The organism is Amycolatopsis stemonae, assembly GCF_054781455.1.
This window is the reverse complement of the sequence record NZ_BAAGUJ010000017.1, coordinates 1-108,788: the sequence shown is the minus strand read 5'-3', so window position 1 is coordinate 108,788 and position 108,788 is coordinate 1. Positions and strand designations below refer to the sequence as shown.

The window sequence follows — 108,788 nt, the reverse complement described above, 5'->3', positions numbered from 1 at the left end:
ATCGTGGTCGGCAGCTCGATGGTGACGAAGGTTTTGCAGCCGCCCTCGAGCTGGCCGGCGTAGCCGGTGCCGCGGGCGCCGGACTCGGCGACGAGGGTGTCCAGCACCGCGGCGCCGGCCTCGTTCTGGTGCACGCCGTACTTCGTGCCGACGGTGGACAGGTAGCGGGTGGCACCGGTGGCCGGGTCGGTGTAGACGAGCATCACCTTCTCGGGGTTGTCGATCGTGGTGACGCCGTCGCGGGAGATGTCGGAGCCCGACATCGGGACCTTGCGGATCCTCCAGCCGGCCAGGCCCGCGGTGACCAGCGCCTGCTGGGCGCTGCCGGTGCCGGTCACGTCGGTGCCCAGCTGGGCCCAGGCGCTGCGGCGGGACGGTTCGACGGGGGCGAGCAGGTTGGCCGGCCCGGCGGTGAGGGTGCTGGCGTAGGACATGGCTTGTGTTGCCTCCACTCGGTTTCTGCCGTCCACCCGGACTCCGTTGGTCCCTTGTGGACAAGAAGGTGGTGCCGCCCCGGTCTCGGTGGGGCGCGCTCGGGTGGCGCCGTCGCCGGGGAAAGGGGTCAAGCCGGGCGCTTTTCCCGGCTTGACCCCGGCCCGGTGCCGGCGCACCGTGCGAGCGCCCCGCCGGGATCCGGGGCGGCAGTTCAGCGCGCCGACCTCGCCGCGACCTGCACTCGTTCCAGGATTTGGTCGCCGCGGCGCTCGACGACGGTGCCGACGGGGAAGGCCGCGGCGATGCGGGCCATGTCGCGGGCGGCCTCTTCGGCCCAGCCGCGCACCTCGTCGGTGTCGGGCAGCCCGGCGCGGATCAGGCTGGCCTGGTGGGCCGCGACGTAGTCGGCGAAGGTCATCTGCCGTTCGACTACCTCGGCGGTGGTGGTGGCCTTGCGGGAGTCCAGGCCGGTGAAGGAGCGGCAGCAGCCGCAGCCGCCGTCGGGCCTGCCGCGGTCGCGGTCGCAGGAGGAGGTGATGTCGACCAGCTCGTCGGGCGAGCAGGCGAGGAAGTCGTTGCCACGCTGTTTCTGGGTGCGGGCGGTGGCGACGAGCACGGCGAGGGTGGGCACGAGGGCTCCTTCGGTTGCAGGAAAGGGAAAAGCCGCCGCCCCTGGCTCCCGCGCGGGATGCGGGCGCCAGGGGCGGCGGAAAGGGGGGCGGTCTGCGGTCAGGTCACGGGCCGGGCGGCGTCGGCGGAGACCGCGACGGCGACGGCGAAGATCTGGTCTCCGGGATCCGCGGACAGCTCGGCGAGGCCGCGGCTGCCGAACGGGGCGGTCGCCAGCGCGGCGTCACGGTTGGGGCCGGCGAAGAACAGCTCGATCTCGACGGGCGCGGCCGGAGGCTGCGGGTCCGCGCCGAGGCATTCGGCCAGGGCGAGGTCGCGGGGGTGCGCGAGTCGGCCGGTGACGTCCAGGCCGTGCTCGGTCTGGCTGTCGCGGTAGTCGAGGTAGTCCTCGATCAGCTCGCGGTTGTCGGCCAGGTACTCGCCAGCGAAGTAGTCCGGGTCCATCAGCAGCTCGTTGAGCTCGTCGACGGACACCGGGATCGCCACGGTGAGTTCCCAGTAGATGTCCTCGCTGGCCTGGATCTCCATCGGCACGGCGACGTCGTCGGCGCCGTCGCGGGCGGTGGCGGTGACCTGGAGCCGGGTCCGCGGGCGCGCGTCGGTGCCGTCCAGGGACCGGCAGGGCTGGTCGATCAGCCGCGGCATCGGGTACTCGGCGCTGGGCACCGGGTCGTGCAGCAGGTGGCTGGTGTAGTAGCGCAGCGACTCGGGGCCGACCTTGGCCAGCGCGCCGGCGTCGCCGTGCAGGCACAGGTAGACCACCAGCTCGACCACGCGCATCGCGGGCAGCGCGGCGAACTCCGCCGCGTGCTCGGGGTCGACGTACGGGCTGGTGATCCAGTCGATGAGGGTGAGCGCGGTGGCGCGGATGCCGGGGGCGACGGCGGGCTGGTCGGGGTAGATCTCGCCGGTGAGGTCCCGGCGGGCCAGGGCGGACAGCGCCAGGTGGGCCGGGGTGCCGGTGTAGGTGACGCCGTAGGCGTCAGTGAACTGGTAGCCGGTGTCGGCGGTGACGCCGATCGCGGCGGCGACCTGGGCCGGGTCGATGTCCAGCCGAGGGTCGGCGATGGTGGTGACGGGCATGGCGGGGCTCCTTCGGGCAGCACGACGCGGCCCGCCGGCGCGGGATGCGCCGGCGGGCCGGAGGGCGGGGCGTGCGAGCTGGTGGTTATGCCTCGGTGGCGGGGTGGACGATGTGGGCGATCTGGTCGCCGGCGAGGTCGAACACCGAGGCCGAGGTCTCCTCGCCCAGGCCCCAGACCAGCGCGGCCAGGTAGGCGCGGGTGGGCTCCAGCGGCTGGTGGTGGCCGGTGCGCACGTGGATGACGAGGCTGGACTCGTCCAGCGACGGCGCGGTGAGCACGCGGGCCAGCCAGGCGGGAACGCGCAGCGCCTGGGCGGCGGTCACCTCGTCGGCCTCGACGTTGATGCCGAACTCGGCGAACCACGCGTCCAGCGCCTGGACGGTGTCGCCGCCTTCCCAGCTGCCGTCGCCGCGCTCGAGCCGCTTGAGCCGTCCGAACAGGGCGAGGACCACGGCGGCGGCGGCGAGGTCGTCGGCGCCGCGGGGTTCGGGCACCGCGGCGGTGGTGGCGGCACCCGCGTCGGCGGGAGGCGCTGGGGTGGCGTAGGTGTCGGCGAGCTGGTCGTAGATCGGGGTGCCGGGATCTCGTGCCGGCACGTGCCGATCGGGGTTGTCGCTGTTCATCGGGCTTCTCCGCTCGGTTTCGCAGGTGGGCAGCGGAGGCCCGCGGCAGGGGTTGGTCAGTCCCGTGGTGCCGCGGGCCTGACCGGGCTGCGTCAGGCGTGGTCGCCGGGTTCGGCGGGGGTGGCCAGGGTCAGCGGGATGTCGGGGCCGATCTCGGCGACCAGGCCGCGGGTGCGGGCGGCCTCGTCGAGCAGCGCTTCGAGCTCGGCGACGATGCCCTGCTTCTGCACGCAGCGGGATCCGAAGCCGTGGCTGAAGCCGGGGTATCCGTTGGCGCCGAAGACGGCGTCCTGCATCCAGCACTGCTCGCCGACCAGCCGCGACAGGAAGTAGGTGTTCGGCTCGGTGCGGCCGGGCAGGACGACGGCGAGCTGGGCGTCGAGCCCGACCATGGGGCCGAAGATGCCGGGCTCGTCCCGGCGTTCGACGCTGACGACGCTGGCGGTCACGGTCACCGGGGTGTCGCCGGCGAGCACGACTTCGCGGGCGGGGATGACGGGGGCGTTGCTGGTGCTGGGCATGGTGAATCTCCACGTGGTTCGACGGTGGGGGCGTGGCCTGATCGCGCCGGTGGGGCCGGTCAGGCGGCGAGGGCGGCGAGCAGGGGCGGCAGCGCGGCGCGGGCCTGCGCGATCGCCTCGTCGAGCAGCGCGTACTCGTCGATGACCTCGGCCATCGCGGCGTCGGGGTCCTCGTCGGGGCTGAAGACGGTGGGGGTGCCGGCGTCGCCGAGCAGGACCCCGGCTTTGCGGACCTCGACCCGGACGTAGCGGGCTTCCAGCCGCCGGGCCGCGCGGGCGTCCTCGCGGGCTTGGCGTAGTGCGAGCTCGTGGGCCGGGCCGCGGGCGTAGCCGCGGCGGGTGAGGTCGGCGCGGCGCTGGGCGAGGGTGTAGCTGGGGCGGAAGTACTCGTAGCGGTTCTCGGCGGAGAGGTAGACGGGGATGGTGTCCTCGCCGCGGGTGGCGCTGAACTCGCCCAGCCCGAACAGGTCGGGGTCCTCGTGGTACTCGGCGACCGCGGTGGCGGTGAAGCCGGCCAGCTCGGGCCGGTCGTCGAGCAGCAGGGTGATCGCCTCGCCGGGGCCGCCGCGGTAGGGCAGGGATCGGGTCGCGGAGGTGGTGGCGCATCGGTAGGCGTGCGCGGCGGGCAGGCCGTCGCGGCGCAGCCGCAGGTAGCGGTGGGTCGTGTCCGTGCGCGGCGAGGTCGCCGGCGGCGTGGATGAGGGTGCGGGCATGACGTCCTCCCTGGTCGTGAAACGGGTGAGGTGCCGGGAATGCGGGCGGCGAGGCGGCCCGCCTGGCCCCGCCGGCTTCCGGCCGGGCGGGGCGCCCCGCCGCAAGGTCAACTGATGGGCTGGCTGGCCTCGCGGGCGAGTTCGGCGGCGCAGGGCGCCTGCTCGCGGGTGCCGTGATGGCGGGAGCCGACGCACCAGTGCAGGCCGGCGAACGTGACCCCGCCGGGCTGGTGGGCCAGCACGGCCAGGGCGCGGGCCAGCGCGGCGAACGCCGCGGCGGTGTGCTTGCCGCCGAACATCAGGTCGTCGCCGTGGGAGCCGATGGTGGTGGCGGCCTCGGCGGCCAGGTGCTGCCGTTCGGTGGTGGTGAGGTGGCTGATCTCCTCCAGCGCGGTCAGCACCGCGACGGGCAGCATCGCTTCCAGCAGCGGGTGGTCGGCGAGCGGATCGTGGGCCGGGGGCATGCCGGTCCTTGGCCGGCTCATCGGGGCGCGGTCCGGCGCAGCACGCCGTCCGGTCCGGCGGGGACGAACCCGAAGCGGCCGTACCAGGCGGCAAGGGCCGCGGTGGGCGCGGCGAGGCCGATGTTGCGGCCGGGATGCAGGTCGAGCGCCAGGGTGAGCAGCCGGGTGCCGAGCCCGTTGCCGCGCAGGCCCGGGACGACGCGGATGGTGTCGATCCACACGCTGTCGTCGGCGCAGTCGATGAACAGCAGGAATCCCGCTTCGCGGTCGCCTTCGGCGAGGGCGATGCGTCCCTCGTTGTCCTGCTCGAGGTGGGGCGGGTCGAGGATCACCGTCCAGGTGCCGGTGGCCGCAGCGGCGGGTGTGATCCGGTCGGGGGCCGCAGGCGTGGCGGGGCGGGACGCGACGAGCGTGGGCATGGAGCGTCAGCTCCCTTCGTGCGTGAGGTGGATGTCGGCCCAGGTGCGGCGCAGGCCGCGCCGGCGTGGGGTCTGGCCGGGCGGCCCGCGCCGCGGGCGAGGCGGAACCGGGAACGGTGCGCAGGTCAGAAGGGCGCTATCCAGATCCGGGTGCCGGGGTGGTGCTCGTCGAGGTAGGGGCGGGACAGCTCGACGACGCGCTCGGCTTCGGTGCGGGTGAGGATCGCGGCGTGGACCTTGCGGTTGGTGGTGCCGCCGTCGGCGGTGGCGCGCAGCGCACGCGGAAGGTCGGGGAAGCGCACGAACACCGTGTAGCGGCGGTCGTCGCGCTGCTCCGGATCAGTAGCGCCGGGCATAAGCGGCTTCCTCACGAGCGCTCAGGTCTGCCTGGTCGAGGCCCTTGAGGTCGATGGCGCTGAAGTCGCCGAAGTGCTCCCAGCGGCCGTTGACGGGGTAGTAGGCGCGGACCTGGTCGCCGGCCACGAGGTATAGCCACTCGATCCCGCCGCCGGCGTCCTCCTCGTCGAGGGTGCCGGTGCTGGGCTCGGGGTCCTGGTGGTCGGTGTAGTGGTAGCCGACGCCCGCGGTCGGCTGCACGTGGTCGGGGCGGTACTTGCTGCGGGTGGCGGCGTCGGCCGCCTCCGCGGTGGCCTCGCTCGCGGCGATGAAGGACCAGTCGTGCTCCAGGATCTTCGCGGCGAGCCGGTCCAGGTCGCCGTCGTGGTGCTCGTGCAGGGCCTCGCCGAGAGCGGGCAGCTGGTGGGTCGGGTAGCCGTCGCTGTGGCAGTAGCGGGCGCGGTAGGTGCGGCCGTCGGCGTCCAGGACGCCGATGAGGGATCGGGTGGACACGGGCTTTCTCCTTGCTCGGTGTGGCGGGGTGGCCGCGCGGGCTCGGGTGGTCGGCCCGGTCCGCGCGGGGAAAGAAGGCCCGGCCGGCGCCGCCGGGGTTCGGGGCGGCGCCGACCGGGCGGGCCAGATCAGATGTGGCAGTCGACGATCGCCAGCCACAGCTCGCCGGACAGGCCGTCGAGGTAGGTGTTGGCCTGCTCCAGGTAGGCGTTGGTCGAGTCGTGGGTCTTGTCGGACAGCCCGAACCAGCCCATCCGGCCCTTCTCGATCCACTGGCCCTGGTGGGTGAGGGTGGCGTAGCCGGGGATGGCCTGGGCTCGCTCGAGTGCGACGTACTCGTCGCGGTCGAGGTGGTCGAAGGTGTCCTCCGGCCCGTCCCACAGGAACTGCTTGTAGCCCGCGTGGGCGCGCAGCGCGGCGATGCGCGGCTGGGCGGCGTAGTCGGTGCGGGCCTGCTGGATGGTGTAGGTGCTGGCCGCCCAGGCGGCGTCGACGGCCTCCAGCTCCTTGCGGGAGCGGGCGAGGAAGTGGGTGTGCGCGTCCGGGTCGGAGGTCTTGAGCGCGTCGGCCGCGTCGATGTCGGCCAGGCCGAGGTCGGCCAGCACCGCGTCCAGGGCCTCCTTCTCCAGCTCCTGCTTGGGCCGGGGCGCGTCCTTCTCGGCGTTCTTCACGCGGTCGACGAACATCTGCCACGGCAGGTGCTGCGGGGTGCCGTGCACGACGGAGGCGTACTCGTTCCAGTCGTCGACGGCCTTGGCGGCCGCGGCCTCGCGCATCCCCTCCAGGTCCAGCGCCCTGATCCGCGAGAGGTCGCACCGGCCGGGCGTGGCCAGCTTGTTCTCGTTGGTCCAGGAGCGCTCGCCGCGGGCGTAGTCGCCGTCGGCGGCGTCGGTCCGCAGCTGGAGCTCATCGGACCAGCGGCCGCCGATCTGGTACCAGTCCCACTTGGCGTTCGGGTTGTACCACCAGGTCTCGCCGTCCTCGGTGCGCTGCGCGACCTCCAGGTTCTCGTCGAACGGGGCGAGCAGGGTGTTGATGTTCTCGCGGGCGGCGTCGACGTCCTCGCCGGACACCGCGACGGTCACGCTGAAGTGCGACATGGCTGGGTGCTGCTCCTTTGTGCTCGGTTTCAGTGGCGCCGCGCGGGCGGGATGGTCGGTCCCGCCCGCGCGAGGTGTGGTGGGGTCGTGGGCCGTCAGCGCGGGGTGGCCGCGGGCAGCGCCGGCGTCCCGGCGGTGACGGCGAGGCGTTCGTCGCCGGGCTGGTCCATGCGGGTCGCCGTAACCCGGATCGGCGCGGAGGTGTCGTCGCCGAGCACGGTCTCGTCGGCGAAGGTGATCTGTCCGGACTGGACCGACACCACGTTGTCGCGGACCACCAGCCGCCAGATGTCATCGGGTGCTTCACCGCTGGCGTCGATCGCGCCGTTGACGAGGTGGTCGAACGTGAAGGCCGCGAACTCCTCCGGGTAGACCCATCTGTGTTCGGGCTGCCGCAGCGCGGGCACGCCGGTACCGCCGGCGGCCAGTGCGCGCAGCTCCTGCTGCACGGTGGCGCCGGGCTGGAGGAACGTGGTGATGAGGTAGGCCATCCACTCGGCCGAGTCGTAGAACTTCTCGGCGCCGTCCCAGCAGATCGCCGAGCCGTCCTCGGTGGGCACCCAGTGGCACCACAGGCCCGGCTGCTGCTGCGGGGGCTCGTTGTAGTTGAGGATTCCCGTGCCGCTCTGGCCCCAGTCGTTGCCGGGGTTGGCGTAGTAAGGGCCTTGGGTCCGGTGCATCCGCCGGGAGTCGGAGAACCGTTGCAGGTAGGCGATTTCCTGCGGGTTCAGCGGCGGTTCGATGGTGACTTCGCCGTAGAAATCGGTGGTGTAGCCCACGGGGATGCCTTTCGCTCGGTGTCATCGGTGGCCGCGCGGGCGGGGTGGTCGGTCCCGCCGGCGCGGAAGGCGTGGGGCTGAGGCGCTGCTACAGGGCCAGCAGGGCGAGCTGACCGGCCGGGTTCTCGACGGCGGCCGGTGGCACGTAGTGGTCGCGGCGGCCAGTCGGTCCGACGGCCGGTTCTCGCGTGGTGAAGTCGGCGCGGACGATCTCCACCAGCGGGTCGACGTCGTGCCAGTCCTGCTGGTACTGGGTGGTGTCGATGCCGCAGTTGGCCTCGAGCTCGATGCCGGTCGCGGCGACGAACTTGCGGTACTCGGCGTCGCCGGCGTCGGTCTCGTAGCGCGGGACGCCGGAGTACCGGAACGGGGCGGCGACCTGCGGGATGAGGAACACGCCGCGGCGGGCGACCATCGCGGCCAGGGCGATGGCGTGGTACTCGAACCGGCGGCCGCGATAGCCGCTGGTCTCCTCGACCGCGCGCGGGATGGGGCCGTAGGGCGGATTGGAGATCGCGTATTCGAACTCGCCGATGTCCTCGCGCAGAGCCGGGATCGTCATGATGTCCGCGCAGATCCAGCGAGCCTCGGGCATGACGCGGCGGCCGACGCGCACGTACTCGGGGTTGCGCTCGATGCAGACGAGCTCCGGACCGGTTTGCGGCCAGCGCGCCCACAGGTCGCGGCAGTGGAACGCGAGCCGGCCGATGCCTGCGGCCAGGTCGATGATCCGGTCCCCGCCGACGTGAAGGGACAGGTCGCGGGCCAGCCCGGCCGGGGTGAAATGGGCCCGGTCCGACGCCGAGCGGGCGGTGGACGATGCCCGCCAGTGGTCGAGGACGAACGCCCGCTCCTCTTCGGTGAGGTCGCGGTCGAGGTCGATCAGCTGGCACGCCTGGGCGTGCAGGCGTTCCTGCTCGTAGGTCAGCTTGGCCACGGCGAAGCCCCCTTTCGTGCTCGGTTTCGGGCGCGCGGGCGATCCCGCGGCGCGACGTGCTGGCGCGGATGCGCGCCGGGCCGGTCCCGCGTGGGGATCTGCTTGGCCCTGGCACCGGGTGGTGCCGCCCCGTTCGGTGGGGCGCGCTCGGGTGGCGCCGGCGCCGGGGAAAGGGGTCAAGCCGGGTGCTGTTCCCGGCTTGACCCCGGCCCGGCGCCGGCGCACCGTTCGAGCGCACCACCGGGCGGGTCGGCAGCGCCGAACTCCCTTGTTGTGGCTGGGGTTGGCGGCCTGGTGGATCAGGCGTGGGGGAACCGCAGGACGTCCAGGCCCGGGATGGGGATGTCGGCCAGGGCGCGCAGCGTCTGCTCGTTCTCGTCGTGCAGGACGAGGTCCATCTCGGGTGCGATCTCCAGCAGCGAGGCCCGGTTCTCTCGCGCGGTGTCGGCCAGGGCGCGCAGCCTCCCCGGCAGGTCGGGGTCGCCGTCGTGCGGCCCCGAGCCCGACGGGTACAGCCAGCGGCTGCGGGCTTTCCAGGACCGCAGCCCTTCGCCGGGTGCAGGGCGCTGCATGCGCGCCCACTCCTCGCGTTCGGCCCGGTTGGCGTGGGCCCATTCGTAGTCGTGCAGGGCTTCGGTGAGCCGGAGCAGCACCGAGTTGATCTGTTGAGGCCGGCGCAGGTGCGTGCGGAAGTCCGGCGCAGTCCTGTCCAGCTGATCGCGGCGGCCGGTTTCGGCGACCATCCGCAGGTAGAGGTAGTCGAGGTAGGCGTGGCCGAAGGCGAACAGGGTGGCCTCGGTGAAGTGCGGGAGAGCCGCGGCGGGGAACGCCTCGGTCGAGCCGTTGACGGCCTTGTGGACCCAGGGCAGGACGCCGTAGCTCCAGGGCTGGATTCCGTCGGTGGTGGTCAGGATCAGCCACCTGCGTGCGACGTCGTCTTCGTCGGCCGGGTCGGCGGGACTGGTGCTGGCCCACAGGTGGGCGGTCCCGGCCGGGGTGTGCAGGACCCAGGTCTCGGTCACGCCGTCCGGGGCGTGTCCGAGCTGGGACGGGCCGAGGCGGTCGCGCAGTTGGTGGACGCTGCTGGTCAGGTACCCGACACCGATCAGGCCGGTGGTGGGCGGTGTTTCCGGGGCGTCGCTCGTGTCGATGGACAGGTCGGGGTTCAGGACGGCCATGGGTGATCCGTTCGTCGGCGCCGCGCGGCGATGGCGGTGGCCGCGAACCGGCGCGCGGTGGCGCGGCGCGGATCCGCCGGACGCCGGCGCGGTGAGGTGGTTGCCGTGGCGCGGGCCGCCGGTAGCGCGGCGGCCCGCGGGCCGGTCAGGCCGGCACGGGGATGGCGTCTTCGAGCACGTCGATGCCCCAGGGCGCGCTCTCCCAGGCAGGAAGAGTGCGGTAGCGGTAGGTCTCGCCGAAGTGCCCGTTCACCCGCTCGCCGAGCTCCGGGTGCCGGGTGAGGACCGCGGTGTGCAGCGCCTCCATGAGCTTGTGGGCCTCGCTGTCGGGCCAGCCGGGGTGCTCGCAGGACTGGTAGTCGAAGCAGGCCATCGCCTTGAGCACCACGATCGGGTCGAGGGTGGCCTCGGTGGTGCGCAGCTGGTAGCGCGGGGCTTCGGTGAGTTCGCTGTAGCGGTAGTTGACCGACGTGTGGTTCTCCTGCCACAGCTTCTGGCCCAGCGCGCGGAATCCTTCGGCGCCGAGGTCGGGGGCGACGACCTCGTACTGGTGGGCCAGGGCGTGCACGAGGACGTCGATGTGGCCGCTGGACACGATCCATGCAGACATGCGAAAGAAAGCCTTCCTGGACAAGGGAAAGAGCACGCGGTGCCGGTGTCCGGGCTCAGGGCGGCCCTGGAATTTCGTGATCACCGGGTGGCGCCGGCCCCGTTCGGCGGGGCGCGCTCGGATCGCGCCGGCGCCGGGCAACGGGGTCAAGCCGGGTGCTGTTGCCGGCTTGACCCCGGGCCGGCGCGGGCGCACCGTGCGAGCGCCCCGCTGGGCGGGCGCGGCCGGGTCGCCTCGGCTACTGCTGGCCGGGCGGGAGTTGGCCGAACGGGAAGGGGTCGTGATTCACGGCGATGACTTCGCCGTCGAGGACGTCGTCACCCGGCTCGCCGTCGGCCTCGTCGCCGAGGTCGTCGGGGTCGTCCTCGTCGTCGAGGTCGTCGACGGCGCCGTGCTCGGCGGTCTGGTCGGCCCAGCGGCGGATCCGCTCGGCCGCGGCAGGGGACGCGGCGTCCGCGAGGTCGTGCTGGCGTTGCAGCCACTCCGCGGACCGGCCGCGGCGGAGCATCCGGTCGTCGGGGTCGAGTTCGTAGCAGGTGACCTGCCGGACTTCGACGCCGTCGAGGAACAGCACCTCGAGGGCGTGGCCGTCGCCGTTGTAGCCCAGGACGCGTTCAACCAGCACGGCGCTCACCAACCAGCGCCAGCGCGGGGGTCGCCCCGCAGACCAGGGCATGCGCCAGAGCGGGGATGAGCACACGCACAGCGGACTCCGGATCGCCGCGCCAGGTCGGCTCGGCGATGGTGATCAGCTGCGCGTCGTGGTCGACCGCAGTGGCGGCCCCGGGTGCGACGCGGTAGCCGTGCTTGCCGAGTTGCCCGATCAGGTTCTGGGCGAACTCGGCGGGATCACCGGCGGCCGCGGGCGTGGCCTGGGGCGGCACATCTCCCTCGGCTGGGTCGGTCTGGGCGAACTCCCAGCGGTAGGAGACCCGGAATTCGCGGCGGCCGCGGCGGCCGCCCGGCTGGTCGTGCGGGCGGACGACCTTCAGGCCCGTCTGGCTGGGCACACGGCCGCGGCGGGCCCACCCGGCTTCGGTGTCGACATCCCGCAGCGGGATCTGCTGTTCACCGGCTTGCACGAGCAGGGTGATCTGGTTGCGCAGGCTCAGGTGCTGGACGCTGCGGGCGGCGGCCAGCAGCTGCTCGGCCACGACGTTGTCCGGTTTGGCCTCGGCGAGCGCGGCCAGTGCGAGCCAGGCCCGGTCGGCCAGCACGCCCACTTGGCGGCGGAAGTCGGCGCGCGAGCGCGCCGACAGGGTCGTTGGAGGCATAGGTGCTCCCGTTCACTCGGTTTCGGTGGGCCGCGCACCGGGGGTGGTCAGTCCCCGGTGCGCGTGGATCACCGCCCGGCGGGCGGCCCGCAGTGCGTGCGGTCGGCGATGCGGTCGCCGATGCGGTCGGCGATGTGGTCGACGGCGTGGACGACGGCCTCGTTGACGTCGTGCTGCACCGCCCGGCCGACGTGGTTGAGGGCGGTGAGCAGCACGAACGCCACGGCGACGACCGCCGCGGACACGAGCACGGTCAGCAGGCCGGCGACGACGCGGCGGCGGCGCGGCGGGCGCGGGGAGAACAGCTCCGGGTAGCGCGGCGGGTAGTGCGGCGTGTCGTTGCGGTCGGTTTCGGGCATGACGGCGTCCTTGTCGTGAGCTGGGACAGGGGAAGAGGCGGCGGGTGTGCCCGGCTGCGCGGGTTGCGGCCAGACCGGGCACACCCGCGGGGATCAGCCGAGAGAGACGACGGCGATGCGGTCCCGCAGCTCGGGCGGGAGACCGAGCGCGCGCACGACGGCCTCCGTCAGGGCCTCCGCCCTGATCTGGGCGAGTTGATCGAGCAGGTGGGTGAACCAGCTCTGGAAGTTCTCGCCCAAGGGCGCCGGCGTGTCGTCGTCGTCCGCGACGCCGGTGATCAGGCAATGACCGTGAATCTCCGGCAGGGTGCCAGCGGCGAGCAGGACGCGCGCGTGGTCGCGTTCGGTGTCGCTGGCGATGTAGTGGCCGTCGCGGACGTCGGCGAGCAGGTGGTGCAGGAACTTGGTCGCCCCGACGTTGAGCGGCTGGTGAGCGACGCTGTTGCCGCCGACCCAGAAGCTCACCCGGCGCAGGTGGCTGATCCGGTCGACGAACGGGTCGCCGATCCGATCGGCGATCGCGGTGTACGGGTCGGTGGCGCTGATCGCGATCGGGCCGGGACCGGTCATGGTCAGCTCGACCGCGGTCATGGCGCCGGGCGAGGGCTTGACCCACCAGGGGTGGGCGGGTTCGCCGGTGGCGCTCCAGCTGGCCGCGTCCGCGGTGAGGGCGTCGATCTCCTCGATGACCTCGTCGACGCGGTCGTGATGGCCGTGCTCGTTCATGCGGTGTCCCTCCGTGAGATCCCCGGCCAGGGCCAGGAATCGCCGTGAAATGGCTGCGCCCCTGCGGATTCCGGAGGTGGTGTCGTGCTCCGGGCGGGGCGCTTGCCGTTCGGCCGGCGCAGGTGGCCGGGTCAAACCGCGGTGGCGGGGACGGGCCGCTGCCCGACCGGAGGGAGGGGTGGCAGCGGCCCGTCCCCGCGCGGTTTGACGCGGACGCCGGAGCCGGCCAGCGTGCGCCCGCGCCGCCCGGTGCACGGCGCCCCGATCGACTCCTCTCTCGTCTCGACCCACCCGGATGTGGTGGTCGTTTCTGGCGCGGGGCAACAAAAAACCCCGTGCCGCGAGCGCGACCGGGGACGTGGGGATGCTGTTGGACGGGCGAGGGTCAGTCGTCGAGTAGGGAGCCCAGCACCGTGGCGGCGGCCTTGGCCTGGAGCAGCTGGCGCGAGAGCAGCCGCTTCGCGCGAAACTCCTCGGCGATCCACTCGGCGAACCGCTGCGGGCAGTGCTCGGCCGCGGCCTCCATCCAGCCGTAGCGGTCGCCGTCGCCGGTGGCGTCCTGGACTTCCTCGTGCAACAGCGCGTGGAACTGCGCCGGGTCGCCGTAGCTGCTCAGCGGCTGGCTCCAGCCGGTGATGCAGTCGGTGCAGCCGCAGTCGACCGGGTCGATGCGGTGCGGATTGCCGATCATCGACACATACCTCCTGACCTGCGAGGGGAGTGATCGGGAACTGAACCCGCACGGCGCGCGGGAGTAATCGGGAACTGAACTGCGGGGGCGGGCGGGGAGTAATCGGCGAGTGAACGCGGGGCCCGTGGATTCAGCGGTGCCGCGTCGCGTCCCCACCGCCGCGCCGCCGCAGCGCGCGGACGGGAACGCCGGGGCCTGCCCAGTGGCCGGTGCCGGGGTGATCAGAAGTCGATCTGCGGTTTCCTGGCCCGGTTGAGCACGACGGAGGTAATGGCGGGCAGTTCGCCGTCCTGGGCTTTCTGGTTGTCGCTGCGCATGTCGACGACCTCGAACTTCTGGAGGCGGTAGCCGCCGCTGCTCGACACGGCATCCCGCATGTGGAAGCGGAGGCTCACGTCGATGTCGTAGTCGTTGATCGCCTGCAAGCTGTCGCTGTCGAACAGGTCGACGGGACCGGTGATGACGTCGGCGTCGCCGTCCTCCCAGGTGATCCGGGCTTCGACGGCGGAGTTGCGGCGGTCGGTGCGCTTGATGTTGAGGTCGCCGATGAACTGGGCGAACGGTTCCCCGCGGCGCAGCTCGAACGCGATGCTCCTCAGATGATCGAAGTTCAGGTCGTACTTCCTGGCGAACTCGATGACCTCGTCGACCTGGTCGTCGGCGATGCCGGGCACTTGGTCGCGCAGGTAGGTGGCGACGGTCTCGGGATCGGGGTAGGCGAATCGCATGTGGTAGTGGGCGCGGCCGGGACGGTTGAGCATGAACTCCGAGACCCGGTTCAGGTGGTTCACCGACAGGACGTAGAGCCGTTTGGTCGTGCTGGTTCCGTCGAACAGGGACAGGAACTGGTTCTGCGCGTCGTCGTCGCCGTTGTTGCCGAAGACCTTCTCGAACTCGTCGAACACGAGGACGGCGCCGCCGAGTTCGTCCAGGAAAGACGCCAGCCCTGGCGTCGAGTGCTGGACGAGGATCGTCGGCAGCTCCAGCACCTCGCGGGCCTGTTCGGCCAGCATGCGGATCATCAACGACTTGCCCATGCCCTTGTCCCCGGACAAGATCACGCCCAGGGACCGGTCCATGTCCTTGTAGGCCCGCACGATGCGATCCACGCGCTGCGCGTGGGAGCCGTAGACGGTTTCCCCGCCGGAGGTGAGCGGAGCGACCTCGCGAAGGCTGTATCCGGACAGCTTGTCGAACACGATGGAGTAGGTGGCCACCGGCAACTCGGTGTAGGTCTGCACGGAGCTGCCGTAGAAGCGGAATTGGCCGCCCGAGGCGACGATGGTGGACGCGGGCATCGGTGCTCTCCCTCTGGAGTGGTGAACGGTTGGTGGTGCAGCGGAAACACCGCGACCCGGCCTCCGCCCGGCAGAACAGCGGACGGTGACCGGGTCGCGGACGTGGGCGATCCGAGTGCCGGTAATCAGCTCGGCGCCGGCAACGGCACCGGCCGGGGAACCGGGCGGCTGGCCGGTTCGGGCCAGCGGTAGGGGCGGCGGTGCGCGGAGTCGCGCCGGCACACCCAGCCGACCGGGGCGAGCCTCATCGGCCAGGCGCAGCAGGACGGCAGGTCGAAAGGGCCGGGGAACGGGCAGGACGGCCGCCGGTGCAACGAGTCGGCGGGGTGGGGTTCTCCGCTGGTCAGCGTGTCGGCCCAGTCCAGGCCGCGGGCCACGGTGATGGTCTGGCGGCCGCAGGCCGGGCAGGCGCAGCCGCGGCCGCAGCGGCAGGACGGCATCCGGGCTATGCCGCCGTTGCCGTCCGGCTCGGCGACGGCGGCGTAATGCGGGGGAAGCGGGTAGGGGCTCGGGTCGCGGGGCGGCAGCTGGTAGGTGTCGGCCCACAGCTGGCCGGTCGCTGGGGTGGTGAAGATCGACGCCTCGGTCAGCGCGACCGCGGGGACGGTGCGTCCGTCGAAGCGGTAGCGGGCGCCGTCCTCGTCGTAGATGAGCGCGCGCCGGTCGGCGGTGACCTCGACGGTGCGCAGCTTGCCGATCAGCGGCCGCAGCACGGGCCGGTCGCTGTAGCCGATCTCGACGGTCACCCGGTCTCCGGGCGTGATCGTCGTGCGGGTCCACGCGGGCATGGCGACGTCCTCCTCGATCGGTCGTGGTTCAGGGAATCGGCGGGAGCGGGAGCTGGCGGTCGGGCTTGGGGTAGCGGCGGGGGACCATGCCGATGGCGGTGCGGGTGCGCTCGCCGCGGGTCCGGCCGATGCGCAGGGCGTAGCGGTGGTTGCCGGGATGGCGGACGCGGTGGCAGCCGATCTCCCGCAGCGCGACGCGCAGCCAGTGGCGGGGATCGGCGTCGGGTTCCGGCGGGGTGGCGCCGAGACCGACCAGGCGGGCGATGACGCCGGCGGCGCCGGTCTCGCGGCCGGTGACCTTGGCCTGGGCGCGGGCGGTGAGCACCGTCGCGTCGGGCAGCAGGGTGAGGGTGCGCGGGGTGGATCGGCCCAGGTACGCGAAATTCAGGGCCTGGTAGACGATTCCGCAGTGACCGGGCTTGATCAGCTCCGATCCGCGCCACCGCTCGACCGGATCGGAGAAGGCGACCAGGCCGCGCACGCCGCGCTCGGCGGCGAGGTCGAACGACCGTGCGCAGAACCAGGATTCGCCGTTGCTCGGCACCGAGTCGGCCAGGCACAGCCGGGAGATCTCGATGGACTCGTAGTGCGGGGTCAGGGCGGGGAACACGCCGGTGAGGACCTTGTTGCTCATCGGCACGCCCATGGCGAGCACGCCGACCAGCTGAGGTTCACCGGTCGGCGTGCGGGTGTCGAACAGCCCGGTGCGCAGCCGCACGACGGGCCAGGTGGACGAGTAGTGGTGGCGCAGTGTCCAGGCGCGAGCGCGCTCCTCGGTCAGCTCGTCGACGACGTAGCGGTCGGGATCGAATCCGCCGTCGGCGACCGGCCGCCAGCGGGGCAGGCCATCGCGCCACCGCTGGGTCACGGTGATGGCCATGACGGGTGGTCTCCTACGAAATCGCAGTTCGGGGCGGGTTTTCGGGCATCGCCGGGAGCGCAGCGGGCCGGGATGTCCGGTCCGCTGCGCGGTGGCGGAGTAGGTCAGGACGGTGTGGCGCCCGTGGGGCTACTCGGGCGCGGACTGGGGCGCCGCGGCGGTCCGCAGGTGGGGTTGCAGCAGCGCGCGGACCAGCGCGGCGGCCGGCGGAGTCAGCCGGGCCTCGGCCTGTTCGATCACGTCGTAGACGTCGTCCGGATCGGTGTGCGCGCCGGTCGGCAGGGTGATGCTGCGGTTGGTGGACACCGGGCGTCCGTTGACGAACACCGCGACCCCGATGCTCTGCTCCGCTCCGGGGTCGGTGACGACGTCCACGATCGGGTCGGCGAATCGCTGGTCGGCGTAGTCGGCCAGGGCTCGGCGGATGCCGCGGATGTGGCAGTCCGGGTCGAAGTCGCGGTGCGCGTGCCCGAGCAGGAGGTAGTCGGTGATCGTGGCCGGGACGTCCGGGCCGGGCTCGGTGGCGGCCAGCTCGTCGAGCACCGCCGCGTGCGCGGCCAGCCACTCCGTCGCCTGCTCGTCGGTCAGGGCGGTCCAGCAGTTCGTGAGCGCGTAGCGGCCCTGCTCGTCGGGGTAGACCAGGCGCGGCTGTTCTTGCGGGTCCTCGTCCCACGGGTCGTCCTCGATGGCCAGCGTCGGGAGGCCGTTCGGGTCCGCGTGCCAGGTGAACTTGACCTGCGCGCTGCCGTAGTGGGCTTCCAGAACGACGCCGATCCACCGGGCGATGGCGAAGCTGACCACGAACGGCTGCTCGACCAGGAGTCCGATCTTGTCCGCCCACGCGACGCTGTCGGGGTCGGGGTCCATCAGGATTCCGGGGAACGCTGGCCCGAAACCCAAGTGGGCCAATACTTCCTTCCCTTCCGCGTCGTGGGGCTCGTTGCGGGCGGGTTCGTCTTCACTGTGGGAGGTAAGGGAAATCGCCACGTGCGCTCCTGGTGGGCCGAAGTGCTGCTCCGCCGGGCGGTGGAGCGCGGCCCGTGGGCGCGGCCGGGCGCGTGGGGGCAAGCCCGCTGTTGGCTTGCCCCCACGTGGCTGGTCGTGCAGGGTCGTCGCGGTCCACCGCCGGGCAGAGCGCGGCGGCCTGGAGCTCCGTCCGCCGCGTCCTGCGCGGTCAGAACGGCGCCATGGCGGCGGTGCGGCCGCCGTCGAGCCGCGGCGCGTTGCCCCAAGGGCTGGGTACGGGCACGCGAGCCGCCAGCCGCGCCAGGACCTCGCCGTGGCAGGAGCGCGGGGCGCACCAGCAGCCGAGCGTCTTGTCGGCCAGCTCGCCGAGCGCGGCCATCAGGTGCGGCTGGTCGAGCAGCCACTGCTCGTAGAGGTCGATCACCTCGTCGCGGCTGCCGTCGATGCCGATCTGGAGGGGGTTGCCCCACTTCGAGCCGCGGCCGATGTAGACGTCGTAGCGTGCCTGCTTGCAGTGGACGACCAGCGGATGTGCCACGTGCGCTCCTTCTCGTGCGATCTCCGATCGCCTGCCTGGCGGGTGAGTCGCCGGGCCGGTTCAGCCGTGGGGGGCCGTCGATCTGCGTGCCGGGAATCAGGCCGCGGTCGGGCCCGAAGGGGCGGCGGGGGGTGGCGGCCCGTGCTGTTCGGGCCGCCACCATCGGCGCGGACCCGGCCGCGGTCTGATCGGCTTCGCGCGGATCGACGGGCCCCGGCTGGACTCGGTCGGCACGTCGAGCGCCGCCGTGGATCTCCCGGGGTCAGACCTCGAGGAGGAGCTGACCGGCCGGGGCGTAGACGCAGTCGACCTCTTCGCCGTGGTGGCGGCCATGGCAGTCGATGGCGCCAAGCCGGCGGTCGTCCATGGACAGCTGGCGGCGGGCGAACCGCTCGTGGTCGTCGATGAGGGAGTGCTCCAGCGCTTCATGGTGGCGGCTGGACTCGGCGAGCTCGTCGAACTGAGGGAAGCCGGCGGCCTGGTACATCCGCATGTACAGGCCAGTGGCCGCGGAGGTGAGCGGCGCCAGCAGGCTGGTGTTGAGCATCGCGCAGCAGATTTCGGCGGCGGTGCCCGGACGGGTGTCCTCGTCGGCGGCGACGCGGTCGAGGATTTCGCGGCAGTGCGCCCGGTAGACCCGCTCGTAGGACATGCGTTCCAGGCCCGAGTTGGGAACGAGCAGGCTGAAGCTGTGCCAGATCCGGCTGGCCTGCTGCGGGTGCCGGGCCTGGGCGGCGGCGATTTCCTCCTCGGCCCACTCCATGCGTTCGAACGCGCTGGCCATGACCGCGAAGATCCCCTTGGCATCGTCACCGAGGAGGCGTTCGGCGGCGGTGATCAGGTCAGGGGACAGGGGGGACAGGTTGGTGTCCGGCTCGGCGGGGAGCACGGCGACGGTGGTGTCGGCGCTGGGGACGAGGTCGGTCGCGGTCATCGCGGAAGGTCCTTCCGGTGCGGGAATGGGTCTGCCCGCCGCCCGGTCCGGTCGGTGCCGTACGCCCCGGGCGGTGGGGCGCACTCGTTGCGCGCCGGCTGCGGGGGAAGGGGTCCAGCCGGTGCTTTTCCGGCTGGACCCCGGCCCGCGGCCGGGGCAGAGTGCGGCCGCCCCACCGCCCGGGGTACGGGCGCCGTGTTCTCTCGTTCGTCCTGTTCAGCGCCGTTTCGTCAGCGCAGGCGCCACTGCTGGTCGTCGGTGTCGGTGATCTCGTCGTCGTAGAGCCAGGCCGCGAGCAGCGGCCGCAGCGGCTCGGCGATCGCCCGGTCGATCTGGGCCAGCGGCACCCCGCTGTGGCGCTGGCTCTTGTGGTGGGCCCAGGCGGTGAGCACGCCGGTCAGCGCGTCGACCAACGCGCGGGTGGGCGTGCCCGGCTGGTAGTCGGCTTCGAGCTCGGCCAGGAGCCGTTCGGTGTCCGTCAGCGGCGTCCGCACCTGGTAGCGGTGCAGGTAGGGCAGGGTGATCTCGACGGTCGTTCCTGGCTGCCGTCCGGCGAGCACGACCCGGTTGTTGCCGCCGTCCCCGCCGCACTGCACGACCCAGGCGGTGCTCCAGCGGGTCCAGACGCGGGTGATGCCCTTCATCAGCAGCTCGGGCCGGACCCGGACTTCTCGTTCGAACTCCTTGCGCAAGCCGTGCCCGATGAGGGCGTCGCCGAGGTCGCCGGTGTCGCGCACGTACAGCTCGCTGTAGGGCGGGATGAACGCCGACTGCGGGCCGGGCATCACCGCACCTCCGCTTCGGTGGGGCCGATGTCGACCGCGTTGCGCAGGGCCAGGGCCTGCTCGATGTGGTGGCGGCCCGGTTCGTCGGCGCCGTCGAGGTCGGCGACGGTCCACGCCAGCCGCAGGGCGATGTCCGCACCGCGGCCGGACAGTGCCCCGGTGTCCTGGGCGTGGCGGACGCGGTCGGCCACCGCGGCGGTGCCCGCGACGGCGTGCAGCACCGCGTGCGGCACGCTCGCGTTGGTCACGCCCGGTCCCTGTCCGGCCCGGCTCCAGCGGGCCGCGGCGCGGGCGCGGGCCGTGGCGACGTCGGCGCGGGCCCGCTTCAGCAGCCGGGTGACGCGGGCGTGGTCATGGGCGTCGGGCTTCGGGTGCAGGGCGGTGTGGCGGGCGATGGCCTGGATGTCGATCGCGTCGCGCAACGCCGGTGACATCTGCCATCGCCGCGGGGCCGAAGTGCGGATGCTCGTGGCGATCAGCTGGAGCCCGGCCGGGAAGCGGTGGGTGCGCCCGTCGTGGGAGAGGCGGACTTCCCGCTCGACCAGCACGCCGCGCAGCGCTTCCTGTGCGGCGGCGCCGAACTCGTCGAGCTCGGGGGCGAACAGCACGCCGTGGTGGGCCTGGCTCAGCAGGCCGGGCTGGGGCCCTCCCAGCAGCGACGCGATCGGGTCGCTGTCATGGGTGATCACCAGCGGCGGTGTGGACACCAGGGCGGCGCCGTCCTCGCGCGGGCCGAGCAGGGACTGGATCGCGGCCAGCTCGAGCTGCTGCTGCGGGGTGAGGTCGGGTGCCAAGGCGTGCAGCCAGGAGGCGACGGCCGCGGTGCCCGCGTCGGTGCCGAAGCCGCACAGCAGGTGGTGGCCGCCGGCGACGGCGATCGTGACCACGCGCTGGGCGGTCGCGGTTAGCGCGCTCATCGGCGCGGGCTGACGTGCGGCAACCGGTCCGGCCGGCACGCTCAGCCGGTGCAGGGCCGCGTCGTCGCCGCGCAGCCAGTCGGCGATCTCGGCGAGGGTGTGGGCGCCGAGCACGTCGAGCTCGTCGACCAGAGCAGCCTGGCCGAGCGAGGCCGCGGGCACGATGACCCGGCGGATGCCGTGGGCGTAGGCGGCCTGCGCGGCGGGCAGCACGCCCAAGGTCGGGCGGAGGCTGCCGTCCAGGCCGACCTCGCCGAGCACCGCGGTGCCGGCGAGCCGCTGCGGCGCGACGTCGAGGGTGGCGGCCAGCACGGCGACGGCCACGGCGGCGGCCTCGGGCGGCGCGGACGCCGGCGGGATCCGCACCTCGACGTGGGGGCGCGGGGCCTCGTGGCGCGGGCGGGAGTTGGCCAGGGCCGCGTGGACCCGGTCTTGCAGCTCCCGGTTGGGGCTGAGGTGCCCGGTGACCAGGGTGATTCCGGGCGGTCCGTCGACGGCGGCGGCGGTGAGGGTGAGCGGGTGGCCGGTCAGGCCGTGCACGGCCACGGTCGAGAGGGTGGGCATGGCGAGGCTCCCTTCGGGGGCGACGATGGGGCGCTGAACAGCGCAAACGGGGTCAGGCGCGGGCGATGGCGAGGAAGCCGGGCCCGCCGTACTTGCCGTCGACCGGGCGGTAGCAGCCGCGGCACACGACGCCGGTGGGCGACTCGGAGCCCTTGCCGCTGGCGTGGCAGCACGGGGTGAGCGGGATCAGGTACTCGGAGCCGTCGTCGTGCCGGATCGGGTTCTCGGTGTCGCCGAGCGGGACCAGCAGGTCGCCGTCGGCGTCGATGCCGCGGACGCGGCCGGCGATCACGGCGTGGACCGTCACGTGCTGGCCGTCGGCGAGGGTGATCTCGACGGTGTCGGCGGGATTGGTGGGGCGGGGCATGGGGTCGTCACCTTTCGGGCCTGGGTGTGCGGGAACAGCGCGGCCGCCGGTCACCGTGGGGTGGGGTGACCGGCGGCCGCGGGATCGTGGTCAGCCGGGGAGGGAGGCGGCGTAGCGCATGGCGGCGACGTCGATGTCGATGCCGCCCCCGTTCATGGCGACGGGCTGGATGCCGCGTCCGGCGAGCAGGCCGGCTTCTTGGGGATCAGCGGCGTAGTCCCAGCCCTCGCGGGCGCGGACCTCGGCGTGGATGTGGTCGTGGCCGTGTTCGCAGGTGTAGCCGCGGCCGTCGGGCAGGGCCCAGGCCAGCCCACCGCATTCGAGGGCGTACTGCTCGCCGTCCTCGGGGTGGACGTGCATGGTCAGCCAGTCGCAGGCCCAGACTTCCTCGGCCAGGAAGCAGGCGCGGACCGCGGCGACGCTGGCGTGCGCGACCGGCTCTCCCTCGGAGTGACGGCGGCGGTTTCCGCAGATCACAGACATGGACTCTCCCGTCGGGGGTGGCGCGTGGACGGGTTGGTCGCAGCGGGAGCAGCACCGGGCGGAGGGGGCGGAGCTCGCGCAGCGACGCCGCAGGCGCCCCGGAGCCCGGTGCTGCTTCTGCTGGCATGGATCCGTCCGCGCGGCACCGGCGGGCAGTCCCAGCCGCAGCAGGACGTTGATGTAGAGCTGGGTCTGCGGCGGTCCTACGCGGGCGTCCCCGAGTCGACGATCTGGCCGTGCCGAATCCGCTCGGGCCTGTCACTGGGCCAGCCGGGAGCGTCGCGCCACACTTCGTCGCGCACCAGCTGGCGAACCGGCCGGCGCAACCGGACCGGCACGGTGTCCGGCCCGTACGACGCTTCCTCGCGGAGCTGGTGCCGCGCCAGGTACGTCACTTCGACGCGGCAGTTGTTGAAGAACGTGCGGTGTTCGGTGGCGAACAGGCGGGCGGCGTCGAGGTCGGTGAAGGCTTCGACGAAGCCGCCGCCGCCGCGGCGCTCGTAGTCGGACTTGGACGACCGTGTCGGTGCCTGGGTGATGACGTTGCGGACGTAGACCTCGACTCGGCCGTGTTCACGGACCGCCTCGTGGGCCTGCCGCTCGACGGCCGGGTCCGGCGTCGGAAGGTGTGGTTCGCCGTCCGCAGGCGGCGGTGAGTTGAATTCGGGCCCGGTCGGCGGGGCGGCGACTGGTCCCTGGCCGTCGTCGCCGGGGACTGGGCGGAGAAGCCAGTCGAGCAGTTCGTCGGTGGTGCCGGCAGCTGGCTGCATCCGGGCGGTGTCCTTTCTGGCTGAGAGGTGAGGTCGGCAGCCGCGCGGCAAGGTGAATATTCCGGTTTGCGGGCGGAGGAACCTTGAATATTCGAATGCCGCGCAGGTTCACGAGGCCCGTCTGGCCTTACGCGGGCTGATGGGCCGCGGGCAGGAGGCCGGGCCCGCGCTGGGGAACGTCCGCGCGGGCCCGGCCAGGCACGAGGCGGCGTTTACGCCGCGCCGCTGTTGACCTCGGGGTCCGGGTCCTGGTCGACGTCGCCGGAGTCGGCACCGGCGGGGGCGAGGTGCGGCCACCGCTCGTGGTCGAGTTCCGGGTTGTTGATCAGCTGCTCGATGTGGGAGAGCGGGTAACCCAGCGCTTCCAGCAGCTCGAAGTAGAAGCGTGTGTCGTCGCTGGGGCGCCGCCAGCTCGCGTCGGCGTTGTCGGTGTAGCTCCGGTTCCAGTGCTCCTCGCACGCGCCGATGACCTGGGCCAGGCGGATGAACACGGCCTGGGCCTCGCTGGTGGTCTTCTTGCGCAGCTGCGCCACGAGGGGGTTGGCCTCGCGCTTGTTGCCCTGGGGTTCGGCGAGTTTGAGCAGGGTGCAGGCGTAGCGGTGCGCCGGCGCGGCCTCCTCGAGGAAGTCGGAGGCGAGAACCGGGGCCAGTGCCAGCCAGTGGTGCACGCGGGCCGGGAGGTCGGCAGGCTTCTTCTTCCGCCACCCGGTGAAGAACTTGACCAGCCACTCCCGACGGCCCGGCTTCGCGTCGCGCCACAGCTTGTTGTTCTCGCCCGCGCGCTTGACCTCCGCGGCCTTGAACGCGGCGCTTTGCTCCGGCCGGGCCACTAGCGCGGCCCGCTGCACGTGTCCGTGCCCGGCGGGGTCGGTGCAGACGTAGACGACGTCGACCGACAGGTCGTAGGGGTCGTTCTCGACGTAGGCGGCGTAGCCGGGGCAGCCGGCGTGCTCCTCGGCGGTCATCGTCTGCTCGGCCTGCTCGTCGGCGAACAGGTCGTCCACGGCGACGATGCCGTCGGCGTCGGGGTCGACGAGCGGGATTCCGCGGGCCCGCAGCTGCTCCTGCGCGGCCGCGGTCTTCACCTCGACGATGGCGTGGTGGCCGTGTGCCGCGTAGTCCAGGCAGAACTCGGTGACCTCGACCTCCATCCAGTGGTCGACCCGGACGGCCACCGCCCGGCCGGGGCAGTCGGCGTGGGCGGCGGTCTCCAGCGGAGTCGGGTCGTCGCCGGTGCAGAGCTCGTCGAGCCGGCGGCTGCCCTCGGGCGGGTTCTGCTCGTCGTCGACGAGGGCGTAGCCCTGCTCGGCGAGCTGCTGTGCCTGTTCGGCCCGCATCGCGCGCCGCCGGCGGTCCTTGCGGACCTGCTCGGCCTTCCACTCGAAGTTGCGCGGGTTGTTGGTCAGGAAGTCCAGCAGTACCTGGTGGTCGTGTTCGTTGTCGGCGAACTCGATCAGCTGACCGAGCTCCAGCAGGTCGAGGTCGGGAAGGGCTTCACTGGCGGCGCAGGTCCGCGGCGCGGTGGCGACCGCGCGTCCGACGCGGACGCGCTCGACCGGGCGGGCCAGTGCCTGGGCGATCTTCTCGTCGTCGTCCATGCCGGCCAGTGCCAGCTGCTCGTAGAGACCGGCCTCCTCGGCCTGGGTGTAGCCCTCGCGGTGGATGTTCTCGATGCCTTGGGCCACCAGGACGTCGCGGCGGCTGGTGCCCGGCGCGTGCACGAGGACGGCGATGGTCAGCTCGGGGTTCTCCCGTTCCTTCACCGCGACCGCGGCCGCGGTGCGGTGGAAGCCCACGAGGACGTCCAGGACGCTGTCGTCGGGGTGTGGCGCGACGCTGATCATCGAGATCTTGGGGTCGACGCCGTGCTCGGCGACCGAGGCCACCAGCTCCGGGCGCCGCTCGCGGATGTCTCCGACGATGCGGGAGTTGCCCTCGGCGCGCAGCTGGCGCGGGTCGACGCCCCGCAGGACGTACGGGTAGAGGTCCTTCTCGTCCGCGCCGCTCGCGGTCTCGATGGTCTCCGCGGCCGCGGCCTGGGCGTCGGTGTCGGTGGTGACGTCGAGCGCGCTGTCGTGTTCGGCGAGGTTGGTGGTCATCGGGTGCCCCAATCCAGGTGTTGCGGGCATGGCTGTGCCCTGGCGTGAATGCGGGAATGTGTTGGTGCGACAGGAAAAAGAGGTGTCGCGGCCGGGGCGGGGGCCGCCGGCTGTCCGGTGGTGCGCTCGCTGTCGGGCGCCGCCGGGGGCCGGGGTGTCCAGCGCTTTTTGCTGGACACCCCGGGTTCGGTGGCGCACGCTTCGCGGCGCGCACCGGGCCCGGCGGCGGCTGCCCGCCGGGTGTCAGGCGCGGACGGGGGCGGGGGTGTAGTTCTCCGACGCGCGGGTCGCGGCGATGACGTCTTCGCGCCAGCGGATGGCCCAGCGCGGGCAGTTGTTGCAGGGCCCGGCGTGCCGGCAGCCGGGCAGCCGCAGGTCGGTGACTCTCGCCTGCTGGGACCAGGCCAGGCTGTCGGCGGAGACGAAGTGCTGGGCGTAGAGGCGCAGCGCCGAGGTCTTCAGGCCGAAGCCGTGCAGCCGGTATCCGCGGCGGGCGAAGTGGGCGGCGATGACGCCGACCGGTTTCACCGAGCCTCTGCGGCACACCGAGCCGAGCCCGACCTGGCGCTGGGCGGCGAGGTCGACGCCGGCCTTGCGGTACATCGCGTCGTGGCGTTCGTAGTCCTGCGGCGTCCAGCCCTGAAGGACCGGCATCCAGGGTGCGTGCGGGAATTCGCGGGCCAGGTAGAGGTAGGACTCCAGGGTCCATTCCTGGTGATCGAGCACCGTCGCTCCGGAGCGGGCGACCACGTCCGGTTCGCAGGGATAGTCAAGGGGCGCAACGAATTCCGGGTATCCGCAGTCGGACATGAGCCGGTAGACCATGCCGCCGTAGGTGTCCTCGTTCCAGCGCCAGGTGCCGTGGTCGCGGATCTCGGTGTAGGCGCCGCTGTCGATGGCGTACGGGATGCCGGCGATCGGCATGCCGGGTCCACCGGGAACGTAGGCGGAGAGGGTGTGCGCGGACACGCACAGCGGGACCGGGCTGTGGGCCAGCCACCAGGGACGATGCGTGCCCAGGAAGAACATGAGCCGCCGTGCCGGGTCGCGCAGCCGCTGTGACTGCGTCCAGGGCGTGATCGTGATGTCGTGCAGCGACGGCCAGCGTCCGCGGGCGGTGGGAGCGTGGACGGGCATCCGGGATCTCCTTCCTGATCAGGGCCGTGGCCGGGCGGCGCGGCCGGACACGGGCGGCAGCCCGGTCGGGCCGCCCGGCCACGGCAGGAAGGGCGGGGTCAGAATTGGAGGTGGATCTGCGCGGTGTCGTCGGTTCCGTCCGCGGGCCGGTAGACGTCGGCGCGCCAGAGCTGGGCGGTCTCGTCCAGCGCCGACCAGTCGTCGATGCGCTGGAATCCGCGCTCGGCCAGTGCCTGGTCGATGTCGGCTGGCGTGGCGGGGGCGGGGAACGCGAGGTCGCCGCCGTCCTGGGCGGCCGCGACGACGACCACGTCGCCGTGGCGGCGATCCCAGTGCGTGGCGAACCGGGGCGGCTCGACCACGGGTCCGGCCGGCATGTCGGCGATCGCGGTCAGCCACGGCACGCCGAGTCCCTGCTGGCGGACGTCGTCGGGCTTGCCTTCCAGCTCCAGCACGTGTTTCTGGGGGAGCAGCGGATCGCCGTCGGTGTCGCAGCCCGCGGTGAACAGGCCGAGTGCGGGCACGTAGGTGCAGGTCGTGCCGATCCACTCGTAGGCCGGTTCCTCGTAGACGGTGAACGCGACCTCGGGGGCGTGATTGATCAGCTGGTGCGCCACGTCGGTGGCGCTCGCGCACCGGAATTCGGTGGCGGTGTACCACTCGCCCACGTGCAGGGTCGTGTTGTCCTCGGCGTCGTCGTAGGCCAGGTCGTACTCGGCGAGGGTGTCGAGCACGGTGCGCACGCGGTGCGGTGGGCAGGCGTGAATGGTGGCGGCTCCGGAGGTCCAGTCGCCCATGGCGGGTCATCTCCTCTCGCAGGTTTCTGCGCAGGTCGAAGGGGGTTTCAGGCGGTGAGGTGAAGCTGGGAGGCAGCGGTCCAGGCAGCCGGGAACGCCGGGCCGGTCTTGCTGAGCGCGGTCGCCGGGGCGACGGTGAGGAACTGCTCGGCGGTCGGGGCGCCCTGGGCGAGGCGGTGCGGTTCGCGGCGGCGCAGCCAGGCGCGGGGATGGGCGTCGTCGGCGAACGCCGGGTCTCCGACGGTCACGGGCACGCCGGCGCAGCGGGCGCGCTGGTCGAGCCGGGCGTGCATCTGGTCAGCCGGTCCGATGTCGAGCAGGCGGACCGAGCGGGCGTGGTTGGCCTTGCCGTCGGTGCGCGGCGAGAGCGTGCGGCGCACGTCGTAGACCGCCCACGGCAGCGCGGCCAGCTGCCGTTCGAACGCGGTGAGGACCGCGGCGGTGCCGGCGGAGGCCCGCAGCAGCGACAGCAGCCGCTGCCCCTTGATCAGGCCCTGCGTGGCGTTCAGGGCGGTGGCGACCCACTCCATCACCAGGGCGAGCACGCCGGCGTCCGGCTCGTCGACGAACCGGGCCACGGTCTCGGCCTGGCCGGCCTTGGTCGCCAGCGCGAACGGGCAGTAGGTGCAGGCGGACTTGGCCCAGGACTCGACGCCGAACGTCGCGCGCAGGAACGCTTGGGCGCGGGCGCGGTCCCAGCCGCCGTCCCATTCGCGCAGCGGGTACTCGCCGGTGCGCAGCGCGGTGTTGTAGCGCGCGTCGCGTTCGGCGCGGCGGGCCTCGCCGAGCTCGTAGCCCATGACGTGCCGGTAGGGCCGGCCCTGGGTGAGTTCGCCGATGACCGTGTCCAGCGGCCACGCCTTGAAGTGCTGGCTGCACAGGCGATCGCCGGTGGTCTGCGGGACGAGGGCGCCGTCGAACAGTTCGTGCGCCAGGGTCCAGGCGCCGACCAGGTGCAGCCGGTCGGGGCTGCGGGTGTCGGACAGGATGTCGACGCCGTCGGCTTGGCGTGGGCCCCGGCGGGCGACTTGGAGGTAACGCACGCCGTTGGCCGCCATCAGCGGCAGCAGGTGCTGCTCGACCAGGCGGCGGGTGGCCGGCCACTCCTGCCCGGTCATGCCGGTGATCACCGCGAGCTCGTGCAGCTCGAAGTCGCGGCTGGTGGGGTCATTGAGCCAGCGGGCGAGAATCGCCGAGGAGTCGCAGCCGAGCCCGAACCCCAGCACCACCCGCGGCGGAGGCTCGCCCCGCACCGATGCCAGCGGCTTCGCCGTTGGCATCGGGGTAGGCGGGCGGAGCAGGCCGAGCGCGGCCTGAGCCTGGTGGACGGCCTGTCGCGCGGCCGGTTCGGGAACGCGGTCGCCGAGCGGGTCGCGCAGCGGCCGCAGCGGATCCGGCGGGCCGGTGGACTGCGCCGGTGGGCTGGGGCTGATCGTGGACGTGCTCATGGTCGGGTGGCCTCTCGTGCTCGGTTTCGGGGCGCCGGGCACGGCTGGTCGGTCCGTGCGGGGCGTGGCAAGGGCCCTGGACAGCGCGAAGGCCCGGCGCCGGTTCGCGGAGAACCGGGGCCGGGCCTTCAGGCGCGGTGCGGGTGGCCGCGGCGGGCCGGAGTCGCAGCGGCGGAGTTAGTCGAGGCGGACGAGGCGGCGGCAGCGGGTGGCCGCGTGCACGGTGCCGGACTCCTCGATGGAGCCGCGGTTCCACCGCTCGAAGGCCACGACCTTCTGCCGGCGGCGGCAGGTGCACCACCTGGTGCTCTCGACCGCGCCGACGTGGTCGCCGACGAGGGTGAAGCTGGCGGTGGGCGTGCCGAACAGGTTCAGGTCGTCGCTGAACGGCACGTCGATGTTGCGGATGTCGGGCGAGTCGAGCTCGGCGGCGAGCCGGTCGACCTGGCGCAGCCGGTCGGCGACCTGCTGCGGTGTAAGCAGGGAGGTCCCGGTCAGGGGCACCCACTCCTCGCCGTTGAACATCTGCCAGGAGGCGCCCTCGTCGAGACCGCGGGCGTCGGCGGTGAGCTTGGCCGCCAGCCGCTCGCGGTCGGCGCGGCGGGCGATGATCCGGCTCCACATCAGCGGCGCGCCGCGGTACGGCCCCCAGCTGGCGGCCTCGCGGGAGAGGTAGGCGCGGACGAGGAACTGGCCCTTGGTGCGCATCTCGGCGACCAGCTGCGCGGTCTCGGACTCGTTGATGATCTCGTCGAGCACGGTCTCCATGCCCATGAAGCCGGTGTCCATCGGCTCGCCGTCCTGGAGGCTGCGCTGGAGGAACTGCTCGAGCTGGCGGTCGCCGAACCTGGTGTGGTCGTAGGGGTAGAAGGTCGTGGGGCCGCCGCAGCCTTCGTTGGCGATGCGGCCGACGACACCGAGTTCTGGGTGCACGAGTTCGGCGCTGTAGGCGACGCCGCGGCCGGTCTCCAACTCGTTGAACCCGTTGATGTGGAACGCGTACGGGGCTTCGATTCCGGTGTGCGGCCAGCGGATGCGGGATTCGATGATGGTGGGCACGGGTGGTCCTCCGGTGTTCAGGAAACGTCGGGCCGCTGGGTGAAGGGCCCTGGACAGCACGAAGGCCCGGCGCCGGTTCGTGGGGAACCGGGGCCGGGCCTTCGCCTGGGTGGAAGAGGGGCGGTGGACGCCAGATCAGGAGTGGGTGACCTTGCAGGAGCTCAGCGGCACGCCGGGCAGGTCGTAGCTGTCGCGGCCAGCCAGGTGGCCGAACTTCTCCGAGGAGAACGCCAGCGTGTTCGTCGACCCCATGTCGAGGGTGACGGTGGCGCGCCGCTGACCCCGGCCGCCGCTGGTGATCGTCTTGACGACGCCGGTCAGGCCGTTGAGGTACCGCGGCGAGAGATCCACCAGGGTGACCTTCGCCTGCTCGGTCACCTCGGCCGCGGTCTTCTCGCGCAGCACTCCGCGGCGCGACTTCATCGCCTTGGTGATGGCGTGGAGGTCGTTTTCCTTGGCGTGCTCGAGAACGAAGGCGACGACGGCGCGCAGCTCCAGGGTTGCTGTGGACATGCGGAACTCCTTGTGGGACAGGGGGAATCGGATTCGGTGGTGCCGCGATCACGCGGCACCACCAGCGGTGTCGAGGGCCTTGCGGGGCGGCTCCGGCGGCGTTGCGGTCAGCAGCTGGCCCAGCCGAAGAACAGCCAGCCGGTCACCTCGGGGCTCGCGGTGACGGAGCTGTTCCCGTCGGCGGCGGGGTCGTCGTGGGCGGCTTCGATCTCGGCGGGCTTGTCCAGCCGTTGTGCGGTGGCGCGGATCGGCGCGCTGGGTGTGTCGCGGGATCCGCCGCACACCGGGATGGCCCCGGCGGGGCCCCACTTGTCGCAGATGCGCTCGTCGTTGTCGCGGATCAGCTTGTCCGCCAGGGCCTCGGCGTCGTTTTCCGAGAGCGGCGGGCCGTCGATGACGATGTACTCGTCCTTCTCGGCGACGCTGCCGGTGTAGCCGCCGTGGCCGTAGTCGTACTGGGCCTGCTCGACGGCCGCGCGGAATGCGGTGTCGACGTCGGCGCCTTCGGAGTAGGTGGTGAAGGCTTCTGCGCCCATGGGCGGTTTTCTCCTCGGCTGCTGGTCGTCCTGCGGCAGCCCCGAAGTCCCTGTTCACCGAAGGTGCAGGCGGGTTTGTGCTGCCGCGCCCCGCGGTTCGGCGGGACGCGCTCGGTCGGCGCCGGCGGCGGGAAGGGGGTCAAGCTCGCGGGTGCTGTTCCCGCGGGCTTGACGCCCGACCGGCGGCGGCGCAGCGTGCGCGACGTCCCGCCGGACCGCGGGCGTGGCAGGAGGAGATAGGGAGAGTGGATCGAGGCGCCCGTCGCTTCTGGTCCAGAACAGCGGGAGTTCGTGCTGGCTACGCAGTTCTGCTGTTCAGCGCCTTGACCTGTGCGGTGTTGGCGACGCGGGATGGGTCCCGATTCAGTGGGACCGGATGGCCGGGCTGGTACGGGCGGCGCTGAGCGGCAGGCAGCCGGCGAGTGCCAGGGCCGCGGCGGCCATGGGCAGCCAGGTGGGGCCGGCGTGGTCGGTGAGGGCGCCGCCGAGGACACCGCCGATGCCCATGCCGAGGTAGACGATGCCGCCGCCGAGGGACAGCAACAGCGGCGCGGTCCGGTTGTCGCCGAGGTCGGACAGCCATGCGTTCAGCGGCGGGGCCGCCGACCACGCCGCCGCTCCCCACGCGGCAACGACGAGCAGCGTGGTGACGGGATTGGCGGTGGCGGGGTCGAGCAGGAACAGCGCCGCGGCCGCGCTGCCGCTGCCACCGAGCAGGACGGCACGGGGGCCGAACCGATCGATCAGGTGACCGGCGGCGAGGGTTCCGGCGACCGCGCCGAGGCCGTAGGCGGCCAGGTAGACGCCGATCGGCACGCCGCTGCCGCGGTGAGTTCCCAGCAGCAGCGCGAGGTAGGGGTAGACCGCGCCGGTGCTGGTCCAGGTGAGGATGCCGCCGCCCAGGACGCCGGCGACGCCGGGCCTCGCGGCGGCGGCCAGCCGCTCACGCAGGCCCTGCTCGGGCGGGGCGGCGGCGGTCGGGGCGGTGGCCGCGACGACGACCGCCGCGCCGGCGCACAGCGCGGCGATCAGTGCCATGGCGATCCGGAACCCGGCGACGCTGGCGACCGCGGCGGCGCCGGGAACCCCGAGCAGCAGCGACAGGGTCAGCCCGGTCAAGGTGCGGGCGATCGCGGGGGAGCTCTGGGTGGGTGCGGCCGTGCGGGCGGCCAGGCCCACCGCGGTGGCGGTGGTCAGCGCCGCGCCCAGAGCGGTCAGCACCCGGCCTGCGACCAGGAGCGTGTAGGTCGGCGCGGCGGCCACGAGGAGGTCTCCGGCGCTGAGGGTGAGCAGGCAGACGGCCAGGAGTTGACGCCGTTCCCAACGGCCGGTGGCGACGGCGAGCAGGGGGCCGGCCAGTCCGCAGATGGCGGCGAACACGGTGGCCAGCTGGGCCGCGACCACGCCGGAGGTGTGCAGTTCGGCGATGAGGGAGGGCAGGAGCCCGGCGACGGCGTGCCCGCTCGTGCCCACGCAGAAGGTGGCCAGAATGGGGCCGGTCAGCGGCGGGATCCGGTGGGCTGCCGTTGCCAGGCCGCGTCGCGTGGGCGCGGTGATCATGGAGATCACGGGCGCTACCGGATGAGCACGGCGGTGCCGGGGGTAGCGCACACGGCCAGCACCGGGACGGCGTCGGGCGGCACAACCACCGATCCGTCGGTGGAGGACAGTCCCTGGGCCGCGCCCGGCCAGGTGTGCAGCCCGACCGCGGCCATCCGGGCACCCCAAGCCAGGTGGGTGCTCATGTGGCTGGCCAGCAGCACAGCGCGATCGACCAGGCCGCGGTCGGGCCGAATCTCGCCGAGGACGAAGGTGCGACCACGTGGGGTCGGGCTGGTGGGGCGTCCGACTCCGGCGGGCCAGGTCACCATGTTGCGGCCGTGGTGCAGGGTGACCGAGCGCGCTGCGGTGTCGACCGTGATGTGGGTCGGGTGATCGACCGTCTCGACACGGTCGTCCAGGTGCAGCCAGCCGACGGCGCCGTCCGGGCGGACCGGCAGCAGCACTTGTGCCCAGCCGTGTCGCTCGTCGACGACCGGCAGCCAGGTGGGCATGCCGGGATGGGCCTGCACCGGGAGCACGGCGAACGCTTCGCCGCCGGGCACGCGGTGGACCGGGATGGGCGTGCGTGGCCGGAGGCGGACGGGCAGCGGGCGGTCGGGCAGCGCCTGGTCGCGGGGCGCGGACGCGATGGTGGACGACCAGGTCGCCACGGGCAACGCGGGCGGTTGCCGGTCGTCGGGGCGCGGGACGCCCGGCGGGGTGGGGTGTTCGGCCAGGCGCAGGGTGTGGCTCACGGTGGTTCCCCCGGAAGCAGATGGACGCGGTCCGGCGCGGGCCGCGGCGTGTGGTGGATGTGGTGGTCGTGGTGGTTACGGCGTGGTCGGGACGGGCGCGACGGAGAGCTGCCAGGCCAGCGCGATGTTGGCTTCGGCCTCCTCGGGGGTGCGACGGCCCAGGCCGCAGGCGGCGGCGACCGCGTCGACGGGCCGGCCGAGGGCCTGCTCGACGAGTTCGAGGGCGCGGGCGGAGGCGTGCGGGTGGTGCTCGTCCACCAGACCCGCGTACAGCTGGACATCGGCGCGCAGGCGGCGCAGGACCTCGTAGTCGGACGGCCTGGTCGACGGCGCGGTCTCGCCGTCGCACAAGGCGATGTGCAGCGGCGGCATCGGGTAGCCCGCGCGGTCCAGCCGGACGGCGAGGGCGTTGGTAAAGGCGACCAGCGGTGCCAGGTCCCGCATGCCGGAGATCGGTTTGTGCTCGAGGTCGCCGCGGCACCAGCCATGCAGGACGAGCAGGGTCTGCGGGGGCAGGGCGGTGATGACGCCGGCGAGCTGGCGGGTCAGCATCCGGGTCACCAGGGGCCACGCCGCGCGGGGCGCCCGGTCGTAGGCGACCATGACCGCGGGGCTTTCCAGCTGGATGACGATGTCCTCGCTCCACCGGTCGGCGAGCTGCCGGATCTGGTCGACCTCGGCCACGATCGCGGCGGTGAACGTCGGCAGGTGTGCGAGCGCGCTGCGGATCGCGCGCAGCGCGGCGGCCGCGGGCAGCAGACGCATCGTCGCGGCGGGCACGCCGAAGGCGAACAGGCTCAGGTCCAGCGGCGCGGGCATCGAGACCTGGTACGGCGGCAAGTCCGCGGCACTGAGCTGGCGGCGGGCGGCGATCGCGGCCGAGACCTCCCGGGCGCGGCGCGGGCCGACGTCGCCGGGTGCGAGGGTGTCGCCGGGGCGCAGCCGGTAGGCCGGCATCCGGGTGTAGCCGGAGGAGTCGCCGTCCAGTACGAGTTCGAACGGGCCGCGATCGCGCAGGCTCTCCAGCCAGTCGATGATCCAGCGCGAGTCGCGGTCGCAGGGCAGCGTGGTCAGCCGCATGGCGCCGGCGTGGTCGAGCAGCCATTGCATGCCTGCCCGGTCGGTTGGCGCCACCGCGGGCGGCAGCGATCCGACGAAGTGCACTTGGCGTCGTGCCTCCGGGTCGCCGGAGTCGGCGGATGCTTCTGCTGAGCTGCGGTGATCCAGCAGTGACATGGTCAGTCTCCCTCCCGCGCCGAGTCAGCGGCGTCCTCGTCCTGGGACTCGCCGGGGATCTCGTCCGGGACGCTGGAGGAAACTTCGTCGGGCACCTTGCCGGTGACCAGCTGCCAGGCGGAGCATGATCCGCACCAGCCGTAGGGCGACTGGGGGCCACCCTCGTCTTGTTCCTCGACCTCGGCCGGCACCGTGTACGAGTGCCCGCAGAGCAGGTCGTAGCGGACCTTGCGGTGGTCCACGCTCGGCGTGCTCATAGCCACTCGCCTCCTCCCCGACGATTCCGCCAACTAGACGTCCATATGAGTTGACGTACAGGCAGACGGTAACCCTGCAAGGGGTGGTGATGTCAACTGGTGTGGACGTATTGCCCAGTGCGTTGACGTGGCGCAGCTGCGGCACTGGTGATCATCCGATGAGGGGTGATCGGCGAGATCCCGCCTCGTGACGAGGTTTGATCAGCTCCCCGGCGCGAGTTTGTGGATCATGAGCACTTCGACAGATCGGGCGGTCGTCCTGCTGCCGAGCTGGCTGGGCGGCCTCGCCGGTCACTACAGCGGCGACTACCTCGTCCAGCGCGACTGCGACGCGCAGCGCAAGCAGGAGCGCAACGCGGCCGGGCGGCGGGCGCTGCTGCGGCACGTGGTCACGTACGCGCTGAGCCTGGCCGGCACCCGCGCCGTGGCGTATCGGGTGGCCCGAACGCGGGTGCGGTTACGCGCGCAGGTGATCGCCGCGGTCGTCGAGGCGGTACTGCACGCGCTCATCGACGACGGCCGGCTGCTGCGCCGCTACGCCGAGCTCGTTGGCAAGACGCGGTTCCACGAGCTCGCTGACCAGGGGATCAACGGACGATCATTGCTCGACCAGGCGGCTCATCTCGGTGTGCAGCTGCCGATCGGCGCGGCCATGACCGCGGTGATGGCCGGGTTGGCGACGTCGCCGCAGGGTCGCTGGCCCTCGTCCCAGCTCCAGTGTGCCCGCGCGGGGGGACCGGAGCCGGGACGAGGAGGCTGCTGTGCGGGGTCAGATGAGAGCGGTGTCGAAGTGCGCGGACCTCGTGTAGAGCAGGCGGTAGCAGGCGGAGAAGTTCTCCACAGCCATGCCGCCGGGCTGGAGCCACTGGTCGGCGATCTTCTTCCAGCCCTCCGCGCCGTACTTCTCGTCGGCGTAGGAGGAGATGAAGCCGGCCAGGGTCTCGGCGACCTCGGTGTAGCGGTCGGGGCTGGCGGTCCAGCGGCGCAGCACCGCGGCGATCTGGTCGCGGGCCTCCTTGTGTACCCGGCGGGGGCTGGGTCCGCTCTGGCGGCGTTGTTCCACCGACAGGCTCTGCTTGTTCGGGTACAGATTCAGCTCGTTGCCGAACCAGACGATCGGCATGATCAGCTCGGCTTCCCAGGAGCCGGGTCGTCCGGCGGTCAGGGATCGCTGGGCGTAGTTGGCGGTCTTGGTGACGTCGCTGTCCCACGGGCCGAACCGCTCACGAGCCTCGTGGTGCAGCTGTTCCAGCGCCGAGGCGACGCTGCCGATCAACTTGCGGCCGGCCAGGTCGAACGCGGCGCGCAGGTCGACCTCGTCTTCGTCGGTCATCGGCAGAACCGGCCGCCACGGGCCGAAGTGCTTGTCGATTTCCGCCAGCGGGCGTGCTTCCAGCAGCCGGCGGCCGAGGTCGAACCTCTTTTGCTGGTATCCGTGGCGGTCGGTAGTGGTGTTCTCGATCCTGTCGATGATCAGCTCTACCCGTTCGGCGGTGATCGCGTCGTCGCCCAGCCGGTCGGCCAGGGCCTGCGCGGTGGAGACCCACCGCAGTCCCAGGGGCAGGAGTTCGACGATGGCCGCGACCTGCTCGATGCTCAGGGTCGGGTAGCCGGGCTGTTCGGCCAGCTCCGCCAGCTGTTCGTCGGTGAGCGGTCGCGGGCAGGATGCCGTCGGGTCGTAGCCGCGGAAGTTGCCGTCACCGCAGGTGAGCCAGCCGAAGTTCTCGCTGTCGGCGATGCGGTAGAGGTCGTGGTCCTCACCCGCGGCGGAGTCAGCGGCGGGGGTCGCGTCCGCGGTGCCGGTGAGCTTGGCGTGGGCTGCGACGTAGCTGAGTCCGTGCTGGGCGGCGTAGTCGCGCACCTTGGTGCGCAGGCTGGCGCTGCTGTTCTTGGGCATGATCGTCCGTTCCGGCTCGGTCCCCACGCCACCGGCCTCGACGATGTCCGCGTAGGCCGAACTCACCGCGGGCCCCGGGGGACCATTGGCCGACAACATCGCCTCCCGGCGTGGGCGGGGCGAATGCGGCTCCAGCGTGCGCGTCCTGACTAGCCGATGACGATACCGGTCGCCAGGGCACGTGGTTGACGTCGTTCTGCGTGACGCGTTAGTCGTCGGTGTCCCGCTCGTAGGTGCCGGCGGGGAAGTCGCCTTCGAGGTACAGCACGGTGGCCCGTTCACCGATGCGGCCGGTGAGGTTGGCTTCGGCGGCGGTGTCGATGCCGATCACGATCTGCTCGCCGTTGAGGGCGCCGCCGGGCTGGTCCAGCGTGTCGATGACGACGAGGCGGTCGTCGGGAACGTTCAGTGGCACGGTGTCGGGCACGCCCAGGGCGCGGACAAGATCGCGTGCGGTCCGCGGGTTGTGCGCGGGCTTGTACTCGTATTCCTCACGACGCGTCATCGGAGTCCTTCCTCGGGATGAGCCGTGCTCCTGTGCGACCTCTCCGCGGTGCCGGCCGGATCGTCGAAGTAGGCCACGGAGTTTCGGGACGGGTGCGGGGTGGTGGTGGGCTGCCCGACGCGGGCGTCGCCGAGCAGCAGGTCGCCTTCCAGGGCGTAGCGCCCGCCGCACTTGGTGATGCCGGTGATCCTCGCGACGGCCAGGACCATCCCGGCCACGTCGACGATCTGCACCTCGTTCTGCTGGAGGGCCCGGTCGGTCTTGAGCACCCACACGCCTCGGCCGGCTTCCCAGGCTTCCCGTTCGGACATCCCCGGCCAGCTGCCGACGCGCGAGCGTCCCAGCCAGTCGTCTGCCGCGGCGGGCCGCTCCTGGCCGAGCTGAATCTGCAACACACCAACCTCCACACAAGCTTTCTAACTTGTTGCAAAGCTAACCCGAAGGCGGCTAACTTTGCAACAAGTTGGAAAGCTTGCGGCTCAGGGAGGTGGCTCAGCGTGTACCGCTGGAAACTGTCGGTGCCGACCGGTATGGTTCTCCTCGGCCGCGCGCCGGCCCGTCCGAGTTCCCCCGCCCACGCTGGGGTGAGCGTCCCCACGGATGAAGACGTCGCAGACTCAGCGCAGTGCACTTTCCCTTGTCGTGGCTTGATTTCTGCCTGCGGTGAGGACGGCGTGGGCGTACTTCACCGGGGAAGCGACAGTCATGCCACGTGATTCCAGGGCCCTGACGCGCGCCGCGCGCAAGCGCTCCAGCGAGCAGGAACTGCCCTACCAGACGGCCCGGACCGACGTGCTGGCCATCCGCGAGCTGATGGACGACGGCGAGCTGTCCTTCGACGAGGCCGAGGCGGTCTACGACGATCCCGCCAACAAGCTGCTGTGCGAGACGTGCGGCTGGACCGTCGGCATGGTGTGTCCTGAGTGCGTCCCGGGGTGCGGCTGCAACAACGGCCGGTGCAGCGGGTGGCGGCACGAGGAGTACATGGGCGACGACGAGCGGGACGAGTTGAACGCCTGTCCCGACTGCGGCGGCGACGTCACCAGCCCGTACGGCTGCGAGTGCGGCGAATGAACGACGTCCAGACAAGCCTGGCCACGCCCGACCCGGCAGCGCTCATCGAGCGCGGCCTGGCGGTCTTCCCGCTGCCGCCCGGCGGCAAGGCGGCCCCGAAGGGCTGGCAGCACACGGTCGTCCGCGACCTCGAGCAGGTTCGCGCGACCTGGCCGGCCGGATCGAACATCGGCATCGCCTGCCGCGCCTCGAACATCGTGGGTATCGACCTTGACCGGCACACCGACGGCGGTGCCAACGCCGGCGTCGACGGCGTCGAGGTCTTCACCGCGTTGTGCGCGCGCTGGGGCATGAAATGGCCCGTGACGCTGGAAACCCGCACCGGCAACAACGGCCGGCACCTGTTGTTGCGGGTCCCGCGGGGCCTGATGGTTCCCTCGGTGTCGGGAGGCCGCTCCCGGCTCGGGCCGGGCATCGACATCCGCGGCCCGGGTCTCCGGATCGGCGGCTACCTGGTCGGTCCCGGCTCGGTCGTCGACGGCCGCGAGTACGCCGTCGAGGTGGACGCGCCGATCGCGATGCTGCCAGGTTGGATGGCCGCGCTGATCGGCAGGAGGACGCGGTGAAGCGGCTGGTGCACTGGCTCCGATCCGGTGGCTGGCGACGCGCCGAGCCCGCGCCGCCGCGGCCGGACGAGCATCCCGGGCAGGACCCGGCCAGGCCGATCGTGCACGTGGTGGATGCACGCAACCCCAACCGTGCCGGTGTTCCGGAGGGCGGGTTGATCTACGGCTACGCCCGGCCGACCTCGTGGGGCTTCCTGGTGGTGCAGACCGGCTGGCTGGGCGAGGCAGTCCGGCGCGCCGAGCAGGTGGGGCCGATCGAGATCCGGTACAACGACCGGTCGACCGGTGCGCCCACCTCCCGGCGGATCCGCGCGATCGTCGCCTGCCCGCACGGGCAGTGGCTGTGGTTGGACACAGGCTGGGCGGTCGACGATCCCGGGCAGGTCGCCCCGGCCCATCCCCTGGAGCCGACGGCTCCGGAACTGGTCTACGACGTGCGGTGGCACTGGGGACCGGACAGCTTCGGCATGAACTACCGGGCCGAGATGCCGCACTGGAAGCTCCTCGCCTGGTGCGCCACCGAGGACTGGGCCACGCGGATCGCCGAGGCTGCGATGGCCTGGGACGACGAGCGCCTGCTCGCCGCCCAGGTCCAGCGGCCCGGACCCGGCGGTCGCGAGGTTGTGCTGACCTGCGTCCCCGAACCCCGCCGCACTCGACCGCAGCGTTCGTACGCTCCTGCCTCCGACGCGCGGGACTGGCCACCCTCGGCACCGCCGGCCGCGATGCCGCTCGGGGCCCCCGACGACCGCGGCAGGTGGCCGCTGCACGAGCTGCGCGTACACACCGGTGCCGCGGACGCGTCCTGGGAAACGGTGTGCTGGTGTTCCGACCCCTTCGTCGCGCTCGGGGTGGCGGCCGACCTCGGGGTCGGGCTGGCCGGGTACCCGTACCACTTCGCCGAGGTGTGGGGAGCGAACGAACGCACTGCCGGCGGCTGGTGGGCACTCGACTCCCGTGTGCCCGCTCGGCCTGCACCGCCGGAACACGATCGACCTGCGACTTCAGACTAAAAGGCACGTTCTACGTGGACCGTCTCGCGAAAATGTCGGTGGTGAGTTCTAGAGTGGTCCCGTCATGCCGCGTTGTTGTCGAATGCGCGTGACGTCGTCCCCGCCCCGGCGGGGATGAGCAGTACTTCCCCGCCTCAGCAGGGTTCGCGCTTCAGCCGCGCAGCACGGCCGCTCCGGCCGTGAGGATTTCAACGCCTTCAAGGGCGCACTGCTTCCTGCGCGCTTTCGCTTACCCCCCAAGGGAAGGAGCTGCCTGATGCCCCGCATCGTCAACCGGTACGCCGGTTCGTGCCGCCGCTGCGGCCAGAACGTGCCCGCACACGAGGGCGTCGCCGTGAAGGACGCTGCGGATGCGGCCTGGGAAGTCGAACACGCCGGTGACTGCCCGCCGAACCCGCACAACCCTGACGATGCGCCGACGTGGGAGATCGGCGGCGGAGAGGGCTACGGCCAGGAGCCGTTCGTTCCCGGCACGGCGCAGCGCGAGCAGTGGTGGACCAGCGAGCAGGCTCCCGGACCGGACGGCGTCCCCGGCGGCGTGCTGCTCTCCGAGAGCGGCGGACGAAGTCAGGTCTCCGGCGTGGTCACGGTGGTGACTGCCCGCCAGCGGTACTTCGCCGACGAGGGCATGAGTTTCGGTGTCGGCGACGAGCAGGGCCACTACTACTCGGCGCTCGTGCGGGCCGCTACCGACGCGGAGGCCGCGCCGGTCCTGGCGGCCGAGACCCGCCTCGCCGTGCGCAAGGAACTGCGCGCGCGGTGCACGCGCCTGCTGGCGTGGCGGTTCGGCCAGCTCGACGACGCGCAGCGGCCGCCGTCCGGGACACCGGAACTCGACGCGGTTCGGTCGCTGCCGCAGGTGCCGCTGCGCCAGCAGGACGACCGGCCGCTGTACGCCGACGAGCTGTACCTCGATGAGCCGGGCGGCTGGGTGTGGACGGTCGCACACAACGGCGCGGACGGCGATGACTTCTCGGTCAACAACGTGCCTGGCCACATCGCTAACCGCCATCCGCTGACCGAGGAGCGCCGCAGGCTGGTCGCCGATCTGCGTGCCGAGTACGGCTCCCTCGAGGAATGGACCCGCGCGGGCATCCCGCGCGAGGCCGCGCAGATCCTCGTGCGCGCCGGAGCCGAGCTGCACGACGTCAACGGCCACCGAACCGCGGTGTCGATCACAAACGCCGAGGACGCGCGCGCCTACCTTGCCCGCACCCCGCAGCAGTGGGCCGAAGCGAGGTGGGAGTGGCCGACGGGACGGCGCTGGCCGGCCGCCGAGGCGGCGCGGCTGGCCGACGCCGGCATCAGCCACGACCACGCCGAGCGTCTGCGCGAGGCCGGCTTCGACACCGTGGAGCAGGCTCTGGCGGCCGTGCCGCCGCAGTTGCCCGACACCTCGGGCCGCTTCGTCCTGCGCCGGTGCAGGGTGGGACCGCGCGTGCAGGTCACCGACGATCCGGACGAAGCCCGCCGTCACATCGCCCGCGACCCGCAGACCTGGGAACACTGGGAACACACCCCCGACGTCACCGTGGTCCACGCAGCCACGGCCATGGCCATGGACGGCGGACGGGGCTGGCAGGTGTGGTCGGACGGCGCTCTCTCGATCGGGTACTGGTGCGAGCCGCGCGGCCGTGTCCGCGACCGGCCGACCTCGCTGCCCGCAGCCGCCGAGGAGGTGATCGGGCTCGTGGTCGTGGCCGGCAACCCGGAGATTCGCGACCAGGCGAGCTGGCAGCCCCTGCTCACCGCGACCGCGCATCTGTCGTCGACGGTCGAGGAGGCCGAGGAAGGTGGGTTCAGCAGCGGCGAAACCGCCGCGCTCGTCCGCCACGACATCACCCTGGCCGACGGCACCACTCGCGTCCTATGGGACGTGGTTATCGGCTGGTGGTACCACGGCGAGGACGCCGACGTCGGCGAGCGCCACTGGGTCAGCCCGGACGAGACGGCCGCCCGGCGCTACTACCGGGAGAACCTGCCGAAGCGGCGGTGAGCCGGCCGCTCACGGGTCGCGGCATCCCGATCTACAGGTCGCCGGGGTCGAGCAGGAACGTGGCGGATCCGCCGAGCAACGGGTTGTTCGCCTTCGCGCCCTGGACCGCGGCCTGCATCTTCAACGTGTGGCCGTACCGGACGTGCTTGGCGGTGTTGTCCAGCTGCGGATCGACGAGCGCAGCGGGGCCCGGGGGGCACAGGCCGCAGTGCTCGCAGACGACCTCGACCGCTTCGGCCGGCACCTGGGTGATCTTGCCGCAGGTGGCTCGCGGGCAGGTGATCTCGCTGTCGTGCGGCAGCAGGTCGAACGGCGTCACCTGGTGCTCGGTGCCGCACTGGGAGCAGCGCAGGGTGGCCGGCACGGTCCAGTCCACACTGCGGTCGGGGTGCATCCGGTAGGAGACCGAGGTCGGCGAGGCCACCAGCTGACAGGACGGGCACCGGGCGTACCAGGTGTCCACGGCGCTCTTGACCAGCGGGTAGGCGACGACCACCTGCGGCTCGACTGTCGTCGGCACCGCGGCGGCCGCTGGTGCGGCTGGCAGTACGGCTTCGATCCGGTCGGCGGGCTGGTCGTAGGCGGTGGCCAGGGCGGCCGCGATGCGGGCTCGGCTTTCCGGCGAGCTCCAGGTCGTCGGAAGGCGTCCGGCTTCGGTTTCGGCGAGCAACCAGCTCGAGACGCGCAGCGGCGGGCGGGTCAGCAGCGGTCGCAGGCGCGTCACGGCTGCCCGCTGGGTGAGCCCGGCGCCGCGGCGAAGAGCGGCGAGGTCGGCCGCGGCGGTCTCGCCGAGGGTCAGGTCCCGGATCTCGCACCCGAGCGCGGCGGCCAGCTGCGCGATGCGCGCCGGCTCCGGAGTCGCGGCGCCCTGCTCGTACTTGATGAGCTGGCGCCGGGTGGTGCCGACGCGGGCGGCGAGCTCGTCGAGCGAAAGCCCAGGGCGCTCGCGGTCGTGCCGCGGTACCGCCTCGCGGATGCGCTTCATCGCTTCGCGGTCGAAACTGGCCTTCCCTCGCATCCAATCAGTCTAAAGGACACGTGTCTTTTAGGGTGATCGTGCTGTTCTTGGTCAGTTCCGGGTTACTCCCGTGGTGCGGGCGGCTCGGGGCGGACGGCTACCTGGGCGGGGCAGCCGGCTTCGTGAGTGCTTGCTCTGCGTGCCACGTCGGCGACACTCTGGGGCCCATGACGACCGAGGCGGCGGGCTACCGGAGTGTGTTCGCGGTGGCGCAGTTCCGCCGGTTGTGGGTCGCGCACGTGCTGTCGGTGGCCGGGGACCAGCTGGCTCGGGTCGCGCTCACGGTGCTCGTGTACGACAGGACCCGGTCGTCGGGCCTGGCCGCGCTCACCTACGCGCTGACGTACTTGCCCGATCTCGTCGGCGGCGCGGCGCTGGGCGGGCTGGCCGACCACTTCCCGCGCCGGACCGTGATGGTCTGCGCCGATCTCGGGCGCGGCGTCATGGTCGCGCTCATGGCGGTGCCGGGTGTGCCGCTGCTGGTGCAGGTCGCGCTGCTCGCCGTCGTGCAGTTGCTGGCCGTGCCGTTCTCGAGCGCGCGGCAGGCAGTGCTGCCGGACATCCTGACCGGCGACGAGCTCGCCGTCGGGATCGGCGTGCTGTCGATGACCTACCAGGCTGGGCTCGTGCTGGGGTTCGGCGGTGGCGCCGCGGTGGTCGCCGGGCTGGGGACGTCCGGGGCGTTGTGGGTCGACGCGGCTACGTTCGCCGTCTCCGCCGCGGTGATCCGGCTCGGGCTGACCGCGCACGCGCCGCCGCGCGAGCACGCGGCCGGCGAGGGGCAGTGGGCGAAGATCCGGGCCGGCTGGCGGGTGGTGGCCAGGGACCCCCGACTGCGGTCGTTGCTGACGTTGGCATGCTGCTCGGGCTGGTACGTCGTGCCGGAGGGCCTGGCCGTGCCCTACGCCGCGCAGCTGGGCGTCGGCTCCGCCGCGGTCGGATGGCTGCTCGCGGCCAACCCGCTGGGGATGGTGGCCGGCATGCTGCTGTTGAAGCGGCTGGCTCCGGATCGCCGGCTGCGGCTGCTCGGCCCGTTGGCGGTGGCGACCAGCCTGGTGCTGCTGCCGACCGGCTGGGGCCCGGGAGTTCTGGTCAGCGTCGTGCTGTGGGCGGTATCGGGCGCGTGCTCGGCGCACAACATCATCATCCAATCCACCTACGTGTCGACCGCGCCGGCGGAGATGCGCGGGCGCGCGGTCGGGCTGGCGATGGCCGCCCTGCGGGCAGCGCAGGGTGTGGCCATCGTGCTGGCCGGGCTGCTGGCCCAGCTGCTGCCGCCCTCGCTGGTGATCGCCGCCGCCGCGGCCGCCGGCGTGCTCATGGCCGCCGCGGCCGCGGCGGCGTGGAGACGTGCGGCCTCGTCCGCGCCGTCACTCCCGGCGCGGAACGAGGCCGACGACCTCGGGCAGTGAATGCTCTCGAAGGACAGATTGGGCATGCAGGGGAGCTGCCCCTGTCCTACTTGGTCGTCCAGTTCACGTCGCGCATGAGGTTCACCTCCTCGAGGGATGCCGTGCGGCCTGTTCACGGCCGACGACGGGTTGACCTGAGCTGTCGGACCGACCGACCTGGTCGGCCGGGGTCACCAGTTCACGTCCTTGCGCATGGCAGGGCACCTCCTCGACAGGCGTCATCCAGCCCAGACGGGGCTGTTCAGCGGTGTGGGGCAGCGGAACCGACGTCAGGGCCTGGTCGGCCGCGTCGGGGCTGGGGTCACCAGTTCACGTCGCGCATGGCGGGCACCTCCTCCGGCAGGAAGAGCTTGTCCGTTGGGCTATCCGGGTGCATTCCCGGCGGCGTAGACCATCGTCCCTGGTCGCAGCGGGGACGCCGCGTACAGATTCGGTTACGGTGGCCTGGGGGTGCAGACACGCTGCGCTCTTTATGCAGGTGGGGACTAGTGCAGGGGCGGATCGGAAGACCATACAGATGGGTCACGGGCCTGGCCCTGTGGCAGGTCCCGTCGCACGTGCGCACCTACGTCCTGGCCGTCTACGGCGTCGCCGTCGCGGCGGCCACTTCGACGGCCTTCCTGATGCCGGTCACCCGCCTGGACCTGCTGCGCTTCGGCGTGCTGGCCCTGTGCGCCGTGGTCTACATCGAGTTCACCCGCCGCATCGAACGCCAACGCGAGTACTGGCGTGGGAGCACCGCGCCGTACCTGGACACCAAGAGCGTGTGGAGCTTCGCCGCGGTGCTGGTGCTGCCGCCGGTGATGGCGTCGGCGATGGTCGTGCTGACCTACGCGGTGGCGTGGTGGCGGATCTGGCCGCACGAGCGCCCGGTCCCGCTCTACCGCTGGGCGTTCAGCGGCGCGACCGTCGTGTGCGGCACCCAGGCCGCCGTCGCGGTCCTCGCGCTCGGGATGCACCACTACCCCGGCGTTCCGGACGCCGCGGTGCCGGCCGGGCTGATCGACCTCGTCGTGGTCGCCGCGGCCGCCGCGCTGCGCTGGCTGGTCAACGCGTCGATGGTGATGGCCGCGATCCTGATCAGTAACGCGAAAGCCGACATCCGCGACCTGTTCCGCAACTTCGCCGAGCACCTGTCCGAGGCCGGCACGATGGGCCTCGGCGTGGTGGCGGCCACCCTGGTCGTCGGTCACCCGGTCGTGCTGGCCGGCGTTGTCGTCGCCCTGGTCGCCATGCACCGCAGCCTGTTGCTGCACCAGTTCCAGCACAAGGCGCGCACCGACACGAAGACCGGGCTGGCGACCGCCGGCTGGTGGCGCGAGCTCGCCGAACAGGCGCTCGCCCGCGCTCAGGACCGCGACGGCACGCTGGGCGTGATGCTGGTTGACCTGGACCACTTCAAGACCATCAACGACAAGCGCGGCGGACACCTCGTCGGCGACCAGGTCCTCGCCGCGGTTGGCGACGCACTACGCGAGGAAACCCGTGAACAGGACATTTGCGGCCGTTTCGGCGGTGACGAGCTCGCGATCGTGATCCCCGACGTCAGCTCGCCGCGCAACCTGCTCGCGGTCGCCGAACGCATCCGGCGCCGTATCCACTCGGTGGTCGTGGAGATCCCCGGCGAGGACGGCCAGGGCCCGCTCGAGCTCACCGGTCTGACGGTGTCGATTGGCGCCACGCTGTTTCCCGCGCCCGACGTCGAGGACATCGACGATCTGCTGCGGCGAGCCGACACCGCGCTCTACGAGGCCAAGGAAGGCGGCCGGGACCGCACCTGCCTCAGCCCGTCTCCGACGCCGATTCCGACTCAGGCGGCCGGAAGCTGATCCAGGCCGCAGCCCTGGGAGCTGGCCGGCTTTCAGATATGCGCCGGGCCTACGCCCCGGCCGTGATGGCGCGCAGGCCGCGGAGCGGGACCGATGTGCGGCTCGGTGTGAGGAGCAGGCCGTCCTTGGTGACCCTGACGCTGGCCTCCGGGTAGATCGCGCGTACCGAGGCCATGGCGGCGACGACCGCCTTGCGGAAGTTCGCCATGCCCTTCACGTCGTCGGCGTAGTCGCTGCCAAGCTGGGCGCGCAAGGCCAGCCACGGCACCAGCGACGGTTCTTGCAGGTAGCTGAACCGGTAGGTCAGCCACACGTAGAGGTCCATCGCCATCGCCGCGCCGAGCCATCGCATGATGGCCCAGTCGACGGGTACCGGGCTCGCGCGAACGTACCGGTAGAACTCGTCCGAGAGCACGATGGTCGAGGGCATCATCGCGATCTGGCCGTCCGGGCCGGGTTTTCCCCAGTACAGGTCCCAATGCGAGGCCACCAGGAACCGGTGCCCCTCGTCGTGCCCGGCCCGGGTGACGTTGATCGTGAACGACGACTCGAGCAGGTTCAACGCTTGCTCGCGGAACCGGCCGGCCGGGCCGCTGGAGCCGCCGGTGTTGCCGATGCCGAGTTCGGACAGGAACCCCTTCGCGGTGTCGCCGAGGGGAATCACCGCCCCGTTCGTGCGCACGGCCTGGGTGGCCAGCCAGGCGACGAGGAGCCGTGGGTAGGAGCCGAAGGGGAACATCGGCGTTCCGGCCTTGCCGTTCGGGCCGTCGGTGACGATGCGCGGGGTCAGCAGGAGTTCGGTGTCGCCGTTGCGTCGGCTCCACACCAGCGTCCCGGGCTTGGGCCGGTTGTAGGGCAACGACACCTGCGCCATGACCCGCGGCAGGTACCCGATGTCCTGGTGGCCTTGTTGGTTGGCCTCCCAGATGGCAGCAGCTTCTCGCGCCCGTTCCAGGTCGGTGGTTTTGCTGCGCGCCACCGGGACAGCCTATGAGTCGGACGTCCAACGCCCGCAGACCTGGGTCTCGCACGGCGCGTCGCCGGGGGCGATCGAACGCATATCTGCAAGCGCTCACGCTCTGAACAGGGCGAACTCCAGGGCGGTCGCCCCGAAAAGGAGGTCGTTGCTCCCACCCCAGCCCACGACGCGGCGGCGCATATCTGGAAGGCCATCGCCGGCGGAAGAGCACGACGCTGTCGACGCATATCTGCAATCCTGCTGCTCAGGATGCCTTCCGACGCCAGCGGACGTGGTCGCTCGAGCCCAACCACCGAGGCACCGCAGCGACACCTGGTCATGGCCGACGACGTCTCGCCCCCGGACGCATATCTGCAAGCGACGCATCCGAGCCGTTTTATCCCAAATGCGCTATTCAGAGCGGGCGGGACGCGCATCCCGTGCGGCTCAGGCACCGGCGCGCGCATATCCAGAAGCGCACGCTGGGTCCGCGTCGGCCGCCTCGGCATGATGACGGGGAGCGGGATTCACCCTGCCGGGGACGGTGGCGACGGTTGTCCACGCATACTTGGAAGCCCACGGACAGGTTGTCCACAGAGGACCGTCCGCCGTCGAGGTTGTCCACGCATATTCGTAAGCGACCATGATCCGAAACCGCCAGGTCGCGACGCATACTTGCAAGACAGCGACGCATACCCGAAAGACGCCACGGGCACGTTGCCGCAGGTCAGAGGCCGGTTTTGGCCGGTCCCCTGTAGTTCTTTTCCTGTAGATCTTTACCTGTAGTAGTAGGCGGTCGAACCTGTGGATGACTTCGGCCGCAACGCTGTCCCAGGTGGGTGTTCACCCGGAGGCGAGGTCTGGGCCTCGCGTGGCGAACTCGTCCCGCACCTGGGCGAACAGGTCTGGATCGGCGAGCAGGTCAGCACCGGCGCAGGCCAGCGCGGTGGCCATCTGCGTCATCGCGGTGTGGGCGCGTGGCTGGATGACGGCCTCGGCCATCGCGCGGGAGTGCGTCGGAGTCCCGGCATCCATGACCTGCATGTACGGGTGGATCGCGGGCAAGGCGAGCGAGACGTTGCCGATGTCGGAGGAACCGGTGCCGCCACGCAGCACGGGCTGATCGACGGTGACGCCTTGGCGACGCAGGTGGTGAGCGACGCGGTCGGCGATGGTGTGGTTGTTCTTGCGCTCGCGGTAGACCAGGCCGGTGGTGATGGTGACGGTGGTCCCGGTCGCCGCTGCCGCGGCGTGGGCGACGGCGGTGACGCGCTCGCGCAGGTCGTCGAGCTCGGCCGTGGTGGCGGCGCGGACGGTGAACTCGGCGCGGGTGTAATCGGGGATGACGTTGGCGGCCTGGCCGCCGTCGGCGATGATGCCGTGCATCCGGCTGGTCTCCGGGACGAACTGGCGCAGGGCGTCGACGCCGGTGAAGAACTGGATCACCGCAGCGAGCGCTGATCGGCCGTCTTGCGGGCTGCCGGCGGCGTGGGCGGCGACGCCGTGCCATTCCAGGGTCAGGTGCACCGAGGCGGTGGCGTGGCGGATCGGCCACGTCCGGTCCGAGGGGTGGAACATCAACGCCGCGTCGACGTCGGCGAACGCTCCGGCCTCGAGCAGGAGCACCTTCCCGCCGGCGCCTTCCTCGCCGGGCGTACCGATGCACGCGACGGTGCCCGGCAGCTCGGGCGCTGCGCGGCGTAGCGCTGTGGCCGCGCCGACCGCGCCGGCGGCGATCAGGTTGTGTCCGCAGCCGTGGCCGGTGCCCGGCAGCGCGTCGTACTCGGCGAGGAAGGCGATCACCGGGGCCGCGTCGCCGGCGTCGGCACGGAAGGCGGTGTCCAGCCCGCCGTAGGGCTGGGTCACCGCGAAGTCGTCGGCGAGGAACGCGGTCAGCTGCTGGACCGCGCGAGTTTCCTGCATCGCCAGCTCAGGGTGGGCATGCAGGTCGCGGCTGAGGTCGATCAGCGCGGCGGACATCCGCGCGACTTCGGCGTCGATGCGCTGATGTACCTCGGTCGGGGCGCCGGCCATCGAGGTGTCCTCCTTGTGGTCGGGTGCGAAGCGGGGTGCTCCGGCCGGGCCGGAGCCCCTTCATCCTCCCTGCGGCCACGGTCGTGCAGGATTTGCGCTTCGCCTGCCGGTGCGGGCTCGTAGGGTGGTACGTCCGCTCGCACGTGGCGGAACTGGAAGGGGTTGAGCGTGGCGGCCGATCTGGAAACGCTGGTGGCGCAGGTGTGGAGCCCGGATGTGCGGCCGCTCGCCGAAGAAGCGTGGCGCTGCTACAACGCCGGTGCGATCCGCGCGAGCATCGCCGCGACCTGGTCGGCGGTGAGCGCGGACATCATCGTGAAGCTGATCCGCCTGGCCGATGAAGGCGACAAGGGCGCCCAGGCGTTCCGCCGGCAGGTCACCGACGCGCAGGAGAAGGGTCTCAAGCCCGAGGGTGTGCGCGCCATGCAGGCGATCGAAGCTTCCCTGGTCGACAAGGCCGTGGAGTTCGAGCTGATCGACACCATCGGCAAACGCGAACTGGACCGCATCCGGGAGGACCGCCACCTCTGCTCGCACCCGTCGCTGCGAATGGAGGGCGAGGTGTACAACCCTCGGCCCGAGGCCGCCCGCGGCCACCTGGCCATCGCGCTGGCCACGTTGCTGGTCCACCCGCCCACGCAGGGCCGCAAGCTGGTGGAGGAGTTCAAGAACTTCATCTGCGACCCGCTGTTCGCCTCGTCCTCGGCTCACATCCGCGCCGCGTTCCATGACCGCGTCCGGGCCGCCACCCGCAAGAGCATCATCAAGATCGCCGCGTTGGCCGCGATGCTCGAGCTCGACCCGGACGGCCGGATGCCGGCGGACGTGCACGCCGACCGGATGGCGTTCGCGTTGCGCGCCTTCTCCGAGGTAGCTCGCGACACCGTTCGCGACGCCGTGGGCGAGGCCCGCGAGCGGTTTCAGGTTCTCGACGGCGCGGTCCAGCTGCGGGCCCTGGTCCGCATGGCCGACGACGACTACTTCTGGATCTCGGTGGATCCGGCGCTGGCGACGCGGTTCCAAGCGCTGCTCAACGCTCCTGTCACGGTGGGCCAGTGGGATCCGCTGCCGCCGGAGGTCGCGTCGTGGCTGGCGCTGGTGGGCAGCACCTACGCCCGCGGCCGCTTGCCCGGCCTGACGGTTCGCTTCGACCAGCTCGGCGACTTCCACCGCCAGCAGGTCATCGCCGCCCGGCCGTGCGAGTTCTTCCTGCCGAAGGTGATCGAGATGCTGCGGACCGCGGGCAGCTGGCGCACGGGCGAGCAGGTGGGTCGTCTGCTGGTGCAACACGCGGCGTTCCTCTCGCTCGACACGCTCGGCGAAGCGCTCACCGTCTGGTGCGGCAACAACCAGTGCCGAGACGCGGCAGAGATGCCGGGCCTGGCCGTGCAGCTGCTGCACGCGACCGCTCATCTCGGCGTCGCCCGTGGGCCGCTGTTCAGCGACTTCGTCGCCAAGTGCGAGTTCGCCGCCGGGGAAGGCGAGTACTACAGCTACCCGGACCTGAAATCGGCGCTGCGCAACCTGGGGCTCCTGGCGCCCGCAGCTACGATGCCGTGATGACCGATCAGCCGGCCAGCGAGGAACCAGCGTCTGCGATGATCCCGCGGCGGGTGCTCATCCTCGACTTCGTCGCCCCCTCGGCCTATGCCGAGGACGGCGCATCACCCTGCTCGAGCCGTTGGCCAACCTCGACTCTGCCACCGATCCTCGGGCCCGGTGCCATCACCAAGACGACCATGACGGCACGGCTGCCGTTCGTGACGCGCTGAACGTGGCGAGCGGTAAGTCCAGGCCGGGGGACCAGACCACGAGGCTGTTGTTCGGCAGCGCGAACCGGTGCGCGTTCCCGAACTGCCCCGAACTGCTGGTGCAGCGCTACGAGGGGATCATGACGGTCACCGTCGAGGTCGCGCACATCCGATCGGAGAAGCCGCGGGGTCCTCGGCATGTACCCGGTTACCAACCGGTCCACGAGTTCGAGAACTTGCTTTTGCTATGCCTGAAGCACCACAAGATGGTCGACGACAACCCCGACGTCTGCCCGATCGAGTTGCTGGAGGAGTGGAAGGAGATCCAGGTCGGGCAGGTCGGAACCGCTCTGGACGAGGACGTCGTGGCCGCGTTGCGCCAGCAGGTCTCCACCTTGAGCGAGACGGTCGCCGCGCTGACTGGCTCCGCGTCCGCGCGGACCGCGAAGGTACAGCTGCTCGCCGGGCGCGGGAGTGACCGCGAAGCGGCGATGATGCCGCTGGATGTGTACCGGCGGGTCGCCTTCGAGAACGTCCCGTCGATCGTCTACCTCGGCGTGGAGGTCAGCGACCACGGCCTGCTCCGGGTCCGGCAGGCCGGCCTCGAGTTCGACTTCGGTGAAGCCAGTGCGGAGGCGATGGCGATCTACCTGCTGCCGTCGGAGATCCTGAGCCGGGACGAGCAGGCCGAAGTGCGGCTGGTCGACCAGGATCGGCTGCGGGCCAGCATGCTCAAGCTCGGCCGGGCCACCAAGCGGCTGCCGCTGCGGTTCCGCGGATTCGTGCAGCTCGACGACGGCCGCCAGGTCAGCGGGGTGTGGACGCCGATGCTGGAGCTGCCGATCTGGCGCGACGAGATCACCGAGGAAGACGTACAGCGCTTGATGCGCCGCCCCTCGACGTCCTGATGAGCGGAGGACGCGGACGTCGCGGCTAACTGACCTGCGGTGCGGCTTGTTCTCGCAGCTGGGCCGCCATGCGTTGTGCCGTGGTGTTGAGGATGCCTTCCGCGCCAGTCGGGTCGTCGGCTGGCCGCGCGGCCAGCAACTCCAGCAGATCGGCCAGGGCGACGGTGGCGGTGCGGCCGAGTTCGACCCGCGTGAGGCCGTCGGGGGCGAAGATGTCGCTGGCGAGGTGCGCGGCGTGTTCCCGGCGGCGTTCCGGGGTCAGGTCGGCGAAGTTCATGATCCGGAGCGTAGGGGAGTCCGCGCCGGCAGGAACGGCAAGCGCTGGTGATGATCTCATCGGGGAAGTTCTTCCCGGTCGGTGCCGTACACCAGGTTGACGACGTTCACGGTGGTCACAGCACCGGCGGCCTGCTCGACGACACCCAGTACGTCGGCGACGTGGGCACGCACCTGCTCGGACAGCAGCTGCGTCTCGTTGTCGGCGGACCAGCGGGACGCGGTCACCGTGACATCCACGCGCAGGGCCATCGCGGTGTCCGCGAGCTGCGGAGCTTCCTGGGGGCGGTCCGTCAGGCTCACCACGACCGCGCCGCCGGCGGCGCGGACCTTCTCCGAACGGACGATCGCCTGCTCGATCCGGTCCGTCAGCTCGGCGATGGACGGACTGGCCGCGGGATCCTGTGTCTCGGGCCGGCGATGCGGGTACGTCGCGACGTCGACCCGCAGGCCGACCGTGACCGGCTGCCTGGGAGCTGGGGGTCGCGCGCCGAGCGCTTCCAGGTATGCGCACAGCTGGTCCCGGACCTCGGTGTCCCCCCAGCCCCATTCCCGGGCCAGGGCAACCAGGTGTGGATCGTCAAGCCATACCTGGAGCAGCTGCTCGTCGGTGACGTCGAAGTCGACGTTCCCGACGGTTTCGTCGCGCATGCGCGCGAGGTCGTCGGCGCTGGGCTGGTCCATCGCGGTGCTCTCCTTGGCGTCGGGTCGCTGTGGTCTCGGATGCCCGGCGGAGTCAGGGAATTCAGGTTCCCATGGAATTCGATGATCAGCGGGCGGTGTGGCGGGTTGTTGCTGTTCAGCGGGCGGGGACGGCGGAGGTGTCGGTGGTGGTGTCGGTGGTGGTGACGACGAGGGCCAGGCGACGACGACGGGGCAGGAACCGGACGTCGCTGGCGGGCCAGTCGTCGCGGCAGAGGCCGGCGGGCGGCGGTGTCCAGCCCGGCCTGGCCCACCGGTAGAGCCGTTGCAGGGGGTCGAGGGCGAAGTAGCGCGGGAGCCAGCCGCCGGTGTTGGGGATCGGCGGGTCCAGTGGTTCGCCGCGGGCGTCGAGCTGGAGGCGCACGCGCTCGGCGTCGTCGTGGTGGCGGCGGCAGAAGGTGTGCAGGGCGACGATGTGGCCGGTGGCCAGCTCCCGCTCCTCGACGCCGATCGTGGCGTGGTTGCCGCACACCAGGCGCGTGCCGGGCGGCGACTGCGGGACGCTGGCCGCCACGGCGCCGCGCGGGCGGTACGGGCGCACGCGCGGGCCCTGGCAGGTCATGCCGGAGCGCAGCTGGTGCTCGCGGCCGGGTTCGTAGCGCGGAGCGTCGGCGGTGAGGGCCAGCTTGTGCCGCCACCGGCCGAGCTCGTCGCGGCCGAGCAGCAGGGCTGCTCGGGTGAGGCTGCTCGCGGCGTCGGGAGCGTGCCGGGCCGGGTCGCGCAGGTTCACCCATGCCAGGGCCAGGGCGAGCTCGCGGACCTCGGTCGGGAGCTGGTCGGCGTAGATCCGGGCGACCAGGTCGTCGTGGTGCTGGAGGTCGGCGAATTCCCGCTGGGCGTCGCGCTGGGTCAGCTCGGCCATCGGGTCACCTCCTCCAGCATCAGGCAGGACTCCAGGTCCGCGTCCGCGGTGGTGTAGAGCGGCACCGGCCAGTCGTCGGCCACGCGGACGGTGCCCTGCACCGCGAGGAGGGTGACCATCTGCTCGGCGTCCGGGCCCTGAACAGCGACAATGTCGAGGACCCAGGGCGGCTGCCCGAGCGGGTTGCGCACGGTCGTCCCCGGTCGCAGTTGCCCGGCTCGGGGATCGGCGCCGGTCACGCGCCCGCGTTCTGGGCCTGGCGGACGGGGCCGGCGACCGCAGCGTGGGCGCCGTAGGTCGGGACGTAGGTGCCCAGCCGCTGCCAGTCGTCGGTGAGGGTGAAGCCTCGCTCGGCCAGCAGCTGCGCGGCCGCGGCGGTCAGCACGGCGGCGCTGGCCCGCTCCTGCTCGGTACCCAGCTCGGTGAGGCTGGTGCGCGGCACCGGCTGGTGCTCGAGGCGCTGTTCCAGGGGCATGGCGCCGCCGGGGCCGTCGACGCGCACGGTGGAGGTCTCGTCGGTGATGCGGGTGATCGTGGCGTAGAGCGACATCGTGGTCCTCCTGGTCGAGTGCTGATGGCCGTGGGCCGGTGGCGGTGGCGGTGGAGCGCGTCCCGGTGGCGCGGGCGGCGCCGGGCTGGTCAAGCGGGGTGTGCTTGACCAGCCCGGCGTGGCTCGCGCAGGGTCCGCGCGGTCCACCGCCACCGGTGCCGGTTACTCGACCTCCTCCAACAGGGCGCGGAACTCGCGACGCAGCTCCGCCAGCCGGCCCGCGCGGTCCTCGACGTCGTCCTCGCCGGCCAGCGTGATGGTTCGGGCCAAGGCGGCTCGCAACGCGCGGACCAGACCGGCCTGCTCGCGCCGCGCGGTCTCGGCGGTTTCGGCGCGCTGGGTGAGCCCGCCGAGCTGCTGGTGCAGCTGGCCGATTTGGTCGGCGTATGCCCGCCGCTCGGCATCGCGGGCGGATTCGGCCTGTTCACGGACCTGCTCGACGGCGGCGTCGAACTCGCGGCGCGCCTCTTCGAGTCGCTGGTCGAAGTCGGCGCGGGCGTCGTCGAGGGCGCGCTGCTGCTCGCCCGCGCGGCGCTCCAGCTCAGCGGCGAACTCCTCGCGCAGCGTGCGTTCCAGCTCGGCGGCCTGGGCGACGGCGGCGTTGGCGCGTTCCTCCTGAGCCTCGGCGCGCTGCTTCTGCTCCTCGGTCGCGGCGCGGGCTGCGGTCAGCTCGCCTTCGGTGCGGGCGAGGTCGCCGGCGGCCTTCTCGGCCTTTTCGGCCAGGGCCTCGATGCGTTCGTCGGCGCGTTCCAGGTTGTCCTGGAGTTCGGTGACCCGGCCTTCGGCGCGCTCTTCGGCCTTCTCGGCGCGCTCCTTGGCCAGGCGGTCGCGGCGCGCGGCGTCCTCGGCGGTTTCCGCCCGTGTCTCCGCGGCGGCCTTGGCGGCCTCGGCGTCGACGGCGACCTGGCGTGCGGTCGCGGCGTTGCTCTTCTCCGCGGCCGCCTCCTGTAGCGCGGTGTCGCGGGCGGTGTGGGCGGCCGCCACGTCCTGCGCGAGCTGGGCGCGGACGCCGCCCAGGCCGTCGAGCAGGCTGGTGATGGGCCCCAGGACGGCCTGAACAGCGGGGATAGCGGTATCGACGAGTTCGCCCAGTTCGACGACGTCGAGGTCGGGGACGCCGACCGGTCCTTCGGCGTCGGCTCCGGTCTGGAGGCGGATGACCGCGGCGAGATCGCGCTCGGAGCGCGCCATCTGCCCGCAGGTCTTCAGCACGCCGGGCTCGACCTCCCAGGACGTGACGTCCTTCGAGCAGTACTCGGACTTCTTCCCGGCACGCTGCTCGTCGGGCAGCGGCTTGCGGCAGCGGGAAAACCCGCAGCGACGGACGTGCGCCTCGTTGAACGCGACGGCGGAGACCGGATCCAGCCGCGCCGGCCGGGTTCGCGCCGCGACCGCGGCGACCTCCGCGGGCCCCACGTGGCGGGCATAGCCGCGTCGGCCCTCGCCGTCGACGAAGACCCCGGGCTCGATTGCCCCGGCGGATTCCGCCGCCAGCTCGGCCGCAGGGCGGCCGGTGAGGTCGGCCTGCGCCGCGAAGAACGCGTCCGCCGGGTCGGACGTCGACGGGCCGTCTGCGCCGCCTTCACCAGCGACGGGGCCGCCGGGCTGCTCGCCGCGAGCGCCGGAATCGCTGGTCGCCGCGCCGGGATCGGCGGGCTCGCGGTCCGCCGCTGAGCGTTCTTGCTGGTCAGCGGGCTGCTCGCCCTGCTCATCGGTCATGGTCGTCACCCTACCACGATTCGATTCGAGTTCGTAACTAGGTTGATTGCGAATCCGAATCGGATCAAGTCACCTTGTGACAGTAGTAGATAAGCACGGTTATCTACTACTGTGGGTCGGGACGACGGGAGGAGGCGCCGTGAGCGCTCTGGAGGGCACCGAAAACATGGACCCCGGCCTCGGTGGCGCCGGACGGCCCGTCGAGGACCAGGCGGACGCGCAGCGGGAGTTCACGCTGACGCTGGAGCACGCCGAGAGCGCCACCCGGCGGCTCGCGGCCGACCTGGCCGAGATGCAGCGCAACATCGGACGGACCGGCGTGCCGGGCCCGAGCGGCTACGCCACCGCGGCAGAGGGCGCCGCCGTTGCCGTCCGGCTGCTCAGCCAGCTGGCGGTCGATGCCGCGCCCGAGAAGATCGTCGCCGCGGCCGCCGTGCTCGACAGCTTCCTGCCCAGCAGGGTCGACGGCACGGGAGCGGCGTGAGCACGCCGGCGCGCTGGGCGACGCTGAACAGGCGCAATCGAACGCGGGCTCGGACTTCGAGGGGGAACTGACCGAGCATGAGCACACCGGACGACTTCACGGTCGGCGACGACGGCCGGATCAACACGCTGCCCGCGCCGGACGTCCTGCTGCGCGATCACGCTGATCTCTGGGGCAGCGACTACGCGGAGGTGGTTCGCCGAGCCGCCGACTTGCAAGTCCGGGCCTGGACAGACGAGACGATGCGCCCGGAGCTCTACCGGCAGCTCGACCCGCTGTGGCACACCGCGAGGGACCTGCTGCTGGCCGCCGGCGCCGAGTCCACGCAGCAGGCGGCGCAGGACAAGGCGGGGCTGGACATCCGCCAGGTCGCGCTGTCCCGGTGGCGCACCGGAGACCGTCCACCGCGTGGCGGTGATCGAGCGTGATCGGGTCGGAGACCAGCGACACCCGCGCTGCCGAGCCCGCCGAGGAGCAGGAGCGCGGCGATGCGGACGTCGAGTCGCGTGTCGCCGCGCTCGAGGACGAGCGGCGCCGCCTGCTGGCGCGGCTGGCGGATATCCGCGCCGAGCTGGCCGACCTGCGTACCCCGCGCACGTGGCAGATCGCCCCGCCAGCGCAGTGGTCGCAGGTGCGGCTGAGCCTGGAGGACGTGGAGGCGGTGCTGCGTAGTGATCCGGAGGCGGAGTGGACTTTCGCGTCGCTGCACCAGCACTTTCCCGATGCCTCGGACGGGCAGCTGCGTCGGCAGCTCGGCCGGCTGGTCAAGCGCGGCCTGGTGCTCGTCGACGAGGCGCGCCCGTGGAAGCTGACCCAGCTGCGCGCTCACCTCGACCCGCCACCTCCCGTCGAGAGCCTGCGGGGTGTCCTGGCCGCCCTGATGCGCGAGCACTACGTCATCCGGGACCCGCAGGGCTGGTACCGGGTACTTCCCGCCTCGGCCCGCCAGGCCCTGCGCCAGCGCGGCGACACCGAGATCGTCGGCGCCGTCGTCGCCACCCCGCGGCACCACCGCGGCCCGCACTCGCGCGCCGCGCCGAATCGCCCGAACCCAAGGACGGTGACGACCTCATGGGCGACCTGAACAGCACAGACACCACGCCCGGCGGACAAGACGCCGTCTGGGCGTGCACGTGGCACGCCGACACCGGCATGGCAGTGCGGAGGTTCCCTCGCCCGGCGGACCTCATGACCGCGGCCGGGCAGGCCCTGGCCCAGCGCCAGGACACCGGCCCCGCTGACCGGGTGTGGATCGTCCTCACCGAGACCGAGACCACGCAGCTGGCGCCCGAGCTCCGGGACGTGCTGGCCAGGCTCGTGCGCGATGGGCGCCGCGTCGGCCTGGTCGTCGAGGTGCACGGCGGGCCCAGTCCCGCGCCACACCCTGAACGGGCGGCGACGACCCGGCCCTGAACAGCACAAACCGCGCACCACCACGAGATCCACCCATCCTGTTGGACCACCGACACTGAGGGAGTTGACCGGCATGAGCAGCACGCCGACCGAGACCATCGCCCGGTTCGAGCACGAGGGCGTCACCTACGAGCTGGACCACCTCGGGATCGCTCAGCCCGAGCAGTGGGGCCAGCTGGCCATCTACGCCGACGGCGACATGGTCGGCGAGTTCGAGGTGACCTTCCCCGCCTCGACGTTCGCCGACACCGACCGCCCCGAGCTGCCCGACACCGACGTGCTGGCCGAGCTGGCGCGCCACCAGCTCACCGTCGACGCCGGCGCCCCGGACCGGATGACCCTGGAGCTGACCAACCGCAAGGTCATGGCGGCCTGGTGCGGCGGGCACGAGCCCGACGACCTGGGCAGCGACGTCCTGCTCGTCGACGTCCCCGCCGGCCGCGCGGTGATCGTGAAGGGCCAGACCGTCGAGCGGACCGAGACCGGCTTCCGCAAGCTCGACACCCGGAGCGAGGCGTGAGCGCCCCGGCCGCCGACCCGGCGGCGGAAGAGATCAGCGAGGACGTGTTCGCGATGGCCGAGCACGTGCTACGCACCCGCGACGTCGACCACACCCGCTACGGCTGGCGCGGCCTGGGTGAGTTCACCGCCCGCCACGCGGTCGAGGCCCTGGCCGCGGCCGGGCTGCTCAACCCGCGCCCGCACCACGTCGTGCCGCCGGAGCTGACCGCCGACCGGGCCGAACTGCTGGTGCGCCGCGGCCTGGCCGACCGCCAGGACCGCATCGTCGTCGCCGAGGCCGGGGTGCTGCGGCTGGAGTGGTCCACCGCGGTCCGCAGCTACCGGCTCACCGACCACACCGGCGAGCACTTCCGCGGCACCGACGACGCCGCGGCCGCCGCCGCGTTCAACGAGCTCGCCCAGCGCGACGCCGCGGCCGCCGGTGCCGGGGAGACGGCGTGAACACCGACCCGGCCGGCGCCGGGCCGACCGAGACCGAGCTGACCGCGATGCGCGACATGATGCTCGGCGTGATCGACTTCGCGCCCACCGACGCCGAGCTGCGCACGGCCTGGTCCAACCCACGGCTGGCCAGCCTGGCGCGGGAGTGGGGCTGGGGCGACACCGAGCTGCGCGAGGAGCTGGCGGCCGAGCTCGAGGCCATCCACCGCGACGCCCTGTCCACCGCCGTGCAGCTGCGCACGGGCCGCCAGGAGCGACTGCTCGATCCCACCGACGTGCGTCCGGTGCAGCTCGACGAAGCGGCCCTGGCGCGCGGTCACGGGTCCGCGGGCGAGCCCGCCCCGGCCCCGCACTCCCCCACCGGCCCAACGACCGCTTCGGTACCGCCGAGGCCGGCTCCGCCGGGCACCGCGGCCACCGTGCTGCTGATCATCGGCGTCGCCGTAGCCGGTGGCGCCGCGATCGTGCTGTTGACCTGGGCGCACCAGCTGCTGGCCGGGCTGGCGTGCGTGGTGGCCGCGGTGGCGCTGATCGTGGTGGCCGACCGGCGGCTGCGGCGCCGCGGCGCAGCCCGCCGCGCGGCCCTGAACAGCGACAACGCACAGGAACACGGCGATGGGTGACTACCTGGCCGCGCCCCGGGACGCCTCGTCGTTCGCGCGCCCGGACACGCGCACGACGAAGGTCTACCACGCGAGCGAGGCCGGGCAGGTGCACTCCAGCGGGCAGCCGCTCAGCAGCGGCTACCGGCTGCTCAGCGCGGTCTGCTCGCACCAGGTGCTCGACGACTACTCCGCGGTCGCGCTCGAGGAGGCCCCGGAGGAGCTTCGGTGCCGGCGCCCGGCGTGCGCGAGGATCTGGCGGGAGCACGCCAACGCGGTGAACAGCGGAAACGATTCGCAGGAGGCTTCGCGGTGACGGTCCCACGATCAGTCCCACGGCCGGTCCCCGACCGCTGGCGGCAGTGGACCCACCGGTACTTCACCCTGGCCGCGGTCCTCGCCTGCGCCGGCCTCGTCGGCGCGTTCGTGCTGCCCGCCGGCCGGATCGTCACCATCGCCACGGCGACGGGCATGTGCCTGGTGGCCGGGTTCGTCGCCTCGGGCACCTACTGCCTGGGCCGCGCCCACGCGCTCGACGGCCTGCGCGCGACCGGAACGGACCAGCCCCAGTGAGCACCGAGGTCGAGCTGCGGCGGGACCGCGGGCCGGAGGTCGCCCGGCCGGGCGAGGTCACGCTCGCCAGCGCGGCCAGCCTGGTGCTGCCGCCGCCAGCCCCGGACGAGCGCTACCACCTGCGCGGGCTGACCGAGCTGTGGGCGGCCAAAGTCGCCGGCGCCGAGTCCGCGCACACCCGCCGCTCCTACGAGACCGGGCTGGCGCAGTGGCTGGACTACTGCCTGCGCAGCCGCGTCGACCCGCTCGCAGCCCGCCGCGCCGACGTAGACGACTGGCTGGCCACCCACCTGAACAGCAAGAACCCGCAGACCGTCAACGCACGGCTGGCCGCGGTCGGCTCCTGGTACGGCTACCTGCTCGACAACGACATCGACGTCCGCGACCCCACCGCCCGGGTCAAGCGCCCCAAGCGGCAGCGCGCGAAGTCCAAGACGACGTACCTGGACGAGGACGAGCTCAACGCGCTGCTGGCCGAGGCAGACCGGCGCCTGGAACACGCCAAGCCGCTCGGCGGGCTCGCGCTGGAGATCGCCGCCCGCGACGTCTCGGTGCTGCGCACGCTCTACACGACCGCCGTCCGATCCGGAGCGGTCCAGCTGGCCACCGTCCCGGACGTCCGCCTGGTCCAGGACGGGCACCGGGTCCTTCGCTTCCACGGTAAGGGCGACGGCGGGGAGACCACCGACCGGCTCAAGCCGCTGGTCCCCTACGCGGCCACCGCCGTCGACTTCTACCTCGAGCTCGTCGCCGAACGCCTCGGCGTGCCCGTCGACGAGCTCGACGGCCTGGCCTTCAGCACCACGCCGTATCAAGGCCGGCCCGGCGGCCGCGGACTACGGTCGGACGCGCTCGCCGAGATGATCCGCACTATCGCCGCCGCGGCGGGCATCGCCCCGGCCAAGGCCGCCAAGCTCACCCCGCACTCGCTTCGGCACACCGCGGCCACCCTGCTCGGCAAGACCAAGACGCTGGCCGAGGTACAGGACTTCCTCGACCACGCCGACCCGAGGACGACCCGGACGTACCTGCACACCGACCAGTCGCTCAACGCTTCGCTCGCCTACAGCACGATGTCGTTCATCCACGTCCCGCCTGTTCAGGCGGCGTAACTCCGCGCACGAGCGGCAACGCCATCGCGCTGGAGCCTGCCCTCGAAGCGACGGCAGCGCAGTCACTTCGAGGGCGGGTTCGATGGCCAATTCCGCGCAATCCGTGCGGATCGCCGTCGCAGGCGGGTCGGCCAGGTGTCACAAGGGGCTCCCGAGGTGGCGTGGGCACGGCAGGGGAGGGTAAAGTCCCAGGTCAGCGGCTACGGCGACGGGCTTGAGCTCCGCAAAACGCTCCCTGAGTGGCCCGTCACCCCGGGCCAGCCTCTAGATGGCAGTGAAATAGTGGTCCACATGCTGCCCCCCGTTCGAATCACCCGAACCGAACTCATCGGGTGTATCGGTCGCATCGCCCATAGGCACCAGAACGCTGACTGCTGCGACCCGGACGACATCCCCTCGCCCGCACGGTCGAACCCCCGCGAAACCCTCGCCTACCTGCGGAAACACCCCGTCCCCACCGTGCCGGGATGGATCAGTCGAGCTGATGCACTGGATGCTCAGCTGCTGGTGATCGCCGGCTCCTGGGACCGGTGGCGCACCGAACGGCACCACCTACGCGGCGGACTGGGCGACGGCCTGTTCTACGACCAACTCGGCGCGAGGCTCGGCATCGGTCGCGACAGCCACGAGCGAGCTGAAGGCGACACGCGCTCCGTCCGGCGCCGGCGCACCGGCCGTGGCGACCCGCACCAGCCCGCACGCTGGCGCCTGTCCACGCTGACTGACCTGCTGCGCTACGACGAGCCGACGCAGGATCTCGCCCGGCGGGCCCGCCGGGACTGCACCGTAGACCACGACGACCCGCGGTGGGACTGGCTGACCAAGCACCGCGACGAGCTCGTCGCCGTCGCGTACGACCTGGCGGCCGCCGCCGAACGCCACGGCGTCACGGCCCGGCGCTGGCTGGACGAACTCCTCGCCGACCTCACCGACGACGCGATCAGCCCGTCAACGCCGGCAGTTCTCGGGCTCGCGATCGCCGAGGTGCGCACCGCCCGACCGGTGGTCGAGCTGACCAGCACTCACGCGGTACACCGCGTGCTGCTCGCCGGCGACGCCTTCCGCTGCGAGTTCTCCGGGATCGGTTGCCATGCGCACTGGCAGTCGGCTCCCCCTCCTGCCGACGTCGCGGCGCTCGTCCGAGCGATCGCTCGACGCCGCGAACACATGGACGATCCACGGCGCGACCAGATCCCGGCGCCGGACACCGCCGACCCCGCCGACGTGCTGCGCTTCCTGCGCCGCTGCCCGGCGACGAATCGTGGAGTGCGCGCGTTTGACCACCTGGACGCGCTCAGCCTCGTCAACGCGCTGTGGTGGCTGGACCGCAGCGCCGAGCTGGCCGCGCTGCGATTCGGACTCCGGATCGGCCTACCTCGGGACGTCCTGCGCCGGCAAATTGGTGCAAGCTACGCCATTACCCGAGGCCAAGGAGTGCAGGATCGGTTCGATCGCTTGATTAGCCTCACGACCTACGGTCGCCCAGATGAGAAGCGCGCGCGCGACATGCGGACAGCCGGTGAGTCCCAATTGAGCCAGGAACAGGAGTGGATTGGTGCCAACATCGACACTTTGACACACGCCGCCGATGTGATCGTGGCAACTGCCGATGCGCTCATGATGCCGGATGACGAGCGGGAATGGATCGACATGCTCGCCAGCGAACGCAGGCATCACGAGTTCACGACCATGTCGCTGGTGACCTTCGCCTACGCGGCCGACGAGATCCAAGAGGCTCTAGATGATGATCCTGAGCACGATATGGCTGCCGAAGCCCTAAGCGTGTTGGCCGAAGTTGACGACTTCCCCACGGTAAGGAAGCTGCGCGCTGCCACGCGGCCGATGGAGTTCACCTTGTGAGGCGGACGCAGTTAATGCCAGGATTATGGGCATGACGTCAGGTGCTTTTCTCCTGGGAGAACCGCGCCGCTTTGACGAAGCTGGGAGTGGCAGCGATACATGCAAGGTTCGGCATATGACCTGGCAGACGACACGAACTAGTCTCTTCGCTAGTCGCCGTGTTAGTCGCACTGACAGTCTCCTACTCAGCCCTCAGATAGCCTCTTGTGTGTGTCATCGGCAGTCGATGTATACGTTGCTTGACCAGTCTGGTTTTACAGCCGTACACACGGCTGCTGGGAAGCGTATACAGGTAGCCTGGCCTCCGACCCATGTCAAATCCTGCGATGTTTTCTGTCGAAAGTCCATTCGTACGACTACTAATACATACTTTCAAACTTCCCTCGGTAAGATTGCTGCAAAATCCAATAACTTGGATGTGAGGCAGACCCGTGCCAGGCGCTATTGCAACGCCGTTTGTGCGATCCGGTTATTGACACTGTCCGCAAACCCACTTACAAACGAGTGCACATGCGCCAGGACGGTGGGGTGTCAGACAGGCTGTAGGACTTACCTTACGGGTGCACTAACGATCCGCAGCATGATTGCATTTATGTGTATCCGTAAGGTTAAGCATAGGAGTAAACACGCAGCCAAGCGGTCGGTTCAACAAACGCATATACTGCGAGATCTTCGAACAGACATATGCACGCACTGGCGTGCAGTGCTGTCTACGAACCAGCTCCCAGCCCCGCTATGGCTTGCACTTTTGCAGGTACGCAAGACCAACATCTCGGACGCTGGTACAGCTCGTGCCCAAGCAAGGCTCACTGATCATCATGCAGACGTAGCCTCAGATGCCGACACGCTCCGCCTCATCGACTCACGAACGAAGCAGGCAGCAGCGGTACCCTCACCCTCGCGCACGCGTGAACAGGCGGAATCACGTGCGATTCGCCTGAGTGCGTACAACACGTTCGTCGTCACGAACAGGAGGGGAGTCCATCGTGGTCTCTACCGAGCTGCCCGCGCTTAGCCAGCTCACGTTGAGAGGGTTCAGCACCAGCACACCGCCGGCGGAACTCGAGGCGTTCATCGACTTGATCCGGCCGGTCCTGGAGCGCGTCATCGCGGTGTTCCAGGGGAAGGGCGGGCAAGGTAAGACCTCGATTGCGACGCACACCGCCGGCCTGTTGGCCGAGGCCGAGGCGGCCAAGGCCGAGGACGGCCAGCCACACGGCCGCGTGCTGCTCATCGAGATGGACCTGCAAGGCAATGCCCACGAGGACTTGGGTACGGGGACCGACCCCCTCAACGACGAGGGCTACGCCCTTCGAGAAGCCATCCTGGGCGGCCACGACCCGATCATCATCCGCGACGTCCGTGGCCGCCAGTGCCTGGACCTGCTCCCGGCTGGTGAGGAGCTGTCGAACCTGCCGGCGGGCATCATGTACGCATCGCAGCAACGTGGCCCGGCGGCCTGGTTGGGGCTTGCGGTCCTGATCGCCAGGCTCGTTGTTCAGTACGGGTACAGCTGGGTGGTCATCGACTGCCCGCCCTCAAGCAAGGAACCCCAGATCCTCGCCCTGGCCGCCGCGCGCTACGCACTAGTGCCCATGTCGGTGGCGGACGCGGGCTCCATCAAGGGCATGGAGGGGGTCAGCAAGCGATTCACGGAAGCTCGCAAGTACAACCCCGACCTGATGCTGCTGGGCGCGGTGCTGTTCAAGTTCGCGCACAAGTACTACACCGACAAGAAGACCGGGGAGAAGCGAGCGGTCGGTGCCTGGGTCGAAGCCCGTCGGGAAGTCGAGGAGATCCTGGCCAAGGCAGGGGTTGACGCCCCGGTGTTCAGGTCGGTCATCCGTGACGCCGAGACCGTGGCGAAGGCATGCCGCGGCCGCGGTCAGCTGTCGTTCGAGATCGCCGAGGCCACCGACGGCGTGAAGTGGTGGGAGAAGCGCCGGGGGAGCCGGGGCAACGTACTGCCTACGGAGCGAGCCGAACAGGTCGGCGAGGACTACCTCGACCTGGTCGAGGAGATCGTCTCAGCCATCGCCGAGATCGAAGCCGAAGACGCTGCTGAGTCTGGAGAGGTACTGCCGGCATGACCGAGACCACCGACACCGGCCCCGCGCGGCCTAAGACCCCGGACGTGTCCGGTCTGGGCGGCGGTCGTCGCCGCGACCGAGCCCGGCGGCTCACCGCAGCGGCTCAAGGCGGACCCGGCGCGGTCCCGGCCGCGCTGGCCGGCCCCGCCGCCCAGGCGCCCAGCGGAGAACCAGCTGCGGACGTGCCCACGAGCGAGCATCAGGTGCCTGCCCAGCAGGCTGCGGCACCTGCGCCGCCCGCGGCCGCGTCAACGTCCGAGGCGGCGCCCAGCACGCCTCCTGAACAGCAGCCTGAACAGCGCAAAGCCGCCGAGCCGCCAGCCGCGCAGGAACCTGCGGCACCGATCGTTCAACAGGTCGTCGCCGAATCGCCAGCAGCTGCGGCAGCAACGGACGACACACCGGCGTCGCCGGCCGGACAGACCGCCGCACCGCCCGCGAATACCCTCCAGCCTCCGGGCGGCGCGACCGACGAGGGTCCTGAACAGGGCAAACAGCAGGGAATCTCCAGTACGACCGAGCACGCCGTGCAGGATGCGGCCGACGAGGTGACCGCCCAGCCGCCGGCTCTTGGTGCTGGTTTGCAGGACGCGGTCGACAGCACGCCGTCCACCGAGCTGGCAGACCTCGAGCAGGACGCGGACCAGGAGGACGACGACGAGCGTGACGACCTGGACGACGAGACGGAGGAGTTCGCCGGAGGCCCGATCACCCTCCAGACCTACGTCCCCGATGTTCTGGCGACGAAGTTCCAGAACATGCAGACGACCGGCCGAACAGCCGAGCTGATCGTCCTCACCGCGGTCCGGGACTGCGTGGAGCGCCTTCCGCAGCTCATCGCAGACGCCCGCGGACCCGTTCACGAGTCCGGGCTCTTCGCCGGGCTGGAGGTCCTGGAGAAGAAGCCCGGTCGGCAGGCCAAGCCGAAGCCAAACAGCTCACGCGTGCAGTACCAGGTGCGTCCCGCGTTCCTGCCCGACCTCAAGAAGGTCGCCAAGAAGCACAAGCTCAAGCTGTCCGTGCTCGTTCGCCTGGCCCTCGGCGACTTCTTCAGCGTCCCGGTGCGGATCGCCCGGACGAAGCGGTAGACCACCAACCCTCGCGCCTCCTCCGCGCGGTCCACTGTCGTGCGGAGGAGGCGCTGTGTAGGGCGTTATACAGTTGGACTAGTGGCTGGGGCCAGGAAGTCTCGACATGCTGCTGAACAGCAAAAAGCTGCACCCGATGACGACCGGCGAGCCAGTTGACCCGGCAGGCAACCCCGCCCCGCCGGATCACTGGGACCTGGTTCCTGAACTCGTGATTCAGGCGCCGGCGCTATTCGGTGGGCGCCGCGGACCCTTCCAGATAGCACCGTTCGAGCGACCCCACGTGCTCTGGCAGCAGGACGGCACGTGGCGTATCGACCCGTACGGCGTCGGCCGACGTGAAGGTTCTGACTACGAAAAGCAGACATTCCTCGTCGTGGATGGGCAGCTCCTCAACGACCTCGAACCCGAGCAGACCTACTTGCTCCGGCACACGCGGGCTGGCGACGGCCATTGTGGAGTCGAGCTCCGCCGCGCGTGACTGTCGGTAGCCCTCGATCGAACATCGTCACGTGTCATCCGTTCCCAGCCGGTCAGCTCCGTCCGTCCAGCACCTCAGCGGCCTCTCGGAAGCGGTGGGCACGCTCCTGGAGGCGAGCAGCGAGCTCGCCCAGGATGATGATCGTGGTGTGGAGCCCCGGAGAACAGGCGGCTCGGTATTCGGCGGCCTGCTCACGTAGCGCGATGGCCAGATGTTGAGCCTCTTCGGCGCGCTGCCAGCAGTCGTACTGGTCGAGACCAGACGTACTCGGGGCTTCGAGGTGGGCAAGGGTGTAGTTCACGCTGCTACACCCCCATTGAACAGGGGAGACATGTAGCGATCCCGGACGATCTGCCTCGTCCACCCCCTCGCCGACAGCCTCATCGAAGTGCGTTGTCTTTGGACCCTTGCGGCGCGGCGGGTACCGGTGGCGGCTCGTTTTCCGTACCGCGTGCCGGGGCACTGGCTTCGGTCGATCGGCTCGGCCATGCTGGGCACGCTCCTTCCTGGTAGGGGGAGTGGCCCCGTCGCGGCGACGCTTGCTGGCTTGGCCGTGGCGGGGCGCTACTCGTGGGAATTCCTGCTGTTCAGCCGCGTTCGCTACAGGTGTTGAGCATCTGGGCGAGCGCGGTCTTCTCCGGACTGGAGATGGTCAACTTCCACTCGGTCTTCACTGCGACCCAGCGGACGGCGTAGTCGCAGCGTTCGGCCGGCACCGGGAGGTATTCCGGCGGCGGGCCGTCGCCCTTACTGCGGTTGCTGTGAGCGGTGACAGCGACCAGCTCGGTCTGCCAGTCGTTGGCGAACCGCTCGCGCTGGTCCTGGGGCCAAGAGGCCGCTCCGGTGCGCCATGCTTCGGCCTCTGGCACCAGGTGGTCAATGTCGAGTTCGGTTGGGTCGTGGACGGTGACCCCGTCATAGAGGGACACCCAGGTACCGGAGATGACCTTGCAGGTCTTTGGGTCGCTGCGAACGTCCCGGCCTTGGCGCTGAAGCACGATCTCGCGGGTGTCGCAGGAGTTGCCGTGGCTGGCCCAGCGGTGTCCGAACTTCGTCCGCGCGTAGCCAGCCATGGAGCCGGGCGCCTCGACGCGGAGCTCGCCGAGCTGGCGGACGGCGGCCGTGAGGGCGGACGGCTGGGTAGTCGCGACGATCGGCGCGGAGCTCCCTGTGACGTTTGCGCCGGTTTGCCCGGGTTTGCAGCTGGTCAGCGACGCGGCGAGGAAGATCGTCAAAGCGAGTATGCAAGACCGCGCTGGCTTGCCATCTGCGCTGTTCAAGGTGGGTTTCTCCACTTCTCCCGGGGCATGGTTGCGGCGCGGGACGGAGACCTCGCGACCGCCCGGGAGGCGGCCACGCATGTCCAATTTGTGCGGTATTGGAGCCGTGTTGGCGACGAACAGCTCGTCGAGCGGCCCGCGACCGGTCGCGAATGAGGGGGTGGCGGGCCCGGTCAGGGCTCCGGCGAGCACGAATGTGCCGTTGAACAGGTCGAATGACATTCGACGGTCCAGGACGTCGGCGTTTACGAAGCGGCCTCGTTCAGGACGCCGCCGTTATTGACCGACCATTCGTTGACGACTTCCCAGACGGTGTGGTCTGGGCCGTAGTCGGGTGCGGCGATGGTGACCTGCCGTGACCTGATAACCGCGTTGATCGCGTCGCGGTGGCACTCGTCGTACTGGAATCGAATCTCGCTGGCGCGACGCTGGGTCCCGAAGCCGGTGCAGACCTGCTCGGCGCGACGCGTCACGTCGATGAAGTCGCGACAGCGGCGGGCGAACCGCGTGTTCAGGACGGTATTTGTGATGACGATCAACCCTGCTTGCTGGGCAACGTCGATCAGCTCGGAAGACCGGTCAGGAGCGATCCAGCCTTCGACTGCGGCCCGTTGAGCCCAGGTTGCGCCGTCGAACCCTGTGCCGGGTGCGCGGCCGGGCTGGCTGGCCTCGGTGACGTAGCCGGCGCGATTGGCGCGCGCCAGCACGGGGACGAGCTCTGCGGTTTCTTCGTCGGGGCCGAATCCGGGTTCGTAGCCGGGCTGGGACTCGATGGCGCCTTCGAGCCACAGGGCAGTCAGCCGGCCGAGATCACGAAGGTCGCGTGCGGCGTACCAGCGCTCGCGGTCGGCGCGAGCCATGCGCTTCATCGCTGGTCCAGGGGGGCGGTTGCGCTGTTCATGCTGTCGCTCCCGAAGCGATGTCGGCTTCGAACTCGGCTGCGCTGCGCGCTTCTGCGGCGAAGCGGAGGCGGCCTTGAGCAACGCGGTGCCACTGCTGGGCGAGCTCGGCATCACCGGCCTCCGCGGAGCCGCGGGCGAACAGCGCGGCGGCATTCGCCGCGATCTCGAAGTCCTCGGCCACGTCGGCGAAGCGCCCCAGGCGAAGGAGTCGAAAGGCTTCCTGGACGGCGATCTGGGCCAGGATGTACAGGCTCAACGAGGGGCCTTGCTGGGCAAGCAGGCCCAAGGGATGCGCGTGAGACACTGATGGTCCCTTCCGTGCTGGTAGGGGCTGGCGGGTCGCACGAACTGTGGTAAGGGCTGTGCGGCCCGCCGCGCCGGATCTCCGTCCGGCAGCTCGGCTAGGTGATCATCAAGTCGCCTTAGAGACGACTTGATCAGGAGTCGGCCATCACCTCCCCGGCGTCCTCGAGCCGCTTCCTCACCTTGTAGACGTGCGCGGCCGTCCGGCCGATGGCGGCGCCGATCACCGTCTCGTTCATCGACCGCTTCTTGCCGTAGCGCACAGCGGCTTCATCGGCGAGCTTCGACTCCTTCTTCAGCCACTCCTCCAGCTTGTGCACCGCCGCTGCATAGGTCAGTGGGTCGCTGCTTGGCGGGGGAAGCTGCGGCTGCGGATCGTTGCTCAGGGTGTCTTCCATGCACTGATTCAACAGCGTTGACACGGTGACGTCAACCATAGTTCGCCGCCCTTTAGCCGGTGTTGACAACGTGGTTCGGCGAGCATCGGCTCGTAGCGCAGAGTGACCAAAAGGCCAACTTGGCGATCCTGAAATCGCCAAGACATTGACCAGGAATCGCCCAACTTGGCGTTTGAATCGCCAAGCTGCCGAGCGGATGAGCAAGGCAATGACTGTGCGTTTCGTGGCGTGGTATACCTATATCCGCGCGCGCGCCCGCGCGAGCGCGCGGCACGCGCGCGGGGGCGCGCGCCTGCGCGTTACGAGCCCCCGCGATCGCCTATCCCGCGCGGGAGACCCCTTCGATCAGGGCTTGGCGTTTCACTCACCGTGCACTGGACGCTGGCCGGCGGGGCGACGCGCCCCGCCGGCCAGGCCGGCTAGGAGAGGTGGTCGTCCGGCGCCTCGCTGATCAGCTTCAGCATCGCCTCCCGGGTGCCGGTGCCCAGCTCCTCAGCCTCCTCGTGGTCCCACGCCTTGTAGTGGCCGTTCGGGTCGGTCTTGCCCTCGTCGTCCATCGGGCCGAGGACCGAGTACCGCCGGCCTTCGGTGCGGTCGAGGGTCGCGGCGTACTGACCGTCGGCGTTCTCGTCGAAGAGGATCTTGTTCGTCATCGTGGGCCTCCGCTGCTCGGGTCTGGCGTTCCCGTCGTTCTGTAACCAGTAAACCCCGGTTCGCCGCCGTTGTCAACACCCTTGATACTGTCGTTTAAACGGCGTTGAATCGTGGTGTGAACGACGCGCTGACGGGACGTGGAGGACGTGACATGGCCGAGGGCACCAAGCACACCTGCAACTCGGACCGACCCGGCATGCCGCTGTCGTACGGCCGGCGAGCCGAGCTGGGCGTCTGCCCGCGGTGCGACGAGCTCCACGCTGGCGCTGCGCCGCGGACCCTTGCCTGGGGCGGCCGAGCGGCCAGCGCGGTGGTCGACGACCGCAGCGCGGAGATCCGGGCGCACTTCGCGGCCGGCGGGCCGCACTCGCGGGGTGCGTGCGGGCCGGTGTGCACCTTCGGCGACTGGTGAATGGCACCCGCCGCGTCACCAGCCGCCGGTCTCCGGGTCGTGGTTGCAGCGCACGGTCGGGGTGTCCGCGGGCACGTGCAGCCAGCCGAGCTCGTCGCACAGCTCGCAGGCGTCGATCGCGGCCCGGCGTGCTGCGATCTCCTCGCGGCGGGCCTGCTCGAACGCCTCCCGCTGCTGCTGCCGCAGGATCGGGCTGTTGCGCTCGACGTCGCGGATGACGCGCTGCTTGAACGGCGACAACGCCGGCTCGGCCCGCGCCAGCCGCGCCCTGATCCACCCGCGGGCACTGCGGATGTAGCGGGGGAGCTGGGTGAACTCGGGGTAGCCGTGCAGCTGGTCGGCCAGGTCCTCCCAGCTCCAGTCGTGCCGGTCGAGCAGGTGGGACGCCCGGATCTGGGCCGCCAGCCACCGCACCGACACCCCGTCGCACACCCGCGGATCAAGACGCGACCGCAGAAGCCACTCAGCGGCTCGCACAGCCTCGGACTGGGGCGCACGCTCCCGATCACCCTCGGAACCCCGAGTTCGCCCGCCAGCGACCGAACCAGGGCCGTTTTTGATCGAGGAAGCCCCCTTCTTGTCACTGCCCGGCGAAGCCGGTCGGTTATCCACAGGTTGTACGGAACTGGACTTCACTTGATCTTGGTTACACACCTGCGGGGGGTGGACATTTTGATGTTTGTGCAGGTCAGCGCCCAGGGGGCTGAAGCGTAGGCACCCGACCACCGGCCCGCAGTCCGGGCACACCGGGTTCGAGCTGGGCGCCCAGGACACCAGGTCGACCGGCTCGTGGACGGTGTGAGCCCCGCTGGCGTAGACCACGGTCACGGTGCCGTACAGCAGCACGTTGGCCGGGTGGACGCGCTCGTCGGCGTGCTCGCGCAGCAGCTGCTCGCCCGCGCTGACGCACGCGTCGACCACTGCGCTGGCTTCCTCGAGCTCCTGAGCGGCGAGGGGGACGCGCAGCTCGTAGACCGGCGCCAGCTGCACGAGGGTCGGCTCGTCGGCCTGGTCCTCGCGCTCGACGTCGTCGTTCAGCTCGAGGTCGAGGGTCTGCCGGGCGGCCGCGGCGGCACGGCGGCCGCGCAGGCCGGCGCGGACGGCGTCGAGTTCGGCGCGAGCGCGGGCGATCGCCGCGTCCTCGGCCGCGACGGCCTCCGCCACCTTGCGTTCCCGCTCTTCGCGTTCGGCGGCGGTCTCGCCGTCCGGCGCCTCCTTCCGAGGCAGCTGGCAGCCGGGCAGGATCTCCCACAGCAGCGCCTCCCGCTGGAGCCATGCGACACAGCGACGGACCGTCCGGTCCGAGCAGCCGACGGCGGCGGCGATCTCCTCCTGGGTGACCCAGGTCAGCGGGCGCCGCCCCTGGTCTGAACAGCAGCGGAGCACGTTGCAGATCCGCCACCAACGGCGTCGCTTCGCGTTGTACCGGAACTCCTGCCCCGGCCCGCTCTGCTGCCGGATGCGGTCCTCGACGGCTCCGAGCCACACGTCGGCCGAGTCGGCCACCCGCGTGCACTCCGGCGCGCTGCGACGAAGGATCTCGCCCGCCAGGCGCATCCGCGCCGGGACCGCGATGTGCCGCAGCACCGCCCAGCGGACCCCGGACTCGACCAGCAGGCGGTCGATGGGGTGCAGCTGGTCGTACTCGTCGGCGGCCGCCAGGACGGCCTCGATGGCCGGGTCGAAGACCAGGATCGGCTCGAGCTGGCCGCTCTCGGTCGCTGCGACCTTGGCGTGCACGGCCGCGGTGCCGCCGGCCAGGTGCCAGCACTGGTCGCAGACGATGAGCTCGGCGCAGTCCAGGAGGCCGTCACCCGGCACGAGCGGTGCTCGCAGGCGGCCGAACGGCCGGCCGCAAGCCAGGCAGTCAGGCCGCTGAACAGCGGAAACAGGCGCATGTAGGAGCTCGGCGGTGGTCATCGCGTCCATCCGGAGGCCGGCTGGCTTGATGACCTGCGCGAACGCGGCGCGGTGAGATGTTCAGCGGCCGATGAAGACGCCGTGAACAGGGGAGAGGCAGACAGGCGGCGGGTGTGTCCCGGCGCGCATGAGTAGACCGCGCTCCTGGTGGTAGGTATGCTGCAACACCAGGAGCGCCGTGTTGTTGGCACGACGTGGGGCTTCCTTCTCCGAACCCACCAGGTTCGGGGTAACGGCGAAGGCCGGTGTTCCTAGCACCGGAATTCGCACTCGGCTGTGAGCCAGGGGTGGTGCCCTGACTTTCTTGCTGAGGTGTTCAGTTGTTGTCCGAGTAGGGCGCTCTGGCTGGTGAGGCCAGATGTCCGAGTTGAAGCTTTGGGTGACTCGATCAGACTCGGGGCGCTGCGTGCGCCTTCGGACTTGCCGGGGCGGTCCCCTTTGGGGCCGCCCCGAAGTCGTGTTATGAGGCTTGCGCCACCTCCTCCAGGAGGAGCTGCTGCTGGCCATCGAGGTCGTGGTGGTGAGCCATCTCCTCGGTGACGCGTGCAGCGAAGGCGCTGAGGTCGTTGGGCCCGTCGGCTTCGGCCAGGCGGGCGAAGCCGTCCATGAGGCGAACGGCGAAGCTAGCGTGCTCGTACTGGGCGATCGGGATCACCACGGCCAGGGTTTCCTGGTATCGCGTGATCGCGATGTGCGCGGACTCCTTCTCCACCTTCTCCAGGTGGACGGCCTGGTCGCGGCGGAAGATGTGGGCGGGGACCTTCTGGATGTCGCGCGCGTAGGTGTCGTCCTGCTGTTCGCCGCGCTGGGTCAGGCCCTTGACGGCCTGGACCGCGAACGACATCCGGCGGTGGTCTTGCGGCGGCACCACGACGCCGACCGTCGTGCCGTAACGGGACAGCGCGACGTGACCGCCCGCCTTGACCTCGGCGAGGTAATCGGCCTGCTTCTCGCGGAAGCGCTGCGCCGGAACACTCATCAGGTCCATGGCACCGAAACTTACAACACTTGGCGCCGAAATGCATGATCGAGTTTTGGCGTGTCGGAACTTCGTTGCCCCTGCTACCTGCACCTTCCCTGGGCGCATCCAGATCACCTCCTCACCTACTCGGCATGGCGGCCGGAGCCAGCTGCACCGGAAAGCCCTGTTCAGCGGCCATCTTCAGCACGCGGTGATCGTCGTCGACGACCACGGCGATGGAGCGCACTGCGGCGATCAGGTGCAGCTGCTCGAGCTTCCAGACCGGCGATGGGCGGAGGTCGTCGTTCGGACGCATCACCAGCTCGCCGTCCGGGAGCTCATGCTGGCGTAGCCAGTCGGCCGTCAGCTGATAGATGCGATCCGAGCGAGCCGTGAGCCAGACGATGTCGTTGTCCGCAGCGAGGTGGTGGGCCAGGGCGACGCCGGAGGGGATCGGCCGGTCGGCGCCGGCCGCGTCGAAGAACGCGGCCCAGGCTTGGCGTGACGCCGTCGCAGGCTGGGGGACGAGTAGCGGTAGCCGCCACGACCCGTCCGCCACGAATCCGTCGACGTCGAGCACGGCGACCGGCCGATCGTGGGTCACTGTTTCTCCTGTTCAGGCGGCCTTGGCGTTGTTGTTCAGTACGTGGTCGGCGGTGACGAGCTGGTCGCGGCCGATGAAGTACTTCATGGTGAGCAGGCCAGCGTCGTGCCGCTTCGGGTCACCGTGGGAGGTGCACGCGTCGGTGACGACCCACGGTGTGTAGCCCAGCTCGAACGCGTCGCAGGCCGTCTTCATCACGCATGACTCTGTAGCGATGCCGCAGATCACCATCTCGTTCCACCCGTTGCGGTGAACCATCCGCGTGAACTCGGGAGTGAACGGCGAGTACTGCGCCGGCTTGTCGATCACCGGCCATCGCGCGGCCGACTCGGCCAGCTCGGGGATGATCTCGGTTTCCTCCTCGCCGGGCATGAACCGCTCCCAGTGGATCAGCCTGGTGAACTGGCTGTCGGGCTGGTTGAGGAAGCGCGTGTACACGACGTCGCGGTCGAGCTCTTCCCATCGGCGCACGAGGTCGACGACGTGAGGAACGATCGGCCGTGCACGTGTGCTGACGAACCCGTTCTGCATGTCTACGACGACCAGCACGCTCTTTCCGCTGTTCACGGCGCTTCCTCCTTGAGTAGTTGCACGGTCTCGTTGAGCTTCTGGTCCAGCTCGCTCGAGGACACCACGGCGGCGCGCAGGGCCCGCAGCTGTGCCGGTTCGTTCGCGTCGCCACGCACGATCGCCGCCCGACGTCCGCGGAGCCAACGCCAGTCATGGCCGGCGGGCAGCTTCGGGTCTTCGCCGTCACGAATCTGCTGGTCTAGTTCTTCGCAGAGGCACCACAGTCCCTGGGCCAGGAGCTCAACGGAGGCCAGATCGTCTTCGGTGAGCGCGGCCGCCGGCGCGAGCGGGTGGTACGCCACCCCGGCCCACGACGCCCAGCCGAGGGACACTCCGTCGACGCCGATCGGCACGTGGTCCTTGGGCGCGAACCCTTCGCTGAACAGGCGCTGCTCGATTTGACGAGCATGGCGGTGGTCGCCGTCGCCGCTGCCGAGCAGCGCGCGGGGCGAGGTGAGCAGCCGCAGGGCGGTGTGCAGATCCCGTCCCGCCCAGGCAGGTTCGACCAGCCAGAACGCTGTGAGCACATACCGAGCACACGCTGGTTCGTGATCCAGCAGGCGAGACAGGTGGGCCGCGAGCCGATGCCGTGTGGAGCGATGGGTTTCGCGACGCCACACCGACACGTCGGCGATCGCCTCGGCGCGATGCGGGGTGATCACGTGCCACACCGCCACTCCCCAGCTGAACAGGTACAACAGGCCACGCACCGGAGGTTCGCCATCCTCGTCGAGGACGAGCTCGACTCGCTGCGCGTCGGCCCAGCCGACGGTAACCGGGGCGGCGGACAGCGCGGTGGCCAACTCGGCGACTGCCGCGCCGACGAAGACGGGTACAAACTGGTGGGCGTGCACGAGAAACGCCCCGTCCTCGGAGACCGAGGGGCGCAGGTTACCGAACAGCTCTTCTGGCCGGCGCCGGTAGGCAAGCGAGTAGAGCTGGGCGTAAGGGTCGTCGGCGCGCTTGGGGGAGGACTGTCCGTCCTCGTGGCGCATCAGCGCCCGCCGCACACTCTCGACGCTCGCGGTCATGGGTATTCCGGCCTCCTGAGCCATCCGGTGCAGCTCGAAGGCCGCGCGGTTCAGCGACCAGCCGCGTTCCTCACGGCAGGCGCGTAGCACCCCATTGGAGCCTCCCGCGTCGGCATGGTTGGCCGCTAGTGACATCGGCAATGTCACCCCCATGTCCGTGCTGTCATCTACCGCACCCTCTCTGAACAGCCAAAACTGGCCACTAATAGGTCAGTTCCTTGACAACTCCATCAGTGACTTGCTGATCGCCTTGCGCGTCCGATACTGGCCGCTCGAACAGCGCGGCGGAAGGACGCTGCGGATCTGCAATCCGGACGAACCGGAATCCGGCGGCCCGGTAGTAATCGTGCAGCCTCGTGTTCGAGGTCCACGCGTCGAGCCGCACGAACGCCTTGCCGCGTTGGCGGGCGATCATCTCGGCGTGATCGAGCAGCAGCGAGCCGAGCCCGCGGTGCCGATTGCGCCGATCAGTGATCATCCGATGAACGATCACGCATTCGGCCTGTTCAGCGGGCGTCCATAGCCACGAGTCGGTGTGCTCGTCAATCGCGATCGTTGCAGCAGGACGCTCGTCCACCTCCGCGATCCAGGTTTCGCCGGCGGCGACCGACGCCGCCACCCGCTCCTCGAACCGTGCCGCGGAGAGTCCCTTCTCGGACCACTGGTCGCTCCCGATCGAGGAGAGCCACTGGGCGGTCTCGCGCCGCCACCGGGCGATCATGGCCACTTCTGCGGCGTTCGCGCGCCGGATCTCGACGTCCGCCTTCCCGCTCACTCGTCCTCCCCACGGTCGTTGTCCCTGTTCAGAGCGGCGCAGATGAGCCCCAGGGCCTGGTGGTCACCAAGTTCGTGGATCAACCGGTTCCGGTCCGCCACTGATCGCTTCCTCGTAACCCTGGTGATCTGGTGCGGGTTGGCGCCGATACGGATGTAGTCAGTGATCCATGTGCCAGTGGGCACCGCGAGGGCCATGGCCTCGTCCGGGGTGGCCGGCCGCGCGTGGTTGGAGTCGCGCCAGGCCACTTCGCCCAGGCCGCGATCGGCCAGGCGGCGCGTGGTGCCTTCCGGGATGTCGTGCGGAGAGTCGAGTCCTGCCTCTTCGGCCAGGGTTTTCGGATACCAAGACTCCTCCCAGGACCACGGCTCCCCGTCGACCAGTTGCCGCAAGGTCCGCACCACCACCCACGACTCCGGCTCGATCCCCAGCCACCGTGCGACTTCAGCGTTCGCCGGCTCCATCCGCATCGCGAACTCCTTCGACGGCTCACGTCCGGCCAATCGCACGGTCTCCACGAAGACGTCGGAGATCGCGGATGGAGGCCGGTCAGGGCGGATGAAGTCGGTGACGACGTGGTCGAGCACTTCCTGCGACCGAACGATGGTGCCGCGGCTGGTCGAGGTCATCAGCAGCCGCTCCGCGACGAGCTGCTTCACGGCAGCGCCGATGGTGACCGGCGATGTATTGAACCGTTCGCCCAGTTCAGCGTGGGTTGGCAGCCGATCACCGGGCTTCCAGACGCCGTCGTGGATGTTCCGACGCAGCCGGTCGGCGACGTAGGTCGTCTTCGTCGGACTCAACGCTCAGCTCCCTCTTCCACGGTTTCCCAAGAGAAACCTAGCGAACACCCTTGACAGGCACCATCCCCGACATGTTTATTAAGAGAAACTGTTACTGATCTTGAACGGTTGAACCGATGAACAGGGAGGTTGAGAAGCGATGACCAGCACAAAGACCCAGCTCCGCGCCTGGTACCCGTCCCCTGCCCGGGGCTCGAAGGTGGAGCCGACGGTGCCCGAGCTGCTGGCGATGGCCGATCAGAGCCGCCAGGACTGGCGGCCGGAGGAGCCCTCGAGCCGCGATCTGGCCGCCTTGGACCCCGAGGTTCCGAAGCTGCTGGCCGAGTTCGCGGGCATCCAGAAGCAGCTGCTCGACACCGCTGAACGGAAGCTCGCGCGCACGATCCGGCCGTCTCGCCGACGTGCGCTTCGCGACGAGATCAAGGGCCACTGGGACGCCATCGGCCACCTGGCCACCGGCGCCTAGCCCCCTGGCCAACCAAGCCCCCGTGAACTGGAGTCCCAGATGACCCTTACGGAGCAGCCCACGACCAACGGGCACGCGCCGGCTGCGGCGTTCGTGCCGCCGCAGATGACCACCCAGCTCTACGCCGCGACTCCGCAGTCCCAGCCCCCTGCCACCCCCGACCGGTTCACGTCGATGCCGTCGGCGGCCGAGTTGAAGGCCCTCGAGCAGCGCGCCACCGAGGCGGTCGAGGTCCAGGACGCCGAGGTTATTCGCGAGTGGAAGAGCCGCAAGGAACTCGACGCTGACTGCGATCTGGCGGAGAAGCACCGCACCGCCCTGCGTGCCGTCCAGGCCAAGCGCAACGCGTTCGAGATCGAACAGGCCGAGCGCGAGCTCTCGACCGAGCAGGAGATCGCGAAGGCCAAGCAGCGTGACGTGCTGGACGCCATCAGGGCGAAGGACAAGCTGCGTGCCCTCACCAGTGCGACCGCGTTCCTCGGCGCGCAGTACCGCTCGCGGAAGCTGGCTCTCAATCTCGCTGGCGCACCGGCGGTCGCCGGCGTCATCATCGGCACCGTTCAAGCTCAGGACGCCTGGTCGCGGGTCATGCACCTGACCTGGACCAATCCTGTCTGGTCGGTGCTGTTCCTGCTGGAATCCCTGGCGACCGCTCCGCTGGTGGCCATCCTGATCTTCCAGGCTGGCAGGCCCGGCGGCTCGGCCAGCGCGATGCGGCAGGCGTTCGCCTCGATGCGCAAGGAGAAGTTCGCTGGGATCAAGGCCCTGCTGCTCGGCATCAGCGTGTTCATCAACGTCGCGCCGCACCTGATCCTCGGCGAGCTCTCGGGTCTGATCTGGCTCTGGGTCCCGGTCGCCGTTGTGCTCTCGCTGTGGCTGCTGCCGGTCCTCGCCGCGGAGTTCAACGACCGCATCCTCACGGCTAAGACCGACGCTGAGCTGAGCGCCCCGGCAGGACAGCTTTCGAGCGAGCTGTCGAAGCTCGGCCGCATGGTGCGCGCGGTCGAAGAAGCCGAATTGACCGGCGCGCTGAAGGCCCCGGAGGACCAGGCCACCGCCGGCGCCGGCGCGATCCGCAAGGTGCTCGCGGGACGCTTCGGGCAGGCCGGTATGCCGGACGCCCAGCTCACCCGTGACTGGCTGAAGTTCGTCCGCACCGGCGAACTGCCGTAACCCCAAGCCGGTGGTCCGGCCAACGCCCCCCTACCAGCACTGCGCTGGCCGGACCACCTTCCCAATCGAACACGGAGTCCGTGGACGCGTTGAGGTCCACCGGTGCGAGATCCGGTGGACCTCAACGGGAGCACGGAAGCCCGTCACCCCAAATGAACAGCACAAACGAACGCTTCGGCCGCCACGGGCCGGACAGGCGCGGAACTGCTTTCGACTCACGGAACCCGCGCTCCGATTGCACGGAAGGAGAACGACCGCGATGTCCACACCAATCGACACTGGCAACCACGCCGGCAGCGAGACGGGTGCCGACGCGGAGTTCACCACGGCGGACTTCGCGCTGCTCGCCTCGAAGGGGAACTGGGACGCCCAGGCTCCGTCGCAGGCTGCGGCATCCGCCAATGCGGACTCTGCCGCGAACATCGACCGCGCAACGCCGATCGGCGACCCGGACGCCGAAGGCTGGAACTCCGTCGTAGCCAAGCAGGCCAAGAAGACCGAACAGAAGCACGTTGCGGCGAACACCACCGACAAGAAGTCGCGCATCCTCACCGCGGCCGCATGGACGCCGGGCGACTACACCGCCGCGGCGCCAGCAGATCTCGGCGCGCTGTTTGCTGAGCACCGCGAGCGCTGCCAGGCCATCGACGCACCGATCGGTCGGGGCCTCTACCACGTCTACGCCGGCTCCGCCGCGACCGTTGGCGTCGCTCTGAACGTGTTGTCCTACATCACCGCGAAGCTGTCTGCGCTGCTAACCGACCCCAAGAACTCCTCCGCACCCGGCTCCCTGGAGGAGACCGTCGCCGTACACGCGCGCCGGGCGCAGAACACCCGATTCGTCGTCGGGAAAGTCCTGTACAGCGGCTGGGCCACCGTCTCGACCCCGACGGCGACCGCCCTCAACCTGGTGTCGTGGCTGGCGGCCCAGTCCGCGGTCGCGGTCAACGACCCGCGTCGGTTGGGCCGCGTACTGCTCGCGGCTCTGTTCGCAGCGATCGTCATTGCCGGCGTCACGATGGTGGCGGGCTGATCGATGCCGACCACCACCAGCAGCCGCCGGCGAAGCCGTCCCGCCGCACCTACCCGCCCCGTCCGTGCGGCGGGGCACCTGGCAGGTCGGCGCGCGGGTCGTCACGGCGACCCGGACCAGTGGTTCAACCGGGTCGAGCGGGAGGTTGGCGAGTACGCCCGCGACATGATCCATCGTGGTCAGCAGGCCCGGCGGATCATCTACAAGAAGCGTCCTGCCGTTGCGGGGAAGGGCAAGATCCGACACGTCCGCGTCGCCGGTCGTGGACTCGTAGTTGTCGGCCGCGCTGCGGCCGGCACAGCCGCCGTCGCTGTCGCCGGCGCCTACCTGACGACCCGCTGGACCGTGCGGCACTCCTACCGCGGCTACCGCGCGGTCCGGCCGCATGTGAGCCGCGTTGCCGGGCACGCTGCTCGGTACGTGCATTCCCGCAGCGTTGTCTACGGCGACGCTGCGGCCCGCCGGATCGTTCGGATGCAGGCCCGCAACCGGGTCCGGGTCCGCCGAATGCGGTACGCGGCAGCGACACGGCTGTCTGAGCTGCACGTCCGCTCGATTCAACGGGACTGGAGCCGGATCACCCCGGTGGCGGCACGTGCGGCAGCTGCGGTCGCACCTCGCAAGGGTCGGGTACACCCGATTCGTCAGTTCGGTGTGTTCAGCGGCGGCTCGAGTGCCGCTGGTCGTCGAGCGGAGGCCGAGGCAATCCGTCGAGCGGCGGACAACCTCGCCGACACCGCGCCGGTCGACCGCGGAAGCAACGGCGACTCGGTCGGTCGAGGTGGTGTCGGCACTCGCGAAGGTTCGGGTGATGCGCCGAAGCCGGCTTCGGGTGTGCGGGTGGAACCCTCGTCCGACGAGGACGCTGCTGTTCGGCGAGCACGAGCGAAGCTCGCCGGTCTCGATGACGTTGACCTCGGCCGCACCCCGACCGGCGACCCGGACAAGGAAGCCCGCCGGGCCGGACTCCCCGAGGCCACGCCCGGCGTCTGGCAGCAGAACAAACCAGATGTTCAAGAGACGCCCACGCCGCAACGCGAGTCCACAGAGGACAAGGCGCGGCGGCGCGAGCTGGAGAACCACAAGCTGCTGCGGCCTGATGGCTACGTACCCGGATGGGTCGGTCCCCGCATGGAGTGGGACTACGTCGTCCCGCCCGACAACAAGGCTGCCCAACCGCAGCGTCCGGACAGCGGAGCGCATGCAGCTCAGGCGGCAGAGAGCGACCGTGGCGATCGCTCGACCGCCGCTCAGAAGGCCCACACCAGCAGCACCCCGAAGTTGAGCTCGATCAGCACCACTGGAGGAACCATGTCGAACGACCCGACCGTCCACCTGAACAGGGGTTTTGCTCTGCTCGCGGACTACACCCCCGAAGGTTTCCAGGACTGGTTGCAGATGCTCGCCGGCACGGCGCACGCCTTTCGACTGGGGGCGGAGGCGGTCACCGTGCTCGCGTTGCGCATGGACATTCAGGAGAAGATGGACCCCCGCGCACTTCAGAAGCTCTACCTGACCGGCCCGATTCTCGGCACGGCCATGCAGATGACCGCGGGGGCGACCAAGGACTTCTGGTGGCTCTACCAGGATCGGTTCGAGACCAACGGTGCACGTGGCCGCACGATGCGCGACGAGTCCCGCTTCTTCCAGCGCTAATCCCGAGATGGTCGCGGTCAATCCCGGCCACCCCAATCTCCCGTGCGGGGTGGCCGGGTGTTGTCCCTGACCAATCCACCTGCGAACGATCGGTTTGATCAGAGAGCGAGAACGACTCCGATGGCGAACGCGACGAAGGTCAAAAGCCCGAAAGCACAGGCAAAGGCCGACGCCAAGGCCAAGGCCAAGGCGGAGAAGAAGAAGGCCCGCCACGACAAGCTCAAGGCTCAGTCGCGTGCCCTCGCGTCGCGAAACTCTCACCAGCTGCGCCCCTTGATGATCAACGGGTCCGCGCTGACGACCAGCGTGCTGCTGCACGAGATTTCTCCGACCATCGGCGCGGCATTCGGGCTTTCGGCTGCTGCTGTGACCGCGGTCAACGCCTGGCTGGGTCGGCTGTCCGAGAACGAGCGTAAGCACATCGCCGTTCACGGTCTCTCGGCAGCAGCGTGGTCCGCGCTGGCCGGCCTGGTCGGCTTCACGCCGATGGTCGATGTCGCCGGCCTGGTCGGGCTCATCGCCTCGCACTTGACCTGGCATGAACGTCGCGGCGTCCGCAAGCAGGGTGTCTCGGAGCGGGCGACGTCGAACGAGTGGAACGCCGTCTCCGACGAGGGCGACGACCGCGATGGCATCCTCGCCCGCGCCGGGTGGCCTGGCGCTCGAATGTTCTACCGGGAGCCGATCACCGACGCGAAGGACACGCAGATCGGCTTTCGCTACCACATCGACATCTCCGAAGCCTCCACCACCGCTGACGCGTTCGTGGTGTCCGCGCCGGCCATGATCGCCAAGCACCTGCCTGGCCGCACCCGCAAGGGCGCCGTAACGGCGCACGCCATCGAGGAAGACGTCAACCACGTCTACGTCGACGTCATCTGGCGGAAGCAGTGGTCGATGGAGACGAGCCTGTTGCACCCGATCGTGCAGCACCTGCCGGAGCTCACCGAGCTGGTCCATTGCGCGATCGAGCACCACCAGTCCGGCGGCGCTACCGAGCCGATCGTCATCCCGCGCCACCTGCGCCGCCTCATGCCCGGCATGGCGACCGTCCGTGATCCGATTCTCAAGGGCTTCAAGGCCGACCAGTCCTACGCGACCGAGACGATTTTCAAGAAGGGCTACGGTCCCTTCCACAAATTCGGCGTCGGCAAAAGCGGCTCCGGCAAGACCTCCGACATCAACTCGGAAATCGCGTCGCTGATGCCGTGCCGCGACGCGATCGTCTGGGCCATCGACGTCAGCGCGAAACGAGGCAAGCACTTCGCGCCCTGGGGAAGTTGCATCGACTGGCTGGCCACCGAGATCCCTGACGCGAACGCGATGTTGAAGGCGATCGTCAACATCATCAACGCTCGCGGTCGCCATCCGGCCTACCGCACCGGCGCGGTGGTCTCTCCCAAGACTGCGCCCACCATCGTGCTCATCATCGATGAGCTGCCCGCGTTGTGGGAGGCGCTGGGCAGCGAGCGGATGAACAAGTTCCTCGCCAACATCGCGCGGCAGGCCCGTGCGCAAGGCGTGCGCCTCGAACTGTGGGGTCAACGTGGCGTGCAGACCGACTACGGCAACGGGTTCCACTCGGTGATCACCCAGTGCGACAGCCGCACGCTGTTGAAGGTGCTCCACGAGACCGAGGCCGGCTACGTGCTGAACAACGCCGAGCTGGTGCAAAACGACGTGACCGCGATGCTGCCCGGCGAAGGCATCGATCAGGACGCGGAGACCGGCGAGATGACCCACCGCCGCGGCTGGCTCGTCCGCGAAGGCGACGACGAGGCGGACGAGGGCACGTTCGAGGCGCTGGGCGACATCCCCGCGATCGCCGCCCTTTACGCCCCGTTCCGGCCGAAGCTCGATGCGGTGTCCGCGCAAGCCGCGGGTGAGGCGTACGCCAACCGGAAGGTCTTCCTCCCCGACAACCCGCTGCTCACGCCTGAAGAAGTCGTGACGCCGCGCGTCACCGTGGAGCCTCCGGTGTCCGAGGACGACCAGGACGCCGTGATCAGCCAGCTCCGCACCAACATCTCTTGGCTTGACGCGATGCTGGACGGCCGCCTGTCGGTCCCCGGCATCACCGCTATCACCGACGACGGCGAAGCCGTCATGACCGACGAGGACGACTCCCAGATGGACATCGCAGAACTCGACACCGCCAGCGTCCTGCTGGACTTGGGTATCCCAACCGGTGAGTCAGACGCCGCACGGGAGCAGCGCGGCGAGATGATGAGGGCGCAGCTGGACAAGCAGCTTGCCGGAGCGACCGCCGAACTGGATGAACTGACGTCCGCGATCGCCACGATCGAGCCGACTGTCACGGTGGCGGAGGCCGCTGGCCGCGACGAGGCGCCGCAGGCGTTCCCAGACGATGACCCGATCATCCGGGCTGCCCTGGAGATCATGGGCCGGCAGGGATCCAAGGGCGCACCGGTCGGCGAGATCGTTGCAGCGCTGGGGAAAGCCGGCAAGACGCCGTCCTCGGAGACCGTCAGGGCCCGCCTGCGGGACCTCGCCAACCGGAACAAGGCCGTGCTGGCCGGCTCCGGCCGCGGAGCTCGCTGGTACCTCACCCACCACGCCCCGAAGGGCGGCGACAAGTGACCAGCCGGAAACGCCAGCCCTCCAGGACCCGGACGTCGGCGCGGAAACCCGCGCGGCGCAGGGGGAGCGGCCGGTCGAAGAGCGGGAACTTCACCGCCTCGGTAGCGACCGCGTGGAAGTCGGCTGCTCGAGGCACGGGCAAGCTCACCCGAGCAGTCGGTAGCACCCGTGAACTCGACGTTCCACACCAGCGTGACTGCACAGCACTCGGCCTCATCGTGGCTGCTGTCGTGGTAGCAAGCACGGCCTGGTTCCAGGCTGGCGGTTCGACCGGGCGACGGGTTGGCGACGGCATCCACGCTCTGCTCGGCCTGCCTGGCCTCGCTGTTCCTGTTGTGCTGATGGCGACGGCGGTCACGCTCATGCTCACCACCGCGCGGGTTGAGCGCCGCCCTCGCCTCATCTCGGGTGCCGTGCTGCTGGTGGCCACGATCCCCGGCCTGTTCGAGGTTTTTGCCTCTGCTGGTGGTGCAGTCGGTTCCCTGGCGGGCGGCCTTCTCGCGGAGTCGGTCACGGTGTGGCTCGCCACGCCTCTCCTCCTTGCGGGCTGCATCTTCGGCGCCATCCTGATCGGCAACGTATCGCTGGCGACTGTCCGAGCCGTCCTCAAGGAGACGTTCATCGGCACGCCCGACGCCACCGACGTCGCCCAGGCCGGTGTAAGTGATCAGCCTGCCTCGACTCCGCGCCGAAACCGGCCACGCGTCGCCACCTCCGGCACCTCGGGCACGGTGCCGGATTCCACATCGGACATCTTCGAAGAGCCGACGTCGGACGAGGTCGCTCCTGTCGACTTGGACGCTCTCCAGTCAGCTCAGCCCGCGGTCTGCCGTGTTTCTTCGAGCAGCTACCAACTCCCGCCGGCTGACCTGCTCGCGCGCGGCGACCACTCCGAGATCGACCGCGAGGGTGTCAGCAGGCAGGCCAAGGCGATCACTGCCGTGTTCGAGGAGTTCAAGGTGAACGCCAAGGTCACCGGCTTCACCTGCGGCCCGACGGTCACTCGCCACGAGGTCGAGCTGGGTCCGGGGGTGAAGGTCGAAAAGATCACCGCGCTAACCAAGAACATCGCGTACGCCGTGGCAACGGACAACGTCCGGCTGCTGGCGCCCATCCCCGGCAAGTCCGCGGTCGGCGTCGAGGTCCCGAACGTCAACCGGCAGACCGTCCACCTCGGCGACACCCTGCTGTCGAGCACTGCCCTGAAGGACAACCACCCGATGGTGATCGGGCTCGGCAAGGACATCGAGGGCCACTTCGTCACCGCGAACCTGACGAAGATGCCCCACCTGCTGGTCGCCGGTTCCACCGGTTCCGGTAAGTCGAGCTTCGTCAACTCGATGCTGGTGTCGCTGCTCGCCCGATCGACGCCCGAAGAGGTGCGGATGATCTTGATCGACCCGAAGATGGTCGAGCTGACGCCGTACGAGGGCATCCCGCACCTGATCACGCCCATCATCACCCAGCCGAAGAAGGCCGCCGCCGCGCTGGCCTGGCTGGTGGAGGAGATGGAGCAGCGCTACCAGGACATGCAGGCCAACCGGGTCCGGCACATCGACGACTTCAACCGCAAGGTCAAGGCGGGGGAGATCACCGCGCCGCCGGGGTCCGAGCGCGAGTACCGGCCGTACCCGTACATCATGGCGATCGTCGACGAGCTCGCCGACCTGATGATGACGGCGCCGCGTGACGTCGAAGACGCGATCGTCCGGATCACCCAGAAGGCCCGTGCGGCGGGGATCCACCTGGTCCTGGCGACGCAGCGGCCGTCGGTCGACGTCGTCACCGGCCTGATCAAGTCCAACGTGCCTTCGCGGCTGGCGTTCGCGACGTCGTCGCTGACCGACTCGCGGGTCATCCTGGACCAGCCGGGCGCGGAAAAGCTCATCGGCATGGGCGACGCGCTCTACCTGCCGATGGGCGCCGGGAAGCCGGTCCGCATTCAGGGCGCGTTCGTCGGCGACGAGGAGATCGCCGCGGTCGTCAACTTCGCCAAGAGCCAGGCGCAAACCGAAGCTATCGACAGCGTCGCAGGCAAGACCGGTGGAGCGAAGGTGCCTGCTCCGGATATCGGTGACCTCGACGAGCTGCTTCAGGCCGCCGAACTCGTCGTCACATCGCAGTTCGGCTCCACCTCGATGCTGCAACGGAAGTTGCGCGTCGGTTTCGCCAGGGCGGGCCGGCTGATGGAGCTGCTGGAAGACCGCGGAGTGGTCGGGGCGCAGAACGGGTCCCAGGCCCGGGACGTGCTCGTCCACCCAGACGAGCTGACCGTCGTTCTTGCCGCTCTGAGTGCCTACTACTCGAACGTCGACTCCGGGACCGACACCAGGACTGACGCATGACCGCCGGCGCCGGGGTTACCCCTTGAACCGCTCTCGCAGTGGCTTCAGTCCACCCTTCCGTACCCACGTCTTCACGTCGCGGCGAACGGTTGCAAACCACCAAACGAACACCACGAGCGCGATGGGCACGGTAAGCACACCTGGCCACCAGCCCCACCATGCCGTGTCGAGCCACCAGCGCAGAAGGCCGGTAAGCACGAACCAAGTTCCGCCTCCCAACATCGCGCCGATCCAGAGGCCCTTGATGTACACACCAGGGGCTTGCAGGAGGCGGGTGGAGCGGTCGGGAGCGTCGGGAAGCTCGAAGTTCAGCTCCGGTATCCGCAAGCGCGGTTCGGGCACGCGGTACTCGTCCTCATCGAACGCGTCGTCGTCATCGAACGTGTCGTGCGCATACGGCTCCGGCTGGGGCGGTGCGCTCGTTGCCGGCGCGGCCGTGCCGGTGCCAGGTCCGCCGAGAGCGGTTGCTAGCGCGGCGTCCAGGTGGCCCTGCGTGGTGTCGTACCAAGCCATCGCTTCAGCAACTTCACGCTCGTCATGCGCACGTCCGCGGACCATCTTCTCGAACCCGGTCCGGGACCGGACGTTGAAGTCGCGGGCGCCCGCGTCGAGCTGGTCCAGGCTGGCCACCAGCCATGGCGGCATCTGCTCATGCTGGCTGCCCATCGCCTGACCTCGCCTTTCTTCGTGTCGTCCACGTCATTGTCTCATCACGGACCGACATCATCCACAGCCGCGAACAGCGAGCCGCCTCTGAACCTGGCCCTCGACCGTGGCGCCAGCCCGGAGAGCCGGATGCCCTGGTGAACGGGGATGCAGCCCCCTTTTGCCCACCAGGGCATCACCACGCGACCCAACCGATCCGAAGGGACAACGCGCACTATGAACGATGCACCACGAGCAGCGACATCGCCAAGCCTGCCCCCTGCACTCGGCATCCGACCCTCGGAGTCGTCCACGTGCGCCAGCCGCGGGGCGTCGTGGAAGCGGGGGGTGCTCAGGTGACGACCACGAGCGTCATGACGGCGGCGGCGCTCGTCGCCCGCCTGCGAGCGCACTACCTTCCGCCGCCGAAGCTGGCGGCCGGGCTGCCGATCAGCGCTGAACAGCTCCTTCCCGGTGCGGTGCTGCTGACCGAGGTGCCGTCCCCGGCCGGCCGCAGGATCGACGCCCTGGTCGTCAACCTCACTCGCTCTCGGCAGGGGCTGGACGGGTTCGAGATCAAGGTGTCCCGCAGCGACTGGCTGGCGGAGCTCGACGCGCCGGAGAAGGCCGACCCGTGGTTCGCGGCCACTCACCGATGGTGGATCGCCGCGCCGTCCACCGACGTGGTGCGGCCGGAGGAACTGCCCGCCGGGTGGGGCCTGATGGTGCCGTCCCCGCGGTCGGCGGCGCGGATGAAGATCGTGACCCGCGCGGACACCCGCACTCCTGAGCTGGGGTGGCTGGAGCTGTGGGAGATCGTCAAGAAGCTCGACCGCATGCGGGCGGGTGAGTGCGCCGCGACGGCTGAGCAGGTACGGCTCCAGCTCGCTGAACAGGCTCGTGAACAGCTCGAACGCATTCGCGAGAGCGCGACCGCGGTTTCAGGAGACGCTGCCGCGGCCGGGTCAGCACTGTCTGCCGTTACTGGGTTGCCGGATTGGAGGCTGCGGCACGCGCTCGAGAAACCCTCGCCGTGGCTCAGTGAGGCGCTGCGCGCGGTCTTCGCCGTCGACCAGCTCCGAACCGGCGGGGCAACCGAGGAGGTGGTGCGTCACGTCCGACGGGTCGCTGAACAGCACGAGCAGGCCCTGACCGCCCTGAACAGGGCGCTTGTGGCGCTGGCGCCGCCCACCCGGGATGAGGAAGGCGAGGTGGGGACGTGACGATGGTCCTGGCCTCTGGAGCAACTAGTTCGCCGGTCGTCGCTGATCCGTCACGGTTTCCGGGGAAGCCGGAATTGCTTGAGGTCTTCGGGGACGGGCCACTGCTGGTCGCGTTGCTGGGAGCGCCGGGCAGTGGCAAGACGACGTGGCGTCGTCGCTGGCTGCCGGAGGTGCCGGCGGTGAACCTGGACGAGAACCGGGCTCTGCTGTCCCCGTTCCGGTGCGAGTCCGATCAGGCGGTCACCGCAGCCGCCCTGCATATGGCGTACACGCAGGCCGGTGCCGTGCTGGCGAGTGGCCGTCAGGTGCTCTGGGATGCGACCAGCACCGACCGCGCCAGCCGGATGGCCTTGCAAGTCCTCGCCGCTGAGCACGGCGCGACGACCGCAGCCTTCGTCCTGCTTCCGCCGTTGGAGGTGTGCCTCGAGCGCAACGGGCGACGCGACGCGACGTTGTGCCCCTGCGGGTTCCCGCGCCGGGTGCCCGAGGAGTTCGTCGTGGGCGGCTACGCCGACCTCGCCGCCGCGCTGCCGTCGCTACCCAGCGAGGGCTGGGATGCCGTCGCGTTCGCCGACCAGCTGGTGCATGCGACACCCGCGGGCACCTCGACGCCGGTTCGGCACCTAGGCGGCGGGCGATGACGCTGCTCGAGCGGGTGCTGGACGAGGTCGGCGAGGGCCTGGTCGTCGACGAGCATCCGGACCTTCTCGGATCCGCGTCCGCGGTGTTCGACCCGGACGGGTTCTACCGATATGCGCTGTTCAGGCACTGGGGGCCGGGCCCGATCGCGCTGCTGGTGATGCTGAACCCCTCGACCGCCACCGCGACCGACGACGACCAAACCATCCGCCGGTGCGTGGCGTTCGCGCGACGTGAAGGCTGCGGATCGCTTGGCGTGGTGAACCTGTTCGCGTTGCGCTCGACAGACCCCAAGCGGCTGGCTGAGCACGCCGAGCCGATCGGGCCGCACAACGACCAGGTGCTCGCCGCGGTCGCGCGGCTGGCAGCACGGCTGCCGGGCAGCCGGGTGATCGTGGCGTGGGGAGCGGGCGGGCAGCTGCTCGATCGGGATCAGCGGGTCGCGGCGACGCTGACCAGCGCCGGGCTGGACCTGCTGTGCCTCGGCGTCACGGCCGAGGGCTTCCCGCGGCACCCGAGCCGGCTGGCGAACTCGACGCCGTTGCGGCTCTACCGTGCGGCGCCGGCGGAGTTCCGGGTCCTCAGCGTGCGCCGCCCGTGGGCGAACCTGCTGTTCAGAGGCAAGAACATCGAGAACCGCTCGTGGTCGACCCGCTGGCGGGGCCGGGTTGTCCTGCACGCCGGGCAGCGCTGGGAACCCCGCGGCCGGGAAGTCGCCGCGGCGCTGGGCATCGAGGTCGCCCGCGACGAGCCGGAGGGCTATCTCGGCGTCGCCGAGCTGGTGGACGTCCACCCCGATGCCGGTTGCTGTCGGCCGTGGGGTGAACCGGGCGCGTTCCACTGGCAGTTCGCCGAGTCGCTGCTGTTCAGCGCCCCGATCGCCGGTCCAGGACGGCTGGGCCTGTACCGGGCGGTGCCGTCGGCGGTCCGCAGCGTCCTCGGAGCGGCGGCGTGAGCGTCGCCGAGGCCGCCGGGTCATGGCCGCGGAAATTGCTTTGCCTGACCCCCTTGCGCGAGTGTCGGTAGGTTCGGTAGCTTGAATCTACCGGAGCTACCGAACCTACCGAGTTCCCCAGGCCGGAATCGGCAGCAGTCGCGCACCAGCCCTGGTGCCCTGCCGGTTCCGCGGGGCCGGGCAGGGCTTCCCCGCCTGCCCGGCCCCGCCAGCAGACTCCCGGCCGGTCGAGCGCAACCCCGATCGCGCACCCGCAGCGCGAGCGCTCCCGGCTTCCTCCGGGGCCGAGCCGCTATTGCCTCCCCGCGGCTCGGCCCCGGCCATGGCCTTCGGTCGCACGGCGCGCACCACGCCGGCGGCCCCGCGAGCGAGGCCCGGACCGCACGGCACCTCCCCCCAGCTGGCGGTCCGGGCCTCGCGCCCCGCACAACGCGGAGATCACCAGACCCGCAGCCGCCCGGACCGGCCGGGCGGCTGCGCAACCACGAGTTCGACACGACGAGACACCGCGAAGGAGCAGCAAGATGGCGAATCAGTTCGGCGAGACGGTCCCCGACAGCCAGGCGTACAGCGAGGCGCGCGGCGCCCTCGACCACATCGACGATCTCGACTCGGTCGAGGCGCTGGCGGACACGCCGGTGAAGAAGGCGGCCCTGGCCGACGCGCGTCGGGCCCGGTCCGCGCCGAGCAGCTGAGGCGACGGCGGTCGTGCCGGAACCCTTCAGCAATCCCGCATTCGGTCGAGGGAGAAATTCGATAATGAACGCTGCCGGGCAGATCCCGGAGGTCACCGTGGCGCGCTACGGCGCGCCACGGGTGAGCGTCACGCCGGTGACGGACGTAGTGACGTCCGAGCCGATCGAGGGCCGATCACGGCCGGGGCACTACCAGAGCATCATGCTGAACGTGGCAACGGCGGAGCTCAGCTTCCACGAGAGCACCGAGCACCTGGAGCCGTGGCTGCCGCAGTGGAAGGCGGTCAACGACGTTCCCCGCGAGACGTGGAAGCGGTGGCACCCCGGCACGCTCTTCTCCTTCCGAGGGCCGCACATGTGGTTCCAGCCGGTTCCGGAGCTGCTGAGCTGGGTGATCGACTCCGGGGTCAAGGAGCTGCCCTACCTCGACGTCCCGGCGGCGAACGCGTTGCTGGAGACCCTGGTGACGTACGCGCAGGCTCTGCTGGATGGCCTGTTCGTGGCCGGTGGCGAGCTGGACTGGTCGGCAGGTTCGGCCACGGCCGGCCGCAACATCGGCCGGTTGTGCCAGCGCGACCCCAGGGTCGGCGCCGCGGACGAGGACCGCGACCTGGTGGACTTCGAGGTGATCGTGCGGCGGTACCCGCACGTCTACCGGCCGGAGTTGCTGCTGCTGTCTCAGGCCGGGCTGGCCAAGGAGTGCGAGTACGTGACGCGGTACCTGGGTCACAACGAGCGCTGGAACGGCGAGATCAAGAAGACGTTCGGCAAGCCCTACAGCGACGGCAGCGGCGTCGGCCTGGACGTGCTGGGCGTACGGGCCTGGTACCGGACGGCGCTGCTGGACAGCGACCCCCGGGAGCTGCGCGACTTCAGCGATTGGGATGCCGAGCACGGGCACCTGGCCGACGGTGAGCTCACCGCCGCGACCACCGACGACGAGCTCGCCGTCTGGGTGGAGCGCGAAGAGGGCCGCGCCGCGCGGGAGAACCTGCGCCTGCTCGGGACGCAGGAGGCGGTCCGCCTGCACCGGGCGCAGCTGCGCGCCACGGCGATCAGCTCGGGCAGTGGAGACGGCGAGATCGCCGAGGACGCCCAGCTGGGCGAGACAGAGGTAGGCGAGACAGAGATGGACGAGCTCCGCGGCTGACGCACTACCCGCGCGGAACGGTCAGACCCCTCGGGCGGCCCCCTGAACAGCTTGTTCAGGGGGCCGTCTCGCGTTTGCGCGCCCTTGCGCGACGGCGGTGCGGGTGGTGTCGCCGGGGCCCCGGCCGGGGCAGGACAGGCAGAAACGGCCCTCGCCCGCGACCGTCTGGTCGTCCGGTTCCTGGCGCGCCTTGGTTGCCCGCGTGCCGATGGCCGTCATCGTGGAACTACCGGACCTTCCGGGACTGCCGAACCTCTTGCAGAGTTACGGTAGGTTCGGTAGTTTCGACCTACCGAACCTACCGGCTAGGAATGGGAGACGGGATGAAGCCGACCGCGAGCCCCGAGGTCACCAGCACGGTGAACAGCGGCGACGTGGATATCGAGTTCACCGGCGAGGTGGTGCAGCTACGCGTCGACCCGAACGGCTCGAAGGGCGACGTCGTCGCGGTCGCCTACGCCACCACCGAGGACGGTAAGACGGTCCGCATGTGGCTGCGGATCGACGCCGCCGGCGCGCGCTACCTGCGCGAGCGGATCGAGGACGCCACTCCCACGCCGGCGGCGGTCGCGCAGGGCATGGGGCCCGACAGCCGCGTGTTCCGCACCGAGCTGGTCTGGGCCGAGTCCGACGAGAGCGCCTGGAGCCAGAAGGCCGGCTGGTCGCTGTTCGTCGACGCCGAGTTGATCGCCCACACCAGCGAGAAGCTGTCGGCGGAGGACGCCCAGACGTGGGCGGACACGCAGCTCGCCGCGAGCATGCGCTGGCTGCCGGGGCACGAGACCAGCAGCTTCTACTGGGTCGCCTCCCCGGCCGCCTGCCGCGCGTAGCTCTCTCCCGGCCGCCGCAGGCTTCCCCGTCCGTGGCGGCCGCCAGCTCGCACCCGGTTCCCGCTGCGAAAGGCTCGACACGATGCCCGTCACCCGGCTACTGCTCGCCGCGTCGGCCGCCCTGCTCCTGGCCGGCTGCGGCGGGACCGCGACCATGCCGGAGTCCTCGCCCTCCGCCGCGCCGTGGACTGCAAGCGGATCCCCGGCCGACCTCGACCCCGCCCGCGGTCCGTGGCTGGTGTCCAGCACCGGCATGTGCTGCAACAAGATCGGCCCGGATCTGCCGCCGGTGCACTGGTACGTCGTGTGCGAACCGGCGACGGAAGTCTGGGACGAGATCCACAGCCCGGACAGCGGCGCGCCGCACTACCGCGACCCGGACGCGCCGCACATGGTCCAGCTGGAGGTCACCGAAGACGTCTCCCGCAACGCGCAGCCCGGCCAGCCATGCCCCGTCCCGCCCACTACCACCCCCGACAAGTCCTGACACCCCAACAACATCGAACCGCGAAAGGGCTCACGCCGATGACCACCGCCACCCCGGAAACCGTGTCCACCGACCAGCGCCTGGCGACGCTGGCCAAGGTCCGCGAGATCCTGCCCGACGTCGACGCCGCCCAGGCCACCGCGATCGCCGCGTGGGCGGTCAGCGGCTCGATGCCGCTGGACCCGGTCGCGCTGGCGGCGGCCGCGGAGCGGCTGGCGAAGGTGCGCGGCCAGAACTGGAGCAACCGCGAGGTGGCCAACGAGTGCCGCGGCATGACCGCCGAGGTCCTGGACGCCTACTTCGCCGCCGCGCACCGGTCCTGATCCGCAGTCGAGCCGGGGACGTCCGTCCCGGCTCGCTCCGACCCACCAGCCCACGCGGCGGTGGCACCGCCCCTACCGGTGCCACCGCCGCCTTCTCGTTTCCACCCCAGCCTTGATCGGAGGCCACCGGCCATGCCGTCCCTCGCCGAGCTCGAACAGATCGCCCGCCACCCGGAACCGGCCTACCCGGAATACGACGCGCTGCGCGCTCAGACCACCGCGGTGTTCGGGCCGTTCGTGTCCCCGCAGGAGGTCGACGAGGGCACCGCGGTGATCCGGGCGCACACCACCGAGTGGGCCTCCGCGGTGCTGGGCCGCCCGTTTCCCGGCAGCCTCCGGGCGGTCAGCACGACCGACGCCCGGCTGCTGATCCTGGCGCACCGCCGCGAGCTCGACCCGCCGCTGCCCGAGCGGCTAAAGCGTTGGAAAACCGAGGCTGAACAGCACGAACGCGCCCGGACCGAGCGACGGGAAGCCGAGCAGCGGCAGCGCCGGCAGCGGTGGGAGACGGTGCTCGCCGGCTGCGCCGTGGCGGTCGAGGTCCGCCTCAACCCCCGTCACACCGGCACGACCGGGCCGCTGGGGCACGTCGTGCCCTGCGTCGATGCCCGCTCGCCGCGCCGGCGGCACCCGGCCGGGCGCGCGCTGTGCGAGACGCCGCGCCGCTCCAGCCCGCTGGTGCTCGGCGAGCCCGTCGACGAGCCGGCCACCTGCGAACGCTGCCTGGAGTTCGCCCGTACCGTCCAGCCTGCCGCCTGACCGCGGCCGCGCCCCCACGACGAGGACCCGATGCCGAAAGTTTCCGCTGTTCAGAAGTCCGCCGAGCTGTGGCAGGGCCTCAACGAGCGGCAGCAGACCTGGCTGATCGTGATCTACCGCGCCGACCAGGACGCCGAAGCCAGCGCGCGCGGCGCGTTCGCCCGCGGTGAGCGGTCCCGGCCGGCGTCGCAGTGGCGCTGGCTGGACTACGGCATCGTCGACGACCCGCTGGGCAGCGGACCGTCCGGCGATCTCCAGTTCGAGCTCAACCAGCGCAAGGTGTGGGACCAGGGCGCCGGGTCGACCATGACCGTCCTGATCGAGCGCGGGCTGATCCAGGTCAAGCGCGAGCCGCTGATGATCGGCTGCCGGATGCTGATCAAGCTGACCACGCTCGGCCGCGCGGTCGCTCGCGCCGGCGGCGCCGACGACACCGAGCCCGCCCGCCGCCGGCCGCCCGGGATGCTCAGCGAGACGATGTGGTCAATGCTCGTCGACGTCCGCCGCGCCGGAAAGCGGGGCGTGCTGCGGTACACCCCCAGCGGCGCGTGGGACGCGCTGGCCGAGCGCGACCCGGCGCTGGTGCAGTTCGGCCGCGACCCCGGCGGCAGCGGGAAGACCAGCATCACGCTCACCGACGCCGGCGTAGCGCACTACACCGACGGGTGGCAGGAGTACGCCCGGCTCTACCCCGGCGTCGCCGCACCGCACCCGGACCCGAACGCCGAACCGGTGTGGCCACGCGAGGTCGACGCCCGGCTCGGGCAACTGGCCGACGCGGTCGCGGCGATCGGGACGGACCTGCGCACGCTGGCCACGCAGCTGCGCGAGCTGGAAACGCTGGGGGAGCTGCCCCCGGTGCCGGGCAAGGGCGCGGTGCCGGAGTTCGCCGCCGCGGTGAAGCTGCGGCGCGAGCGGCACCGGCGCGCCGAGCGCCAGCGGCAGCTGGCCGGCGAGCACCGTGAACAGCTGCTCGGCTTGTACCGGAACGCGATCGCCCGCTACGTGGCCGTGGCGGCCGCGGTGGTCACCGCGGCCGCCGAGGGACGCGACCCGCGCACGGTGCTCGACGCCGACCCGGCCGTGCTCGACGAGAACGACCGGCTGGTGCGGCTGGACTGCCCGCGGACCGGCCTGGCCGGTGTCGACCGCGAGATCGCCGTCGCGCACCGGGCCGCGGCCAAGGGCGCGAAGCCGGCGCGCCGCCGCGAGGACCGCGAGCGGGAGGAACGCTCGGCCCCGGCCGGACGGCAGCTGGCCGCGGTCAACGGGTTCGGTGCCCACCTGCGCGCACTGGTCGCCAACGGGCAGCTCGCTCGGCTGCTGCTGCGCCGCGATGCCTGACCGCGGACCGGCGCCGCGGCCGAGACGGCCACGCTAGGGTGGCGCCCGACCGCGGCGCCGGCTCACGCCTCCTTCGGGCTCGCGCGAGCGCGACACGCGTCGCGCCCCGTCCAACAGCAGCTGCGGCATGCGGAAAGCACTGCCGCGCAAGGGAGTTCCCGCATGACCGACGATCACGTCCGCGCGAAGGCCGCGCTCGAGCGCGCCGGCGGCGGACGGCTGGCCGCCGAGCTGCGCGACGCGCTCGTCGTGGCGCTGGAGGCGGCCGGCTGGCCGGTGGTCATCGAGCACCACCCGCAGTTCCACGCCCTGGCGCTCTACGCCGGGCCGGCCACCGTCCACGTCGGACGCGCCGCCGAGCCGCCGCTGGGCGCCACCGGCGACGAGCACCCCGACGACCCGGCCGTCTTCGACCTGGCCGCCCCGCTCACGGTGACGGCGTGGGCGCCGCTGAGCGTCGAATATTCCGAGGCCCTGGGCCGGGTCACCGGTGTCGACGCCCACGAGCTCCCCGCCACCGCCACGCCCGCGGAGCTCGTCGCCGAACTCGACCGGGTCGTCGGCCAGGCCCGCCACCGCGACCTCGCCGACTCAAAACTCGACACCGCCTGCGGGATCTGCGGCGACCGCTACGCCGCGCGCGGCCTGGCCCGCCCGGCACGGCCGCAGGTCGCGGTGTGCCCGTGCTGCGCGTTCGACGGCGACCTGCTCGACCCCGAACCCGGCCAGCTGGCGTTCGACCTCGACCAGGCCGCCTCGGGCACGCTGACCGCGCCAGCCGGATGGGCAGGAGTGCAGGCGCTGCTGTGCTGCCTGGGCGGCGCGCGGCTGCCGGACTGGCTGCACGAGGACTGGCGCGGCGCCGGAACCTCCTACGTGCCAAGGGAATGGTGGAGCAGCGCAGACCAGACCTGGGTGTGGTTGCCGCCGGTCGACCAGCGGCCGGCAGCGCTGAGCGGGCTCGGCTGCGGCGCGTCCCTGGCGCGCGTGCTCGCCGCGGTCGACCACGCGCACCCGGATGCCCGTGACCGCTTCCACGCCTACCTCGCCCACGAGCTCGACGACGGTAGCGACGTCGACGGCCCGGAGCAGGAGCTCGTGCCCAGTGCGGTCGTCGAGCGGTTCTGGCCGGCTGTCGTCGCCTACGCCGTCGCGCTGCTCACCCAGCAGGCCGAGCGGCCGGGGCAGCGGCGACCCTGGCACGTGCTCGCCTCACTGGAGCTGTCGGACTGGCTCGACGTTCTCGCCGGCGACCAGGATGACGACCTCGATGCCTACCCGGTCGAAACGCTGCTGCGCGGCGGCATCATCACCGTCCGCGACCTGCTCGACCCGGTCGAACCCGGCCGACAGCCCGAGTAAGCTGCACGCGTTCGTCCTCCCCGCGTACGCGGGGCTGACCCCATCGACGAACTGTCCGACGTCCACTCCGGACGAGTTGTCCCCGCGCGAGCGGGGCTGTGCCAGCGGCGCTAGACACCGCGGCTGCCCCTCGCGCGCGAAAGGACACCTCCCTCTTGCACAAGCCCCTTCACGAGGACGTCTCCGCCGACCGCGCCTGGGTTGTGGGGCGCCGGATCTACGTGCGCTGCCCCAAGAACTCCCAGCTCGACAAGGAGCTGATCGAGCTGGGCGCGAAGTGGGACTGGGGCGTGCGCGCCCGCTGGGTCGGCACCGGCAAACGCGAGCGGGTGCTACCCCTCGTCCTGGCCGACGAGCAGCGGGCGCGGGCCGAACAGGAGGCCGCCCGGCAGGTGCTGGCGGCCGGCCGGTGGGTCACCGTCCCGCGCGGCGTCGTCGCCCTGCACGGGCGCGCCGGTGAGCTGGGTGCGGTGTGGGACAGCGCCAGCCACCGCTACGCCATGCCCAGCGAGGACAGCCGGGCCGAGCTCCAGCGGGTTGTCGACGCCTGGGTCGCCGAGCAGAAGGCCGCCCAGCAGCGGCGCGCGACCGACAACGCCGAAGCGCGCGCGACGCAGGAGGCCGAGGCGAAGGCGGCCGCGGTCGAGGAGGCCGAGCGGCGGCGGGCCCAGATCGTGGCCGACAGCGGCCGGGCGTCCACCGGGGACACCGAGACGCTGCACACGATCAGCACCCGGCGGATGAATCGCGCGACCGCGGAGAGCACGGCGTGGCCGGTCGGGACGGTGCACCCGCTGCGCGGCGGCCGCCGTGGACTGGTGGTCGCGCGGAAGGTGTGGTTCACCAACGACGACGACGCCACCGACATCGACTGGCACCCCGACGCGCCCGACGAGGCGCACTGGAACTTCCAGTACACGCTGGCGATCGTCGAGCCGACCGACGCCGAACTCCGGGCCGACGCCGAGGCCGCCGAGCTGCGCGCCGACGCCGCGCAGCTGCACGCGTTGTTCCGGGAGCTCGGGCGGGCCGGACGCGTCGTCGACGCGTTCACCGCGGTGCCCGACTCGGCCCGGGTCGGCACGATCCGCGGCCGTGCCGGCACGCCCGGCACCAGCTCGTTCGACACCGGCACGGTCATCCTCACCGACGACCGCGTGGTGTGGCAGCACCCCGGCCACCACGACGACTGGATCCGCACCGAAGCCGTCGTCACCGGCTCGGATCAGCTGGACCGGGTGCGCGCCCTGCTCGCCGCCGGCGCGCGCACCCGTCACCACGTCGACCAGCTCACCTACACCTACGAGATCACCACCACCGCCACGCCGTGACGTGGTGACCGGTCCCACGCGGCGCCACGGCGCTTCGGGCGCCCCCACGGTGCGCGCGAGCGCGACGTCCCCGAACCCCGGAATCTGGCGCTGTCCTGGGTGGACACGTATCGCGGCGGTCGACCCGTCGGGCCACAGGCGCTGCTGCCGCCCCGACGCCGCACACCGACCCACCTACAAAAGTACGTCCACATGAGTTGACATCGGCCCGGCAAGCCCTAGTATCGACTCCCGTAGTCGTCAACTCATATGGACGTTTGGGGAGTTCGTCCGAGTTGGCGGCCATGGACCGGCTGTGGGGGCCGGTCCGGCTGAGCCGGTCCGTGAGGGGAGCCGACCGCGTTGGTCGGCAGCGCACGCGTGGGATGCGACGGACCGGCTCGTCCACGACGGGAGGGGACGAGCAATGTCAACCACCAGGCCCAGGAGCTCGACACTGACCAGCACCGGGCGCGTGGCGGCCGCGGCCGCCGCGGTCGGCCTGGCCGCCGTCGGGGCCGGCGTCGCCGGCGCCGGGACCGCCGCCGCGTCGGTCGCCGCGTACCCGTGCGGGTACAGCTCGCAGGGGATGGACGCGCACTACCGCCACTGCGCGGACAGCTTCATCCTCATCCGCGCCGACTGGGACACCGGCACCCACTACACCACCTGCGTCGGTCCGTGGGGCGAAGTGCCGCTCTACCACGACGGGCCACACCGCCAGGTCAACGCCTACTACGTGCCCAAGGCCCCGGCGCTGATGCAGAACATCCACGGCGAGTGGATCTGCCGGACCGGCCAGCCGGACTGGCCGTGAGCGGCCTGGGAGGCACCGTGCGGGACACCATCATCGCCGTGGCCGCAGACCTGTTCGCCGAGCGCGGCGCCGACGACGTCGGCTTCGACGAGATCGCCGCCACCGCCGGGATCAGCGCCCGCCACCTGCGCGTGTACTTCACCTCGACCACGGCCATCCGGGCCGCTGTCGACGCGCACGCGGGCGAGCACGAGCAGGAGGAGGCAGACGGTGCCGGCGCGCAGCTGGTCGCCTGACCCGGCCGCGGCCACAGGATGGCTGCGCGGCACGGTCCGCACCGTGCGCTACCAGGTCACCGCGGCCGACTCGGTGCGACGGCTGGCCGGGCGCAGCGTCGAGTTCGCCCGCAAGCCTGACGTGGTGGCCTCGGCCCGGTTGCTGGAGCTGTGCGAGTGGCCCTGCATGGACGCCGTCCGCGACGCCATCGCCCCCGCCGAGTGCAGCCTCGGCGCCCGGCAACACCTCGACCACCAGGCGCCGATCGCCATCGGCGCCGAGCTCACCATCACCGCGCGGTGCACCGTCGCCACCCACCCCTACAGCGAGTGGGAGGTCGACGTGCACGACGGCCACGAAACCGTCGGCCAGGCGACGCTGGCGTTCGTCGTCGTCGACCAGGACACCTTCGAGCGGCAGAGGCTGAGGCCGAAAACGACGGCCGCCATCCCGAAAACCGCTTAACAGAGCCAAATCCGAAGCTTTTCGCATTCCGCACACGGGTGACGTGTGCCCAGATTTTGCACCACTGCAACGAGAAGGGGAAACCAGTGAAGACTTTGACGAAGGGGCGCCGGATGGCGTCGGCGCGGACCTTGGCCGGCGCGGCGCTCGCCGGAATGCTCGCGCTCAGCGCGCTTGCCCTGGACGTGTCCACCGCCGCGGCCAGCCCGACGCCGCCCAGCGCGGGACTCGACGCCGGGATGCCCAGCGACGGCCTGCACCCGGATGCCCCGGTGACCGCACCGGACGGCACCCGGATCTGGGGCACCCGCGAGGGGGCGGCGCCGGCTTCGGTCGCGCGCGCAGCCATGCCCAACACGATCGAGATCCGGGTCGACGGCGCCCGGGTCCGATCCTCGGTGCCGAACGGGCCGGTCGTCGGACTGGCCTACCGCGGCCAGACCGGCGGCGCGAACTGCAAGGTCTCCAGCGGCGGCTACACCTGGGGATTGGTGTCGGTCAACGGGTCCTACGGATGGATGCGCACGGACCTCTTCACCATCATCTACCAGAGCACCGGCTCCTGGGGCTCGCTGCCGCGGTGCTGATTCCCGGCCCGGTGAACAACAGGCGATGAGCTCGCGGCCGCGGCACCCGGACCGAATGGGCACCGCGGCCGCCTGGGCCACTCGACGGCTCGCCCGCTGCCAATCAGGACGTTCAGCGCGGCAACGCGCCGCCCCGTCATCGCATCGTCCACGCACGACGGTGCTTTCAAGCATTACCAAGGGGGACAACATGAAAACGCGGACACGACCTGAGCATCCGGCGCACGGCGCGCGCGGCCGCGGCGGGCGGGCCGTCCGTGCCGGGCTGCTGCTCGGCGCCGCCGGGATGCTGGCTGCGGTCGTGGGTGGATGCTCGGACACGCCGGCACCGCCCGCGCCGACTCCGCCGTCGGGAACGCCGGTGGCCACGGTGCCGCTGCCCGCGCCGTCGGCGGACGGGCCGGTGCTCACCGTGGACGGCCAGGCCAGCTGGGCGACCGGCCACCCCGGATGCGCGGTGCTGCGCACCGACGCCGGGCAGGAGTTCAGCCTTGTCGGACCGGCGACCCAGCAGCGCCTCGGCGAAGTCCGTTCCGGAGCCTCGCGGGCCCGGCAGCGGGTGCGGATCACCGGCTACGTGCCCAAGGTCGGCGCCTCGGTATGCGGCGCCCTTCGCGCATTCGTCGCGGAAACGGTGACGGCAATGAACTGACAGTCACCGAAAACAATAGAAGACGCTTTTGCAATCCCGGTTTAGCCACACGAACCGGGGCCGTTTTCGCGCCCAAAAAGAGCCAGAAAAAACGGCTGAGAATATTCGTTCAGAAACGGTTGACATTCCCGATCGAGGCGATGCAGAGTAGGGCTGTCCAGCGGATACGCGCTGGTCGCAGGCCAGCAGGGGAGACGCTGGCCGCACCGAGGGGGACTCGTCGCTACGTAGGGGGAATCGTCCGGCGCGCTATTGCCATGCCGGTTTCGCATTTCTCTCGAATCCGTCCCGTTTGCCGATAGCGCTCGCTGTCGGCGCCGGGGTCTCGGTGTGTCGGAAGAGCAAACGGAATCGGGGACATTAATGGCAGTACGACCATCCCGTGCGGCCGGGCTGATTGCCGGGTGCGCGGTACTCGTGGGGATCGCGGCCGCACCGTCCGCGCTCGCCCAGGGATCGACGACCTCGCCCGGCGCCGACCGCTCCGCGGTCGAGGGCAACCAGCCCAGCTGGGCGACTCCCTCGGCCAAGGTCGGGCACGCCGACCTGCACCAGCAGCGGCACGTCAAGGTCGCGCTGGCGCTGCGTGACCCGCAGGGCGCGGAAGCGCTCGCCAAGGCGGTCAGCAAGCCGGGCTCGCCGCAGCACGGCAAGTTCCTGTCCAGCAAGGAATTCCTCGACCGGTTCGGCCCGACCCAGCAGACGGTCGACCAGGTCACCTCCTGGCTGCGCGGGCAGGGCCTGAAGGTCGACGGCGTCGCGAGCAACCGCCACTTCGTCGAGGTCACCGGCGACGTCGCGCAGTTGCAGACGACCTTCGCCACCTCGCTGGCCACCTTCCGCCACCAGACCAAGGACGGCCGGTCGTACACCCTGACCGCGCCAGAGTCCGCGGTGTCGGTGCCCCGCCAGGTGCGCGGCGCGGTGAGTGCGGTGCTCGGCCTGGACGACGCGAGCCAGACCATCACCACCGGGCAGGTCGCGCCCCGCGCGGCCAACGGCGCCCGGCCGGGAGTCACCCCGGCCGCGGGCGATCCGTCCAGCTGCGCGCGGTACTGGGGCGAGGTCAACAACGGCGCGGTGCCGCAGAAGTACGCCAGCGGCAACCAGTCCAACTACCTGTGCGGCTACACCGCCCCGCAGATCCGCGCCATCTACGGCCTGAACAGCGCGAACACCGGTGCCGGGCAGACGGTGGGCATCGTCGGTGCCTACCACCTGGACTCGATCGTCGCCGACACCAACAAGGCCGCAAGCCAGTTCGGCGCGCCCGCGCTGACCGCCGGCCAGTACAGCGCGGTCCTGCCGGGCTCCTACGACAACCAGGACAAGTGCAACCCCGACAGCTGGGCGGGCGAGCAGGCGCTGGACGTGCAGTCCATCCACGAGGTCGCCCCGGCAGCGAAGATCGTCTACTACGGCGCCAAGAGCTGCTACGACCTGTACAACGCGCTGAACAAGGCCGTGGCCGACAACAAGGTCTCGCTGATCAACAACTCCTGGCTCTACCCCGGTGAGACCGCGGTCTCGCAGGCCGAGCGCGACCAGATGGGCTCCATCGCGGTGCAGGCCGCGATCCAGGGCCAGGCGCTGACCTTCTCCAGCGGCGACTCGGGCGACAACTCCGGTCCGGGCGCGGCGGGTAAGGCCGAGGCCAGCTTCCCCGCGTCGCACCCCTGGGTGACCGCGGTCGGCGGGACCTCGGTGGCGCTGGACGCCAGCTCGAAGATCAAGTTCACGGCGGGCTGGGAGAACTCCGGCAACACGCAGTCGGGCTCCAGCTGGGTTGCGCAGAACGACGCGGACGGACGGTTCGCCGGCGGCGCCGGCGGCGGCGTGTCCAAGCTGTACGACCAGCCGGACTACCAGAAGAACGTGGTTCCCGCCGGGGTCGCGAACGGCCACCGCGCGGTGCCGGACATCGCGGCGCTGGCCGACTCCTACACCGGCATCGCGATTGGCTACACCACGCCGCAGGGCTACATCGCCTACTCCTCCGGCGGCACGTCGCTGGCCTCGCCAATCCTCGTCGGCCTGGTCGCCAACGCCCAGCAGGCCCAGGGCCTGACGCGGATGGGCTTCTTGAACGACGCGATCTACGCGCTGGCCGGGAAGCCGCAGATCACCGACGTGAAGCCGACGCAGGCGGGTGTTTGGTCGCCGTTCATGGCCGGGTTCGGCCACGTCTCGGTGCCCACCCAGAACGGCTCCTACCTGCTCGACCTCGACTCCAAGCCGCAGTCGCTGGTGTCGGGCTCCGGCTGGGACGCCGTGACCGGCATCGGCACGCCGACCTCGGGCTTCGTCACCGCCCTCGGCAAGTGATCGGAGGCGGTGCGGCCGCCGCTGCCTGACGGCGGCGGCCGCACCGCGACTCCCCAGACCCCCCAACGAGCAGGAAGGAGGTTCACCGTGATCGACGGCGACGGCGACCGGCATGCCCACGCGGACGGAGACGATCCCCGCCCGGACGGCACGACCGACCCGACCACCCCCTCGGGTGCGCGGCACAGACTCGAGCAGCCGCCCGCGGTGACGCGCCGCCGCCGGACCGTGCTCTGGACGCTCGGCGCGCTGGTCGTCGTCGCCCTCGGCGTGACCGGCTGGACCGTCGCCTCCGGCGGCACGCCATCGGCCGCGACGAACACGGCCACCGCCACGGCGACCGCCGCCGTCCAGCCCGGCGCCGACGACGGGCCCGCGATCGTGGATCCGCAGCCGGTGAGCCCGCAGCAGCTGAGCCAGCTGCCCGCGGCCACCACCTTCGGCACCGTCGCCGCCGCCCCGAAGGACCCGGCCCCGGGCCAGGTGCCCGGCGGCCGGCTGGTGCACCCCTCGACCACGGTGCCGCTCTACGCCTCGCCCGGCGGCCCGGCCATCGCCGCGCTGCCGCCCACGCAGCTGGTCAGCGACACCTGGCTGCCGGTGGTGACCGAGCAACCCGGCTGGGCGGAAGTCCTGCTGCCCTCGCGACCCAACGACACCGCGGCCTGGATCTACCTCGACGACACCGTCACCACCGCGCACAGCCCGTACCGCATCGAGGTCGACCGCGCACGGTTCACACTGACGCTGTTCAAAGACGGCAAGGAGACCGGGCACTGGACGGTCGGCATCGGCAAGCCGAACTCGCCGACCCCGGCCACCCGCACGTTCCTGCTCGCGTCCATTAAGGACACTCACCCGACTTTCAGTCCGATTGTGCTGCCGACCGGCGCGCACTCCGACACCTACGAGTCCTACGGCGGCGGTCCCGGCACCGTCGGCCTGCACACGTGGCCGAGCGCAGACGTCTACGGCCACCCCAGTTCTGACGGCTGCATCCGCATTCCGCCGGATGCGCTTCAGGTGATCAGCAGCGACGTCCCGATCGGGTCACCGGTGCTGATCAGGTGAAACACCCATCCAGAGGCCCATCCGGGCCACACCACACCAAGGGGGGACCAGTGGTCCGTACCACCTCTCGATCCACGCGCATCCTGGCCGGCGTCAGCGCCGGCGGTGTCCTGGCCGCGGGCGCCGTCGCCCTGGTGCTCAGCACCGGGTCGCCAGCCAGCGCGGCGGGCACCACCTCGACCGCCTACGGGGTCTCGGCCACCGGCGTCGATCCGGTCGGCGCGACGCCGTCGGTGTCCAGCGACGGCGCGGTCAAGACCGCCTCCGGGTCGGCCGCGGGCAAGGCCGGCACGTTCAGCGCCTCGGGGATCACGGTCAAGGCCGGCGCCGGGATCGCCGAGGCCACCGTGGGCGCGCTGACCGTGGGAGGCAAGTCCATCGGGTCGGTCAGCGCCAAGTGCGCCGACGGCAAGACGACCTACAGCCACTCCGGGGCCGCGCCGGAGGCCAGCAACCTCAAGGTGAGCTTCGGCGGGGGCGCCGGTGCCACCGTCCAGATCATCGGCGCCGGCGGCAAGGCCGTGGAGACCATCACCGTCGCGGTGGTCAAGTGCGGCACCGGCACGCCTCCGACCGAGCAGCCGCCGACGCAGCAGCCCACGGGTCAGCCGACCGGCCACCCCACGCAGCACCCGACCGGCCAGCCCACGACCAAGCCGACCGGCACGACCAAGCCCGGCCAGAAGCCCGACCAGCCGGCGCCCAAGCCGGTCCCGCACGACGGTCACCACCCCGTCACCGGCTGACCCTGGCCGAACCGACACCCATCCGCTGGTGGGGCGAGGTCGAACCCGGCCTCGCCCCACCAACCCGCGCAGCAGGGGAAGACATGCCCGCACGCACCACGACACCGTCCTCCGCCGCGGTCCGGCGGGTGCTCGCCGGCGCCATCCTCGGCGCGGCACTCGCGGCCGGGGCGACCCTGGCCGCCACCTCACTCACCTCCGCCGCGCCGGACTCGCCGGGGTCAGTGCGCACCGCGGCCGTCCCCGATGTCGTGGGCCTCAACGGCGCGATGCCGAACGCCCCGTGACCCCAACCCCGGCCGGTGTTGCGCACCGGCCTCCCCACCGCGGGGGCCCGGACCATCTACGGTCCGGGCCCTCGTGCCTGTTCAGGGGCTGTCCGGCTGGAGCCCGCGCCCACCACCAGCGAGCCGCTGGTGCCGCACGGCTTGCCTTTCGGGAGCGAACCCCGAAAAATCGGTGGTCAACCCTGTTTAGGAGGACGATCCGATGCCTTCGGTACGCCCGCAAGCCCGCCGCCGCGACCCCGAGGGGGAGTCGGTCTACGACGCGCGCATTCCGGCGAAGATCACGCTGGAGCAGGCCGCGACCGCCCTGGCCGTGGTCGACGGCACTCCGAACCGCGCGCGGGTCGCCAAGGATGCCCTGCCGAAGGCGCTCCAGGAGGTCGTCCGGCTGCTGCTGGCGGGCGAGACGATCGCGCCGCCCGCCGCTCTGGTGGGCCAGTGGCGCGAACGCCTCGTCGCCGACGGCGTCTTTCCCGCTGCCTGACCCGCGCGGCGGCGCAGCGTGCGCCGTCGGCCGGTCCGCGGCGCAACCGTGGTCCGTCACGTCCCAGCGATCCCGTTCACCCGAAATGATCAGGGTTGAACCCTGGAATATCGGGGTTGAACCCTGTTTAGATCGAGGTGTCCGCATCAGCGGACGCCGCCCGCTTCTCCTGGCCGGATTCCCGGGCGGCGTCCATGCCCTCGCTGGGAGAGCGCCTTATGGATACCAGTCTCAGGATCACCACGTCGTCCACCGCCGGCCGCGAGCCGCGCCGGGCCGGACGGGGACGCTGATGGCCACCGCCGGGGAGCTGCGGGAAGCACTCCAGAGGCTGCGCAACGCCTCGCCCGCGGAGAAGAACGCGGCGAAGTCGGCCGCCCTGACGCTGGGCGCGCAGACGGCGCTGGAGATCTCCGACCGCACCGCGCGCGGCCAGTTCGTCGCCTCCTTCGAGGCCGACATCAACGCGGCAGCGGACGCCTGAGCGTGTCCCGCTCGCCGACCGGCGCCCCGGCACGCCATGATCAGGCGTGCCGGGGCGCCCGCTCCGCGCACGCCCGATTCGCGCGGAGGTACTGGTGGACCGCATCGCCCCCGGCGACCAGCCGTTCACCGTGGCCGAGGCCCGCGACTACGTCGCGACCCTGATCCGCGAGTTCGAAGGCCAGCCCGGCGTGGAGCTGCTGGGCCTGGTCGGCGGCGTGCTCGACAACGTCGTCTGCACCTGCGGGAACGACACCGGCCGCCTGGCCGACGTCGTGCCGCTGCGCCCGCGCGCGGACTGAACCCCGCGGACCGGCCACCGCCCGGCACGCCGACGACGTCGAGACACCGACCCCCGGGCCAGGCGGCTGGTCAGGTGCGCGCGGCAGCCAGCTCGGGGAACATCTCGGCGACGACGCGCTCGACGGTCGCCTCCAGCTCGGAGGTCTCCGGCACGATGCGTTCGCCGATGCCAGGCAGCAGGTCGCGCTCGAGGTACCAGCCGCGCAGATGCTCGGGGCCGAACTCGGCGGCCTGGGGACGGGTGGCGTGCCGGCGCAGCGACTCCTCGAGGGAGACGTCGAAGTAGTAGAACGCGGTCGGCCCGCGGTGGTCTGCGTGCAGGCGGGTGAGCATCGCGCCGTAGCGCGCGGCCGCCAGGATGCCCTCGACCACGACGTCGTAGCCGCGGTCGAGGGAGAACCGGGTGACCTGGTCGATCAGGTCGATGTTCGCCCCGCCGTCGACGTCGTGCTCGCGCAGCACCCGGCGGCGCAGGTAGTCCTGCTCGACCAGGGCCAAGCCACGGCCGCGCCGGCCGCGCAGGCCCGCGGCGGTGGAGGACTTGCCGCTGCCGCTCGGGCCGCGCAGCACGATCAGCCGGGTCTCCGTGGTGCCTACCTCGCTCATCGGCGGTTGCCGCCGGCCAGGCAGGCGAGCTCGGCCGCGCGAGCCACGCACCGCAGGCAGGGCCGGTCGCCCAGGGAGTCGACCACCTCGATCCGCCCGCGATCGGCCGGGCGGCCGCACAGCGTCCGCGGTTCGACAGAGGTGTCCAGCAGCGCCACGTGCACCTCTCCCGTGTCGGCGACGCCGTCTGGAGAGCTGGCCGCGGTCCGGGAGGAAGCGGCCGAGAGCAGGCGCAGGTAGGTGACCGTCGCGCCGGCGTCGGCCAGGGCCTGCCGGGCAGTAGGCCAGGCGTCGTCCATCTCGTTCCCCTCGCCCGGTCGCCGGATGGATGCCGTGCTCATCGTCGCGTACCGCCCGGAGTTGCAACCGACCGGAGCCGCTGTGCCCTGAACAGCACATTCACCCGGAGTTTATGCCTATAGTCATAAGGTGCGTCACCTTATGGCAGTCGCCTCTGGCTTGATCCACATTGTGCCTATAGGCATAGCGATCTATGCCGGCCGTCGAACCACCCTCGGACTTCGCACGCGAGCTGGGCAGCCGCGTGCGGGCCGCCCGGCTAGCGAAGGCGCCCAAGCGCTGGAGCCTGGAGCGCCTGGGGCGCCGGGCCAGGGTGAACTGGAGCTACATCGCCGAGATCGAGCGCGGCGAGGTGAATCCGACGGTGCTGGTGCTCGCGCGCATCGCCGCGGCGCTGGAGATCGACCTGGGAGTCCTGCTGGGCGAGTTGCCGGCGCCGCCGCCGGGCAAGGACCCCGATCTCGACTGAGCGGGTTCCGCCCGCCCGCGGGCGGCGGTAGCGTGCGGCCGCCGACGCGGTCAATTGTTCACGACCATGCGTTCCGACGTGCGCGTGATCTCCCTCGACGTGGCCCCCGAAGCGGATACCGTGGCGTGCGCACGGCTACGTAGCGTTCGGGGCTGCCAACGGCGGAGGCCCGCGCCGTCACTCCCGGCGCGGGCCTCCGCACGTCTTGCTGCCGCTGCGCGACTCGGTTACGCGATCAGGTGGTCGAACTCGCCGGCCTTCGCGCTGATCAGGAACGCCTCCAGCTCAGCGATCGTGAATCCGAGCGTGGTGCGCTCGGCGACCGGCGTCGTCGCGTACTCCTTGTCATCCTGCACCCCGATCCAGCTCCCGACCCTGGTCAGCCGGAAGCAGTTGCCCTTGTCGGGCGAGGCCGAGGGCTTGATGTACGTGCCCTCACGCAGCCGCTCGATAGGCGGCCGTTCTTCTGTCATCTCCACTCCTTCTGCGGTTACGGGTGGGGCCGCCCTGGGTGGTGGTCCCACCCAAACGCAGCATCCCCCGCGCTCACAGAGGGTGCGCGGGGGTGCGGCGACGATCACCGTAACGGCGGCTGGCTCAGCCGCTGTACATCGCCCAGATCTCCTCGATCCGCCGGCGCGAGTCCTCGATGTCGAGCGCGACCGCGCGGCTGGCGGCCACGCTGAACAGGTTGTTGTAGTAGCGCAGCTCGGACGGCTTCTCCAGAAAGCCGCTGCCCGGCCCGGACTCGACGAACACGGCTTCGGGGTCCTCCGGGTCGGAGAACTGGGTGATCTCGAAGCTCATGCCCTTGGCACCGTAGGCGTCGGCAGTGAACGGTGCCACCAAAATTTCGACGGTGGCCGCCCAGTTGGCATCCAGCAGGTGCCGCAGCGCCGAGGCCAGCACGAGGCGGCCGCCGACGTGGCCGTGCAGGGCGGCCTCGCCGATCACCACGGTGTAGCGAAAGTCCGGGTCGGTCAGCCGCTGCTGGCGCAGCATCCGGAACTCCACGACCCGCGACATGTCCACCGGGCGCGTGTGCTGCGACGCGCTCACGACGGCACGGGTGTACGCCTCGTCGGCCAGCAGCGTCGGGATGTAGGCGTCGACGTACTGGCGCACGTGCGCGGCGTCGAGCTCGAAGCCGGCCAGCATCTCGTCGTGCTCGGTGATGACGTCGACGTAGTCGGACCACCACCCGAGCTGGTCGCCGTGCTCCCACCACTCATGCCACCGTTCGGCCTGTTCAGGCGTCGGTTGCAGGATTTCTACCGCCTTGCCGAGCTGGAAGTGGGTCAGCTTGGCCTTGCCAATCTCGATCTTCGACCATCGGGACTGGTTCATCTTGCCGATGTAGTTGGCGATGTCGGTGCCCGACAGCTTCAACGCGGTGCGGCGATCGCGCATCTGACGGCCGAGGCGGCGCCGGCGCAGTGTGGGACTCACGTTCCCGTTCATCGTGCCCTTCCTGGGTCGGGCCACATTCCGTGGCTGTGTCACCCATGTCTCCGGCCGCATACCGCGGCCGTTCACCCGAATGGCGTCCTTGACTAGCTAAAGACTAGTT

At 71.0% G+C, this 108,788-nt stretch carries 127 protein-coding genes (1 of these 127 running past the window's edge); 55 read left to right on the top strand and 72 right to left on the bottom strand.

The window, feature by feature from the left end:
• The 45 genes from ACYVLJ_RS40325 to ACYVLJ_RS40105 form a co-directional block, all read right to left on the bottom strand.
• Window positions 1–434: the 5' portion of a DUF932 domain-containing protein gene (locus ACYVLJ_RS40325; protein WP_460442637.1), read on the bottom strand. It extends 568 nt beyond the left edge of the window; only the first 434 of its 1,002 coding nucleotides appear in the window; it begins with the start codon at window positions 432–434; its stop codon lies off the left edge, out of view.
• Window positions 435–646: 212 nt separating this feature from the next.
• Window positions 647–1,066, bottom strand: coding sequence for a DUF7715 family protein (locus ACYVLJ_RS40320; protein WP_370973944.1), 420 nt, complete (start codon window positions 1,064–1,066; stop codon window positions 647–649).
• Between the two features lie 98 nt (window positions 1,067–1,164).
• Window positions 1,165–2,148, bottom strand: a complete 984-nt coding sequence (locus ACYVLJ_RS40315; RefSeq protein ID WP_370973946.1) for a hypothetical protein — start codon at window positions 2,146–2,148, stop codon at window positions 1,165–1,167.
• Between the two features lie 85 nt (window positions 2,149–2,233).
• Window positions 2,234–2,773, bottom strand: coding sequence for a hypothetical protein (locus ACYVLJ_RS40310; RefSeq protein ID WP_460442636.1), 540 nt, complete (start codon window positions 2,771–2,773; stop codon window positions 2,234–2,236).
• Between the two features lie 92 nt (window positions 2,774–2,865).
• Window positions 2,866–3,294 (bottom strand): hypothetical protein, encoded by a 429-nt coding sequence (locus tag ACYVLJ_RS40305; protein WP_460442635.1) that lies wholly within the window; start codon window positions 3,292–3,294, stop codon window positions 2,866–2,868.
• A 59-nt stretch (window positions 3,295–3,353) separates the two neighbouring features.
• Window positions 3,354–4,007: a hypothetical protein gene (locus ACYVLJ_RS40300; protein WP_460442634.1), complete on the bottom strand. Its 654-nt coding sequence runs from the start codon at window positions 4,005–4,007 to the stop codon at window positions 3,354–3,356.
• Between the two features lie 107 nt (window positions 4,008–4,114).
• Window positions 4,115–4,471, bottom strand: coding sequence for a hypothetical protein (locus ACYVLJ_RS40295; RefSeq protein WP_460442633.1), 357 nt, complete (start codon window positions 4,469–4,471; stop codon window positions 4,115–4,117).
• A 17-nt stretch (window positions 4,472–4,488) separates the two neighbouring features.
• Window positions 4,489–4,890, bottom strand: coding sequence for a GNAT family N-acetyltransferase (locus tag ACYVLJ_RS40290; RefSeq protein WP_460442632.1), 402 nt, complete (start codon window positions 4,888–4,890; stop codon window positions 4,489–4,491).
• A 125-nt stretch (window positions 4,891–5,015) separates the two neighbouring features.
• Window positions 5,016–5,246, bottom strand: coding sequence for a hypothetical protein (locus ACYVLJ_RS40285; protein WP_370973957.1), 231 nt, complete (start codon window positions 5,244–5,246; stop codon window positions 5,016–5,018).
• On the bottom strand, window positions 5,230–5,739 hold the full coding sequence (locus ACYVLJ_RS40280; RefSeq protein ID WP_370973959.1) for a hypothetical protein: 510 nt from the start codon (window positions 5,737–5,739) through the stop codon (window positions 5,230–5,232). Before ACYVLJ_RS40280 ends, ACYVLJ_RS40285 begins: the two co-directional genes overlap by 17 nt.
• A gap of 128 nt (window positions 5,740–5,867) precedes the next feature.
• Window positions 5,868–6,839: a hypothetical protein gene (locus ACYVLJ_RS40275; protein WP_460442631.1), complete on the bottom strand. Its 972-nt coding sequence runs from the start codon at window positions 6,837–6,839 to the stop codon at window positions 5,868–5,870.
• A 95-nt stretch (window positions 6,840–6,934) separates the two neighbouring features.
• Window positions 6,935–7,618 (bottom strand): hypothetical protein, encoded by a 684-nt coding sequence (locus tag ACYVLJ_RS40270; RefSeq protein WP_460442630.1) that lies wholly within the window; start codon window positions 7,616–7,618, stop codon window positions 6,935–6,937.
• A gap of 88 nt (window positions 7,619–7,706) precedes the next feature.
• Window positions 7,707–8,555 carry a class I SAM-dependent methyltransferase gene (locus ACYVLJ_RS40265; RefSeq protein ID WP_460442629.1) on the bottom strand — a complete coding sequence of 283 codons (849 nt, stop codon included), beginning with the start codon at window positions 8,553–8,555 and terminating at the stop codon, window positions 7,707–7,709.
• A gap of 299 nt (window positions 8,556–8,854) precedes the next feature.
• A complete protein-coding gene (locus tag ACYVLJ_RS40260) occupies window positions 8,855–9,733 on the bottom strand; it encodes a hypothetical protein (RefSeq protein ID WP_460442628.1) in 879 nt (292 codons plus the stop codon).
• Between the two features lie 145 nt (window positions 9,734–9,878).
• Complete coding sequence (locus tag ACYVLJ_RS40255; RefSeq protein WP_460442627.1) at window positions 9,879–10,343, bottom strand: hypothetical protein; 465 nt, start codon at window positions 10,341–10,343, stop codon at window positions 9,879–9,881.
• A 238-nt stretch (window positions 10,344–10,581) separates the two neighbouring features.
• Window positions 10,582–10,968 carry a hypothetical protein gene (locus ACYVLJ_RS40250; RefSeq protein ID WP_460442626.1) on the bottom strand — a complete coding sequence of 129 codons (387 nt, stop codon included), beginning with the start codon at window positions 10,966–10,968 and terminating at the stop codon, window positions 10,582–10,584.
• Window positions 10,958–11,617, bottom strand: a complete 660-nt coding sequence (locus ACYVLJ_RS40245; RefSeq protein WP_460442625.1) for a hypothetical protein — start codon at window positions 11,615–11,617, stop codon at window positions 10,958–10,960. The genes ACYVLJ_RS40250 and ACYVLJ_RS40245 overlap by 11 nt, the downstream gene beginning before the upstream one ends.
• Before the next feature lie 68 nt (window positions 11,618–11,685).
• The gene (locus tag ACYVLJ_RS40240; RefSeq protein ID WP_460442624.1) at window positions 11,686–11,976 is read right to left on the bottom strand and encodes a hypothetical protein; all 291 of its coding nucleotides are present in this window, start codon (window positions 11,974–11,976) and stop codon (window positions 11,686–11,688) included.
• A 93-nt stretch (window positions 11,977–12,069) separates the two neighbouring features.
• A complete protein-coding gene (locus ACYVLJ_RS40235; protein WP_460442623.1) occupies window positions 12,070–12,702 on the bottom strand; it encodes a hypothetical protein in 633 nt (210 codons plus the stop codon).
• Window positions 12,703–13,087: 385 nt separating this feature from the next.
• A complete protein-coding gene (locus ACYVLJ_RS40230) occupies window positions 13,088–13,393 on the bottom strand; it encodes a hypothetical protein (RefSeq protein WP_460442622.1) in 306 nt (101 codons plus the stop codon).
• A 221-nt stretch (window positions 13,394–13,614) separates the two neighbouring features.
• Entirely contained in the window at window positions 13,615–14,691 is a 1,077-nt protein-coding gene (locus tag ACYVLJ_RS40225) for a P-loop NTPase family protein (RefSeq protein WP_460442621.1), read from the bottom strand.
• A gap of 125 nt (window positions 14,692–14,816) precedes the next feature.
• Complete coding sequence (locus ACYVLJ_RS40220; RefSeq protein ID WP_460442620.1) at window positions 14,817–15,479, bottom strand: hypothetical protein; 663 nt, start codon at window positions 15,477–15,479, stop codon at window positions 14,817–14,819.
• Window positions 15,480–15,507: 28 nt separating this feature from the next.
• Window positions 15,508–16,359, bottom strand: a complete 852-nt coding sequence (locus ACYVLJ_RS40215; protein ID WP_460442619.1) for a Mom family adenine methylcarbamoylation protein — start codon at window positions 16,357–16,359, stop codon at window positions 15,508–15,510.
• A 129-nt stretch (window positions 16,360–16,488) separates the two neighbouring features.
• Window positions 16,489–17,226 (bottom strand): hypothetical protein, encoded by a 738-nt coding sequence (locus ACYVLJ_RS40210; protein WP_460442618.1) that lies wholly within the window; start codon window positions 17,224–17,226, stop codon window positions 16,489–16,491.
• 307 nt (window positions 17,227–17,533) lie between these two features.
• The gene (locus ACYVLJ_RS40205; RefSeq protein WP_460442617.1) at window positions 17,534–17,863 is read right to left on the bottom strand and encodes a DUF4326 domain-containing protein; all 330 of its coding nucleotides are present in this window, start codon (window positions 17,861–17,863) and stop codon (window positions 17,534–17,536) included.
• A 262-nt stretch (window positions 17,864–18,125) separates the two neighbouring features.
• A complete protein-coding gene (locus tag ACYVLJ_RS40200; protein WP_460442616.1) occupies window positions 18,126–18,797 on the bottom strand; it encodes a hypothetical protein in 672 nt (223 codons plus the stop codon).
• A 230-nt stretch (window positions 18,798–19,027) separates the two neighbouring features.
• Window positions 19,028–19,582, bottom strand: coding sequence for a hypothetical protein (locus ACYVLJ_RS40195; RefSeq protein WP_370973619.1), 555 nt, complete (start codon window positions 19,580–19,582; stop codon window positions 19,028–19,030).
• Window positions 19,582–21,063: an ATP-binding protein gene (locus ACYVLJ_RS40190; RefSeq protein WP_460442615.1), complete on the bottom strand. Its 1,482-nt coding sequence runs from the start codon at window positions 21,061–21,063 to the stop codon at window positions 19,582–19,584. Before ACYVLJ_RS40190 ends, ACYVLJ_RS40195 begins: the two co-directional genes overlap by 1 nt.
• A gap of 52 nt (window positions 21,064–21,115) precedes the next feature.
• Window positions 21,116–21,430 carry a hypothetical protein gene (locus ACYVLJ_RS40185; RefSeq protein ID WP_460442614.1) on the bottom strand — a complete coding sequence of 105 codons (315 nt, stop codon included), beginning with the start codon at window positions 21,428–21,430 and terminating at the stop codon, window positions 21,116–21,118.
• A 90-nt stretch (window positions 21,431–21,520) separates the two neighbouring features.
• Window positions 21,521–21,913 carry a hypothetical protein gene (locus ACYVLJ_RS40180; RefSeq protein WP_460442613.1) on the bottom strand — a complete coding sequence of 131 codons (393 nt, stop codon included), beginning with the start codon at window positions 21,911–21,913 and terminating at the stop codon, window positions 21,521–21,523.
• Window positions 21,914–22,116: 203 nt separating this feature from the next.
• Window positions 22,117–22,683: a hypothetical protein gene (locus ACYVLJ_RS40175; RefSeq protein WP_460442612.1), complete on the bottom strand. Its 567-nt coding sequence runs from the start codon at window positions 22,681–22,683 to the stop codon at window positions 22,117–22,119.
• A gap of 212 nt (window positions 22,684–22,895) precedes the next feature.
• The gene (locus ACYVLJ_RS40170) at window positions 22,896–24,782 is read right to left on the bottom strand and encodes a hypothetical protein (RefSeq protein WP_460442611.1); all 1,887 of its coding nucleotides are present in this window, start codon (window positions 24,780–24,782) and stop codon (window positions 22,896–22,898) included.
• A 243-nt stretch (window positions 24,783–25,025) separates the two neighbouring features.
• Entirely contained in the window at window positions 25,026–25,919 is an 894-nt protein-coding gene (locus ACYVLJ_RS40165; protein WP_460442610.1) for a deazapurine DNA modification protein DpdA family protein, read from the bottom strand.
• Between the two features lie 98 nt (window positions 25,920–26,017).
• The gene (locus tag ACYVLJ_RS40160) at window positions 26,018–26,716 is read right to left on the bottom strand and encodes a DUF3145 family protein (protein ID WP_460442609.1); all 699 of its coding nucleotides are present in this window, start codon (window positions 26,714–26,716) and stop codon (window positions 26,018–26,020) included.
• Between the two features lie 47 nt (window positions 26,717–26,763).
• Complete coding sequence (locus ACYVLJ_RS40155; RefSeq protein ID WP_460442608.1) at window positions 26,764–28,164, bottom strand: hypothetical protein; 1,401 nt, start codon at window positions 28,162–28,164, stop codon at window positions 26,764–26,766.
• A gap of 177 nt (window positions 28,165–28,341) precedes the next feature.
• Window positions 28,342–29,223 carry a hypothetical protein gene (locus tag ACYVLJ_RS40150; RefSeq protein WP_460442607.1) on the bottom strand — a complete coding sequence of 294 codons (882 nt, stop codon included), beginning with the start codon at window positions 29,221–29,223 and terminating at the stop codon, window positions 28,342–28,344.
• Between the two features lie 135 nt (window positions 29,224–29,358).
• Complete coding sequence (locus ACYVLJ_RS40145; RefSeq protein WP_460442606.1) at window positions 29,359–29,736, bottom strand: hypothetical protein; 378 nt, start codon at window positions 29,734–29,736, stop codon at window positions 29,359–29,361.
• A gap of 107 nt (window positions 29,737–29,843) precedes the next feature.
• Window positions 29,844–30,272, bottom strand: coding sequence for a hypothetical protein (locus tag ACYVLJ_RS40140; RefSeq protein ID WP_460442605.1), 429 nt, complete (start codon window positions 30,270–30,272; stop codon window positions 29,844–29,846).
• Between the two features lie 363 nt (window positions 30,273–30,635).
• Entirely contained in the window at window positions 30,636–31,832 is a 1,197-nt protein-coding gene (locus tag ACYVLJ_RS40135) for an MFS transporter (protein ID WP_460442714.1), read from the bottom strand.
• Window positions 31,833–31,846: 14 nt separating this feature from the next.
• On the bottom strand, window positions 31,847–32,569 hold the full coding sequence (locus tag ACYVLJ_RS40130) for a L,D-transpeptidase family protein (protein WP_460442604.1): 723 nt from the start codon (window positions 32,567–32,569) through the stop codon (window positions 31,847–31,849).
• A gap of 75 nt (window positions 32,570–32,644) precedes the next feature.
• A complete protein-coding gene (locus tag ACYVLJ_RS40125; protein WP_460442603.1) occupies window positions 32,645–33,805 on the bottom strand; it encodes a hypothetical protein in 1,161 nt (386 codons plus the stop codon).
• Window positions 33,806–33,807: 2 nt separating this feature from the next.
• Complete coding sequence (locus ACYVLJ_RS40120) at window positions 33,808–34,062, bottom strand: hypothetical protein (protein WP_460442602.1); 255 nt, start codon at window positions 34,060–34,062, stop codon at window positions 33,808–33,810.
• A gap of 769 nt (window positions 34,063–34,831) precedes the next feature.
• Window positions 34,832–36,025, bottom strand: coding sequence for a hypothetical protein (locus ACYVLJ_RS40115; protein WP_460442601.1), 1,194 nt, complete (start codon window positions 36,023–36,025; stop codon window positions 34,832–34,834).
• Window positions 36,026–36,167: 142 nt separating this feature from the next.
• Window positions 36,168–36,464, bottom strand: coding sequence for a hypothetical protein (locus tag ACYVLJ_RS40110; RefSeq protein WP_460442600.1), 297 nt, complete (start codon window positions 36,462–36,464; stop codon window positions 36,168–36,170).
• Window positions 36,461–36,859, bottom strand: a complete 399-nt coding sequence (locus ACYVLJ_RS40105) for a hypothetical protein (protein ID WP_460442599.1) — start codon at window positions 36,857–36,859, stop codon at window positions 36,461–36,463. The genes ACYVLJ_RS40110 and ACYVLJ_RS40105 overlap by 4 nt, the downstream gene beginning before the upstream one ends.
• A gap of 310 nt (window positions 36,860–37,169) precedes the next feature.
• On the opposite strand from ACYVLJ_RS40105, the gene ACYVLJ_RS40100 reads away from it, so the two are divergent.
• From ACYVLJ_RS40100 to ACYVLJ_RS40085, 4 genes are all read left to right on the top strand, one after another.
• A complete protein-coding gene (locus ACYVLJ_RS40100) occupies window positions 37,170–37,538 on the top strand; it encodes a hypothetical protein (protein ID WP_460442598.1) in 369 nt (122 codons plus the stop codon).
• A complete protein-coding gene (locus ACYVLJ_RS40095) occupies window positions 37,535–38,104 on the top strand; it encodes a bifunctional DNA primase/polymerase (protein ID WP_460442597.1) in 570 nt (189 codons plus the stop codon). Before ACYVLJ_RS40100 ends, ACYVLJ_RS40095 begins: the two co-directional genes overlap by 4 nt.
• Window positions 38,101–39,117: a hypothetical protein gene (locus ACYVLJ_RS40090; protein ID WP_460442596.1), complete on the top strand. Its 1,017-nt coding sequence runs from the start codon at window positions 38,101–38,103 to the stop codon at window positions 39,115–39,117. The genes ACYVLJ_RS40095 and ACYVLJ_RS40090 overlap by 4 nt, the downstream gene beginning before the upstream one ends.
• 256 nt (window positions 39,118–39,373) lie before the next feature.
• Window positions 39,374–41,113 carry a hypothetical protein gene (locus tag ACYVLJ_RS40085; protein ID WP_460442595.1) on the top strand — a complete coding sequence of 580 codons (1,740 nt, stop codon included), beginning with the start codon at window positions 39,374–39,376 and terminating at the stop codon, window positions 41,111–41,113.
• Between the two features lie 31 nt (window positions 41,114–41,144).
• Here the strand turns inward: ACYVLJ_RS40085 and ACYVLJ_RS40080 are convergent, their stop codons facing one another.
• Window positions 41,145–42,131 carry a helix-turn-helix domain-containing protein gene (locus ACYVLJ_RS40080; RefSeq protein WP_460442594.1) on the bottom strand — a complete coding sequence of 329 codons (987 nt, stop codon included), beginning with the start codon at window positions 42,129–42,131 and terminating at the stop codon, window positions 41,145–41,147.
• A gap of 167 nt (window positions 42,132–42,298) precedes the next feature.
• On the opposite strand from ACYVLJ_RS40080, the gene ACYVLJ_RS40075 reads away from it, so the two are divergent.
• Both ACYVLJ_RS40075 and ACYVLJ_RS40070 read left to right on the top strand, forming a co-directional pair.
• On the top strand, window positions 42,299–43,543 hold the full coding sequence (locus tag ACYVLJ_RS40075; RefSeq protein ID WP_460442593.1) for an MFS transporter: 1,245 nt from the start codon (window positions 42,299–42,301) through the stop codon (window positions 43,541–43,543).
• 557 nt (window positions 43,544–44,100) lie between these two features.
• Window positions 44,101–45,372: a GGDEF domain-containing protein gene (locus ACYVLJ_RS40070; protein ID WP_460442592.1), complete on the top strand. Its 1,272-nt coding sequence runs from the start codon at window positions 44,101–44,103 to the stop codon at window positions 45,370–45,372.
• 49 nt (window positions 45,373–45,421) lie between these two features.
• Here the strand turns inward: ACYVLJ_RS40070 and ACYVLJ_RS40065 are convergent, their stop codons facing one another.
• Both ACYVLJ_RS40065 and ACYVLJ_RS40060 read right to left on the bottom strand, forming a co-directional pair.
• Window positions 45,422–46,351 (bottom strand): replication protein RepA, encoded by a 930-nt coding sequence (locus tag ACYVLJ_RS40065; RefSeq protein WP_370973665.1) that lies wholly within the window; start codon window positions 46,349–46,351, stop codon window positions 45,422–45,424.
• A gap of 822 nt (window positions 46,352–47,173) precedes the next feature.
• On the bottom strand, window positions 47,174–48,364 hold the full coding sequence (locus ACYVLJ_RS40060; protein ID WP_460442591.1) for a zinc-binding metallopeptidase family protein: 1,191 nt from the start codon (window positions 48,362–48,364) through the stop codon (window positions 47,174–47,176).
• A gap of 168 nt (window positions 48,365–48,532) precedes the next feature.
• Between ACYVLJ_RS40060 and ACYVLJ_RS40055 the strand changes: the two genes are divergently transcribed.
• The 3 genes from ACYVLJ_RS40055 (at window position 48,533) to ACYVLJ_RS40045 (ending at window position 51,023) form a co-directional block, all read left to right on the top strand.
• Window positions 48,533–49,924 (top strand): hypothetical protein, encoded by a 1,392-nt coding sequence (locus tag ACYVLJ_RS40055; RefSeq protein ID WP_460442590.1) that lies wholly within the window; start codon window positions 48,533–48,535, stop codon window positions 49,922–49,924.
• Entirely contained in the window at window positions 49,924–50,136 is a 213-nt protein-coding gene (locus ACYVLJ_RS40050) for a hypothetical protein (RefSeq protein WP_460442589.1), read from the top strand. The genes ACYVLJ_RS40055 and ACYVLJ_RS40050 overlap by 1 nt, the downstream gene beginning before the upstream one ends.
• 245 nt (window positions 50,137–50,381) lie before the next feature.
• The gene (locus tag ACYVLJ_RS40045) at window positions 50,382–51,023 is read left to right on the top strand and encodes a hypothetical protein (protein WP_460442588.1); all 642 of its coding nucleotides are present in this window, start codon (window positions 50,382–50,384) and stop codon (window positions 51,021–51,023) included.
• Window positions 51,024–51,048: 25 nt separating this feature from the next.
• On the opposite strand, the gene ACYVLJ_RS40040 is transcribed toward ACYVLJ_RS40045, so the two are convergent.
• From ACYVLJ_RS40040 to ACYVLJ_RS40015, 6 genes are all read right to left on the bottom strand, one after another.
• A complete protein-coding gene (locus ACYVLJ_RS40040; RefSeq protein ID WP_460442587.1) occupies window positions 51,049–51,300 on the bottom strand; it encodes a hypothetical protein in 252 nt (83 codons plus the stop codon).
• Between the two features lie 56 nt (window positions 51,301–51,356).
• The gene (locus ACYVLJ_RS40035; protein WP_460442586.1) at window positions 51,357–51,983 is read right to left on the bottom strand and encodes a hypothetical protein; all 627 of its coding nucleotides are present in this window, start codon (window positions 51,981–51,983) and stop codon (window positions 51,357–51,359) included.
• Window positions 51,984–52,098: 115 nt separating this feature from the next.
• Complete coding sequence (locus tag ACYVLJ_RS40030) at window positions 52,099–52,863, bottom strand: hypothetical protein (RefSeq protein WP_460442585.1); 765 nt, start codon at window positions 52,861–52,863, stop codon at window positions 52,099–52,101.
• On the bottom strand, window positions 52,851–53,054 hold the full coding sequence (locus tag ACYVLJ_RS40025) for a hypothetical protein (protein ID WP_460442584.1): 204 nt from the start codon (window positions 53,052–53,054) through the stop codon (window positions 52,851–52,853). The genes ACYVLJ_RS40030 and ACYVLJ_RS40025 overlap by 13 nt, the downstream gene beginning before the upstream one ends.
• A gap of 44 nt (window positions 53,055–53,098) precedes the next feature.
• Window positions 53,099–53,413 carry a hypothetical protein gene (locus ACYVLJ_RS40020; protein ID WP_460442583.1) on the bottom strand — a complete coding sequence of 105 codons (315 nt, stop codon included), beginning with the start codon at window positions 53,411–53,413 and terminating at the stop codon, window positions 53,099–53,101.
• A 162-nt stretch (window positions 53,414–53,575) separates the two neighbouring features.
• Complete coding sequence (locus tag ACYVLJ_RS40015; RefSeq protein ID WP_460442582.1) at window positions 53,576–55,132, bottom strand: coiled-coil domain-containing protein; 1,557 nt, start codon at window positions 55,130–55,132, stop codon at window positions 53,576–53,578.
• A 139-nt stretch (window positions 55,133–55,271) separates the two neighbouring features.
• Here ACYVLJ_RS40015 and ACYVLJ_RS40010 point away from each other — a divergent pair, with 139 nt between their 5' ends.
• From ACYVLJ_RS40010 to ACYVLJ_RS39945, 14 genes are all read left to right on the top strand, one after another.
• The gene (locus ACYVLJ_RS40010) at window positions 55,272–55,616 is read left to right on the top strand and encodes a hypothetical protein (protein ID WP_460442581.1); all 345 of its coding nucleotides are present in this window, start codon (window positions 55,272–55,274) and stop codon (window positions 55,614–55,616) included.
• Between the two features lie 77 nt (window positions 55,617–55,693).
• Window positions 55,694–56,044, top strand: coding sequence for a hypothetical protein (locus ACYVLJ_RS40005; protein WP_460442580.1), 351 nt, complete (start codon window positions 55,694–55,696; stop codon window positions 56,042–56,044).
• Window positions 56,041–56,700 carry a hypothetical protein gene (locus ACYVLJ_RS40000; RefSeq protein WP_460442579.1) on the top strand — a complete coding sequence of 220 codons (660 nt, stop codon included), beginning with the start codon at window positions 56,041–56,043 and terminating at the stop codon, window positions 56,698–56,700. Before ACYVLJ_RS40005 ends, ACYVLJ_RS40000 begins: the two co-directional genes overlap by 4 nt.
• A gap of 68 nt (window positions 56,701–56,768) precedes the next feature.
• Window positions 56,769–57,029, top strand: a complete 261-nt coding sequence (locus ACYVLJ_RS39995; RefSeq protein WP_460442578.1) for a hypothetical protein — start codon at window positions 56,769–56,771, stop codon at window positions 57,027–57,029.
• Window positions 57,030–57,102: 73 nt separating this feature from the next.
• Entirely contained in the window at window positions 57,103–57,549 is a 447-nt protein-coding gene (locus ACYVLJ_RS39990) for a hypothetical protein (RefSeq protein WP_460442577.1), read from the top strand.
• Window positions 57,546–57,992, top strand: a complete 447-nt coding sequence (locus ACYVLJ_RS39985; protein WP_460442576.1) for a hypothetical protein — start codon at window positions 57,546–57,548, stop codon at window positions 57,990–57,992. Before ACYVLJ_RS39990 ends, ACYVLJ_RS39985 begins: the two co-directional genes overlap by 4 nt.
• Window positions 57,989–58,615: a hypothetical protein gene (locus ACYVLJ_RS39980; protein ID WP_460442575.1), complete on the top strand. Its 627-nt coding sequence runs from the start codon at window positions 57,989–57,991 to the stop codon at window positions 58,613–58,615. The genes ACYVLJ_RS39985 and ACYVLJ_RS39980 overlap by 4 nt, the downstream gene beginning before the upstream one ends.
• Window positions 58,608–58,910, top strand: a complete 303-nt coding sequence (locus tag ACYVLJ_RS39975; RefSeq protein ID WP_370973697.1) for a hypothetical protein — start codon at window positions 58,608–58,610, stop codon at window positions 58,908–58,910. The genes ACYVLJ_RS39980 and ACYVLJ_RS39975 overlap by 8 nt, the downstream gene beginning before the upstream one ends.
• A complete protein-coding gene (locus ACYVLJ_RS39970) occupies window positions 58,907–59,167 on the top strand; it encodes a hypothetical protein (RefSeq protein WP_460442574.1) in 261 nt (86 codons plus the stop codon). The genes ACYVLJ_RS39975 and ACYVLJ_RS39970 overlap by 4 nt, the downstream gene beginning before the upstream one ends.
• Window positions 59,164–60,279: a tyrosine-type recombinase/integrase gene (locus ACYVLJ_RS39965; RefSeq protein WP_370973701.1), complete on the top strand. Its 1,116-nt coding sequence runs from the start codon at window positions 59,164–59,166 to the stop codon at window positions 60,277–60,279. Before ACYVLJ_RS39970 ends, ACYVLJ_RS39965 begins: the two co-directional genes overlap by 4 nt.
• A 291-nt stretch (window positions 60,280–60,570) precedes the next feature.
• Window positions 60,571–62,139, top strand: coding sequence for a hypothetical protein (locus ACYVLJ_RS39960; RefSeq protein WP_460442573.1), 1,569 nt, complete (start codon window positions 60,571–60,573; stop codon window positions 62,137–62,139).
• A 986-nt stretch (window positions 62,140–63,125) separates the two neighbouring features.
• Window positions 63,126–64,229, top strand: coding sequence for a ParA family protein (locus ACYVLJ_RS39955; protein ID WP_370973705.1), 1,104 nt, complete (start codon window positions 63,126–63,128; stop codon window positions 64,227–64,229).
• Window positions 64,226–65,317, top strand: coding sequence for a hypothetical protein (locus ACYVLJ_RS39950; RefSeq protein ID WP_460442572.1), 1,092 nt, complete (start codon window positions 64,226–64,228; stop codon window positions 65,315–65,317). Before ACYVLJ_RS39955 ends, ACYVLJ_RS39950 begins: the two co-directional genes overlap by 4 nt.
• A gap of 106 nt (window positions 65,318–65,423) precedes the next feature.
• The gene (locus ACYVLJ_RS39945) at window positions 65,424–65,798 is read left to right on the top strand and encodes a hypothetical protein (protein WP_370973708.1); all 375 of its coding nucleotides are present in this window, start codon (window positions 65,424–65,426) and stop codon (window positions 65,796–65,798) included.
• A gap of 52 nt (window positions 65,799–65,850) precedes the next feature.
• Here ACYVLJ_RS39945 and ACYVLJ_RS39940 read toward each other — a convergent pair whose 3' ends face one another.
• From ACYVLJ_RS39940 to ACYVLJ_RS39915, 6 genes are all read right to left on the bottom strand, one after another.
• Entirely contained in the window at window positions 65,851–66,099 is a 249-nt protein-coding gene (locus ACYVLJ_RS39940) for a hypothetical protein (RefSeq protein WP_370973710.1), read from the bottom strand.
• A gap of 286 nt (window positions 66,100–66,385) precedes the next feature.
• Window positions 66,386–67,300 (bottom strand): HNH endonuclease family protein, encoded by a 915-nt coding sequence (locus ACYVLJ_RS39935; RefSeq protein ID WP_460442571.1) that lies wholly within the window; start codon window positions 67,298–67,300, stop codon window positions 66,386–66,388.
• 23 nt (window positions 67,301–67,323) lie between these two features.
• Entirely contained in the window at window positions 67,324–67,947 is a 624-nt protein-coding gene (locus ACYVLJ_RS39930; protein WP_460442570.1) for a DUF6919 domain-containing protein, read from the bottom strand.
• A 28-nt stretch (window positions 67,948–67,975) separates the two neighbouring features.
• Window positions 67,976–68,236, bottom strand: coding sequence for a hypothetical protein (locus tag ACYVLJ_RS39925; RefSeq protein ID WP_370973715.1), 261 nt, complete (start codon window positions 68,234–68,236; stop codon window positions 67,976–67,978).
• A gap of 181 nt (window positions 68,237–68,417) precedes the next feature.
• Window positions 68,418–68,681 (bottom strand): hypothetical protein, encoded by a 264-nt coding sequence (locus ACYVLJ_RS39920; RefSeq protein WP_370973717.1) that lies wholly within the window; start codon window positions 68,679–68,681, stop codon window positions 68,418–68,420.
• A gap of 419 nt (window positions 68,682–69,100) precedes the next feature.
• Window positions 69,101–69,334 (bottom strand): hypothetical protein, encoded by a 234-nt coding sequence (locus ACYVLJ_RS39915; RefSeq protein ID WP_460442569.1) that lies wholly within the window; start codon window positions 69,332–69,334, stop codon window positions 69,101–69,103.
• Between the two features lie 152 nt (window positions 69,335–69,486).
• Here ACYVLJ_RS39915 and ACYVLJ_RS39910 point away from each other — a divergent pair, with 152 nt between their 5' ends.
• A complete protein-coding gene (locus ACYVLJ_RS39910) occupies window positions 69,487–69,747 on the top strand; it encodes a hypothetical protein (protein ID WP_370973720.1) in 261 nt (86 codons plus the stop codon).
• Window positions 69,748–69,762: 15 nt separating this feature from the next.
• On the opposite strand, the gene ACYVLJ_RS39905 is transcribed toward ACYVLJ_RS39910, so the two are convergent.
• The 7 genes from ACYVLJ_RS39905 to ACYVLJ_RS39875 all read right to left on the bottom strand — a co-directional run bounded on the left by ACYVLJ_RS39905 (window position 69,763) and on the right by ACYVLJ_RS39875 (window position 76,411).
• Entirely contained in the window at window positions 69,763–71,568 is a 1,806-nt protein-coding gene (locus tag ACYVLJ_RS39905; RefSeq protein WP_460442568.1) for a hypothetical protein, read from the bottom strand.
• A 559-nt stretch (window positions 71,569–72,127) separates the two neighbouring features.
• Complete coding sequence (locus ACYVLJ_RS39900; RefSeq protein ID WP_460442567.1) at window positions 72,128–72,646, bottom strand: hypothetical protein; 519 nt, start codon at window positions 72,644–72,646, stop codon at window positions 72,128–72,130.
• A gap of 121 nt (window positions 72,647–72,767) precedes the next feature.
• On the bottom strand, window positions 72,768–73,232 hold the full coding sequence (locus ACYVLJ_RS39895; RefSeq protein ID WP_460442566.1) for an HAD family hydrolase: 465 nt from the start codon (window positions 73,230–73,232) through the stop codon (window positions 72,768–72,770).
• A gap of 12 nt (window positions 73,233–73,244) precedes the next feature.
• Entirely contained in the window at window positions 73,245–73,799 is a 555-nt protein-coding gene (locus tag ACYVLJ_RS39890; RefSeq protein WP_460442565.1) for a cysteine hydrolase family protein, read from the bottom strand.
• On the bottom strand, window positions 73,796–74,980 hold the full coding sequence (locus ACYVLJ_RS39885; RefSeq protein WP_460442564.1) for a hypothetical protein: 1,185 nt from the start codon (window positions 74,978–74,980) through the stop codon (window positions 73,796–73,798). The genes ACYVLJ_RS39890 and ACYVLJ_RS39885 overlap by 4 nt, the downstream gene beginning before the upstream one ends.
• 55 nt (window positions 74,981–75,035) lie before the next feature.
• The gene (locus ACYVLJ_RS39880) at window positions 75,036–75,608 is read right to left on the bottom strand and encodes a GNAT family N-acetyltransferase (RefSeq protein ID WP_460442563.1); all 573 of its coding nucleotides are present in this window, start codon (window positions 75,606–75,608) and stop codon (window positions 75,036–75,038) included.
• A complete protein-coding gene (locus ACYVLJ_RS39875) occupies window positions 75,605–76,411 on the bottom strand; it encodes a GntR family transcriptional regulator (protein ID WP_460442562.1) in 807 nt (268 codons plus the stop codon). Before ACYVLJ_RS39875 ends, ACYVLJ_RS39880 begins: the two co-directional genes overlap by 4 nt.
• Window positions 76,412–76,550: 139 nt before the next feature.
• Here ACYVLJ_RS39875 and ACYVLJ_RS39870 point away from each other — a divergent pair, with 139 nt between their 5' ends.
• From ACYVLJ_RS39870 to ACYVLJ_RS39845, 6 genes are all read left to right on the top strand, one after another.
• Complete coding sequence (locus ACYVLJ_RS39870; protein ID WP_370973735.1) at window positions 76,551–76,877, top strand: hypothetical protein; 327 nt, start codon at window positions 76,551–76,553, stop codon at window positions 76,875–76,877.
• A gap of 105 nt (window positions 76,878–76,982) precedes the next feature.
• Entirely contained in the window at window positions 76,983–78,050 is a 1,068-nt protein-coding gene (locus ACYVLJ_RS39865; protein WP_460442561.1) for a hypothetical protein, read from the top strand.
• Between the two features lie 259 nt (window positions 78,051–78,309).
• Window positions 78,310–79,083 (top strand): hypothetical protein, encoded by a 774-nt coding sequence (locus ACYVLJ_RS39860; protein WP_460442560.1) that lies wholly within the window; start codon window positions 78,310–78,312, stop codon window positions 79,081–79,083.
• A gap of 3 nt (window positions 79,084–79,086) precedes the next feature.
• Window positions 79,087–80,739 carry a hypothetical protein gene (locus ACYVLJ_RS39855; protein ID WP_460442559.1) on the top strand — a complete coding sequence of 551 codons (1,653 nt, stop codon included), beginning with the start codon at window positions 79,087–79,089 and terminating at the stop codon, window positions 80,737–80,739.
• Window positions 80,740–80,859: 120 nt separating this feature from the next.
• On the top strand, window positions 80,860–83,340 hold the full coding sequence (locus ACYVLJ_RS39850; protein ID WP_460442558.1) for a hypothetical protein: 2,481 nt from the start codon (window positions 80,860–80,862) through the stop codon (window positions 83,338–83,340).
• Window positions 83,337–85,685 (top strand): FtsK/SpoIIIE family DNA translocase, encoded by a 2,349-nt coding sequence (locus ACYVLJ_RS39845; RefSeq protein WP_460442557.1) that lies wholly within the window; start codon window positions 83,337–83,339, stop codon window positions 85,683–85,685. The genes ACYVLJ_RS39850 and ACYVLJ_RS39845 overlap by 4 nt, the downstream gene beginning before the upstream one ends.
• A gap of 15 nt (window positions 85,686–85,700) precedes the next feature.
• On the opposite strand, the gene ACYVLJ_RS39840 is transcribed toward ACYVLJ_RS39845, so the two are convergent.
• Entirely contained in the window at window positions 85,701–86,351 is a 651-nt protein-coding gene (locus ACYVLJ_RS39840; protein ID WP_460442556.1) for a hypothetical protein, read from the bottom strand.
• A 335-nt stretch (window positions 86,352–86,686) separates the two neighbouring features.
• Here ACYVLJ_RS39840 and ACYVLJ_RS39835 point away from each other — a divergent pair, with 335 nt between their 5' ends.
• The 24 genes from ACYVLJ_RS39835 to ACYVLJ_RS39720 all read left to right on the top strand — a co-directional run bounded on the left by ACYVLJ_RS39835 (window position 86,687) and on the right by ACYVLJ_RS39720 (window position 105,842).
• Window positions 86,687–87,553 carry a hypothetical protein gene (locus tag ACYVLJ_RS39835; protein WP_460442555.1) on the top strand — a complete coding sequence of 289 codons (867 nt, stop codon included), beginning with the start codon at window positions 86,687–86,689 and terminating at the stop codon, window positions 87,551–87,553.
• Between the two features lie 2 nt (window positions 87,554–87,555).
• Window positions 87,556–88,194, top strand: a complete 639-nt coding sequence (locus ACYVLJ_RS39830) for an AAA family ATPase (protein ID WP_460442713.1) — start codon at window positions 87,556–87,558, stop codon at window positions 88,192–88,194.
• Entirely contained in the window at window positions 88,191–89,147 is a 957-nt protein-coding gene (locus tag ACYVLJ_RS39825; RefSeq protein WP_460442554.1) for a DUF1643 domain-containing protein, read from the top strand. Before ACYVLJ_RS39830 ends, ACYVLJ_RS39825 begins: the two co-directional genes overlap by 4 nt.
• Window positions 89,148–89,671: 524 nt before the next feature.
• Window positions 89,672–89,842 (top strand): hypothetical protein, encoded by a 171-nt coding sequence (locus tag ACYVLJ_RS39820; RefSeq protein WP_460442553.1) that lies wholly within the window; start codon window positions 89,672–89,674, stop codon window positions 89,840–89,842.
• A gap of 64 nt (window positions 89,843–89,906) precedes the next feature.
• Window positions 89,907–90,992: a hypothetical protein gene (locus ACYVLJ_RS39815; protein WP_460442552.1), complete on the top strand. Its 1,086-nt coding sequence runs from the start codon at window positions 89,907–89,909 to the stop codon at window positions 90,990–90,992.
• A 323-nt stretch (window positions 90,993–91,315) separates the two neighbouring features.
• Complete coding sequence (locus ACYVLJ_RS39810) at window positions 91,316–91,822, top strand: hypothetical protein (protein WP_460442551.1); 507 nt, start codon at window positions 91,316–91,318, stop codon at window positions 91,820–91,822.
• Between the two features lie 82 nt (window positions 91,823–91,904).
• The gene (locus ACYVLJ_RS39805; protein ID WP_460442550.1) at window positions 91,905–92,309 is read left to right on the top strand and encodes a hypothetical protein; all 405 of its coding nucleotides are present in this window, start codon (window positions 91,905–91,907) and stop codon (window positions 92,307–92,309) included.
• Between the two features lie 38 nt (window positions 92,310–92,347).
• Complete coding sequence (locus tag ACYVLJ_RS39800; protein ID WP_460442549.1) at window positions 92,348–92,632, top strand: hypothetical protein; 285 nt, start codon at window positions 92,348–92,350, stop codon at window positions 92,630–92,632.
• A gap of 132 nt (window positions 92,633–92,764) precedes the next feature.
• Entirely contained in the window at window positions 92,765–93,391 is a 627-nt protein-coding gene (locus tag ACYVLJ_RS39795; RefSeq protein ID WP_460442548.1) for a hypothetical protein, read from the top strand.
• A 30-nt stretch (window positions 93,392–93,421) separates the two neighbouring features.
• Window positions 93,422–94,735 (top strand): hypothetical protein, encoded by a 1,314-nt coding sequence (locus tag ACYVLJ_RS39790; protein ID WP_460442547.1) that lies wholly within the window; start codon window positions 93,422–93,424, stop codon window positions 94,733–94,735.
• Window positions 94,736–94,897: 162 nt separating this feature from the next.
• Window positions 94,898–96,097 (top strand): hypothetical protein, encoded by a 1,200-nt coding sequence (locus ACYVLJ_RS39785; RefSeq protein WP_460442546.1) that lies wholly within the window; start codon window positions 94,898–94,900, stop codon window positions 96,095–96,097.
• A 155-nt stretch (window positions 96,098–96,252) separates the two neighbouring features.
• On the top strand, window positions 96,253–97,428 hold the full coding sequence (locus ACYVLJ_RS39780; RefSeq protein WP_460442545.1) for a hypothetical protein: 1,176 nt from the start codon (window positions 96,253–96,255) through the stop codon (window positions 97,426–97,428).
• A gap of 406 nt (window positions 97,429–97,834) precedes the next feature.
• Window positions 97,835–98,224, top strand: a complete 390-nt coding sequence (locus ACYVLJ_RS39775; RefSeq protein ID WP_460442544.1) for a DUF6355 family natural product biosynthesis protein — start codon at window positions 97,835–97,837, stop codon at window positions 98,222–98,224.
• A 17-nt stretch (window positions 98,225–98,241) separates the two neighbouring features.
• On the top strand, window positions 98,242–98,460 hold the full coding sequence (locus tag ACYVLJ_RS39770) for a helix-turn-helix domain-containing protein (protein ID WP_460442543.1): 219 nt from the start codon (window positions 98,242–98,244) through the stop codon (window positions 98,458–98,460).
• Window positions 98,435–98,905, top strand: coding sequence for a thioesterase family protein (locus ACYVLJ_RS39765; RefSeq protein ID WP_460442542.1), 471 nt, complete (start codon window positions 98,435–98,437; stop codon window positions 98,903–98,905). Before ACYVLJ_RS39770 ends, ACYVLJ_RS39765 begins: the two co-directional genes overlap by 26 nt.
• Before the next feature lie 86 nt (window positions 98,906–98,991).
• Window positions 98,992–99,492 (top strand): hypothetical protein, encoded by a 501-nt coding sequence (locus ACYVLJ_RS39760; protein ID WP_460442541.1) that lies wholly within the window; start codon window positions 98,992–98,994, stop codon window positions 99,490–99,492.
• 190 nt (window positions 99,493–99,682) lie between these two features.
• Window positions 99,683–100,144, top strand: coding sequence for a hypothetical protein (locus ACYVLJ_RS39755; RefSeq protein WP_460442540.1), 462 nt, complete (start codon window positions 99,683–99,685; stop codon window positions 100,142–100,144).
• 417 nt (window positions 100,145–100,561) lie between these two features.
• Window positions 100,562–102,469 (top strand): S53 family peptidase, encoded by a 1,908-nt coding sequence (locus ACYVLJ_RS39750; protein ID WP_460442539.1) that lies wholly within the window; start codon window positions 100,562–100,564, stop codon window positions 102,467–102,469.
• Window positions 102,470–102,556: 87 nt separating this feature from the next.
• Window positions 102,557–103,540 (top strand): L,D-transpeptidase, encoded by a 984-nt coding sequence (locus ACYVLJ_RS39745; RefSeq protein WP_460442538.1) that lies wholly within the window; start codon window positions 102,557–102,559, stop codon window positions 103,538–103,540.
• 50 nt (window positions 103,541–103,590) lie between these two features.
• Window positions 103,591–104,286, top strand: a complete 696-nt coding sequence (locus ACYVLJ_RS39740) for a hypothetical protein (protein ID WP_460442537.1) — start codon at window positions 103,591–103,593, stop codon at window positions 104,284–104,286.
• An 83-nt stretch (window positions 104,287–104,369) separates the two neighbouring features.
• Window positions 104,370–104,573 (top strand): hypothetical protein, encoded by a 204-nt coding sequence (locus tag ACYVLJ_RS39735; RefSeq protein ID WP_370973782.1) that lies wholly within the window; start codon window positions 104,370–104,372, stop codon window positions 104,571–104,573.
• A gap of 202 nt (window positions 104,574–104,775) precedes the next feature.
• Complete coding sequence (locus ACYVLJ_RS39730) at window positions 104,776–105,057, top strand: hypothetical protein (protein WP_460442536.1); 282 nt, start codon at window positions 104,776–104,778, stop codon at window positions 105,055–105,057.
• Window positions 105,058–105,349: 292 nt separating this feature from the next.
• A complete protein-coding gene (locus ACYVLJ_RS39725) occupies window positions 105,350–105,541 on the top strand; it encodes a hypothetical protein (RefSeq protein ID WP_460442535.1) in 192 nt (63 codons plus the stop codon).
• Window positions 105,542–105,635: 94 nt separating this feature from the next.
• On the top strand, window positions 105,636–105,842 hold the full coding sequence (locus tag ACYVLJ_RS39720) for a hypothetical protein (RefSeq protein ID WP_460442534.1): 207 nt from the start codon (window positions 105,636–105,638) through the stop codon (window positions 105,840–105,842).
• A 70-nt stretch (window positions 105,843–105,912) separates the two neighbouring features.
• Here the strand turns inward: ACYVLJ_RS39720 and ACYVLJ_RS39715 are convergent, their stop codons facing one another.
• Window positions 105,913–106,449 carry a P-loop NTPase family protein gene (locus tag ACYVLJ_RS39715; protein ID WP_460442533.1) on the bottom strand — a complete coding sequence of 179 codons (537 nt, stop codon included), beginning with the start codon at window positions 106,447–106,449 and terminating at the stop codon, window positions 105,913–105,915.
• A complete protein-coding gene (locus tag ACYVLJ_RS39710) occupies window positions 106,446–106,790 on the bottom strand; it encodes a hypothetical protein (RefSeq protein WP_460442532.1) in 345 nt (114 codons plus the stop codon). Before ACYVLJ_RS39710 ends, ACYVLJ_RS39715 begins: the two co-directional genes overlap by 4 nt.
• Before the next feature lie 152 nt (window positions 106,791–106,942).
• On the opposite strand from ACYVLJ_RS39710, the gene ACYVLJ_RS39705 reads away from it, so the two are divergent.
• On the top strand, window positions 106,943–107,218 hold the full coding sequence (locus ACYVLJ_RS39705) for a helix-turn-helix domain-containing protein (RefSeq protein WP_370973794.1): 276 nt from the start codon (window positions 106,943–106,945) through the stop codon (window positions 107,216–107,218).
• Window positions 107,219–107,445: 227 nt separating this feature from the next.
• Here ACYVLJ_RS39705 and ACYVLJ_RS39700 read toward each other — a convergent pair whose 3' ends face one another.
• Both ACYVLJ_RS39700 and ACYVLJ_RS39695 read right to left on the bottom strand, forming a co-directional pair.
• On the bottom strand, window positions 107,446–107,691 hold the full coding sequence (locus tag ACYVLJ_RS39700) for a hypothetical protein (RefSeq protein ID WP_460442531.1): 246 nt from the start codon (window positions 107,689–107,691) through the stop codon (window positions 107,446–107,448).
• 124 nt (window positions 107,692–107,815) lie between these two features.
• The gene (locus ACYVLJ_RS39695; protein ID WP_370973798.1) at window positions 107,816–108,667 is read right to left on the bottom strand and encodes a DUF5753 domain-containing protein; all 852 of its coding nucleotides are present in this window, start codon (window positions 108,665–108,667) and stop codon (window positions 107,816–107,818) included.
• Window positions 108,668–108,788 lie beyond the last annotated feature (121 nt).

What these genes read in the sequence shown, in the direction of transcription:
- ACYVLJ_RS40315 (WP_370973946.1), bottom strand. Translation starts at nt 2,148, where the DNA reads ATGCCCGTCACCACCATCGCCGACCCTCGGCTGGACATCGACCCGGCC.
- ACYVLJ_RS40310 (WP_460442636.1), bottom strand. Translation starts at nt 2,773, where the DNA reads ATGAACAGCGACAACCCCGATCGGCACGTGCCGGCACGAGATCCCGGC.
- ACYVLJ_RS40305 (WP_460442635.1), bottom strand. Translation starts at nt 3,294, where the DNA reads ATGCCCAGCACCAGCAACGCCCCCGTCATCCCCGCCCGCGAAGTCGTG.
- ACYVLJ_RS40300 (WP_460442634.1), bottom strand. Translation starts at nt 4,007, where the DNA reads ATGCCCGCACCCTCATCCACGCCGCCGGCGACCTCGCCGCGCACGGAC.
- ACYVLJ_RS40295 (WP_460442633.1), bottom strand. Translation starts at nt 4,471, where the DNA reads ATGCCCCCGGCCCACGATCCGCTCGCCGACCACCCGCTGCTGGAAGCG.
- ACYVLJ_RS40290 (WP_460442632.1), bottom strand. Translation starts at nt 4,890, where the DNA reads ATGCCCACGCTCGTCGCGTCCCGCCCCGCCACGCCTGCGGCCCCCGAC.
- ACYVLJ_RS40285 (WP_370973957.1), bottom strand. Translation starts at nt 5,246, where the DNA reads ATGCCCGGCGCTACTGATCCGGAGCAGCGCGACGACCGCCGCTACACG.
- ACYVLJ_RS40275 (WP_460442631.1), bottom strand. Translation starts at nt 6,839, where the DNA reads ATGTCGCACTTCAGCGTGACCGTCGCGGTGTCCGGCGAGGACGTCGAC.
- ACYVLJ_RS40260 (WP_460442628.1), bottom strand. Translation starts at nt 9,733, where the DNA reads ATGGCCGTCCTGAACCCCGACCTGTCCATCGACACGAGCGACGCCCCG.
- ACYVLJ_RS40255 (WP_460442627.1), bottom strand. Translation starts at nt 10,343, where the DNA reads ATGTCTGCATGGATCGTGTCCAGCGGCCACATCGACGTCCTCGTGCAC.
- ACYVLJ_RS40245 (WP_460442625.1), bottom strand. Translation starts at nt 11,617, where the DNA reads ATGCCTCCAACGACCCTGTCGGCGCGCTCGCGCGCCGACTTCCGCCGC.
- ACYVLJ_RS40240 (WP_460442624.1), bottom strand. Translation starts at nt 11,976, where the DNA reads ATGCCCGAAACCGACCGCAACGACACGCCGCACTACCCGCCGCGCTAC.
- ACYVLJ_RS40235 (WP_460442623.1), bottom strand. Translation starts at nt 12,702, where the DNA reads ATGAACGAGCACGGCCATCACGACCGCGTCGACGAGGTCATCGAGGAG.
- ACYVLJ_RS40230 (WP_460442622.1), bottom strand. Translation starts at nt 13,393, where the DNA reads ATGATCGGCAATCCGCACCGCATCGACCCGGTCGACTGCGGCTGCACC.
- ACYVLJ_RS40225 (WP_460442621.1), bottom strand. Translation starts at nt 14,691, where the DNA reads ATGCCCGCGTCCACCATCGTCGCCTCGGGCGGCCAATTCCGCTTCTAC.
- ACYVLJ_RS40220 (WP_460442620.1), bottom strand. Translation starts at nt 15,479, where the DNA reads ATGCCCGCGTGGACCCGCACGACGATCACGCCCGGAGACCGGGTGACC.
- ACYVLJ_RS40215 (WP_460442619.1), bottom strand. Translation starts at nt 16,359, where the DNA reads ATGGCCATCACCGTGACCCAGCGGTGGCGCGATGGCCTGCCCCGCTGG.
- ACYVLJ_RS40210 (WP_460442618.1), bottom strand. Translation starts at nt 17,226, where the DNA reads ATGGACCCCGACCCCGACAGCGTCGCGTGGGCGGACAAGATCGGACTC.
- ACYVLJ_RS40200 (WP_460442616.1), bottom strand. Translation starts at nt 18,797, where the DNA reads ATGACCGCGACCGACCTCGTCCCCAGCGCCGACACCACCGTCGCCGTG.
- ACYVLJ_RS40195 (WP_370973619.1), bottom strand. Translation starts at nt 19,582, where the DNA reads ATGCCCGGCCCGCAGTCGGCGTTCATCCCGCCCTACAGCGAGCTGTAC.
- ACYVLJ_RS40190 (WP_460442615.1), bottom strand. Translation starts at nt 21,063, where the DNA reads ATGCCCACCCTCTCGACCGTGGCCGTGCACGGCCTGACCGGCCACCCG.
- ACYVLJ_RS40185 (WP_460442614.1), bottom strand. Translation starts at nt 21,430, where the DNA reads ATGCCCCGCCCCACCAATCCCGCCGACACCGTCGAGATCACCCTCGCC.
- ACYVLJ_RS40180 (WP_460442613.1), bottom strand. Translation starts at nt 21,913, where the DNA reads ATGTCTGTGATCTGCGGAAACCGCCGCCGTCACTCCGAGGGAGAGCCG.
- ACYVLJ_RS40175 (WP_460442612.1), bottom strand. Translation starts at nt 22,683, where the DNA reads ATGCAGCCAGCTGCCGGCACCACCGACGAACTGCTCGACTGGCTTCTC.
- ACYVLJ_RS40170 (WP_460442611.1), bottom strand. Translation starts at nt 24,782, where the DNA reads ATGACCACCAACCTCGCCGAACACGACAGCGCGCTCGACGTCACCACC.
- ACYVLJ_RS40165 (WP_460442610.1), bottom strand. Translation starts at nt 25,919, where the DNA reads ATGCCCGTCCACGCTCCCACCGCCCGCGGACGCTGGCCGTCGCTGCAC.
- ACYVLJ_RS40160 (WP_460442609.1), bottom strand. Translation starts at nt 26,716, where the DNA reads ATGGGCGACTGGACCTCCGGAGCCGCCACCATTCACGCCTGCCCACCG.
- ACYVLJ_RS40155 (WP_460442608.1), bottom strand. Translation starts at nt 28,164, where the DNA reads ATGAGCACGTCCACGATCAGCCCCAGCCCACCGGCGCAGTCCACCGGC.
- ACYVLJ_RS40145 (WP_460442606.1), bottom strand. Translation starts at nt 29,736, where the DNA reads ATGTCCACAGCAACCCTGGAGCTGCGCGCCGTCGTCGCCTTCGTTCTC.
- ACYVLJ_RS40140 (WP_460442605.1), bottom strand. Translation starts at nt 30,272, where the DNA reads ATGGGCGCAGAAGCCTTCACCACCTACTCCGAAGGCGCCGACGTCGAC.
- ACYVLJ_RS40135 (WP_460442714.1), bottom strand. Translation starts at nt 31,832, where the DNA reads ATGATCACCGCGCCCACGCGACGCGGCCTGGCAACGGCAGCCCACCGG.
- ACYVLJ_RS40125 (WP_460442603.1), bottom strand. Translation starts at nt 33,805, where the DNA reads ATGTCACTGCTGGATCACCGCAGCTCAGCAGAAGCATCCGCCGACTCC.
- ACYVLJ_RS40120 (WP_460442602.1), bottom strand. Translation starts at nt 34,062, where the DNA reads ATGAGCACGCCGAGCGTGGACCACCGCAAGGTCCGCTACGACCTGCTC.
- ACYVLJ_RS40110 (WP_460442600.1), bottom strand. Translation starts at nt 36,464, where the DNA reads ATGACGCGTCGTGAGGAATACGAGTACAAGCCCGCGCACAACCCGCGG.
- ACYVLJ_RS40100 (WP_460442598.1), top strand. Translation starts at nt 37,170, where the DNA reads ATGCCACGTGATTCCAGGGCCCTGACGCGCGCCGCGCGCAAGCGCTCC.
- ACYVLJ_RS40095 (WP_460442597.1), top strand. Translation starts at nt 37,535, where the DNA reads ATGAACGACGTCCAGACAAGCCTGGCCACGCCCGACCCGGCAGCGCTC.
- ACYVLJ_RS40085 (WP_460442595.1), top strand. Translation starts at nt 39,374, where the DNA reads ATGCCCCGCATCGTCAACCGGTACGCCGGTTCGTGCCGCCGCTGCGGC.
- ACYVLJ_RS40080 (WP_460442594.1), bottom strand. Translation starts at nt 42,131, where the DNA reads ATGCGAGGGAAGGCCAGTTTCGACCGCGAAGCGATGAAGCGCATCCGC.
- ACYVLJ_RS40075 (WP_460442593.1), top strand. Translation starts at nt 42,299, where the DNA reads ATGACGACCGAGGCGGCGGGCTACCGGAGTGTGTTCGCGGTGGCGCAG.
- ACYVLJ_RS40060 (WP_460442591.1), bottom strand. Translation starts at nt 48,364, where the DNA reads ATGGCCGGCGCCCCGACCGAGGTACATCAGCGCATCGACGCCGAAGTC.
- ACYVLJ_RS40050 (WP_460442589.1), top strand. Translation starts at nt 49,924, where the DNA reads ATGACCGATCAGCCGGCCAGCGAGGAACCAGCGTCTGCGATGATCCCG.
- ACYVLJ_RS40045 (WP_460442588.1), top strand. Translation starts at nt 50,382, where the DNA reads ATGGTCGACGACAACCCCGACGTCTGCCCGATCGAGTTGCTGGAGGAG.
- ACYVLJ_RS40040 (WP_460442587.1), bottom strand. Translation starts at nt 51,300, where the DNA reads ATGAACTTCGCCGACCTGACCCCGGAACGCCGCCGGGAACACGCCGCG.
- ACYVLJ_RS40035 (WP_460442586.1), bottom strand. Translation starts at nt 51,983, where the DNA reads ATGGACCAGCCCAGCGCCGACGACCTCGCGCGCATGCGCGACGAAACC.
- ACYVLJ_RS40030 (WP_460442585.1), bottom strand. Translation starts at nt 52,863, where the DNA reads ATGGCCGAGCTGACCCAGCGCGACGCCCAGCGGGAATTCGCCGACCTC.
- ACYVLJ_RS40020 (WP_460442583.1), bottom strand. Translation starts at nt 53,413, where the DNA reads ATGTCGCTCTACGCCACGATCACCCGCATCACCGACGAGACCTCCACC.
- ACYVLJ_RS40015 (WP_460442582.1), bottom strand. Translation starts at nt 55,132, where the DNA reads ATGACCGATGAGCAGGGCGAGCAGCCCGCTGACCAGCAAGAACGCTCA.
- ACYVLJ_RS40005 (WP_460442580.1), top strand. Translation starts at nt 55,694, where the DNA reads ATGAGCACACCGGACGACTTCACGGTCGGCGACGACGGCCGGATCAAC.
- ACYVLJ_RS39995 (WP_460442578.1), top strand. Translation starts at nt 56,769, where the DNA reads ATGGCAGTGCGGAGGTTCCCTCGCCCGGCGGACCTCATGACCGCGGCC.
- ACYVLJ_RS39990 (WP_460442577.1), top strand. Translation starts at nt 57,103, where the DNA reads ATGAGCAGCACGCCGACCGAGACCATCGCCCGGTTCGAGCACGAGGGC.
- ACYVLJ_RS39975 (WP_370973697.1), top strand. Translation starts at nt 58,608, where the DNA reads ATGGGTGACTACCTGGCCGCGCCCCGGGACGCCTCGTCGTTCGCGCGC.
- ACYVLJ_RS39960 (WP_460442573.1), top strand. Translation starts at nt 60,571, where the DNA reads ATGCTGCCCCCCGTTCGAATCACCCGAACCGAACTCATCGGGTGTATC.
- ACYVLJ_RS39950 (WP_460442572.1), top strand. Translation starts at nt 64,226, where the DNA reads ATGACCGAGACCACCGACACCGGCCCCGCGCGGCCTAAGACCCCGGAC.
- ACYVLJ_RS39945 (WP_370973708.1), top strand. Translation starts at nt 65,424, where the DNA reads ATGCTGCTGAACAGCAAAAAGCTGCACCCGATGACGACCGGCGAGCCA.
- ACYVLJ_RS39935 (WP_460442571.1), bottom strand. Translation starts at nt 67,300, where the DNA reads ATGTCATTCGACCTGTTCAACGGCACATTCGTGCTCGCCGGAGCCCTG.
- ACYVLJ_RS39930 (WP_460442570.1), bottom strand. Translation starts at nt 67,947, where the DNA reads ATGAAGCGCATGGCTCGCGCCGACCGCGAGCGCTGGTACGCCGCACGC.
- ACYVLJ_RS39920 (WP_370973717.1), bottom strand. Translation starts at nt 68,681, where the DNA reads ATGGAAGACACCCTGAGCAACGATCCGCAGCCGCAGCTTCCCCCGCCA.
- ACYVLJ_RS39915 (WP_460442569.1), bottom strand. Translation starts at nt 69,334, where the DNA reads ATGACGAACAAGATCCTCTTCGACGAGAACGCCGACGGTCAGTACGCC.
- ACYVLJ_RS39910 (WP_370973720.1), top strand. Translation starts at nt 69,487, where the DNA reads ATGGCCGAGGGCACCAAGCACACCTGCAACTCGGACCGACCCGGCATG.
- ACYVLJ_RS39900 (WP_460442567.1), bottom strand. Translation starts at nt 72,646, where the DNA reads ATGAGTGTTCCGGCGCAGCGCTTCCGCGAGAAGCAGGCCGATTACCTC.
- ACYVLJ_RS39870 (WP_370973735.1), top strand. Translation starts at nt 76,551, where the DNA reads ATGACCAGCACAAAGACCCAGCTCCGCGCCTGGTACCCGTCCCCTGCC.
- ACYVLJ_RS39865 (WP_460442561.1), top strand. Translation starts at nt 76,983, where the DNA reads ATGACCACCCAGCTCTACGCCGCGACTCCGCAGTCCCAGCCCCCTGCC.
- ACYVLJ_RS39860 (WP_460442560.1), top strand. Translation starts at nt 78,310, where the DNA reads ATGTCCACACCAATCGACACTGGCAACCACGCCGGCAGCGAGACGGGT.
- ACYVLJ_RS39855 (WP_460442559.1), top strand. Translation starts at nt 79,087, where the DNA reads ATGCCGACCACCACCAGCAGCCGCCGGCGAAGCCGTCCCGCCGCACCT.
- ACYVLJ_RS39850 (WP_460442558.1), top strand. Translation starts at nt 80,860, where the DNA reads ATGGCGAACGCGACGAAGGTCAAAAGCCCGAAAGCACAGGCAAAGGCC.
- ACYVLJ_RS39840 (WP_460442556.1), bottom strand. Translation starts at nt 86,351, where the DNA reads ATGGGCAGCCAGCATGAGCAGATGCCGCCATGGCTGGTGGCCAGCCTG.
- ACYVLJ_RS39830 (WP_460442713.1), top strand. Translation starts at nt 87,556, where the DNA reads ATGGTCCTGGCCTCTGGAGCAACTAGTTCGCCGGTCGTCGCTGATCCG.
- ACYVLJ_RS39825 (WP_460442554.1), top strand. Translation starts at nt 88,191, where the DNA reads ATGACGCTGCTCGAGCGGGTGCTGGACGAGGTCGGCGAGGGCCTGGTC.
- ACYVLJ_RS39820 (WP_460442553.1), top strand. Translation starts at nt 89,672, where the DNA reads ATGGCGAATCAGTTCGGCGAGACGGTCCCCGACAGCCAGGCGTACAGC.
- ACYVLJ_RS39815 (WP_460442552.1), top strand. Translation starts at nt 89,907, where the DNA reads ATGAACGCTGCCGGGCAGATCCCGGAGGTCACCGTGGCGCGCTACGGC.
- ACYVLJ_RS39810 (WP_460442551.1), top strand. Translation starts at nt 91,316, where the DNA reads ATGAAGCCGACCGCGAGCCCCGAGGTCACCAGCACGGTGAACAGCGGC.
- ACYVLJ_RS39805 (WP_460442550.1), top strand. Translation starts at nt 91,905, where the DNA reads ATGCCCGTCACCCGGCTACTGCTCGCCGCGTCGGCCGCCCTGCTCCTG.
- ACYVLJ_RS39800 (WP_460442549.1), top strand. Translation starts at nt 92,348, where the DNA reads ATGACCACCGCCACCCCGGAAACCGTGTCCACCGACCAGCGCCTGGCG.
- ACYVLJ_RS39795 (WP_460442548.1), top strand. Translation starts at nt 92,765, where the DNA reads ATGCCGTCCCTCGCCGAGCTCGAACAGATCGCCCGCCACCCGGAACCG.
- ACYVLJ_RS39790 (WP_460442547.1), top strand. Translation starts at nt 93,422, where the DNA reads ATGCCGAAAGTTTCCGCTGTTCAGAAGTCCGCCGAGCTGTGGCAGGGC.
- ACYVLJ_RS39785 (WP_460442546.1), top strand. Translation starts at nt 94,898, where the DNA reads ATGACCGACGATCACGTCCGCGCGAAGGCCGCGCTCGAGCGCGCCGGC.
- ACYVLJ_RS39775 (WP_460442544.1), top strand. Translation starts at nt 97,835, where the DNA reads ATGTCAACCACCAGGCCCAGGAGCTCGACACTGACCAGCACCGGGCGC.
- ACYVLJ_RS39755 (WP_460442540.1), top strand. Translation starts at nt 99,683, where the DNA reads ATGAAAACGCGGACACGACCTGAGCATCCGGCGCACGGCGCGCGCGGC.
- ACYVLJ_RS39735 (WP_370973782.1), top strand. Translation starts at nt 104,370, where the DNA reads ATGCCCGCACGCACCACGACACCGTCCTCCGCCGCGGTCCGGCGGGTG.
- ACYVLJ_RS39730 (WP_460442536.1), top strand. Translation starts at nt 104,776, where the DNA reads ATGCCTTCGGTACGCCCGCAAGCCCGCCGCCGCGACCCCGAGGGGGAG.
- ACYVLJ_RS39725 (WP_460442535.1), top strand. Translation starts at nt 105,350, where the DNA reads ATGGCCACCGCCGGGGAGCTGCGGGAAGCACTCCAGAGGCTGCGCAAC.
- ACYVLJ_RS39715 (WP_460442533.1), bottom strand. Translation starts at nt 106,449, where the DNA reads ATGAGCGAGGTAGGCACCACGGAGACCCGGCTGATCGTGCTGCGCGGC.
- ACYVLJ_RS39710 (WP_460442532.1), bottom strand. Translation starts at nt 106,790, where the DNA reads ATGAGCACGGCATCCATCCGGCGACCGGGCGAGGGGAACGAGATGGAC.
- ACYVLJ_RS39705 (WP_370973794.1), top strand. Translation starts at nt 106,943, where the DNA reads ATGCCGGCCGTCGAACCACCCTCGGACTTCGCACGCGAGCTGGGCAGC.
- ACYVLJ_RS39700 (WP_460442531.1), bottom strand. Translation starts at nt 107,691, where the DNA reads ATGACAGAAGAACGGCCGCCTATCGAGCGGCTGCGTGAGGGCACGTAC.